A 107,966-nucleotide genomic window follows, 5' to 3' on the forward strand; every position below is an offset into this window, starting at 1 on the left:
GTGCCCTGAGCCATGCCTAACTCCCCTATAACTGGCCCTTGCACGGGACCGCACTTCGCGGCCCCGGGTCGGAACTCACCCTCCGACAGGAGAGGGTGCGCGGCGCCGCAGCGCGTCGACCGCGGCCGAATGTATCCGCCCAACTGCCCTCTGCAACAGGTCAATCGGACGAGAATTCTGGGCACAGGCGAACGCCCGAATATGCGGGATTGCTGAAATTTACGGGCAAGTCGGGCCAGGCAAAGGCCACTTATGCCTCAAGGGGTTCACGTACTTTGGCTGCTTCTTATCGGGGCCGGGCGCATTCTCATATGCGGGCGGCACACGCAGCGAAGGGGGCTTCCCCAACTCTACCGTGCTCAACCATGCAGAATTGCCCCCTCCGCTTTGTGTGGCGGAGGGGGCAACTGTTGTTCAGCCGAGGGCGGTCGGCGGTTCAGCCGGGGGTCGTCGGATCAGCCGGGGTCGTCGGATCAGCAGCCGCCGGCCACGGCCGGGATGATCGAGATGCCGGCGCCGTCGGGCGTGGCCGCGTCGAGCCCGCCCTCGAAGCGCACGTCGTCGTCGTTGACGTACACGTTGACGAAGCGGCGCAGCTTGCCCTGGTCGTCCAGGACGCGGGCGGCGATGCCCGGGTGGTCCTTCTCCAGGGAGTCGATGACCTCGGAGAGCTTCGCGCCCTCCGCCGTGACCTCGGCCTGGCCGCCCGTGTACGTACGGAGGATGGTGGGGATGCGGACCTTGACGCTCATGGTGGTGCCCTTCTTCCTTCGTTCTGGGGTCAGGCGGAGGCGAGGCCCGCGGCGCGGAACGCGTCCAGGCTCGGCTTGATGGTCGCCGTCGCCTGCGAGGTCGCGGAGACCGCGTCGAGCGTCTTGAGCCCGTCACCGGTGTTCAGGACGACGGTGGTGAGCGCCGGGTCGATGACGCCGGCCTCGATCAGCTTCCGCGTCACGCCGAGCGTCACGCCGCCCGCCGTCTCGCCGAAGATGCCCTCGGTGCGCGCCAGCAGCTTGATCGCGTCGACGACCTGCTCGTCGTTCACGTCCTCCACCGCGCCGCCCGTGCGGCGGGCGATGTCGAGGACGTACGGGCCGTCCGCCGGGTTGCCGATGGCCAGGGACTTGGCGATGGTGTTCGGCTTCTGGGGGCGGACCACGTCGTGACCGGCCTTGAAGGCGGCGGAGACCGGGGAGCAGCCCTCGGCCTGGGCGCCGAAGATCTTGTACGGCTTGTCCTCGACCAGGCCGAGCTTGATCAGCTCCTGGAACCCCTTGTCGATCTTCGTCAGCTGCGAGCCGGACGCGATCGGGATGACGATCTGGTCGGGCAGCCGCCAGCCGAGCTGCTCGCAGATCTCGTACGCCAGGGTCTTGGAGCCCTCGCCGTAGTACGGGCGCAGGTTGACGTTGACGAAGCCCCAGCCCTCGCCGAGCGGGTCGCCGATGAGCTCGGAGCAGAAGCGGTTGACGTCGTCGTAGTTGCCCTCGATGCCGACCAGCTCACCGCCGTACACCGCGGCCATGACGACCTTGCCCTGCTCCAGGTCGTGCGGGATGAACACGCACGAGCGCAGTCCGGCGCGGGCGGCGGCGGCCCCGACGGCACCGGCCAGGTTGCCCGTGGAGGAGCAGGAGAGGGTGGTGAAACCGAAGGCGCGGGCGGCCTCGACGGCGATCGCGACGACCCGGTCCTTGAAGGAGTGCGTCGGATTGCCGGAGTCGTCCTTGACGTACAGACCGCCGGTGACGCCCAGCTCACGGGCGAGATTGTCGGCCTTGACCAGCTTGGTGAAACCGGGGTTGATATTGGGCTTCTCGGCGACATCGGCCGGAACCGGCAGCAGCGGGGCGTAACGCCAGATGTTGTTCGGGCCGGCCTCGATGCGCCCCCGCAGTTCCTCGGGGGAGCCGGTGGGCAGGTCGTACGCGACTTCCAGGGGTCCGAAACAGGACGCACAGGCGAAAAGGGGGCCGAGCTCGAAACGCTCGCCGCACTCGCGGCAGGAAAGCGCCACGGCGGGACCGAGGTCCACGGAAGCGGTGGTGGCATTACCTGCGATGGTCTGAACAGCCATGATGGCGGAGGCCCTTTCTCCTCATCTTCCTTGCGGCGCATTTCGCCACAAGACGGAATTGGCACCTTCCCCACCGTGACCTCGCGGTCGGTAGGAGGGTTGCCGGGACTTCAACGGGCCGTTCCCTCAGTCCCTCTGGATGAGCTCTGTGGCACTGGATCTTCGATCCAGGCGTTTGTGTGACGACGGACCCCGACATGCGACGGTCATCCGCGTTGTTCAAGACTGTAACCGAAGGACCGGACTGTTGAGATAGTCGTCCGAACGGCGAGATGGATCACATACCGCCCCCACACGAGGAGTCCCGACCGTGCTCGAAGAGGTGGAACGCTGGCTGACCAGGCGTTCCTGGTCGTCCGCCGACCGCCCGCTGAACCGGCTCACCGACGCCCGGGCCGCCGACCCTCACCGTACGTCGGTGAGTGTGGTGCTGCCCGCGCTGAACGAGGAGGCCACGGTCGGCGCGATCGTGGCGACCATCCGGCGCGAGCTGATGGAGAAGGTCCGGCTGGTCGACGAGCTGGTGGTGATCGACTCCGGCTCCACCGACGCCACGGCCGCCGTCGCGCGGGCTGCGGGCGCCCGGGTGGTCCGCCGGGACGCGATCCTGCCCCGGATCCCGGCGCTGCCCGGCAAGGGCGAGGTGCTCTGGCGGTCGCTCCTGGTGACCAGCGGCGAGATCGTCTGCTTCGTCGACGCGGACCTGAGGGACTTCTCGGCGGACTTCGTCTCGGGAACGGTCGGCCCGCTGCTCACCGACCCGACCGTGCAGTTCGTCAAGGCGATGTACGACCGCCCGTTCGGCGACACCGCAGGTCAGGGCGGCCGCGTCACCGAGTTGGTGGCACGCCCCCTGCTCAATCTGCACTGGCCGCAGCTGGCCGGCTTCGTGCAGCCGCTGGGCGGCGAGTACGCGGTGCGGCGCTCGCTGCTGGAGCGGCTGCCGTTCCCGGTCGGTTACGGAGTGGAGCTGGGGCTGCTCGTCGACGCGCTGCACACCGTGGGTCTGGACGCGCTGGGACAGGTGGATGTGGGGGTGCGGCGCCACCGCCACCAGGACGGGCAGGCGCTGGGCCGGATGGCGGCCGCGATCTACCGCACGGCGCAGCTGCGGCTCTCCCGGGGGCATCTGGTGCGGCCGGCGCTGACGCAGTTCGAGCGGGGCGAGGAGGGGTTCGTGCCGCGCACCCATGCGGTGGACACCGAGGAGCGGCCGCCGATGCGGGAGATCGAGGAGTACGTGGAGCGGTGGGCGGCGTGAGGTCCGGGGGGCTCCGCGCCGTGGCGGGCGTGAGGTGCGGGGGCTCCGGCGCCGTGGCGGGCGTGAGGCTCTGAGGCGTTTGGCGGCTTCCCTTACGGGCTAGGTTCCGCTACATGGTCACCGAGCACGCACCTTCCTCCACTGCCCAGGTCCTCGTCGCGTCCAACCGCGGCCCGATCACGTACACGCTCGGCGAGGACGGGACGCTCGACGCCAAGCGCGGCGGAGGCGGGCTCGTCTCCGGGCTGAGCGCCGTCGACGACAAGCTCTGGGTCTGCGCGGCCCTCGGCGACGGCGACCGGGAGGCGGTGCGGCGCGGGGTCGGTGAGCCGGGCGTACGGATGCTGGACATCGACGCCGAGGTCCACGCCGACGCGTACAACGGCATCGCGAACTCGGTGCTGTGGTTCGTCCACCACCTGCTCTACCAGACGCCCGTGGAGCCGGTCTTCGACGCGGAGTTCCGGCGGCAGTGGGCGTCGTACGAGGCGTACAACCGGGCCTTCGCCCAGGCGCTCGCGGAGGAGGCGGGGGAAGGGGCGGCGGTCCTGGTCCAGGACTACCACCTGGCCCTGGTCCCCGGCATGCTCCGCGAGCGGCGCCCGGACCTGCGGATCGGCCACTTCTCGCACACCCCGTGGGCGCCGGTGGACTACTTCCGGCTGCTGCCCGACGACATCGGTGAGCAGCTGCTCCGCGGCATCCTGGGCGCGGACCGGGCCGCGTTCCTGACCCGGCGGTGGGCGGACGCGTTCATCGGCTGCTGTACGGAGATCCTCGGCGGGACGGGCCGGACCAGGATCGGGGTGCACGGGCTCGGGGCGGACGCGGACTTCCTGCGGCGGCGGTCGCAGGAGGCGGACGTCGACGAGCGCATGGAGGCGCTGCGGGAGCAGGTGGGCGAGGGCCGGAAGACGATCGTGCGGGTGGACCGCACCGAGCTGTCCAAGAACATCGTGCGCGGCCTGCACGCGTACCGGGCCCTGCTGGAGGCCCACCCGGAGTGGCGCGAGCGCGTGGTCCACGTCGCCTTCGCCTACCCCTCGCGCCAGGACCTCGCGGTCTACCGGGACTACACGGCGGCGGTGCAGACCCTCGCCACCGAGATCAACGGGGCGTACGGCACGGAGAGTTGGACGCCGGTCATCCTCCACGTGAACGACGACTTCGCCCGCTCGCTCGCCGCGTACCGGCTGGCGGACGTCGCGCTGGTCAACCCGATCCGCGACGGCATGAACCTGGTCGCCAAGGAGGTCCCCGTCGTCTCGGACCACGGCTGCGCGCTGGTGCTGTCGCGGGAGGCGGGGGCGTACGAGGAGCTGGGCGAGGACGCGATCGTGGTGAACCCGTACGACGTGGTGGGCACGGCCGAGGCGCTGCACGAGGCCCTGTCGATGGGCGGGGACGAGCGTTCCGGCCGTACGAAGCGGCTGGCGGAGGCGGCGACGGCGCTCCCGCCGCAGCAGTGGTTCCTGGACCAGTTGGAGGCGCTGCGGCAGGAGTGAGGGCGTCCTAGAGGCGGCCCGCCAGGGCCGCCAGGAAGTCCACGACGGCGGCCGGGCCCGGGACCAACAGGTCGGCACGCTCGGCCAGTTCGGGCACCTCGGCGCTGCCGCTGCACACCAGCAGCCCCGGGATGCCGTCCGGGCCGGCACCGCGCAGCTTCTCCACCGCGGCGAAGGCGGCGAGGTCCCCGAGGTCGTCGCCTGCGTACAGGACGGACTCCGCGTCGACCTCGGCGACGTACGTGGCGAGCGCGACGCCCTTGTCCATGCCCGGCGGACGCAACTCCAGGACCTGGCGGCCCGGTTCCAGGATCAGCCCGTGGCGGGCGGCCAGCTCGCCGAGGGGGCCGCGCAGGGTCTCGAAGGCCGCCTGCGGGTCGTCGGCGCGGCGGGTGTGGACGGCGACGGCCTGGCCCTTCTCCTCGGTCCAGGTGCCGTGCCAGGAGTCGAACTCGTGCAGTACGCCCGGGAGTTCGGCCCGCACGGCGGCGACTCCGGGGTGCGGGGCGGGGGCGTTCACCGTGCCGGTGGCGGCGTCCCAGCGCTCGGCGCCGTAGTGGCCGAGGACCACGAGGTGGTCGAGGCCGGGAACGCCCGCGAAGCCGCCGTAGCGCACGGCGACGCCTGCGGGGCGGCCGGTGATCACCGCGACGGAGGCCACTTTGGGCGCGAGTGCGGCGAGCGCCTCGACGGCGCCGGGGTGGGCGCGGGCGCGCTCGGGGTCCGGGACGATGTCGGCGAGCGTGCCGTCGAAGTCGAGGGCGATGACCGCGCGGTCGGGCCGAGCGAGGATGGCCTCCAGGCCCTCGCGGCCGGCCGGGGTGGTCGGGGTCGGGATCGGCGGCTGTACGGAGTGGCTGCCCATGGGGTGAGCCTAGCGGGGTACGGCCGAACACGGGGCCCGGGCCCACCCGGGGCTCCGCCCCGCACCCCGCTCCTCAATCGCCGGAGGGGCTCAAAAATGCTCCCCCCAGAGGACAGCCGGGGGCGGCCAAATCAAGCCCCTCCGGCGATTGAGGAGCGGGGGTTCGGGGGCAGCGCCGCCGGAAAGGCTCAGCGGCGCTCCCGCCGCGCCGCCTTCAGCCGGCGCAGCCGGTTCACCGTCACCGGATCCTCCCGCAGCGCCCGCTCATCCTCGATCAGCGCGTTGAGGAGCTGGAAGTAGCGGACCGGCGAGATGCCCAGCTCCTCCCGGATCGCCCGCTCCTTCGCCCCGGGCCCCGCCCAGGACCTCCGCTCCAGCGCGAGCAGCGCACGGTCACGGTCGGACAGCCCCGGGGCAGCAGGCTCGGGCTCGGCGTCAGGCGCGGTCATACAACCAACCTAACCGCGCCCACTCCCACTGCGCCCGCCGCCTACTCCGCGCTCTCCGCCTTCGCCGCCTCCGCCGCTATCGACCCGAGCACCCGCTCCGGGCTCCCGCCGGGAGCCACCGCCTCGCCGATGTTCGTCTTGATCGACTCGCTCACCGTCGCCCAGGACGTCTTGCCGAAGGGGGGCAGCTGGGAGTTGGGCAGCGCCGCCAGGAACTCGCGGAGCTTCGCGTGCTTGGAGTCGGTCTCCATCTCGGCGGACGCGCTGCCGGTCACCGGGAGCAGGTCGTACTCGTCGGCGAAGGCCAGCACGTTCTCGTCGGAGTAGGCGTAGTCGAAGAACTCGCCGATCGCCTTCCGGTTGCCGTTCTGCTTGAAGCCCATCATCCAGTCGGCGACGCCCATCGAGCCCTTGGTCGGCCCTTCGGCGCCGGGCAGCGGCACCATGCCGACCTTGACGCCCTTGGCCTCGGCCTCCTCCATCAGCGTGGGGTGGCCGTTGAGCATGCCGACCTCGCCCTTGGTGAACGCCTCGAAGGCCTTCGCCCGGTCCAGCTTGCCCGGCGCGACCGGGCCGGTGAGGCCCTTGCCGACGAGGTTGTCCCGCAGCCAGCTGAACGTGGCGATGTTCTGGGCCGAGTCGATGTCGTACAGGCCGACGTCGTCGACGTAACCGCCGCTGTTGCTGAGCAGCCACATCAGGGTCTCCGCCTGGGACTCCTCCTGGCCGAGCGGCAGGGCGAAGGGGTACTTGACGCCCTTCGCCTTGAGCGCGGTGGCGTCCTTCTGGATGTCGTCCCACGTCTCGGGGGCGTCCAGGCCCGCCTGGCCGAAGAGCTTCTCGTTGTAGAAGAGCAGCCGGGTGCTGGCGACGAACGGGAGCCCGTACAGCGTGCCGTCGACCTTGCCCGCGTCGGTGAGCGTGGGCAGGAAGTTCGCCTGGGTGCGGATGGAGAGCATCTGGTCGGCGCTGTAGAGCTTGCCGTCCTTGGCGTAGTCCGCGTAGGCGCCGATCTGGGCGATGTCGGGGGCCTTGCCCGCCTTCACCATCTCGGCGACCTTGCGGTCGACGTCCTTCCAGGAGTAGACGTTGACCTCGATCTTGATGCCGGGGTGCTTCTTCTCGAAGCCCGCCGCGACACCGCTCCAGTACTTCTCGGAGCTGTTGGCCGCACTGTTGCCGTAGTCGGCGGCGACCAGCGTGAGGGTGACGTCGCCCGTGCCGCTGTCACCCCCGCAGGCCGACAACGTTGCCGTCATACCCAGCGCGGCCACCACCGCGGTCAGAACCGTAAAGCGCCGCTGCACAGCCTCGCCCATCCTCGTTGATCCATCTGGTCACGGGCGGTGGCGCAACGTCACCGTACGGACCTCTGATCGGTCGGCCACGGCGCCGCCACCCGTCCTGCCACCGTCCGGATGAACTGCGATTTTCCCCCACGGCGGAGGGGAGGTCTACACCACCGGCGTATCGCTTCGGCAACGTATACGGGCCTCAGGGGCCACAACTGGCTTACGTGGTCTGGCAGTCGGAGCCCCGAACCCGTATCTTGGTCCAGACCATTGGCTCAGGCAGGCCTCTGTTGCTCATGCCCATTTCGTGGCATTCCAGCAGAAAGCGACCCCTCTTCACTCGTTCATCATTTTGTATGGGTGCGCAACAAACCGCGCTAGTGGACTAGACCTTTTAGGGGTCGGCGGGCGAAACTGTCTCTCGTGAGACATGTCATCGCCCTCGATGTGGGCGGCACCGGAATGAAGGCCGCGCTGGTCGGAACCGACGGCACGCTGCTCCACGAGGCGCGGCGGGCCACCGGCCGGAAGCGCGGGGCCGACGCGGTCGTCGAGACGATCCTCGCGTTCGCCGCGGATCTGCGCGCCCACGGCGAGGAGCACTTCGGCGAGAGCGCCGTCGCGGCGGGGGTCGCCGTGCCCGGCATCGTCGACGCCGAGAAGGGGATCGCGGTCTACGCCGCCAACCTGGGCTGGCGCGACGTACCGATGCGCGCCCTGCTCGGCCAGCGCCTCGGCGGGATCCCGGTCGCCCTCGGGCACGACGTCCGCACCGGAGGGCTCGCCGAGGGCCGCATCGGGGCGGGCCGGGGCGCGGACCGCTTCCTGTTCGTGCCGCTGGGCACCGGGATCGCCGGGGCCATCGGGATCGCGGGCCGGATCGAGGCGGGCGCCCACGGGTACGCGGGCGAGATCGGCCACATCGTGGTCCGCCCCGACGGGCCGGACTGCGGCTGCGGCCAGCGCGGCTGTCTGGAGACCCTGGCCTCCGCCTCCGCGGTGACCCGGGCCTGGGCCGCCGCCTCCGGCGACCCCGAGGCGGACGCCGCGGACTGCGCCAAGGCCGTCGAGTCGGGCGACCCGGCGGCGATCGCGGTCTGGCAGGACGCGGTCGACGCGCTCGCCGCCGGGCTCGTCACCGCGCTCACCCTGCTGGACCCCAGCACGCTCATCATCGGTGGCGGTCTCGCCGAGGCCGGGGAAACCTTGTTCACACCACTGCGTGCGGCCGTCGAGGAACGCGTCACGTTCCAGAAGCTGCCCCACATCGTCCCGGCGGCCCTCGGGGACACCGCCGGATGCCTGGGCGCGGGGCTGCTCGCCTGGGATCTACTCTCCACGGAGGTTTCCGCCTGATGGCCGGACGCGCAGCAGACAGCACGGTCCTCGCGGGCGCCCGGGTGGTCCTTCCCACCGGGACCGTGGAGGACGGCCGGGTGACCGTCGAGTCCACCCGGATCTCGGACTCCGCCCCCGAGGACGCCCGGGTCATCGACCTCACCGGCCACTGGGTGGTCCCCGGCTTCGTGGACATGCACAACCACGGCGGCGGCGGGGCCTCCTTCACCTCCGGCACCGTGGACGAGGTCCTCCACGGCATCCGTACGCACCGCGAGCACGGCACCACCACGCTGGTCGCCTCCACGGTCACCGGCGAGATGGACTTCCTGGCCCGGCGCGCCGGCATCCTCTCCGAGCTGGTGGAACAGGGCGACCTGGCCGGAATCCACTTCGAGGGCCCCTTCATCTCGCCCTGCCGCAAGGGCGCCCACAGCGAGCAGCTGCTGCGCTACCCGGACCCGGCCGAGGTCCGCAAGCTGGTCGACGCCGGGCGCGGTGCCGCCCGGATGGTGACCCTGGCCACCGAGCTGCCCGGCGGGCTCGACTCCGTACGGCTGCTCGCCGACCTCGGGGTGATCGCCGCGATCGGCCACACCGACGCCACGTACGCGCAGACCGTCGAGGCGATCGACGCGGGCGCCACCGTCGCGACGCACCTGTTCAACGCGATGCCGCCGATCGCCCACCGCGAGCCGGGCCCGATCACCGCGCTCCTGGAGGACGACCGGATCACCGTCGAGCTGATCAACGACGGTACGCATCTGCACCCGGCGGTCCTGGAGCTGGCCTACCGCCACAAGGGCGCCGGCCGGGTCGCGCTGATCACCGACGCGATGGACGCGGCCGGCTTCGGCGACGGGCTGTACGACCTGGGCCCGCTCGCCGTCGAGGTCCGCGACGGCGTGGCCCGGCTGGTGGAGGGCGGCTCCATCGCGGGCTCCACCCTCACCCTGGACACCGCGTTCCGCCGGGCGGTCACCATCGACCGGATTCCGGTGGAGGACGTCGTACGGTCCATCTCCGCCAACCCCGCCCGCCTGCTCGGCGTGGACGACCGGGTCGGCTCGCTGGAGCCGGGCAAGGACGCGGACCTGGTGGTGCTCGACGAGGAGTTCGTCCTGGCGGGCGTCATGCGCAAGGGCGAGTGGATCATCGAGCCCAAGACGGCCTGAGGCCCTCACCCGGTGAGCGCGGGGTGAGCACGTAACGAAGAGATGGCGGTCGGGCCCCGGGACTGGGCCCGGCCGCCCTCCTTTTGACATGATCACCAGGCCCGCAAGCACCAGCACGGGCGGACGGACCGACGGATCGAGGGAGGTGCCGGACCAGGTGATCCTGACCGTCACTCTGAACACCGCGCTCGACGTGACGTACGCCGTCGACGCGCTCGTCCCGCACACCAGCCACCGCGTCTGCGATGTCACCGAACGCCCCGGCGGCAAGGGGCTGAACGTCGCCCGGGTGCTGGGCGCGCTGGGCCACGACACCGTGGTCACCGGCTTCGTCGGCGGCGCGACCGGAGACGTCCTGCGCGGCCTGCTCGCCCCGCTCCCGCCCCGCGACGCCCTGGTCCCCGTCGCCGGGAACACCCGCCGCACCCTCGCGATCACCGACCGCTCCACCGGCGACACCACCCAGCTCAACGAGCCGGGACCGCAGGTGAGCGCCGTCGAATGGGCCGCCTTCCTGCGGACGTACGAGGAGCTCATCGGCGCCGCCGACGCGGTCGCGCTCTGCGGCTCGCTGCCGCCGGGCGTCCACGTCGGCGCCTACGCGGAGCTGGTCCGGATCGCCCGCGCCGCCTCCGTACCCGTGCTCCTGGACACCAGCGGCGAACCCCTGCGCCGGGGCATCGCCGCCCGCCCCGACCTGGTCAAGCCGAACGCGGACGAGCTGGCCCAGCTCACCGGCTTCCGCGAACCGCTCCGCGCCGCCCGCGATGCCCGCCGCCGCGGCGCCCACGCGGTGATCGCCTCCCTGGGCCCCGAGGGCATCCTCGCCGACACCCCGGAGGGCACCTGGCGCGCCGCCCCGCCCGCCCCCGTCCGCGGCAACCCGACCGGAGCGGGCGACTCCGCGGTGGCCGGCCTGCTCTCCGCCCTGGCCGAGGGCCTCGACTGGCCCGCTCGGCTGGCCCGGGCGGTGGCCCTGTCGACGGCGACGGTCCTGGCCCCGGCGGCGGGCGAGTTCGACGCGGCGGCCTACGCGGAGCTGCTGCCGCGGGTGGGCGTGGAGCGCGTGGGCGCGACCGCCTGACCGGAATCCGGGACAACGGGAACGGCCCGCCGAAGGATCCGGCGGGCCGTCATGAACTATCGGGGCGGAAGGCCTTACTTCTTGTAGATGGCAATCCCCGTGACAGTGCCGGGGTTGTCCGAGTAGGTGCCCGGCTGCAGAGTGACCAGCTTCTTGCCTTCACCGCAGCCGGTGGTGATGTTCCAGAACTCTATTTTGTAAGACGTCTGGTTGGAGACGGACTTGGCGGTCTTGAAAGGAAGGCAGCCAGGCGTCACGGACAGGACGGTCCTGGTTCCCGTCCTGTCCTTCCCCGACCATCCGCAGACCTTGCCCTTCGGACAGGTGTTGGGGTCAGCCGCCGCGGCCGGCGTGACAAAGGCGCTCCCCAGAAGGGCACTGGCCAAGGCCACCGTCGTCAGACTCTTCCTGAACATGCTCATACGAGGTTCCTCCACCATGATCAACTAAACACGGGGAGGCTAGTTCAGGGGGATGACCGGACTCAAATTCGACTCGGCGTCATCTACCTCAAAAGGGCAGGTCAGCCCTCATTCGACCGCACACGGTCCACTGCGAACGCGCGGCCGAATGAGGTGGGCGTTCAGCTCTGGGTGACTTCCAGCCAGTCGAGCAGCACGTCGCACTGGTTGCCGTCCTCGCACGAGATCTTGATCTCGTTCTCGCCCTTCTTGAGGTCGACCGGCGCCCAGGTGGTCTGCCAGTTCTTCTCCAGGGCCGTGTCGGAAGAGTTGATGAAGTTCTTCAGACCGATCGGCTGGGTGTTCTTCTTCCCGTTGACCGTCAGCGTGGCGTTGGCGTCCTTGGCCGGGACCGCGTAGCGCACGGAGAGGCGGTACGAACCCTCGCTCTTCATGTCCGCCCGCCAGGTCACGGAGGAGCCGACCTGGTTGAAGCCGGTCACGTACGTGCCGTTGACCCCCTGGGCCCCTTCGACCGAGCTGTCCACCGTGGCGGGTCCGCCCAGCGTCAGCGTCGCCGCGTCCTGCTTCGGGAGCTCGACCGGCTTCGGGGTGTCCTCGGGCTTCTTCTCCGGCTTGCCGGACTCCTCCACCTTGTCGGCGGGGCCCTCCGAGGACACGGCCTCGTTCTTCTTGTCCTTGTCGCCGTCGCTGCCCGAGAGCAGCGCGGCGCCGATGCCGATGAGGACCACCGCGACCACGGCGACCGCCGCGATCAGCAGCGCCTTGGTGTTCGGGCCGCCCCGGCCGCCGGAACCGCCGCCAGGACCGCCGCCGGGCACCGAGCCGTGCTGCGCGGTGGTCGCGCCGCCCGGGTAGGTCTCGGGGGCCGCGTACTGCGGGTTCGGCGCGTTGTACTGCTGCGCGGGCTGGCCGTAGGCCTGCTGGGGCGGGTAGCCGTACCCCTGCTGCGGCGGCACCTGGTGCTGCCCGTACTGGCGCTCACCGACCGTCCGCACCTGGTTGTACGACGTCCTGGGCACGCCCGGCTGCGCGGCCGGACCCGGGTAGCCGTAGCCGCCCTGACCGGGCGGCTGGGCGCCTGCGGCTTGTCCGTCCGCGTACAGGTAGCCGAACGGATCGTCGTCCTCGGGCTTGCTCGCGCCGTTGTTTCCGGCCGTCATCCCTGGGTCACTCCTCACCATCTCGCCAGCCGTCGCCGACCGGCCGAGCCTACCTCGAACGGAGCACAGCCCGAATTGCGATCATCCGGCGGGCGGGCTCGCGGGAACGGGTACGGGGTAGGGGGGACACGCGCCCGTGAACGTCAGCCGGCCCGGCGGTGAACCTTCGACCGCGACCGCTTCTCCACGTACATCCGCTGGTCGGCGGAGCGCAGGACCTCTTCCACGCTCATCCCGCACTCGGCCCAGCCGATGCCGAAGCTCGCCCCGACCCGGACGGCGCGCCCGTCGACCCTTATGGGCGGAATGATGGCATTTCTCAGACGTACGGCCAGGTCAGCGGCGTCCGCCGCCCCGAGGCCGTCCGCGAGAACGACGAATTCGTCACCTCCGAGCCGTGCGACCGTGTCGCCGTCCCGGACGCAGGTCGACAGCCGCCGCGCGACCTCTATGAGCACCGCGTCACCTGTGTGGTGGCCGAAGCGGTCGTTGATGGACTTGAAGCCGTCGAGGTCGCAGAAGAGGACCGCGAGCCCCTTCGTGCCGTCGTCGTGCTCCGCGTCGGGGGCGAGCGTGTGCACATGGTGGTCCCAGGGCCCGCCGCCGGGCACGGCCTCCCCCTCGTACCCGTCGGCCTGATAGCCGTGGGTGAGGGACGACTCGACGTCCCCGTACGCCGCGTCCAGCGCCTCGATCGCCGTCGCGGCCGGGGAGTTCGGCCGCTCGCAGATCCGGGCGCTGAGGCGGGACTTCAGCTCGGCGCTGTTGGGCAGTCCGGTCAGGGCGTCGTGCGAGGCGCGGTGGGCGAGGTTCAGCTCGTGGCGCTTGCGTTCCTCTATGTCCTCGACGTGGGTGAGGAGGAAGCGCGGCCCGTCGGCGGTGTCGGCGACCACCGAGTTGCGCAGGGAGACCCAGAGGTACGTCCCGTCCCGCCGCGCGAGCCGCAGCTCGGCCCGGCCGCCCTCGGCCGAGGTCCGCAGCAGGGTGCCGATGTCCTCGGGGTGGACCAGGTCGGCGAAGGAGTACCGGCGCAGGACGGAGGCGGGGCGGCCGAGCAGCCGGCACAGGGCGTCGTTGGTGCGGAGCAGCCGGCCGTGCTGGTCGCCGCCCATCTCGGCGATGGCCATCCCGCTGGGCGCGTACTCGAAGGCCTGGCGGAAGGACTCCTCACTGGCCCGCAGCGCCTGCTGTTCCCGCTCCAGCCGGACCAGCGCGCGCTGCATGTTGGCCCGCAGGCGGGCGTTGCTGATCGCGATGGCGGCCTGGGAGGCGTACATCTGGAGCGCCTCACGCCCCCACGCGCCGGGGCGGCGCCCGTTGCGCGGCCGGTCGACGGATATGACCCCGAGGAGGTCCCGCCCGCCCCCGGAGGCGTACATCGGGGCGTAGAGCCGGTCCAGCGGGTGCCACTCGTCCTCGAACCGCGGCTCGGGGCCCTCGGTGTGCCACTGCGGTACGTCGTCGTCGAGCAGGACCCAGCCCTCGGTGTGCGGGATGAACCGCAGCTGGTCCCAGGCCTCGCCCATGGTCAGCCGGCGGTCCCAGGAGGCGCGGGAGCCGACGCGGCCGGTGATCAGGGCCTCGGCGGCGGCGTTGCCCGCGAAGGCGGCGATGACGAGGTCACCGTCGGGCCGCACCAGATTGACGCAGCCCAGCTCGTATCCGAGACCGGTGACGATGCCGTCCGCCACGGTCTGCAGCGTGTCCGCCAGACTCCGCGCCGTGTTGAGATCAGCGACGGCCTGGTGCAGCTGCCGCATGGTCGCAAGGCGGACGTAGGGTTCCGACTCGGCCTCCATCGCTCGCACTCCCCGAGACCTCGACAGCAACTCCAGGTTTCATATCGACGTACTTGTTGCAGTGTCACGGCCACTGAATCACAGTGAGCTGTGCACCCGGTACACAGGGTCAGCAGAAAATGGACTCTGTGACTCAAGTCACAACAGATGGTGCCGTGGTTGAGGGTGACTCTTCGGGCGTTCCGTCGTTTTCCTGGCGCACATTCGGCCGTGAGCCACCATGGGTATTCGGCCAGGCTTCGGTGTCCGGACACCTCCTGCCCCCTGCGCCTCCTCCGGGAGCACCATCGGGCCCAAGTCCTAGGACCCGGCTGGTCCCCTGGCCCGATGCCGCGGCCCGTCGCGCGCGGTTAGCGTTCCCGTGTGCTGCAGACGACTCCCGCCACCCCGCGCCCCGAGCCCATCCCCCATGCTGAGGGGGTGAGCAACGACGAGTTCCGCGCAGCACTCGCGCGGCTGGCCGCCGGAGTGGTGCTGGTCACCGCCCAGGAGCCGCCGCTCGACGAGGAGGGCCGCGGCGAGGACGTCGGGATGACGGCCACCGCCTTCATGTCCGTCTCCCTGGACCCGCCCCTGGTGATGGTGAGCCTGCGCAACGGCTCACGGATGGACGACCTGCTCGACGAGCAGCCCCTGTGGGCCGTCTCCGTCCTGGCGGCGGGCCAGCGGCAGATCGCGGGGCGGTTCGCCATGAAGGGGCGGATCAGCGACCGGCTGCTCTTCCAGGACCTGCCGTACGTACGGGGTGAGGTGACGCACGCGCCGCTGATCGGCGGGGCGCTGGCGACGCTGGAGTGCCGTACGGAACAGCGCGTGGTGGCCGGTGACCACACCCTGGTGATCGGGCGCGTGCTGACGGCGGAACTGCCGAGCCCGGACGGGGACCCGCTGACGTACTTCAAGGGGCGCTACCGGCAGCTGGGGTGACGGGGTGCGGGGCGTGAGCCCTGGGATCACCAGTCCCGGCCCGAGCGGCCGCGCTTGGTGTCGCCGCGCTGCTTCTTCTCGCGCAGCCTGCGCTCGTTGATCCCGCGCGGGATCTTCCGCTTGATCCGCGGCTTGGGCGGCGGCGCCGTGGCCTCGGCCAGGAGCGCGGCGAGCCGGACGGCGGCCGTCTCGCGGTTGCGCCACTGGGAGCGGTGCTCGGAGGCCCGTACGGAGATCACCCCGCCGACCAGCCTGCCCGCCAGCCGCTCCAGCGCCCGCGCCTTCCACACCTCGGGGAGCGCGCCGGTCGCCGCGAGGTCGAAGCGCAGCTCCACCTGGGAGTCGCTGGTGTTGACGTGCTGGCCGCCGGGCCCGGAGGAACGCGAGAAACGCCACATGAGCTCGGCCTCCGGGAGGGAGACCGAGCCGCGGATGACATAGGGCCCGGACATGACACCCATGTTCCCCGCCCCGCACCGGGTTCGTCACCTTCTTTTGCGCCGGGATCCGCGCTTGGGATCCGTGGGTGGGGATCCGCGCCCAGGACCTCTTCAGGAGGAAGTTCGGCAAAGAAAGTAAAGAGAACAGGAACCTCGTGGTCTGCTGACTGCGTTAGGACGGGTGACGGTAGCTTTCGTGATGGCATGAAGGCCCGCACACGACGAGGAAAGGGACTTCCCATGGCTGTAAGCCTGTCCAAGGGCGGCAACGTCTCGCTCACCAAGGAGGCCCCGGGCCTGACCGCCGTCACGGTCGGCCTCGGCTGGGACGTCCGCACCACCACCGGCACCGACTTCGACCTCGACGCCTCGGCGATCGCGGTCAACGCGGCCGGCAAGGTCGTCTCCGACGGCCACTTCGTCTTCTTCAACAACAAGTCGACGCCGGACCAGACCATCGTGCACACCGGTGACAACGTCACGGGTGAGGGCGAGGGCGACGACGAGCAGATCAACGTCAACCTGGCAGGCCTCCCGGCCGACGTGGACAAGATCGTCTTCCCGGTCTCCATCTACGACGCCGAGACCCGCAGCCAGAACTTCGGCCAGGTCCGCAACGCGTTCATCCGCATCCTCAACCAGGCGGGCGGCGCCGAGATCGCCCGCTACGACCTGAGCGAGGACGCCGCCACCGAGACCGCCATGGTCTTCGGCGAGCTCTACCGCAACGGTGCCGAGTGGAAGTTCCGCGCGGTCGGCCAGGGTTACGCCTCCGGCCTCAGCGGCATCGCCCGCGACTTCGGCGTCAACCTCTGACCCGAACGCACAGCACCGCACCTCCACGGGAGCCCCCGGCCGCCACGCGCGGCCGGGGGCTCCCGTGCGCGTCCGCCCGACGTGTCGTCAATTCACCTGTACCGCACCGTGTAGGGCACAGCGAAATCACATCACTCCACCGAATACCGGACACCCGTGGACCCCAGTCGGACAAGGACTGGTCAAAAACTTGTGAGGCAATTGTCGGCGCACCGTCAATTTCGCTCATTCGGTGGCACGCTCTCCGCTCGTAGTCCCCCCACAGGACGACCGACGGAGAACACACATGAACCTCCACACCACCCCCCACAACTCCCGCACCACCCACACCACCCGGCGTCTCGCAGCACTCGCGGCCGTCGCCGCGATGGTGGTCGCCGGAGTCCAGACCGGATCGGCGATCGCCACCCCCGGGGAGAGCGACACGCCCTCCGCAGCGCCCTCCACGGCCGCCGCACTCGGCGTGAACCCCTCCGCCCAGCGCGCCACGGCCATCAAGTCGGCTCAGGCCGAGACCGCTTCGGCGGCGAAGGCCCTCAAGCTCGGCTCCAGCGAGAAGCTGATCGTCCGCGACGTCATCACCGACGCCCACGGCACCGTCCACACCCGCTACGAGCGCACCTACGACGGCCTGCCCGTCCTCGGAGGCGACCTCGTCACCCACACCGCCGCCAGCGGCACGCTCAAGGGCGTCGACAAGGCGACGGACGCGAAGATAGCCGTCGCGTCGACCACGCCGAAGCTGAAGGCCGCCGCGAGCGCCCGCAAGGTGATCTACGCGGGCCACGGCGGCACACCCGTCCTCGCCTGGGAGACCGTCAAGAAGGGCGTCCAGAAGGACGGCACGCCGAGCCGCGTCCACACCATCACCGACGCCACCACCGGCAAGAAGCTGCACAGCTACGAGGCGATCGAGACCGGCACCGGCCACAGCCAGTACAGCGGCGACGTCGAGATCACCACCACCAAGACCGACGCCGGCTTCGAGCTCACGGACGGCGACCGCGGCGGCCACAAGACGTACGACCTGAACCAGGGCTCCTCCGGCACCGGCACCCTCGTCACGGACGACGACGACACCTGGGGCGACGGCACGGGCGACGACCGGCAGACCGCCGCCGTCGACGCCCATTACGGCGCCGCGAAGACCTGGGACTTCTACAAGAGCGCGCTCGGCCGGGACGGCATCGCGGGCGACGGCAAGGCCGCGTACTCCCGCGTCCACTACGGCAACGCGTACGTCAACGCCTTCTGGGACGACAGCTGCTTCTGCATGACGTACGGCGACGGCGAGGGCAACACGAACGCGCTCACCGCCATCGACGTCGCGGGCCACGAGATGACCCACGGCCTCACCTCCGCCACCGCGAACCTGGACTACGCGGGCGAGTCCGGCGGCCTCAACGAGGCGACCAGCGACATCCTCGGCACCTCGGTGGAGTTCTTCGCCGACAACGCCTCGGACGCCGGGGACTACCTCATCGGCGAGAAGATCGACATCAACGGCGACGGCACCCCGCTGCGCTACATGGACAAGCCGTCCAAGGACGGCAGCTCGGCCGACTTCTGGGACGAGAACCTCGGCAACCTGGACGTCCACCACTCCTCCGGCGTCGCCAACCACTTCTTCTACCTGCTGGCCGAGGGCAGCGGGAAGAAGACGGTCAACGGCGTCGAGTACGACTCCCCCACCTCCGACGGCTCCACGCTGACGGGCATCGGCCGGGAGAAGGCGTACCAGATCTGGTACAAGGCGCTCTCCGTCTACATGACCTCCACCACCGACTACGCGGGCGCGCGCGTCGCGACCGAGAAGGCGGCGACCGACCTGTTCGGCGCGGACAGCGAGGAGCTGAAGGCGGTCTCGGCGACCTGGACCGGGGTCAACGTCAAGTAACCCTCACCGACGGGACGTACGGAAGCCGGTCAGTCCTCCACGGGCGGCCGGCTTTCCCCGTACAGCCAGGCGTCCCACAGCTCGGTGAGGTCCTGGCCCGTCTCCTCCTCCACGTACGCGGTGAAGTCCTCGGTCGAGGCGTTGCCGTGCCGGTGCGCCTTCGTCCACCCCTTGACCAGGGCGAAGAACGCCGCGTCGTCGTCCATCGCGAGCCGGATCCGGTGGACGACCATGGCGCTCCGCCCGTACACCGGCGGTTCGAACAGGTCGGCGGGGCCCGGCGGATCGGCGGGCGGGAACGCCCAGTTGGCATCGTCCTCGTACGCCGCCTCGAAGCTCTCCTGGACCGGTACGTCGTCGTGGTCGGCGGCCCAGAGCCACTCCGCGTACGTGGCGAACCCCTCGTTGAGCCACAGGTCCCGCCAGGTCGCGGGGGTGACGGAGTTCCCGAACCACTGGTGGGCCAGCTCATGGACGACGAGCCCGGTGTCGGGCGGGCCGGGGAAGACGGGCCGGTTCTGGGTCTCCAGCGCGTACCCGGAGTCGCCCTTCCGCTCCACGATCGCCCCGGCGGAGGTGAACGGGTAGGGGCCGAACTTCTGCGCCGACCACTTCAGTACGGCCGGGATCCCGGCCAGCACGTCCTTGCTCGCGGCCGCCGACTCCGGGTCCACGGCGGTGAACAGCCGGATGCCGTCGGGCGTGACCGACTCCTGCGTGGCGAACCGGCCGACGGCGACGGTCGCCAGATAGCTCGCCATCGGCTCGCTGGTGCGCCAGCGGTAGGCGGTACGGCCGCCCGTCGTACGCCGGGACACCAGCTCCCCGTTGGAGACGGCCGTGAGCTTCTCCGGGACGGTGACCTCGATGTCGTACGCGGCCTTGTCGCTCGGGTGGTGGTTGCCGGGGAACCAGGCCATCGAACCGGACGGCTCACCGAGGGCGACCGCGCCGTCCGCCGTCCGCAGCCAGCCCTCCTTCCCGCCGTCCGCGTCGGTGAGGGCCTGCGGGGAGCCGGAGTAGCGCACGACGGTGGTGAACGTGCGCCCCTTGCGCAGCCGCTCCTCCACCGCGGCGCCCGGACGGATCGTCAGCTCCTTGCCCGCCCGGTTGACGGACGCCCGGCGCCCCTCCACGGTGGCGCTCTCGACGTCGAGCCCGGCCAGGTCGAGGTGGAAGGCGCTCAGGTCCTGGGTGGCGCGGGCGGTGATCGTGGCCGTGCCGCGCAGCCGGTTCGCGGCCGGGTCGACGTCGAGCTCCAGGCCGTAGTGGGTGACGTCGTAGCCGCCGTTGACGAGCCCCGGGAAGTACGGGTCGCGCAGCCCGGCCGCGCCCGGGGTGCCCTCGACCCCGCCGGTGCAGCCCGCGCCGAGGAGGGCGAGGGCGAGGAGGAGGACGGAGGTGGCGGCGGGGGCCGGGCGGCGGTGGTTCACCGGTCGATCCTAGGCGTCGGATGCGGTGCCTCGGTGGGCAGGAAGGAGGACGGGAAGGAGCCGCCCGCCCCGGGGGACGGGCGGACGGCTCTGCCTCAGAGGATGGCGATACCGAGGGGTCGGTTGCCTGCTTCCAGCCGGACTGGCTCGTCTTTCTCGTCGTCTTCCTCGTCGTCGAGGTCGACGACGGTGATCCCGTTCCAGTACCCGTCACGCGTGAACCCGCCGGTGACGTAGGCGATTCGGCCGTCCGCCGACACCGCCACGTCCTCGTGCGGGCCGTCCAGCGGCACGATCCGCTCCTTGCCGTCGGGGGTGCGGACGGTGAGCGAGGGGTCCTCGTCGTCCGCGCCGATCGGGCCGGTGCCGACGACGAGGACGGTGCCGTCGGGGGCGAGGGCCACACCGTGCTGATGGGTGTTGGCGGTCATGCGCTCGACGGTCACCTCGCCGGTACGCGGGTCGAGGACCGCGAGCCGCTCCCCCTCGAACGGCAGCAGCAGCCTGCCGTCCTCAGGTCGTACGACGGCGTAGTGCGGCTTCAGCCAGGAGCCGAGCCCGCCCTCGGTGCCGTACGGGGCGACCTCCATGCGCCGGGTCCGCAGGGTGTCCGCGTCGACCGCCGTCACGTCGAAGGAGTCGTGGCCGGTGGCGTACACCTCGCGGCCGTCCGGGGAGACGTCCACGTCGAAGGGGCGGCGGCCGACGTCGGCGACGCCGGTCACCTCGCGGGTCGCGGTGTCGATGACCTCCACCGTGCCGTTGCCGCCGGGCACGTTGACCCCGACGTAGACGTGCCGGCCGTCGGGGGCCAGGGCGATGCCCATGCCGCCGCCCCGGTACTCGCCGGTGGTGACGGGCCCGGTCTCCGTCTCGTACGGGACGGTCCCGAGCCGGGCCCGCCGCTGCGTGTCCACGACGGCGACGCCTTCGGCGGTGGCGACCCAGGCGCGCCCGTCCTCGCCGACGACGAGGCCGTAGGGGGCGGTGCCGACCTCGACGGAGGCGATCGGGGCGCCGCCCTCACCGGACCCGTCCCGGCCGGGGTCGACGAAGGTCACGGTGTCGCCGCCGAAGTCGGCCATGAGGAGGGTGCCTTCAGGAGTGCGGCCGGTGGGGGCGCGGGAGGGGGCCGGGGTGGCGGTCGCGGTGGTGCCGGGTGCGGTGGAGCCGGGTGCGGTGGTGCCCGTCGGATCCGGGGTGGCCTCCGTCGTGCCGGACGTGCACCCGGCGAGCGCGGCGGCGGCGATGAGCGCCAGCGTGAACCGGCGCGCGCGGGAGCCGCGAGGTGTACGGGGCGTACTCGGCGTACGGGAGGGAGCCGTGGCGGAGACGCCCCGCGCCCCGCGCACGCCGGTCACGGGGCCGGTCACGGGGCCGGTCACGGGGCCGGTCACGCGGCGGCCCGCAGCAGCGCGGCGATCTCCGCGAACCCGCGCCGCTCGGCGTGGGCCAGGGCCGTGACGCCGTCCCCGTCCGGCAGCCCGGGAGACGCCCCGGCCGCGAGCAGCAGCTCCACGACCTCCTGGTGCGCCCGCCCGCCGTCGCCGAGGATCACCGCCTCCAGCAGGGCGGTCCAGCCGAGCCGGTTGACGTGGTCGACGTCGATGTCGGTGACGCGCAGCACCTCCCGTACGTACGCGACATGGCCGCGCTCGCTCGCCGGAATCAGCGAAACACCGCCGAACCGGTTGCGCAGGGTCAGGTCCGGACCGGCCGGCAGCAGCACGTGCAGCATCGCGACGCTGCCGGTGACCCCGGTGACCAGCCACGGGCTGTCCTCACGCCGGTCCTGCGCGTCCGGATCGGCCCCGGCGGCCACGAGGAGCCGGGCCGCCTCCACATGGTCGCCGAGGGCGGCGAGGAGCAGCGGCGTACGCAGCTCCTCGTCGCGGACGTCGACCCGGGCGCCGCCCTCGATCGCGGTGCGCACGCCGTCGGTGTCGCCGGTGCGTGCAGCGGTGAGCAGGGTGTGATCGAGGGCGTTCATGGGCCTCTCCGTTCCGTGCGTGGTGCTGAGGTGACTACCGGGCGAGGGCGGCGACGCCCGCCTTGGCGAACTTCTCGTCCAGGTCGCCGCTCGGCGCGCCCGCCACGCCGATGCCCGCCACCGGCGCGCCCTTGACCTGGACGGGGGCGCCGCCGCCGAGGAACAGGGTGCCCGGGATGTCCTTCAGGTTGGGAGCCTGCTCCAGGCGCTTGACCAGCTCGGAGGTGGGCGCGTTCCAGGAGACGGCGGTGAACGCCTTCTTGACCGCCGACTCCGGCGACTGCGGGCCGGCGCCGTCGCCGCGCAGCGTCACGATGGTGTTGCCGTTGCGGTCGACGACGGCGACCGAGACGCGCTGGTTCTCCTTCTTCGCCGCGTCCAGCGTGGCCTGCGCGGCCTTGGCGGCGGCGGCCACGGTGAGGTGGGTGCTCTGCTGGAGGTTGCGGTTGTTCGTGTCGGCCTTGACCGCGGCGGCGGGGGCGGCGGCCGGGGCGGAGGCGCTCGCGGAGACGGCGCCGAAGGTCCCGGCTCCGAGGGCGGCGACGGCGACGGTACCGGTGAGGACGCGGGCACGCAGCGACAGCTTCTTCATGGTGGCTCCTTGGGGTGGTGTCCGGGGCGGCCCGATGGCTTCCCGGGCGTTTCGCTCTCTGCCATCGATCCTCCCGGCGGACCCGGCCCCGTACGGTCGACGTACCGGCTGCACCGGGCGCGCGGGACGGCTGACGCCCCTGTCGGCCGATCGGTTGATGCGGGGGTGGCCGGACCGGGCCACCATGGAGGGATCTGCGCAGGTCAGCGAGGGAACGTGAGGTACAGGGTGGAGCACCGGAACGGTGCACGGCACGCAGGAGGAGACGGGCCCGCGGGCCCCGACCCCGACGCGCGCTGGCTCGCGCTCCTCATGCACGCCGCGTTCTTCCTGCTGCTGGGCGCCTCGCTGACCCGGTTCCTGATGCGGCACCCCGGTGAGGCCCGTACGCCGTGGATCATCGCGTTGTCGGTCACGCTGGCGGTGCTGTATCTGCTCGGGCCCGTCCTCGGCTCGCGCCCCACCCCGCGCCGGGTGGCCTGGCTCGGGGTGCTCGTCGCCGTCTGGATGGTGCTGGTCGTGCTCGCGCCGAGCTTCGCGTGGTGTGCGGTGCCGCTGTTCTACACCGGGCTGCGCATCCTGCCGCCGCGCGCCGCGCTCGCGCTGGTGGCCCTGCTGACCGCCTTCGTGGTGGCCGCGCAACTGCGCCTGGCCACCGGGTTCGACCCGAACCTGGTGCTCGCCCCGCCCGCCGTGGCGGCCGTCGCCACCGCCGTATTCGTCCATATGCAGCGGCAGGCCGTACGCCAACGGGAACTGGCGGTCCGCCAGCGCGAGCTGATCGACGACCTGCTGCGCACCCGGCGCGAACTGGCCGCCACCGAGCGGCGCGAGGGGACTCTCGCCGAGCGCCAGCGGCTCTCCATGGAGATCCACGACACCTTGGCCCAGGGCCTGTCCAGCCAGCAGATGCTGCTCCAGGCCGCCGACCGCACCTGGACCGCCGACCCGGACGCCGCCCGCCGCCACGTCCGTACGGCCACCGGCATCGCGGAACGCAACCTCGCCGAGGCCCGCCGCTTCGTCCACGACCTGGCCCCGGCCGACCTGGCGGAGGGCGGCGGCCTGGAGGCGGCGCTGCACGCGCTGGCGGCCCGCGAAACGGCCCAGGCGCAGGGGGCGCTCACCGTCCGCTGCCATGTGGAGGGCACCCCGCACGCCCCGCTGCCGGACCGGGTGCAGTCCGCCCTCCTGCGCATCGCCCAGGGGGCCCTCGCCAACGTACGGGAGCACGCGGACGCCACCGCCGCCGGGCTGACCCTGACCCACCTGGACGACCGGGTGGTCCTGGACATCGGCGACAACGGCCGCGGCTTCACGCCGGAGCCCGGCGCCCCGCGCGCGACGGACGCCGTCCGCGGCCACGGGCTCCCCGCGATCCGGGCCCGCGTGCACCAGCTCGGCGGCACGCTGACGATCGAGTCGGCGCCGGGCGAGGGCACGGTGCTCTCGGCCGAGATCCCGCTGACCACCATGGAGAACCCCACGGAGGCCCCCGCATGACCGACGAGGCACCCCCGCCCGCCCCCTCCCCCGCGCCCGCCCCCGTACGCATCCTGCTCTGCGACGACCACGTGGTGGTCCGCGCCGGCCTGCTCGCCCTCCTCGGCAGCGAACCGGATATCGAGGTCGTCGGCGAGGCGGGCAGCGGCGAGGAGGCCGTGGCGCTCGCCGCCCGCCTCACCCCGGACGTCGTCCTCATGGACCTCCAGCTCGGCGAGGGCATCGACGGCGTGGAGGCCACCCGCCGCATCGCCTCCGGCGGCACGGTCCACGTCCTGGTGCTGACCACGTACGACACCGACGCCGACATCACCCGCGCCATCGAGGCCGGCGCCACCGGCTACCTGCTGAAGGCGGAACGCCCCGAGGAGCTCTTCGCCGCCATCCGCTCCGCCGCCCAGGGCCGCACCACCCTCTCGGCCCCCGTCGCCACCCGGGTCATGGCCCGCATGCGCAGCCCCCGCCCCACCCTCACCGACCGCGAACGCGACATCCTGGCCCAGCTCTCCCAGGGCCTCGGCAACCGCGACATCGCCCGCGCCCTGTTCATCAGCGAGGCCACGGTCAAGACCCACCTGGGCCGCATCTACGACAAGCTCGGCGTCGACACCCGCGCGGGCGCGGTCTCGGTCGCGAAGGAGCAGCGGCTGCTGCCGTAGGGGCGGGGGCCTAGGCGCGTCCGGCGGGGGCCTGTCCGACTCCATGGCCGGAAACGGTCCTACGGAACTTTCGTCCAAGACACGCGCGACGAAGTCGGCAACGGTGGAGCCATGCGCGGACACCAGGACACTGAGAACGGCTGGGAGGTGGCCCACCTCCTCGACGGCCCATCGCTCGACGGCGTCCGCATGGCGGGCTTCCGGGACCGCGCCGCCGTGGGGCTGGACATGCAGGTGCTGCCTCAGCCCGCCGTGATCGTCGTCATCGGCCTCGGGGACGCCCTCCTCACCGTCGAGGACACCGCCGGCCAACGGCCCATGAGGAGCTTCATCGCCTCTCAGTCGCCCGGCCCGGCCCGGATCCGGGGCGAGGGCGTCGCCTGTGTCGAGGTGTCCTTGGCGCCCCGGGCCGTCCATGCGCTGCTGGGTGTCTCTCCGCGCGAACTGGACGGCTCGGTCACCGCACTCGACGACCTCTGGGGCCGGCCGGCGCGGCGCCTCCACGAGCGGCTGTCCGACGCCACGACGTGGCAGGAACGCCTCGCGCTGACGGACGCGTTCCTTACGAAGCGGGCTGCGGGAACACCGCCGATGTCGCCGGAGGTCGCCGCCGCCTGGGACACCATCGTGGCCCGGCGGGGCCGGATCCGGGTCGCCGACCTCGCCGCGTCCTTCGGCTGGAGCCGCAAGCGGCTGTGGTCCCGGTTCACCGACCAGATCGGTCTCACACCCAAGCGAGCGGCCATGCTCGTCCGCTTCGACCATGCGGCGCGGGCGCTCTGCGCGGGCGAGAGCGCCGGGGACGTGGCTCTGGCCTGCGGCTACGCCGACCAGCCACACCTCCATCGCGACGTACTGGCCCTGGCCGGATGCACACCGGGCGCGCTGGCGAGCAGGACGACGTCCGCCACGTGAAACCACCGCACGAGAAACCACCCCACAGGGAGAGGAAGACACCAGTGACGAACACCGATGTGTCAGGAGCGGCGGAGGCGGCAGGCGCGGCGGACGCGGCAGGCCGGGACCTGATCGGCCGGCTCGCGTACGGAAGCCTGGCGGCGCAGACCCTGCGCGCGGCGGTGCGGCTGGGGGTGATGGAGCTGGTGGAGGACGCGCCCCGCACGGCCGCCGATGTGGCCGCCGAGGCCGGGGCCGAGCCCCAGCCCATGACCCGGCTGCTCCGCGCCCTGGCCGGGCTGGGCCTGCTGTCGGAACAGCCCCCCGGCTCCTTCTCGGTGACTCCGGCGGGGGCGCTCCTGCGCACCGGCCGCCCCGAATCGCTCGCCTCCTTCGTCCGGATGTTCACCGAGCCCATGATGCTGCGTGCCTGGGAGCATCTGGACGACAGCGTCCGCACCGGCGAGATCGCCTTCGACACCGTCTTCGGCACCGACTTCTTCAGCCATCTCGCGCAGCACCCCGAGCTGTCCGCCGAGTTCAACGCGGCGATGAGCCAGGCCACTGCGGAGACCGCGGCCGCGCTCCCGTACGCCTTCGACTTCGGCCGGTACACGTCGGTCACGGACGTGGGCGGCGGTGACGGAACCCTTCTGGCCGCCGTACTCGCCGCTCACCCGGGCCTCACCGGGGTGCTGCTCGACACGTCGGAGGGGCTGGCGGGCGCGCCGGACACGCTGGCGGGCCGAGGGCTGGCGGAGCGGTGCTCCCTGACCCCCGGAGACTTCTTCCATACGGTCCCCGCGGGCTCGGATCTGTACCTCGTGAAGAGCGTCCTGCACGACTGGACGGACGATCAGGCGGTCACGATCCTGAGCAACTGCCGCAAGGTGCTGCCACCCGGCGGGCTCGTCTTGATCGTGGAGCCCGTGCTGCCCGACGTCGTCGACGGCACCGACGCCGGGGCCACCTACCTGACCGACCTCAACATGCTGGTGAACGTGGGCGGCCGGGAGCGCACCCGCCAGGACTTCGAGGAGGTGTGCCACCGCGCGGGCCTGACCCTCACGACGGTCACCCCGCTCGCGGAGGCCGCACCGTTCACCCTCATCGAAGCCACGGCCGCGGCCACGGGCGACTGAGCGGCACCGAGCAGCCCTGGGGATCTCCGTTCACCCGATCGTGGCGGCCCGGCCCGGCCCGGCATGACACCATCGATCCGTGCTCGACATCGGCTACTCCCTCTCCCGCCGCTTCCCCGACCCCCCGCAGACCGACTACCGCCGCGCGGACGTCCGCGCGCTGCGGCACGATCTGTTCTCCGGGGACGTCTACCTCGCGGACACCAAGGCGGACCGCGAGGTGTCCACAGCCTGGGGATGGGTTCCGGTGCTCGACTTCGCGTGGGCGCTGTGCGACATCGTCGAGCAGATCGACCAGGACCCCCGCGGCAACCGCTCGCACCGGCGGCAGTACGCGGAGCTGGACTTCACCGAGTCCTCGGACGTCATGATCTTCGAGCGGCGCTTCGGCTGGGTCGACGTCGAGGCGGACTGGATGCCCGGCGACGAGCCCCCGCTCACCTTCGGCCACTCCCTGCTGCGCCGCGAGGCCCGGGACTTCCTGCACGACCTGATCGCCGACCTGTCGGACCTGCACGACGGACTCGCCGACAACCCGGTGATCTGGGACCTCCAGGCCCGCTTCCCCCGTATCTGATCACGTCTGACCGCGCCCCGCGGACGCGTCACCCCTCCACCCGCACCCCGATCTGCGCCGCGAACGCCGGGGCCAGCTCCATCAGCTGTGCCGGGCTGATCACCGCACCCGCCAGCCGCTCCACACCCCGGGCGATGTCCAGCTCGGCCACCGTCCGCAGGTCCACGGACTCCATCCGCACCGCGCTGAAGTCGGCCCGCTTCAGCAGACAGTCCCGGAACTCCACCCGCACCAGGTGCGCGTCGCCGAAGTCGGGCTCGGAGAGCACGCAGCCCTCGAAGACCACGTCCTTCAGCCGGGCCCTGCGCAGATTCAGGTAGTCGATCTTCCCGCCGCGCACCACCACCCGCTCCAGCACCGCCCCGTGCAGCTGCACCCCGCCCAGCCGCGCGTCCACCACCTCCACGTCCCGCAGCGACGCCTCCGCGAGGTCGGTGCCCACGCCCCGTACACCTGTCAGCACCGAGTCCATGAAGCGGGCCCGCGTCAGCTCCGTACGGTCCAGGGCGCAGCCGTCCAGCGCGCAGTCCATGAACCGCGCGCCCGGCCCCGACGCGTCCGCCAGGTCCGTACCGTCGAACCGCACCCCGTCGTAGTCGCCGTCCGGCTCCAGGCCCTCGCCGTCGTACGGAACGAGCGGCGGGAGCCGCACGTCCGGGCGGCGCGCCTCCGCGATGGTGTCCTTCTTGCTCCTGGTCGGCCTGGTCGCCCTGGTCGAACTGGTCGAACTGGTTGACCGGGGCGTCCTGCTCGCGCTCGATGCCATGCCCCCATCGTGACGCACCCCACTGACAACGCCCCGGGTCCCCTGTCGGGCCACCCCATGTCACGCGCCACCGCCCCCGATCCGTCGCATCATCAAAGAGGCGAGAGAGGCGAAGGAGTTCCAGCCATGGAGCGCGTCCAGAGCACCACCCCCACCCACGTCCACGTCCCGACCCACGTCCACGTCGTAGGCGGTGGCCTCGCCGGGCTCACCGCCGCCATCACCGCGGCCGAATCCGGCGCCCGGGTCACCCTGTACGAGGGCCACCGCGCGCTCGGCGGCCGGGCCAGGACCGCCGACGGGCCGTACCGCACCAACGAGGGGCCGCACGCCCTCTACCGGGGCGGGCCCCACTGGGCCTGGCTGGCCCGGCGCGATCTCCTCGGCCCCGTCGTCTCCGTACCGCCCCGCGAAGGCCTCCGCTTCCGCTTCCGGCGCGCGGGGGAGCTGCGCCGCGTCCCGCCCGTCGCCCTCCTGCGGCTCGCCCGGCGCGCCGCCCGTACGGCACCCGTGGACGCCGACTTCCGGAGCTGGGCCGCCGGCCAGGTCGGGGACGAGGGCGCCCGGGCCGCCGCGCACTTCGCCGCCACCGCGCTCTTCCACCACGACCCCGGCGCGCTCTCCGCCCGGTTCGTCCAGGAGCGCCTGCGCCGCCTCGCCTCCTTTCCGCCCGAGGCCCACTACCCGGCCGGCGGCTGGGCGCGGCTCGTCGACCGGATGGCCGGGCACGCCCGCGGCCTCGGGGTCGCCGTCGAGACGGGCGCCCGCGTCGACACCCGTACGCTCGGCGAGCTGGCCCGTACGGGACCGGTCGTCGTCGCCACCTCCCTCGACGCCGCCCGCGTCCTGCTCGACGACCCGTCCCTGACCTGGGAGAGCGGCCGCACCGTCCTCGTGGACCTGGCCCTGCGCACGCGGCGCGGCGACGCGTTCGTCGTGTCGGACCTGGACGCGCCCGGCTGGGTCGAACGGTTCACCGCCCAGGACCCCGGCCTCGCCCCGGCCGGGGAACAGCTGCTCCAGGGCCAGTTCCCGATCGGGCCCGACGCCCGCCGGGCCGAGGGGACCGCCCGCGCCGAGGAGCTCCTCGACCTCGGCTTCCCCGGCTGGCGGGAGCGCACCACCTGGCGCACCGAGGCCCTCGCCGACGGCCGCACCGGGGCCGTCGACCGCCCCGGCACCACCTGGCGGGACCGGCCCTCCGTCATCCGCGGCGACGGCGTCTTCCTGGCGGGCGACCAGGTCGCCGCCCCCGGACTCCTCAGCGAGACCTCCTTCACCAGCGGAATCGAGGCCGCGCTGCTCGCCGTGAAGGCCGCCGGCCGACGCTCCGGACCCGGCGCCGCACAGCCCTCCCGGTCCAGGGGTTGACCTCAACCGAACCTGAGGTACGAGGCTGAGGGCACAGCCCGCCCCGCCCGACCGCCCCGAGGGAGCCCTCCGTGCACGCCGTCCGCCTCCACACCTTCGGCCCCGCCGAGAACCTCACCTACGAGAAGACCGAGGACCCCGTACCCGGCCCCGGCCAGGTCCGCATCGCCGTCGAGGCGGCCGGCGTACACCTCCTGGACACCGCCCTGCGCGAGGGGCTCACCGGGCCCTACCCCGCCCCCGCCGAGCTCCCCACCATCCCCGGCCGCGAGGTCGCCGGAACCGTCGAGTCCGTGGGGGAGGGCACCGCCCCCGGCTGGCTCGGCAAGCGCGTCGTCGCCCACATCGGCATGGCGCCGGGCGGGTACGCCGAACTCACCGTCACCGAGGCCGACAAGCTCCACGAGATCCCCGGGGAGCTGGGCGCGGCCGAAGCCGTCGCCATGATCGGCACCGGCCGCACCACCCTCGGCATCCTCGGCTTCACCGACCTCGGGCCTGACTCCGTGGCCGTCGTCACCGCGGCGGCGGGCGGGATCGGGACCCTTCTCGTCCAGTACGCCAAGAACGCCGGGGCCACCGTGATCGCCCTGGCCGGAGGCCCCGCCAAAGTCGCCCGGGCCGAGGCGAACGGCGCCGACCTCGCCCTCGACTACACCCTCCCCGACTGGACCGACCGCGCCCGCGCCTTCCTCGACACGACCGGCCGGTGGGCCACCGTCGTCTACGACTCCGTCGGCGGGACCACCGCCCGCAGCGCGGTCAACCTGCTCGGCAAGGACGGGCAGCACATCGTCTACGGCTGGTCCGGCGAGGGCCTCCACGACGGGAAGCCCCTCACCTTCACCCCGGAGGAGCTGGCCGAACGCGCCATCACGTCCACCTCCGTCCTCGGGCCCCGGATGGTCGAGCGGGGCGGCGGCCTGCGCGCCCTGGAGACCCGCGCCCTCACCGAGGCGGCCACCGGGCGGCTGCGCCCCGCCGTCCAGCGCTACCCGCTCGCCGAAGCGGCCGCCGCCCACCGCGCCCTGGAGACGCGCGGCACGACCGGCAAGGTGGTGCTGGAGCCGTAACGCCGTACGCCGCCGGGCCTCAGACACCCAGCCGCTCGCCCGCCGCCCCCAGCCTCGCCAGCGCCCCGTCCGTCAGCCGGTACACCGTCCACTCGTCCTGCGGCCGCGCGCCCAGGGACTCGTAGAACGCGATGGACGGGGCGTTCCAGTTCAGCACCGACCACTCCAGCCGCTCGTACCCGCGCTCCACACAGATCCGCGCCAGCTCCGCAAGCAGCGCCTTGCCGTGCCCGCCGCCGCGCCGGTCCGGGCGGACGTACAGGTCCTCCAGGTAGATGCCGTGCACCCCGCGCCAGGTGGAGAAGTTCAGGAACCACAGGGCGAAGCCGACCACCTCGCCGCCGCCCTCCTCGGCCGTCGCCACATGCGCGTATGCGGCGGGCCGCTCACCGAACAGCGCCTCCCTCAGCTGCTCCTCGGAGGCGACCACCTCGTCGAGGACCTTCTCGTACGCGGCGAGTTCACGCACCAGCACATGCAGGACGGGGACGTCATCAGGGACAGCGGTACGAATCATGGGGGCAGCCTAGACAGCCCCCTCGGCTCGGACGGCGCGTGGCCGAAGCGCCCGGAGACAGCACCCCCGCACCCGCCCCGCGGTCACCCCACCGCCAGCAGCCGCCGCGCGATCTCCGCATGGTCCGGGGCCAGTTCACGCTCCCCGTCCCCGACCGCCCACACCGCGTTCTGGAGCACCCGCCCCAGCGTCCAGGCCCGTGCCCGTCCCCGGTCCCGCTCCATGCCCAGCGCCTCCGTCAACGCGTCGAACCGCCACACCACCTCCCCGGCGTCGAACAGGTTGTCCAGCGCCGGGAACAGCTCGAACCCCGGGTCCCCCGCCAGCGGCTTCGGGTCGAGCGCCACCCACTCCCCCGCACGCCCGGCGTCCGCCCGCCCCGCCAGGATGTTGTCGTAGTGCAGGTCCCAGTGGAGCAACCGGTCCCCCGGCTCACCCGCCACCTCCCGCACCGCCGCCACGCAGTCCGCGAGCAGCCGCCGCTCCCCCTCGTCGGCCAGCCGCTCCACCACCCCCGGAGCCGCCGCCAGCATCCGCTCCACCGCATCGCCCAGCGTGCGCAGCCCCTCCGGCGCGGGCACCGCCGCCAGCCGTGCCAGCACCTCACCGAGCACCGTCACCGCGCGCCGGGCGTCGGCCACCTCCCCCACGAGCCGGCTCCCCCCAGGAACACCCTCCCCCACCAGGCGGCTCCCCCCAGGAACACCCCCACCCCCCGCCATCCCCGACAACGGCCGCCCCTCGTCCAGCCGTTCCAGCAGCAGCGCCCCGGTCCCCGAGTCATGGCCGAGCACCCCCACCGCCCCGGCCCCTGCCGCACCCCACGCCCGCAGCGCGACCGGCTCACCCACCGTCTCCTCGTCCACCAACTGGAGCTTCAGCGCGGCCGGCACCCCGTCCGCCTCCCGCACCACCGGCAGGACCAGCGCGCACATGCCGTACATCACGGCCCCGTCCCGCCGCAGCCCCCACTCCTCCAGGAACCGGCCGGCGAGGCCGGGCAGCGCGGCGACGAAGGCCCGCCCGGCCGCCCCGTTGTATGCGTACTGAGTGGCGATCAGCTCGTCCGGGATGTCAATCACGCCCTGGATCCTAGGGGCGTGCGTCAATCGGACCATGCCCCGAAAACGGCCGGGCCCCACCACCGACGGCAACGGCAGCACCCGCACCGGAGGCCACCACCGCGACCGCACACGCCCCCGGCTCACCGCCGTACGCCACTGGATCGCCACCGCCCCCGGCACGTACATCTGGCTGACGGTCCTCTTCGTCACCACCGTCGTCCTGCACCGGATGTCCCCCGCCTTCGAGGACGCGTTCCTGCGGGACCGCTCCACCAACCTCCACGAGCTCTCGCAGAACCCCGTCCGCGTCCTGATCTCCAGCGCCTTCTGGATCGACGGCGGCCGCTGGCTCCCGTACGCCGTCCTGTTCACCGTCTTCCACGCCACCGCCGAACACTGGCTCGGCACCCTGCGCTGGCTCGCCGTCGCCGTCATCGCGCACGTCGTGGCCACGCTGGTCAGCGAAGGGGTCCTCGCCTGGGCCATCCGGCAGGACCACGCCCCGCAGTCCGCCGCCGACGCCCGGGACATCGGCGTCAGTTACGCCCTCGCCGGGGTGATCGCCGTCCTCACCTACCGCGTCCCGCGCCCCTGGCCGTACGTCTACGCCTTCGCCGTCCTCGTCTTCTACGGCATCCCGCTGCTCGCCGACGGCCGCACCTTCACCGACGTGGGCCACTTCACCGCCGTCCTGACCGGCCTGGCCTGCTACCCCCTCACCCGCACCCGCAGCCGCAGCCGCCGGAAGACACAGAAGACGAAACACCCCACCGCGCAGTAACGTCCCGCCACACATACGCTCGGCGTCAACGGAGAACCGGCGCAGCGGCACACCGAGCACCACCGTCACACCGGACAGGGACCCCAGGGGCATCATGAGCACCGTCAGCAACGCCAGTACCGTCAACGGCGGCATATCGTTCTGGTACGCGCAGGAGGGCACACCGGCCCCCCGTGAACCCCTCCCCGGCGACGCGAGCGCCGACGTCTGCATCGTCGGCGGCGGCTACACCGGGCTCTGGACGGCGTACTACCTGAAGAAGGCCGTCCCCTTCCTCAACATCACCGTGCTGGAGGCCAAGTTCTGCGGTTACGGGGCCTCCGGCCGTAACGGCGGGTGGCTGTACAACGGCATCGCGGGCCGCGAACGGTACGCCAAGCTGCACGGCCACGACGCCGCCGTACGGCTCCAGAAGGCCATGAACGAGACCGTCGGCGAGGTCGTCCGGATCGCCGCCGAGGAGAAGATCGAGGCCGACATCCACCAGGGCGGCGTCCTGGAGGTCGCCCACACCCCGGCGCAGCTCGCCCGCCTCAAGGACTTCCACAGCGTCGAGATCGCCTTCGGGGAGACCGACCGGGTCCTGCGCGGCGCCCGCGAGACCGCCGAGCGCGTCCACATCACCGGAGCCGTCGGCTCCACCTGGACCCCGCACGGCGCCCGCCTCCACCCCGCCAAGCTGGTCAAGGGGCTCGCGGACACCGTCGAGGCGCTCGGCGTGACCATCCACGAGTCGACCCCGGTCACCGAGATCAAGCCCAAGCACGCCGTCACCCCGTACGGCACGGTCCGCGCCCCCTACATCCTGCGCTGCACCGAGGGCTTCACGGCGGGCCTCAAGGGGCACAAGCGGACCTGGCTCCCGATGAACTCCTCCATGATCGCCACCGAGCCCCTCCCCGCCCGCATCTGGGACACCATCGGCTGGGAGGGCCGCGAGACCCTCGGCGACATGGCCCACGCCTACCTCTACGCCCAGCGCACCGCCGACGACCGGATCGCCATCGGCGGCCGCGGCTACCCCTACCGCTACGGCTCCGCCACCGACAACGACGGCCGCACCCAGCCCGCCACCATCGCCGCCCTGCGCGACCTGCTGGTCCGCCTCTTCCCGACCACGGCGGGCGTCCGCATCGACCACGCCTGGTCCGGCGTCCTCGGCGTCCCCCGCGACTGGTGCGCCACCGTCACCCTGGACCGCTCCACCGGGCTCGGCTGGGCGGGCGGGTACGTCGGCTCCGGCGTCGCCACCGCCAACCTCGCCGCCCGCACCCTGCGCGACCTCATCCAGCAGGACTCCGGCCAGGCGGGCCCCACCGACCTGACGACGCTCCCCTGGGTCAACCACAAGGTCCGCCGCTGGGAGCCCGAACCCTTCCGCTGGCTCGGCGTCCACGGCCTGTACGCGGCCTACCGCGGCGCCGACCGCCGCGAGACGACCTCACCGCGCCCAGGCACCGACCCGATCGCGAAGGCGGCGGACCGCATCTCGGGCCGCCACTGACCGGTGGCTCAGGCCGCCACCGAAGGCAGGGCTAGGGCGCGGGGCTCTCGGCCACCAGCACCCCCACCTTGTCGATCCGGTGCTCGGGATTGCCGAGACCGTCCCGCCAGAAGTTCCCGGCCGCGTCGTCCTCGGGCGTCGCACAGGTGGAGATCGTGATCATCGCCCGGGTCGGCTCGGCACCGGGCCGCCCCGGCACCTCGGCCCGCTGCTCGGCGAGCGACCGCTCACTGCGGAAGGAGGTCTGCCGGGTCGCGGTGATCTCGTACGTGTACCGGGTGCCGTCCTCCACCACGTACACCGGATCGCCCTTGCCGAGATCCGGCAGATCCCGCAGCACCCCTCCGGCGCTCAGCCGGTGCGCGGTGACGAGGTAGTTGCCGACATCTCCCGGCCCCACCCCGCCCTCCTCGCCGTACGGGCTGGAGGCCACGCCCCGGTCCTGGATCCGGCTGCCGGGGACGTCGTCGGTGGTCCCCTCGTACGGCACGACGTCCAGGTCCTCGACACCGACGGCGGGGATCGCGAGGACGGCGGTCTCGGTACGGGGTTCGGTGCGGTCGGCGGGAGCGGCGGAGGCGGCGGAGACGAAGCCGGTCGTCAGCAGAACGGCGGCACCGGCACAGGCCAACACCCTGGGCAGCGTACGGCGCGTACGAAGACGACGGTGGCGGCAGCGGCGGCTCATGGGCATCCATCCCCATCCCTGTCCGGGTCCGGTACCTCCAGTACACCAGGGCAGGCTCAGTCGCGCGGCCAGGGCCGCCCGTCGAGACGCTCGATGGAGAGGTTCAGGCGGCTGAGCGAGGCGGCGAGCTGCTCGGCCTCCTCGGGCGTCCAGTCGCCCATGACCTTCGCCAGGCCCGCCACGTTCCGCTCGCGGTCGCTGTCGAGCCGGCGCGCGCCCTCGTCGGTGATGGCGAACTTACGGGCGATGCCCCCGTCGGGGTCCGGGATGCGCTCGACGACCCCGGCGCGGAGCATCGCGGCGGTCTGCCGGTTGAGGGTGGAGGCGTCCAGGCCGAAGGCCTCGCTGAGCTGGCTGATGGACATGGGGCCTTCCACCTCGATCCGGCTGAGCAGGATGTAGGCGCTGCGGTCGAGCCGCCACTCCACACGCGGGGTGAGCAGGTGCATGTACCGGCCGAGCAGCATGGTCTCGCGTTCGATCCGGTCGAGGGGCATGTCCACGCGTACAGGTATATCACGACGAATATGCATGCTACACAAGCTGTGCACGATGCACATTCAATGTATCTTGCATAACCGAACAGCCCGACCGAAAGGCGCGAGGGCTGAGAACGGAGACACCCCGTGGAGAGTCCACCACCCGCAACAGCCTCCCCCGGGGCACCCACCGCCCACCCCGGCTCCATCGTCGGCATCCTGGCCTTCGCCGGGATCGTGGCGGCGCTCACGCAGACCCTGGTGGTGCCGCTGATCGCGCAGCTGCCGACGCTGTTCGACACCTCCGCGTCCAACGCCTCCTGGGTCATCACCGCCACCCTGCTGGCCGCCGCGGTCTCCACGCCCGTAGCCGGACGGCTCGGCGACATGTACGGCAAGCGGCGGATGCTGCTCGTCTCGCTCGTACCGCTCATCCTCGGTTCGGTGGTCTGCGCCCTCTCCTCCTCCGTGATCCCGATGATCGCCGGACGCGGTCTCCAGGGCCTCGGCATGGGCGTGGTGCCGCTCGGCATCAGCCTGCTGCGGGACGTCGCCCCGGCGGAGAAGCTCGGCCCGTCCATCGCGATCATGAGTGCGTCGATGGGCGTGGGCGGCGCACTCGGCCTGCCCTTCGCCGCCGCCATCGCGGAGAACACCAGCTGGCGGGTGCTGTTCTGGGTCGTCGCCGTACTCGCCCTCGCGGTCGGCGCACTGATCCTGACACTGGTCCCGGCCGACCGCCCGGCCACCACCGTGGCGGGCCACTTCGACCTGCCCGGCGCCATCGGCCTCGGCGCCGCCCTGATCGCCCTCCTGCTCGCCGTCTCCAAGGGCGCCGACTGGGGCTGGGGCAGCGCCACCACACTCACCCTCTTCGCCGCCGCGCTCATACTCCTGCCCGCCTGGGGCTGGTGGGAGCTGCGCCTGCGCGACCCGCTCGTCGACCTCCGCGTGACCGCCCGCCCCCAGGTCCTGATGACGAACACCGCCTCGGTCCTGGTCGGCTTCGCGATGTACGCCCAGTCCCTCGTCGTCCCCCAGCTGCTCCAGCTCCCCGAGGCGACGGGCTACGGCCTCGGCCGGTCGATGCTCGCGATGGGCCTGTGGATGGCCCCGGCCGGGCTGATGATGATGGCGATGTCCCCGGTCGGCGCCAAGCTCTCCGCCGCCAAGGGCCCCAAGGTCACCCTGGCCGTCGGCAGCCTCCTCATCGCCGCCGGCTACGGCCTCTCCGTCCCCCTGATCGGCTCCGGCTCCCCGTGGAGCCTGCTGATCGTCACCCTCGTCTGCAACTCCGGCGTCGGCTTCGCCTACGGCGCCATGCCGGCCCTCATCATGAGCGCGGTCCCCCAGTCCGAGACCGCCTCCGCCAACAGCTTCAACGCCCTGATGCGCTCCATCGGCACATCGTTCGCCGCAGCCGTCATCGGCGTGGTCCTGGCGCGCATGACGACCGACTTCGGCGGCTTCCCGCTCCCCTCCGAGAACGGCTTCCGCGTCGCGATGCTGATCGGCTGCGGGGTTGGCCTGGCGGCGGCGGTGGTCGCTGCGCTCATCCCCGTACGGACGACGAAGGCCCCGCTCGATCCGCCCGCGCCCACCACCGCACCGACACGGACCCATCAGGAGGCCTGAGCAAAAGAGTTCGCAAACGGGAACCGCCTCCTCCCGAAGAACGTGTTCGCTCCTGCAGATGGCCGGGGCCCCCGACCGGGGCCCCGGACGCGAAATGGGGGGAACATGTCGCGTTGGAGAGAACTGCCCGCCGAACTGGATCCGGCGGCCTACCGGTTAGTCGTACGCCTGCGCGTACTGAAGGACCATTCCGGCCTCAGCACACGGCAGTTGGCCGTGAAAACGGGGTACAGCACGAAGTCGTGGGAGCGGTATCTCGGAGGCAGGACCCTGCCTCCGCACGACGCCGCGGACGCCATGGCCCGGATCGCCGGAGAGGATCCGGCGCGGCTGCTCGCACTACGCGAGATCGCCGCCGCGGTCCGGCAACGGCGTCGCACGTTCACACCCGCACCGGAAGCAACCACACCCGGAACACCGTCCCCGGAACGCACCTGCCTCGCCGCGGCCCTGCGCGAACTGAAGGACCGCACCGGCCTGAGCCTGGCCGGCCTGGCGGAGCGGACCGCGTACAGCAAGTCCTCCTGGCACCGCTGCCTCACCGGCACCACCCTGCCCCCGCGCCGGGCGGTCCAGGACCTCTGCCGCCTGGCCGACGAACCGCCGGGCCGCTGCCTGGCCCTGTGGGAGATCGCGGAATCCACGGAGAGCGGCCGCACGACACGGGCGAAAACCGGCCCCAGCTGACCCGCGCCCTGTAAGAGCAGACAGAACCAGCTACGGCCACCCCACACACTCCCGGAGCCCCGCATGGACCCGAACGACGAAACCACCACGATCCTGGCGACCTGCAGCCACACCCACCTCTTCCCAGGCGCCCGCTGCCACCTCCAGGGCCTCCCCGACCCCACCGCCTTCGCCACGTCCCCACACCCGCTCGACCTCTACCTCCGCTTCCCCGACGGAGCGGCCACGGACGCGGAACTCCTCACGGAGACCCCGGCAGGCCCGGCCCTCAAGGTCCCGGCGTACACGACAGGCGCGGGCACAGCCATCGCAGCCCACACCTGGACTGTCCGCGAATTCACCGGAACGGGTGATGAAGTCGAGCTGGCGATCGGCGCCAAGAGCTCGACCTAGACCATCGAGCACTGCGGGGAAACAACAAGAAAGCCCAGGTCAGAACGAGTCTGACCTGGGCTTCGCGCTGGGCCCCCTGTCGGATTCGAACCGACGACCTGTTGTTTACAAGACAACCGCTCTGGGCCGGACTGAGCTAAGGGGGCAACGACGCACGCTAAAGGCGCGCATCGAGACGCCACAACTCTACACAGCGCCACTCCCCCACGGACAGGCATATCCGGGCAGCCGTAACCACTCACTCACCTGTTCGTTGAACGCACTGGAGTGCCATCCGAATATCGGACAGGGGAGGGGCCGTGGTCGAGGTCGCAGAGAAGGACAAGCTGATCCGCGTCACCGGCGCGGAGGCCAAGCGCGTCAAGCGCGAGGCCTTGGGCATTCCCGACCGGGCCGAAAACCGGCAGCGGGTGACCGTGCCGATGCAGCGGCGGACACCGGAAGCCGACACCCGCCAGCGTGTCTACCGGTACCGCTGCTACCCCACCCCCACCCAGGCCGAGCAGCTGATCAAGACCTTCGGCGCCTGCCGCTGGACCTACAACGAGGGCCTCGCCCTGCGGGACAAGGCTTGGCGCGAGCACCGGGTATCGCTGGGGTTCGCGGAGTCCTGCCGGGCCCTCACAGGCTGGCGGAACGCCGAGGGGACACGGTGGCTACAGGATGTGTCCTCGACCGTTCTCCAGCAAGCACTCCGCCATCTCGACGCCGCGTTCGGGCGGTTCTTCAAAGGGACGGCCAAACACCCGAGGCGTAAGAAGAAGAGCCGCTCCCGAGACTCCGCGACCTACGTCCGTACGGGCTTCCGCTGGCTGGAGGATCCGGAACGGCCGGGGACAGGGCTGATCGCGCTGGCCAAACAGCCGGGGCCGCTGCGCATCCGGTGGTCCCGGCCGCTCCCCGCAGGTGTGCGACCGGTGAAGCTGACCGTGAGCCGTGACCGGGCAGGGCGCTTCTTCGTCTCCGTGCTGGTGGAGGAGCGGATCGCGCCGCTGCCGCCCGTGTTTCTACGGGACGGGGGTGCGCCGAAGACGGTCGGTCTGGATCTCGGGCTGACGGCCCTGGTCACACTGGACGACGGGGAGAAGGTCGACCACCCCCGACTTCTGAAGAAGTACGGGGCGAAGCTCGCGCAACTTCAGCGAAGCCTGCACCGCAAGAAGAGGGGATCAAGCAACAGGGAGAAGGCGCGGCAGGAGATCGCCCGGCTGTACGCCCTGATCGGTGATGTCCGCAGGGACGCGTTGGACCAGCTCACCACCCGCCTCGTGCGCGAGAACCAAGTGCTCGTGGTGGAGGACCTGTCCATCGCCTCTCTCGTACGGTCGCCGAGAGGGAAGGGCCGTCGGCGAAAGGCCGGGCTGAACCGGGCGATCCTGGACGCCGCGTGGGGCGAGTTGCTCAAGCAGTTGCTGTACAAGTGCGCGTGGTACGGCCGGACGCTGGTCATCGTGGACCGGTTCTTTCCCTCGACCCGGCGGTGCTCGGCGTGCGGGGTGACGGGCCCGAAGCTGGATCTGGCCGTCCGCGGCTGGTCGTGCGGCGGGTGTGGTGCGGTGCACGACCGGGACGTGAACGCGGCGCGGAATCTGCGGGAGGAGGGGATGAGGCTGTACGCGCTGGTGGCGTCGGCGCTGCCTCCGGGGCGGGCCATGCCCTCGATGATCAGGGCGTCCGAGATGCCGGACGTGGTGCTGACGGCGTAGTCGGCTCGGGGAGTCGTAGGGAAGTGCGTGCCGGACCGACGGGCCGTCGGCCGTGATGCCTGTGGAGTCCGCGTGAGACCGGCAGGGTGTCACCTTCAGGGTGGCGTCCGCGCGGCGGTGGACGCCGAAGCAGGAAGCTCCCGCCAACAGCGGGGGCAGGTCAAAAGGGTGGTGCTCTGGCGTCCCGCCCGCCCCCGGGCGAGCTTTTCGTGACCCAAGAGGTACTGACAGGACACATGAACGCCAGGTAACGTCACCGCAGGTTCACTCAAGTGGACCAGACCACTCCCTACTCGGATCGTCCGGCACGTTCCTGCCGGTGGAGGAGAAGATTCAGCATGGCCAGTGTCACGTTCGACAAGGCGTCCCGCGTCTACCCCGGCTCCACGAAGCCGGCTGTGGACCAGCTCGAGATCGACATCGCGGACGGTGAGTTCCTCGTCCTCGTCGGTCCTTCCGGTTGTGGCAAGTCGACCTCCCTGCGCATGCTCGCGGGTCTTGAGGACGTCAACGGCGGTGCCATCCGCATCGGTGACCGCGATGTCACGCACCTGCCGCCGAAGGACCGGGACATCGCCATGGTGTTCCAGAACTACGCGCTCTACCCGCACATGTCCGTCGCGGACAACATGGGCTTCGCGCTGAAGATCGCCGGGGTCAACAAGACCGACATCCGGGCGAAGGTCGAAGAGGCCGCCAAGATGCTGGACCTCACCGACTACCTGGACCGCAAGCCGAAGGCGCTCTCCGGTGGTCAGCGTCAGCGTGTGGCGATGGGCCGGGCCATCGTGCGGGAGCCGCAGGTCTTCCTCATGGACGAGCCGCTGTCGAACCTCGACGCCAAGCTCCGTGTCTCCACGCGTACGCAGATCGCCTCGCTGCAGCGCCGCCTCGGCATCACCACCGTGTACGTCACCCACGACCAGGTCGAGGCCCTCACCATGGGCGACCGGGTCGCGGTGCTGAAGGACGGGCTGCTCCAGCAGGTCGACTCGCCGCGCAACATGTACGACCGCCCGGCCAACCTCTTCGTCGCCGGCTTCATCGGCTCCCCCGCGATGAACCTCGTCGAGGTCCCGATCACCGACGGTGGCGTGAAGTTCGGCAACAGCGTCGTCCCGGTCTCGCGTGAGGCGCTGTCCGCCGCCGCGGACCGCGGCGACACGACCGTCACGGTCGGCATCCGCCCCGAGCACTTCGACATCGTCGAGCACGGTGGCGCCGCCACGAAGGCCCTGACCAAGGACTCCTCGGACGAGCCGGCCGGTCTCGCCGTCTCCGTGAACGTCGTTGAGGAGCTCGGCGCCGACGGGTTCGTCTACGGTGCCGCGCAGGTCGCCGGTGAGCACAAGGACCTGGTCGTCCGCGTCGGCGGCCGTGCCGTGCCGGAGAAGGGCACCGAGCTGCACGTCGTCCCGCGCCCGGACGAGCTGCACGTCTTCGCGACCTCGACCGGTGAGCGTCTCACCAACTGACGCCGTCACATCGTCCGCGCTCGGCCCCGTGCCCCCTTCGAGGGGGGCGCGGGGCCGTTTGCGTGGTCCGGGATGGGTTTGGGTTTCGGTGCCGGGCCGCGTCAAATACCCCGGCACACAGGGCATTTCCCCCCGCCTTGTCAACCTGGCATTCGAAAGGACGCGTCGAACCATCCCCCGGAGGGGTGACGAAATGTCATCGCGTCACCACCGACCGCTACGCTCGCTGCGTGACCCACACCGCTCGGCGCATCGGCCGATCCTTCGCCCTCGTCCTGCCCGTCGTCATGGTGCTCTCCGGGACCCTCGCGGTCACCAGCGTTCCGTGGGCGGCAACGGACAAAGACTCCACGCTGCTGGCCGCCTCCTCGGAGACCGTGTCCAAGCCCGCGAAGCCGCGCGCCGCCCAGGACATCCTGCGCGACAAGCTCCTCGTCGAGCTCCAGGAGAAGGACCCGGGCACCGCGCTCACGGGCCTCCAGCGCGCCGTCGAGCAGCGCCCCTCCCTGGCGCGGCACTGCATGTCGATCGCGCGGGCCCTCGGCAAGGCCGCGGTCGAGCAGTACGGCCCGACGCGCGCGCAGCGCTTCTCCCGTCCCGTCTGCGACACCTCGTTCGCCTCGGGGGTCGCTCAGTTCAGCTGAGCCCGGACGAAGTGAGCCGAGCGACTCCCGAGGCGCTCGGAGCCGTACAGGAGCTGCCGTCGCCCGGCCGTCGTCGGGCAACGGCGGCTTTCCCGTGCCCGCACCGCATATCGTGCGTGCCATGCATACGTATCCGACGCAGGCCGTGATCCTCGCCGGCGGCCAGGGGTCGCGGCTGCGCCCGTACACCGATGACCGTCCGAAGCCGATGGTCGAGATCCCGGGTACCGGGACCCCGATCATCGGCCATCAGCTGTCCTGGCTGGCCGCCGAGGGCGTGACCGATGCCGTGGTCTCCTGCGGGCATCTCGCCGAGGTGCTCCAGGAGTGGCTGGAGTCCGCCGTGCTGCCGCTGCGGGTCACGACCGTGGTGGAGAAGGAGCCGTTGGGCCGTGGCGGCGGGCTGAAGTACGCGGCGCAGCGGCTGCCCGATCCGGAGCAGCCCTGGTATGCCACCAACGGGGACATCTGGACGCGGTTCTCGTTGCGCGAGATGGCCGCCTTCCACGGCGAGCGCGACGCGACCGCCACGCTGGCCCTCGCGCGGCCCCGGATTCCGTGGGGGGCGGTGGAGACGGACGCGTTCGGGCACATCACGGACTTCATCGAGTCGCCGCCCTCGCCGTATCTGATCAACGCGGGGGTGTACGTGTTCTCCCCGGCCTTCACGGGGATGCTGCCGGACCAGGGCGACCATGAGCGGACGACGTTCCCGCGGCTGGCCCGGGAGCGGCGGCTGGCCGGGTATCCGCTGCCCCATGGGGCGTACTGGCGGGCGATCGACACGGCGAAGGACCTGACCGAGGCGGCGCGTGAGCTGGGCGCCCAGGGCGGCGGCTGACCCGCACGACAAGGGGGACCCGCACGACAAGAGGGGCGGCCTCCACCTGAAGTTGGGTGGAGGCCGCCCCTCTTTGCTGTGCGTCGCTCCGGTCAGCCGAGGAGGCCGCCGATGGGGTTGCGGCCGCCGCCGGAGGAGCCGCCGCTCGATGCGGGAGCTTCGCCGCCGCCGCTGGTGGCGGGCGGGGCCTCGGGTTGGGGGGCGCCGCCGCCGGAGGAGCCGTCGCCGCCGGTGGAGCCGGAGGAGGTGGGGCCGGCGCTGGTGGCGGCGGGGGGCTGCTGGGGGGTGGTCTGCTGCGGGGGTTCCTGGCCGGTGCCCTGGGTCTGGCTGGGCTGGGTGCCGGTTCCGGTGCCGGCGGTCTCGCCGCCGCCGGAGTCGCGGGTCGCGCCGGGGGTGGTGGCCTGGCCGCCGGTGGCGGGGGTGGTGGGGGCGCCGGAGCTGGTGGGCTCGGGGCTGCGCTCCTGCTCCTGGGGTGTACGGGAGGCCTGGCGTTCGCCGGTGGACTCCTGGGGGAGCGGCTGGCCGGGGAGCCGGTTGGTCGGGTAGTCGTTGCGGCCGGGGACGGTGACGACCTCGGCCGAGCGGACGGCGCCGCCGAGGATGGAGCCGATGAGGAGGGTGAGGCCGATGACGACGGAGGCGACGACGCCTCCGCGGCGCAGGACGCGGCGGCGCAGGTCCCAGATCTCGGAGCGGGGGCCGAGCGTGCGCCAGGCCTCTCCGGCGAGGCGTCCGTCGACGGAGTAGACGGGGGCGCCCGCGATGATCAGGGGGCTCCAGGCGGCCAGCAGGATGATGTCGGGGGCGTCGTACACGGCGACGGTGCGCCAGCTGACGGTCACCAGGAGGGCGGCGGAGAGCAGGGCGCCGATGGAGGCGGCGACGCGCTGCCAGAGGCCGAGGACGGTGAGGACGCCGACGACGACCTGGAGGAAGGCGACGGTGAGTCCGGCGCCGACCGGGTGGGAGAGGGCGAAGTCGCGCAGGGGTTCGGCGAGCGCCCAGGGGTGCAGCGAGGTCAGCCACTTGACCATGGAGCCGCGTTCGCCGCCGTCGAAGTAGACGGGGTCGCAGAGCTTGCCCATGCCGGCGTAGATGGAGATGAAGCCGAGGAGGACCCGCATGGGGAGCAGGACGACCCCGAGGTTCATCCGGTGGCCGGGGTAGTAGGCGTGCCGGACGGGGTCGTTGCCGTGGCGTCGGGCGCGGGCCTCGGAGGTTTCCTCGTCGTCGCGGTCGTCGCCGGTGGCGGGGGGGTCCTGGTCGAGGTCGACGGAGTCGTACGCGCCGACGGCCTGGCGCATGGGCGGCAGGAGGGGGCCGGTGCGGCCGGGCTGGTGCGGGGCGGTCAGTACGGGGTTGGGCTGGGTCTCCTCCAGGAGCGGGATGACCTGGGTCGCGCCCGCCGCGTGGCTGTCCGCGGCCCCGGCGGTGAGCGCGGTGTCGAGGAGGCCGGCGGTGGAGTTGCGTACGGCCTGGAGGAGGCCGGTGGCGCCGGGGTCGCCCGGGGCCGATCTGCCGCTCCAGACGACCGGTGCCCGCCTGCGGCCGCCGCCGGCACCGCTCATGGCGGGGATGCGGGCCGTGTCCGCGAGACCGCGCAGCCGTGCGCGCTGACCCGGGGCGAGCTGCACCCGGAAGCTGGCGTGGTTGACGATGACCTGCGCGGGGTCGCTGTCCACCTTGGTCATGCTCAGGGCGGGTTGCTCGTCGAACCGAGGCGTTCTGGTGTCCACACTCATCTAACCGAGTGATGGGTGGTTAGGACACTGCCTTGACGGGCCCGATGTGTCCGAGACCCGTCAAGATCCGGCCAAACTCGGGCATCCTGGAACCCTGTTCGGCGTTCGCGCGTCAACTCGGTGAGCGGGCGAGCCCGTTGCCGAGGTGGTCATCGCGCGAACGCCGTACGGGAGGCCGGTGCGCGGCTAGGGCGTGTCCGGCGGATCAGCGCCGTGGACCCGGCGCGGATCAGCGCCGTGGGCCCGGCCAAGATCCGCCGGACACGCCCTACGCGCGGCGGCGCGCCACCTCGTAGAGCACGATGCCGGCCGCGACGCCTGCGTTGAGGGATTCGGCGCCGCCCGGCATGGAGATCCGGACGCGGTAGTCGCAGGTCTCGCCGACGAGGCGGCCCAGGCCCTTGCCCTCGCTGCCGATGACGATGACGACCGGACCGGCCAGCTGCTCCAGGTCCTCGACCGTGTGCTCGCCGTCGGCGGCGAGGCCGACGACCGTGAGGCCCGCCTTCTGGTAGCCCTCCAGGGCGCGGGTCAGGTTGGTGACCCGGGAGACCGGGGTGCGGGCCGCCGTACCGGCCGAGGACTTCCACGCTCCGGCGGTCATGCCGGCCGCGCGGCGCTCGGGGACGACCACGCCGTGGCCGCCGAACGCGGAGACCGAGCGGACGATCGCGCCGAGGTTCCGGGGGTCGGTGACGCCGTCGAGGGCGACGATCAGCGGGTCCTCGTTGTTGTCGTGCGCGGCGGCGGTGAGGTCCTCCGGGTGCGCGTACTCGTACGGCGGGACCTGGAGGACGAGGCCCTGGTGGTTCAGGCCGTTCGTCATCCGGTCCAGCTCGGGGCGCGGGGCCTCCATCAGGTTGATGTTGCCGCGCTCGCCCGCGAGCTTGAGGGCGTCGCGGACGCGCTCGTCGTTGTCGATGTACTGCTGGACGTAGAGGGTGGTGGCGGGGACGCCGTCGCGCAGGGCCTCGTAGACGGGGTTGCGGCCGACGACCATCTCGGAGGTGCCCTTCACGCCGCCGCGCCGGGGCGCGGGGCGGCGGGCGGCGGCCTGCTTGGCCTGGGCGTTGGCGACCCGGTTCTTCTTGTGTCCCTTGCGGGCGGAGGCGGGCGGCGTGGGGCCCTTGCCCTCCAGGCCACGGCGTCGCTGGCCACCGCTGCCGACCTGCGCGCCCTTCTTGTTGGACGTGCGGCGGTTCCTGCGCTGGCTGTTCCCGGCCATGACCTACCTGTTCCTGTAAATCTGCGATCTGCATGGAGATGCGGATCGTGTACGTCTCAGTGTGCCGCCCGGATCGCCGGGCGGCACCATTGCCCTGTTCAGAGGGTGCGCTCAGCGCGGTCCGAGTGTCCACCGGGGACCGTTGGCGCTGTCCTCGATGACGAGTCCGGACTGGTTGAGCTGGTCGCGGATGGCGTCGGCGGCGGCCCAGTCCTTGCGGGCCCGGGCCGACTGCCGCTGGTCGAGGACCAGGCGTACGAGGGTGTCGACGACGCCGTGGAGATCCTCGCCCCGGTCGCCCTCGCCCGCCCAGTGCTCGTCGAGGGGGTCGAGTCCGAGGACGCCGAGCATGGCCCGGACCTCGGCGAGGCGGGCGACGGCGGCTTCCTTGTCGTCGGCGGCGAGCGCGCTGTTGCCCTGGCGGACCGTGGTGTGGACGATCGCGAGGGCCTGCGGCACGCCCAGGTCCTCGTCCATCGCCTCGGCGAAGGCGGGCGGCACCTCGGCGGCGGGGGCGACGACCTCCCCCGCCTTCTCGGTGACGCGCTGGACGAAGCCCTCGATCCGCGCGAAGGCGGACTCGGCCTCGCGCAGGGATTCCTCGCTGTACTCGATCATGGACCGGTAGTGCGGGGTGCCCAGGTAGTAGCGCAGGACGATCGGGCGCCAGTGCTTGACCATCTCGCTGACGAGGACGGAGTTGCCGAGGGATTTCGACATCTTCTCGCCGGCCATGGTGACCCAGGCGTTGTGCACCCAGTAGTTGGCGAACGCGTCGCCGTACGCCTTGGCCTGGGCGATCTCGTTCTCGTGGTGCGGGAAGATCAGGTCGAGCCCGCCGCCGTGGATGTCGAACGCGGAGCCCAGGTACTTGTGGGCCATCGCCGAGCACTCCAGGTGCCAGCCGGGCCGGCCGCGGCCCCAGGGGGTCTCCCAGCTGGGCTCGCCCGGCTTGGCCGCCTTCCACATGGCGAAGTCCCGCTGGTCGCGCTTGCCGGTCTCGCCCTCGCCGGAGGGCTGGCGCAGGTCGTCCAGCTCCTGGTTGGAGAGCTCCAGGTAGCTGGGGAGGGACCGGACGTCGAAGTAGACGTTGCCGTCCGCCTCGTAGGCGTGGCCGCGCTCGATGAGGCCGCGCATCATCTCGATCATCTCGGTGATGTGGCCGGTGGCACGGGGCTCGTAGGTGGGCGGCAGGCAGCCCAGCGCGTCGTAGCCGTCGTTGAACGCGCGCTCGTTCTCGTAACCGATCGACCACCAGGGGCGGCCCTGTTCGGCGGACTTCTTGATGATCTTGTCGTCGATGTCGGTGACGTTCCGGATGAACGTCACGTCGTAGCCGCGGTAGGTGAACCAGCGGCGCATGATGTCGAAGTTCAGCCCGGAACGGATGTGCCCGATGTGCGGTGCGGCCTGGACGGTAGCGCCACAGAGGTAGATCGAGACACAGCCCGCTGTGAGCGGGACGAAGTCACGGATCTGCCGGGCGCTGGTGTCGTGCAGGCGAATAGTCACGCCTCAAGGGTAGTAGGCCGACACCAGTGCCCCGCGACCCTTGGGCGATCGCGGGGGCAACTTTCTGATACCGGCCTGGTCGGGGAGGGTCGGGGAGGCCCCGCCGAGGGCTCTCGGGGGCTCTGCGGGGCCCTCGGGAGGGCTCGGCGGGGCTTTCGTGGGCTCTCCGGGGCTTCTTCGGTGGGCTCTCCGGAGGCTTTGGTGGGCTCCTCAGATGCGGCCGACGACCTTGCGCGGGGTGATCCGGACCACGACCCGGGGGTCGTCCTGGGCGGAGTTCGGGTTGAACTCCGCGTACGGCTTGCCGGTGTACTTCACCGACAGCTCGTCGATCAGCTCCTGGCCGCCCTCCGTGGTCAGCTCCGCCCGGCCGCGGATCTCCGCGTAGGTGTACGGGTTGTCGGCCGGCTGGACGACGACGGTGACGCGCGGGTCGCGGCGGAGGTTCGTCTCCTTGCGGCGGCCGACCGTGGTGGAGATCAGGACGTCGTCGCCGTCGCGCTTCACCCACACCGGGGAGACCTGCGGGCTGCCGTCCGGCTGGATGGTGGCGATGTTGACGAAGACCGGGGTGTCGAGAAGGTTCTTGAGCTCGGTGGAGAGTGCGGCGGTCATGACGTACGTCCTCCTGAGTGGCCGGGTGGTGCGGTGTCGGTTGCCTGTGGTCCGGTGTCGGTTGCCCTGCGGTCCTACCCACCAACCTCGCGCGCCCTCTGTTACTTCCCGCGTCGCCCTTACTTCTTGCCGTGTCCCGCCGGAAGGGTGAACGCGAGTACCGCGGATCACTCCTGCCTCCTGGTGGACCGGGTCAGCCCGCCCGGTAGACCAGCGCCGTCGCGATCCCCGCGAGGCCCTCGCCGCGGCCGGTGAAGCCGAGGCCGTCCGAGGTCGCGGCGGAGAGCGAGACCGGGGCGCCCACGGCGGCGGACAGCACCTTCTGCGCCTCGTCGCGCCGCTTGCCGATCTTCGGGCGTACGCCGACGACCTGGACGGCGACGTTCCCGATCTCGTACCCCTCGGCGCGGACGATCCGGGCGGCCTCGGTGAGCAGGGTCACGCCCGCGGCGCCGGACCACTCGGGGCGGCCGGTGCCGAAGTGCTGCCCGAGGTCGCCGAGGCCGGCGGCGGAGAAGAGGGCGTTGCAGGCGGCGTGGGCGACGACGTCGGCGTCCGAGTGGCCGGCCAGGCCGGGGCCCTCGCCCTCCCACTTCAGGCCCGCGCACCACAGCTCGCGGCCCTCCTCGAAGGCGTGGATGTCGGTGCCGATACCGACGAGCGGGATGACGGGGGCGCCGGGGACTGCGCCGGGGGTCTCAGAAGCCATCGTGGGCCCTCCTGCGGGCGAGTACCGCTTCGGCCAGCACCAGGTCGAGCGGCCGGGTCACCTTGAACGCCTCTTCGTGGCCGGGGACGACGACGACCGGCGTGCCGAGGCGTTCGACCATGCCCGCGTCGTCCGTGGCGCCCTCGCCGTCGAGGGCGACCTCGGCGTGGGCCCGTACGAGGGTGTCGCGGTCGAAGCCCTGCGGGGTCTGCACCGCGCGCAGCCTGGCCCGTACGGGGGTGGAGAGCACCGGCTCCGGCTCCCCGGCCACCTCGGCGGGCTCGACCTCCTTGACGGTGTCGGTGAGCGGCAGGGCGGGAACGACGGCGGCCGCCCCGTTCCGTACGGCTTCGACGACCGCGTCCACCGTGTCGACCGGCACCAGCGGGCGGGCGGCGTCGTGGACCAGGACGACGGCGATGTCCTCGGGCAGTGCGTCGAGGCCGAGGCCCACCGACTCCTGCCGGGTGTCGCCGCCAGGCACGACCAGGTAGTCGGTGCGCTCGGGCAGGGCGTGCTCGTCGAGGAGGTGCTTCACCTCGGGCGCGCCGTCCGGCGGGGCGACGACCACGACGAGGGAGACGGCCCGGGAGGCCGCCATGGCGCGTACGGCGTGGATGAGCATGGGCGTGCCGCCGAGCGCCCGGAGGGCCTTGGGCGCGCCCGGTCCGAGCCGTATGCCGCGTCCGGCCGCGGGGATCACCGCTGCGGTACGTGGGGGGCGCGGCCGGTCGGGCGGGGGTGACGTCGAGGCCATCGATTGCACTCCGAAGGTCCGGGGGTTCGGCAGGTTTGTTTCCACGGGCGACGTGGGTAGGGGCCCAGCAAGCCGGGCGTGACGCCCTGACTTGAACCGGGCCCCTTCCGTGACCCCCGGTCGAGCAGAGTCGCAGCGGCGATCAACGGTACGGCGGATGACGATACGGCCGGTGGCGGTGCGTGCGGCGCATCGTCGTCGCCGGGTACGGGAATCGGCCGGGTACCGGTGGTACCGGGTAGGGGAATTGCCGGGAGTCGGGCTCGCGATCCGGATCCGGACATGCCGCAGCGCCCGACGACACACCGTACAAACGGCTGGTCAGCGGGCACCGCGGCACATTCTTACGACCGGTGCGATCCGGTTCAGGACGCTAGGACCTCGTCGAGAAGGGCCTCGGCCTTGTCCTCGTTCGTGTTCTCCGCGAGAGCGAGCTCGCTCACCAGGATCTGGCGGGCCTTGGCGAGCATGCGCTTCTCTCCGGCGGAGAGACCGCGCTCGCGCTCACGACGCCACAGGTCACGCACGACTTCAGCGACCTTGATGACATCACCCGAGGCGAGCTTTTCCAGATTTGCCTTGTAACGCCGGGACCAGTTGGTCGGCTCTTCGGCATACGGTGCGCGAAGCACCTCGAAGACCCGGTCCAGCCCCTCCTGCCCGACCACGTCGCGCACGCCCACGAACTCCGCATTGTCCGCCGGCACACGAACCGTCAAGTCGCCCTGGGCGACCTTGAGCACCAAGTAGGTCTTGTCCACGCCTTTGATCTGGCGAGTTTCGATAGCCTCGATCAGCGCGGCCCCGTGATGGGGATAGACCACGGTGTCGCCAACCTTGAACGTCATGTGACAGGTACCCCTTCCGTGGCTATCCAGAGTAACACGAGAATCGCCTCTCCTGAATGGCGTTTTCGCAGGTCAGGGCATATCTCAGGGCTTGACAACAGCAACATGGACGTGCTGCGGAAGGCTTCCGGAAGACGGTATTCGCAGGTCGGAGCGGCTGTGCGACCAAGGGGAAACACTCGCGTCACACGGTCCGGAAGCCCCACAGAAGAGGGCGAAAGTCCCGTTTTGTCGGGTTCCAGATAGTGAACTTTACCTACTCCGTTCGGTCATCGATCACCCGTACGGATGTAAGTGCACGTGCCCAATGAAATTGATCAAGCCCCCCACCTCGCGACGCCTTTCGCGGGGAATGCGCCGCGGCCGGAGGAATTGATCACCGCGATTATGTGAACGGCACGTGACACATCGGTCCCTGGGTGCGGCCGTCCCGCGCCGCTCCACCGCGCGCCGGGCCGCCGGGCCGTCGGGGAAGCGCTCCCCCGGAAGAGCCACGCCCCCTAGAGGCGGGTCGGGTGCGGGGCGGGAGTGGTGGCTCGGTAGCCTAAGGCCGCTGACACACCCTTAGGGCGGCTTTACGTCACCCCTTCCCGTCCGTCCGCGGGGCGCTCAGCACCCGTACAACGCCCGACGTCCGAAGTCCGCAGTCCGATCGTTCAAGGAGTTGCCGCCGCCGTGAGCCGCAGCCTTCGACACGGCGCCCTCGCCGCCACTGCCATCGCGTTCTCGATCGTCTCCCTGTCCGCCTGCGCGGCGGGCAACAACGCCGAGACGCTCAAGGTCAGGCCGGACAACGCGGCCACCTCGGTGGGCACCATCAAGGTCCAGAACGCGAACGTGATCACGCAGGCCGAGCCCGAGGCCGAGGGGCCGGCCGTCGTGGTCGCGACGCTGTTCAACGACGGCACCGAGGACGAGGTCCTGGAGAGCGTCACGCTGCCCGGCACCGACGTGCAGGTGAAGCTCCAGCCCGCGAAGGGCACCGGCCCCGTCGAGATCCCGGCCGGCGGCCGCGTCGTCCTCGGCGGCAAGGGCAACGCCTCCGCCGTGATCGAGGGAGGCCGCGAGGCCACCCAGGACGGCAACGTCCAGCAGGTCGTCTTCAAGCTGAGCCGCACCGGCGACGTCGGCCTCGGCGCCAACGTCGTCCCGGCGACCGGCTACTACAAGGACTTCGGCCCCAGCGCGCTGCCCGAGGCCCCGGCGGCCACGCCGAGCGGGACCCCGGAGGCCGGCGGCTCCGAGACGCCGGAGGCCCCGGCCGGCGAGACCCCCGAGTCCCCCGCCGCCGGCACCCCCGAGTCCCCGGCGGCCGGTACGGAGCAGCAGGGCACCCCGGAGACCGCGACGGCCGGGACGACCGGCTGACGCCACCCGCGTACGTACGAAAAACGCGCAGGCATACGAGAGGGGCGCTTCCCGGCCGGGAAGCGCCCCTTTCGCGCGGTCGCCGCCGTCCTGCCTGCGGTTTACGGCTCGAACTTGTACCCGAGGCCCCGCACCGTGACGAGGTAGCGCGGCGCGCCGGGGTCGGGCTCGATCTTGGCGCGCAGGCGCTTGACGTGGACGTCGAGGGTCTTGGTGTCGCCGACGTAGTCCGCGCCCCAGACCCGGTCGATGAGCTGCATACGGGTCAGCACGCGGCCCGCGTTGCGCAGGAGCATCTCCAGGAGGTCGAACTCCTTGAGCGGGAGGTCGACCTTGCCGCCGGAGACCGTCACCACGTGCCGGTCGACGTCCATCCGGACCGGGCCCGCCTCCAGGGCGGCCGGGGTGACCTCCTCCGGCTCCCCGCGGCGGCGCAGGACGGCGCGGATGCGGGCGACGAGCTCGCGCGAGGAGAACGGCTTGGTGACGTAGTCGTCGGCTCCTATTTCGAGACCGACGACCTTGTCGATCTCGCTGTCCTTGGCGGTGACCATGATCACCGGAACGTTGGAGCGGCTGCGGAGCTGGCGGCACACCTCGGTGCCGGGCAGGCCGGGCAGCATCAGGTCGAGCAGGACCAGGTCGGCGCCGTTGCGCTCGAACTCGTCCAGGCCGTCGGGGCCGGTCGCGGCGATCGCGACCTCGAAACCTTCCTTGCGCAGCATGTAGGACAGGGCGTCGCTGAAGGATTCCTCATCCTCGACGACAAGCACTCGGGTCACGGAAGAGCCTCCGGGGCGGGGAAGGGGTCATAGGAGTCGGTCTCGAACGGGGGCTGGTCCTTGTCACCGACGCCGTTGACGCCGTTGACGATAAGGGGTCCGCCGGTGGTGCGCTCCCTCACGGCGCCCGATTCGGGCAGCCGGAGGGTGAAGGTGGAGCCCTGTCCCTCGGAGCTCCAGACGGTGACCTCCCCGCCGTGCGAGGCGGCCACGTGTTTGACGATGGCGAGGCCGAGACCGGTGCCACCGGTGGCCCGTGAGCGGGCCGGGTCGACGCGGTAGAACCGCTCGAAGACCCGCTCGCGGTCCTTCTCCGAGATGCCGATGCCCTGGTCGGTCACGGCGATCTCGATCAGGTCCCCGCCCGGTCCGGTGGTGCGGCGGGCCGCGATACCGACCCGGGTGCGGGCGGGACTGTAGTTGACGGCGTTCTCGACCAGGTTGCCGAGCGCTCCGACGAGCTGGCCCCGGTTGCCCCAGACGGTGAGGCTCTCGGTGCCGCCGGAGGCCATGGTGATCTGCTTGGAGCCGGCCTGCTGGCGGCAGCGGTCGATCGCCTCGGCGACGAGCACCTCCACCTTGACCGGCTCGGCGTCCTCCAGCGGGTCGTCGTTCTGCACCCGGGAGAGGTCGATGAGCTCCTGGACCAGGTTGGTGAGCCGGGTCGCCTCGATCTGCATGCGTCCGGCGAACCGCTCCACCGCCTCCGGGTCGTCGGAGGCGTCCATGACCGCTTCGGAGAGCAGGGAGAGCGCTCCCGTGGGGGTCTTGAGCTCATGGCTGACGTTGGCGACGAAGTCGCGCCGTACCGCTTCTATCCGGCGGGCCTCGGTGAGGTCCTCGACGAGCAGCAGCACCAGCCGCGAGCCCAGCGGGGCGACCCGGGCGGAGACCGCGAGGGTGTCCCCCCGGCCCGTACCGCGCCGGGGCAGATCCAGCTCGCCCTGGCGTATCTCCCCGTCCCGCCGGGTGTCCCTGGCCATGTTGAGCATGGGCTCGACGGCCAGCCGGCCGCCCCTGACCAGGCCCAGGGCGTACGCCGCGGAGCTGGCCTTCACCACGCTGTCGCTCTCGTCGAGGACGACGGCGGAGGAGCTGAGAACGGAGAGGACGGTGTCCACTCCGGGGGGCAGGGCGGCGTTGCTGTCCGGCCGCAGCGACGTACGCGTGGGCCGTTTCAGGTCGCGCTCGCTCCAGCGGAACGCCAGCATGGCGATCACACCGGTCAACAGCCCGGCGATCGCTGCAGCTGCGGCGACCGCCGCGTTCACGTCCATGCTTCAAGGTTATGCGGGTGCGCCGACACTCTCCCAGCCGTCCGAGTGCCATCTCGAACACTCGTCGCCCAGAGTTCACCGAGGGGTAGGAGCCGGTTCACTTAGGGGGCCGGATACGGACGCGTTGCGGCCGCACCGTGTAACCGTGGGGGTCGGTCCGAGACCCCGGCCTCAGTTGGAACTGGAGAGGGACTTCCATGCGCGACGCTTACCACGAGGAACTCGACTCGATCGGAGAAGGCCTGGTCGAGATGGCCCGGCTGGTCGGATCGGCGATCGGCCGGGCGACCACGTCCATGCTCGACGCCGACCTGAAGCTCGCGGAGAGCGTGATCGCCGGTGACCAGAAGGTCGACGACCTCCAGCACGACCTGGAGGCGCGCGCGATCGCCCTCCTCGCCCGTCAGCAGCCGGTCGCGACCGATCTGCGGATCGTGGTGACCTCCCTGCGGATGAGCGCCGACCTGGAGCGCTCCGGCGACCTCGCCCAGCACGTGGCGAAGCTGGCCCGGCTGCGCTTCCCGCAGTCGGCGGTCCCGCACGACCTGCACGCCACCATCCTGGAGATGGGCCAGCTCGCCCAGCGGCTGATGGCCAAGGCCGCCGAGGTCATCATCACCAAGGACGTCGATCTGGCGCTCCAGCTGGAGCAGGACGACGACGAGATGGACCTGCTGCACCGCACGCTCTTCCAGCACCTGATGGACGACCGCTGGAAGCACGGCATCGAGACGGCCGTCGACGTGACGCTGCTGGGCCGCTACTACGAGCGTTTCGCGGACCACGCGGTGTCGGTGGCCAAGCGCGTCGTCTACCTGGTGACGGGTGAGCACGCGGACGAGATCCAGGCGGCGACGACGCCGGCGGAGGGCTCGTAGCCGGTACGGGAAGGCGTGCGGGCCGTCCGTACGCTCCCGGCGCACGCGAGTCGCACATGTGTTCCCGCCCGTGTGCGCTGTTGATGCGCCGTGCGGGATGGGCATGCAATGGGGCGGGGACGGCGCCAGGGCCGTACGCGGTACGTACGGGCCCTGCCGTCACGTCCCCGGCGGCGGCGCAGCGGCGTCCGCCGCCCAGCCGTACGCCCTGAGGAGGGACCATGGCCGATTCCCCCACGACCGAACCCCCGCTGGAGACCCCGACCGAAGTGGTGCACCTGACCGTGCTCGGCGCCTGCGGCTGCGGCTCGGGCTGCGGGTGCGGCTGCCAGTCCGGTGCTCCGTGCCAGTGCGGCGGCTGCTCGGGCTGACGCGCGCCGCGCGTCCCGTACAGCGTTCGCACGTCCCGTACGGCGTTCACGGACGACGGCGCCCGCCCGGAGAGTGGTCCGGGCGGGCCCGTCGTCGTTCTCGATGTCGTTCTCGTCGTCGTCCTCACGGTCCAGGGCGGCTCAGCCCGCGCGCTCGATCGCCGGCGCCGGGTCGGGCTCGGCCTGGTCCGGCCGGGCCTGAGCGGGTACGGGGGCGGGCTCGGGGACGGCCTCGTCCGCGAGGATCTCCTCACGGGGCAGGTTGCGCATCAGCAGCCAGTAGCCGAGGCCGGCGACCGTACCGATCACCGCGCAGGCGCCCCAGAGCCAGGCGGCGCCGTAGTGGTCGATCACGAAACCGGACATCAGGGGTGCGACGAGGGCCGCCACCGACCAGGACATCGTGTACATGCCCTGGTAACGGCCCCGGCCCTGGGCCGGCGACAGCTGGACGACCAGACCCGTCTGGGTGGGCGCGTTGACGATCTCGGCGAGGGTCCAGACGCAGACCGTCAGGGCGTACACGGCGACGGACCCGGCGAAGGCGGTCAGCCCGAAGCCGTACCCGGCGAGCAGCGAGGAGATGATCAGCAGCCGGCGCGGGTCGCGGTGCTGGATGAAGCGGGTGACGGGGATCTGGAGGGCGACGATCAGGACGCCGTTGACGGCGATGGCGGTACCGAAGTCGGAGCTGGAGAGCCCGTCCGCCCCCATCGCCACCGGCAGCCCCACGTACCCCTGCTGGAAGATCAGGGACACCAGGAACGACAGCCCCACGACCCCCATGAAGCGCCCGTCACGCAGCACCGTGGTGATCCGGACCTCGTCCTTGGCCCGCTTGCCGCCGGCGGTCTTCACCGGGGCGGCCTGTGCGGGCCGCGACTCCGGCACCTTGAGGAAGACGACGACGGCGCACGCGAGCACCATCAGGGCCTCGCCGAGGAAGCCCGCGAGATAGCTGTACTCGGCGATGAACCCGGCCCCGGCGGAGGAGACGGCGAACCCGAGGTTGATGGCCCAGTAGTTCAAGGAGAAGGCCCGCACGCGGTCCTTGGGGGGCACGATGTCGGCCATCATCGCCTGGACGGCGGGGCGTGAGGCGTTGCTCGCCATGCCGACGAGGAACGCGACGGCGGCGATGGCGCCCGGGTGCTCCATGAACCCGAGCACCGCCACGGAGACGGCCATCGACAGCTGCGCGATCAGCATGGTGGGCCGCCGCCCGAGGCGGTCGGTCATCACCCCGGCGCCGAGCGAGGAGATGACCCCGCCGAGCCCGTGGAGGGCGGCGACGAGACCGGCGTACGAGGCCGAGTAGCCCCGGTCCAGGGTCAGATACAGCGCCATGAAGGTGGCGACGAAACCGCCGAGCCGGTTGACCAGCGTGCTGAGCCAGAGCCACCAGAACTCCCGGGGCAGCCCGGAGACGGTCTCACGTGCGGCGGTTCTGAGACCGGCGACGGACATGCGGTTCCCCCCACAGGACGTGCGAACGAGGCACACCGGGTAAGAGTCCCGATGGCAGTCCGAACATTACGAAGCGGGGCTTCCCGTCCGCCACCCGATTGACGCCGAACGTCAATCGTCCCCGCGCCGAGCGCTTCCGCAGGGCTCTGTCCGGGTGCCCCGTCCGGGTACCTTGTCCGCTACGCGGGCGGGCGCGCGGAGGGTGTGCGGGTTCGATTACGCTCGGACTCATGGCCGACGCACCGTACAAGCTGATCCTCCTCCGCCACGGCGAGAGCGAATGGAACGCGAAGAACCTGTTCACCGGTTGGGTGGACGTCAACCTCACCGAAAAGGGCGAGAAGGAAGCAGTCCGCGGCGGTGAGCTGCTCAAGGACGCCGGTCTGCTCCCCGACGTCCTGCACACCTCCCTCCAGCGCCGCGCGATCCGCACCGCGCAGCTGGCCCTGGAGTCCGCCGACCGCCTCTGGATCCCGGTCCGCCGCTCCTGGCGCCTGAACGAGCGCCACTACGGGGCCCTCCAGGGCAAGGACAAGGCGCAGACCCTGGCCGAGTTCGGCGAGGAGCAGTTCATGCTCTGGCGCCGCTCGTACGACACCCCGCCGCCGCCGCTGGCCCGCGACGACGAGTACAGCCAGTTCGACGACCCGCGCTACGCGGACCTCCCGCCGGAGCTGCGCCCGGACACGGAGTGCCTGAAGGACGTCGTGGTCCGGATGCTCCCGTACTGGTTCGACAGCATTGTCCCCGACCTCCTCACCGGCCGCACGGTCCTGGTCGCCGCCCACGGCAACAGCCTCCGCGGCCTGGTGAAGCACCTGGACGGCATCTCGGACGAGGACATCTCGGGCCTCAACATCCCGACGGGCATCCCGCTCTCCTACGAGCTGGACGCCGACTTCAAGCCGCTGAAGCCGGGCGGCACGTACCTCGATCCGGACGCGGCGAAGGCGGCCATCGAGGCCGTTAAGAACCAGGGCAAGAAGAAGTAGGTTCCCTGATCATGCCCCCGAACTGCGCCTACGGCGCGGGGCGGGGGCATTTTCACGTGCTGGGGGGCTGGGATGCCTGGGGCCAGCCTGGTGCGCGCTTGAGAGCCTAGAGGCAGGCACTGACAACGGAGCCGGTCCGTGGGCCAGGGCGATACCCGTGGGCGGGGATGCGGACGGGGCGCATAAAGTTCCGGCATGGTGATCGCGACGGTTCGTGAGTGGGACGACGAGGAGGGGTGGGGTGTGCTCGACTCCGCCGAGACTCCCGGCGGTTGCTTCGGGCACTACTCCGACATCCGGGCGACCGGCTTCCGTAGGCTGTCGGCCGGGCAGCGGGTCGACCTCACCTGGGAAGCCCCCGGGTTCCAGCAGGACGGGTACGACTACCGGGCCCTGAGCATCGTGCCCCGGGCCGCGTGACCTCCCTCGGTGTCCGGAGGGCGGGTGGGGCCCTCGGGCGGGCGGGCCGTGGTCAGTTCGGGATCCTTGCGGCTACGAATCCCTCGCCGTCCTGGAACTCGATCAGTACGTGGCCGTCGGTGAAGTAGAGCCAGCACTCGTAGCAGCTGCCCACCACCATCTCTGCGTGGGCCGCCACGGCTTCGGCCTCCAGCGCGACCGAGGGCACTGCGTGGTTGCCCCAGAAGATGACGACGAGCTCGCCCTCGGCCCCGTGACGACGCACCATCTCGCGCAGCCCGTCCCCGTCGAACTCCTCGGAGCGTTCAAGGACTTCGGCGCCCCGCCAGTCCAGGCGCGTCGAGTTCACCGAGGCGAAGCGGTTGAGGCTGACGCCGGCGAAGGTCCGGTCCTCCGCGTACGTCAGCGCGATGGCGGCCTCCCCCGCGGCGGCCAGCAACGCGGCGATGGGCTCGGGGTGCGCCCCGTAGCCGTCCGTCTTCACCGGGCGCCTTCCTCCGGGCGACCGGGGGTGGAGTTCGGGACGAAGAGGCTGAGGCGGTACGTCGTCGGCTGCTTCAGGCGGCCGCAGAGTGTGTCCATCCGCACGGCGGACCAGTCGATCCGGGAGCCTTCCGCCCGCAAGCGCCGGACGTAGGCGTGGCGTTCCGACGCGTCCTGTGTCTCGAAGAGCACGCTCCAACGGCCCGCCTCGGGGGCGAAGCGCTCGGCGGACGGCCGTGGTTCGCCCGGTGGCTGTCGTCTTCTCTTTCGCTGACCTGGCATCGGACCAGAATCGTCCCTTCGGGCCGGGGGGCCAAGCTCTGCCGGCACGACGGGACGGCCTACCGCGAGCCGGTGGTGCGCCCCTGGGCCGAACTCCGCGCCTCACGCACTACGGTGGCCCCAAGCGGCCCGGCAGCACCGGCACACCAAGGGCAAGGAGATCGGGGAGAGCGATCATGGGCGAGTCTCTGAAGACCTTCGTCGGCGGCACCGAGGTGGAGGTGCCCAACAGCATCCCGGACATCCGCGCCGCCCTGCCCGAGGAGAGACGCGAGGAGTTCGACCTCGCCATCAACGAGGCCGGGGTGCACGAGATCTCCGCCGTCATGCGGCACTGGATGCTGGAGGCCGTTCCCGATCCCGAGGCCGAACGGATCCTGGACCGGCTGGCGCAGGACGAGGCCGAGAGGCGGAGCGTCGCTTGAGCTTCCGCATCTCCTACGCGCCGCCCGCCGACGACACCCTGGCCAAGATGCGCGACGGGCAGTCCTTCCGGGACGAGATGGCCCGCACGCTGGGCCGGGAGCCGTACGGGCACGCCTCGTCCGCCGTCAAGAGTGAGCGGGACCGGCGGGAGGCCACCGTCTCCGGGGCCATCGTCCTCTACTACGTCTCCCGGTCCGTGCTGACCGTCACCGTCGTACGGCTCGTTCCCCTGCCCTGACGATGGGCCTGACGACGGCCCCGATGATGCCGGAGCCGCCGGGCAGGGGCACGTCCATCAGCCGAGCTTCTTCGCCTGCGCCGCCACGACCTCGGTCGGCACGGTGAACTTCGCGCCGCCGTCCTGGCCCGCCGCCAGGTTGAAGGACAGGAACGTCGCCACGGTGCCCTCCTTGCGGAGCGCCACCAGCTTGAACGGGGCCTTCGCGCCCTCGTCGTCCTGGATGAGCGTCCAGGCCGCGGCCTCGTCGCCGCCGGTGACCTTCTCCTCGGTGATCGAGACGATCTTCTGCTTCGTGCCCGCGACCGTGGCGGTGAAGCCGCCCGCGCAGTCCGCCGCGGCCTTCTTGAGCCCGGCGAACGCGTCCGGGCCCGCCGTCCCCTCGTACGCGTTCAGCGCGACGAGGGTGGACGTCAGGTCGAAGGCGGCCTTCAGGGCGCCCTCGGCCTCGCCGTCCGTCATGTCCTTGAGCGACTTCTTGGCGCCCGCCTTCGGGTCGGTGATGACCTTGCGCTTGGTGGTGGCCTTCGAACCGGCCTCCGCCGCGCCGTACATGGCGTGGACGACCGGCAGGCAGGTGGCCTTGTCGGCCTTCAGGCCGTCCGCCGGGACCTCGTCGTCCGGGCCCGCCTCGGCGACCTTGTGGCCCTCGACGTCACCCTGCTTCAGCGACGCGGTCTCCAGCTCGGCGGTGCTCAGCGCCTTGGCCGAGGTCTTCGGGGCCGAGCTGCTCCCGCTCGTGGCGGCGCCCTTGTCGTTCTTCCCGCCGCCCGCGTCGGTGTCGGCGTCGGACGAGCCGCCGCAGGCCGTGGCCAGCAGGGTCAGGGAGACCGCGCAGGCGGCGAGGGCGGTACGGCGTACGACAGTGGCGCGCATGGTTCTTCTCTCCGGTTCGGGGAGCAACCGCCCTTCCCCCGTGCGGCACTTCGCGGCCGTCTGGGACGGACCGTCGCAGTGACCCACACTTTACGATCGAACCTGTGAGCGATGATCGGTCCGGCGGCCCTCCGCCCAAGATCGTGATTCCGCTGTGATCATCCTGTGAACGCACGGTGCGGTGCCGACTGACCACCGCACCACCCGGCCCCCGCCGCAGCGAGAAAGGGCGTCACCCGCGTGTCCCAGCAGACCCCCGCCGCACCTCTCCCCCTCATCCTGCGCGCCCTCGGGGTCGCCGACCGTGACCTCACCTCCTGCACGCCCCTCACCGGCGGCACGTACAACACCGTCACCCGCGTCACGCTCACCGACGGCCGCGACTGGGTGGTGAAGACACCCCCGTCGCACTCCGCCGGCCTGCGGTACGAACGTGACCTCCTCGTCAACGAGGTCGCCTTCTACACCGCGGCCGCGCGAGCGGGCGGCCCCGCCGTCCCCCGCGTCGTCCACAGCGAGCCGGACCCCACGGCCCCGACCGGCACGTACCTCGTCATGACCGCCCGCCCCGGCCGCCCCTGGCACGAGGCGGACCGGGCGGAGGACCCGCACGCCGAGCCCCGGCTGCGTGCCGAACTCGGGCGCATCGTCGGCCGGTTGCACACCGTGACCGGGCCCGGCGGCTTCGGCTACCCCGCCGCGCCGTTCGGGCCGCCCGCCGCCACCTGGCGTACCGCGTTCACGACGATGACCGAGGCCGTGCTCGCCGACGCCGAGACGTACCGGGCGCCGCTTCCGTACCCCGTCGACCGCATCCGTACGGTGCTGGCGCGCGCCGCGCCCGTCCTGGACGATGTCACCCGGCCCGCGCTCGTCCACTTCGACCTGTGGCAGGGGAACCTGCTGGTGGCCGGGGAGCCCGGCGCCCGGTCCATCGGCGGGGTCATCGACGGGGAGCGGATGTTCTGGGGCGACCCGGTGGCCGACTTCGTCTCGCTCGCGCTCTTCGGGGAGCTGGAGGAGGACGGGGATTTTCTGGCCGGGTATGCCGAAGGGAGCGGCCAGGCGCTGGAGTTCAGCGATTCCGTGCGCCTTCGGCTTGCCCTGTACCGGAGTTACCTCTACCTCATCATGCTCGTCGAGACCGTGCCGCGCGGCCTCGGGCCCGAAGCGGCCGAGGAGACACGCCAGTTGGTGGCGCCCCACCTCGTCGCCGCGCTGGACGCCGTCAGTCGCCGGACGAGCGCTTGATCAGATGGCTGAACGCGTCGAGGTTGCGCGTGGACTCGCCGCGCGAGACCCGCCAGGCGTACTCCTTGCGGATCGAGCTCGCGAAGCCCAGTTCCAGGAGGGTGTTGAACGAGTCGTCGGCCGCCTCCAGGACCGTGCCGAGCAGCCGGTCCAGCTCCTCGGGGGTGACCACGGCGAGCGGCAGTTTGCCGGCCAGGTAGACGTCACCGAGGGAGTCGATCGCGTAACTCAGCCCGAAGAGGCGGAGGTTGCGCTCCAGGAGCCAGCGGTGGACCTCGGCCTCGTTCTCGTCCGGGTGGCGGACGACGAAGGCGTTGAGGGAGAGGGAGTGCTTGCCGACGATGAGCGAACACGTCGTCGACAGTTTGCGGGTGCCGGGCAGGGGCACCACGTAGTTGCCGGGGGCGGGGCTCTCCCATGCGAGCCCGGCCTCGTTCAGCGTCGCCTCGATGACCTGGGCCGCTGCTGTTTCATCGGGTACGTCAGCCATGCAGCGAGCGTACGACAGCCCCCTGCGCGGGGCAGGCGCGGGCAGCGTCTCAGCCGTGGTGGGTACGCGCCCGGCGGCGGTGGTCGGCCAGCGCCGCCGTGTAGACGTCGGCCGTGCCGGAGGCCGCCGTGTCCCAGCCGAAGGACTGCGCGTGCGCCGCGGCCGCCGTCCCCATCCGCTCGACCAGCTCCGGCGCCTGAGCGAACCGCTCCAGCGCGCGGGCGTACGCCTCCGGGTCGTGGCCGGGTATGAGGAAGCCGCTGACCCCGTCCCGTACCGCCACCGGCAGCCCGCCCACCGCGGCCGCGACCACCGGCGTACCGGCCGCCTGGGCCTCGATGGCGACCAGGCCGAAGGACTCGCTGTACGACGGCATGACCAGCACGGACGCGGCCCGGAACCAGTCCGCCAGCCGGTCCTGGCCCACCGGCGGGTGGAACCGTACGACGTCGGCGATGCCGAGGCGCGCGGCCAGCTTCTGGAGCCCCTCGGGCTTCGCGAGGCCGCTGCCGCTCGGGCCGCCGACGACGGGCACCACGATGCGGGAGCGCAGGGACGGGTCCCGGTCCAGGAGTACGGCGACCGCGCGCAGCAGCACGTCCGGGGCCTTCAGCGGCTGGATGCGGCCCGCGAAGAGCGGGATCAGGGCGTCCTGCGGCAGGCCGAGCCGGGCCCGGGCGGCGGCGCGGCCGTCGGCCGGGCGGAAGCGGTCCAGGTTGACGCCCGGGTGCACCACGGCGACGGAGGACGGGTCGGCGTCGTAGAAGCGGACCAGCTCGTCGGCCTCCTCGGCGGTGTTGGCGATCAGCCGGTCCGAGGCGTGGACGATCTGGGTCTCCCCGATGACGCGGGCCGCCGGCTCGGGGGTGTCGCCCTCGGCGAGCGCGGCGTTCTTGACCTTGGCCATGGTGTGCATGGCGTGCACGAGCGGGACGCCCCAGCGCTGGGCGGCGAGCCAGCCGACCTGGCCGGAGAGCCAGTAGTGGGAGTGGACCAGGTCGTAGTAGCCGGGGCGCTGGCCGGCCCAGGCCTGCATCACGCCGTGCGTGAAGGCGCAGAGCTGGGCGGGCAGGTCCTCCTTGGCGAGCCCCTCGTACGGCCCGGCGTCGACGTGCCGGACCAGGACGCCGGGGGCCAGCTCGACCTCGGGGGGCAGCGAGCCGGTGGTGGCCCGGGTGAAGATCTCGACCTCGATGCTGATCGCGGCGAGGCGCTTGGCCAGCTCGACGATGTAGACGTTCATCCCGCCCGCGTCGCCCGTGCCGGGCTGGTGCAGGGGCGAGGTGTGCACGGAGAGCATCGCGATGCGGCGCGGCTTGCGGGAGGAGCCGGGGAAGCTGCCGGGGAACCTGATGCGGGGGCCGGTCCGGGTGGAGCCGAGCCGGGAGACGTACTGGCTCACGTCGTCGGTCCTCCTCACTCAGGGCATGCCACGAAGGGGCACAGAGCCCTCTGAAGGGCGAGAACAGCGGAATCCCGCCTTTCATTTCCGCTTTGCCAAATCATTACGGAGGTGGGGGGAGGCGGCATCCCGGCCTGGGCCCCGCATGGGGATTCCCGCCCGGCCCCTCGTGGGGCATCCCCGCCCGGACCCGGACCCTCACGCCCGTGGGCACCCGGGTACCCGCCCCTCCCCGTCGCATACGCTCACCGCATGCGCCAGCGCCCCATCGGCACCGCCACCCGCGGGACCACCAACCCGAACCGGCTGCGCCGCATGGACCGCTGGATCGCCGCCGTGCACGGCCCTGCCCTGCGCCGCGCGGAGACCCCCGTGGCCGCCGATCTGGGGTACGGGGCGGCGCCCTGGACCGCCGTGGAGCTCCTGGCCCGGCTGCGTACCGCCGAGCCCCGCACCGCCGTCGCGGGCATCGAGATCGACCCGGAGCGGGTCGCCGCCGCGAAGCCGTACGAGCGCGAGGGGCTGACCTTCGTCCACGGCGGCTTCGAGATCCCGCTGGCGGAGCGGCCCGAGCTCATCCGGGCGGCGAACGTGCTGCGTCAATACGACGAGGACCAGGTCGCCGAGGTGTGGGCGCGGCTCCGCTCGCGGCTCGCCCCCGACGGGCTCCTGGTGGAGGGGACCTGCGACGAGATCGGGCGCCGGCATGTGTGGGTGGCGCTGGGGCCGGAGGGGCCGCGCACGGTCACCTTCGCGACCCGGCTCGGCTCGCTGGAGCGCCCCTCCGACCTCGCCGAGCGCCTGCCGAAGGCGCTGATCCACCGCAACGTTCCGGGTGAGCCGGTCCACGCGTTCCTGCGCGACTTCGACCGGGCGTGGGCTGCGGCCTCCCCGTACGCGTCGCTCGGCGCCCGGCAGCGCTGGATCGCGGCGGTGCGGGCGCTGTCGGCCCACTGGCCGGTGACGGACGGCGTACGGCGGTGGCGGCAGGGCGAGGTCACGGTGGCGTGGGACGCGCTGCGGCCCGACGACCGCTGAACGACGACTGGTGACCGGTGACCGAACCCGGTGGCCGGGGCCCGGTAAACGACGGCCGCTGAACGATCACCCGACCGGGCGAAAGTATGCTCTTCCGGGGAACGACGGGAACGCCGACCGCGTGTCGTTCGTCCTGGGGGTGGGGATCACGAGGCACCGGACACCGACTGCCTCTGTTGCTTTACGGGACGACATGGCACGATCGCGACGTCGCCTGAACGTTACTGATGGTAAGTCAGATGCACGCTATCCGGCTTCTGTTGCTTTTGTCTTGATTTCGTTCTTGCTGGGGGAGCTCGTGAACCGACGCCACTGCGCCGCCGCGGCCATCACGCTGGTCTGCGCGCTGGGCCTGCTGACCGTTCCGGTCCAGGCGATGGCCGCACCGACGCCGGACTCGTCGCCGTCCCCTTCCGCCTCCGTCTCCGCGCCCGCCGTGCCCTCGCCCGCCTCACCGTCGTCCGAGAAGGACCTCGAAAAGATCCGCGAGCAGATCGAGACGCTCTACCGGCAGGCCGGAGCGGCGACGGACGCGTACAACCTCGCCGAGGAACAGACCAAGAAGCAGTCCGGCGAGATCGTGAAGCTGGCCAAGGCGATCGTCGACGGCCAGGCCCGGATAGCCGAGCTGAAGGACCGCGCCGGCGCCCAGGCGCGCGAGCAGTACCGCAACGGCGGCCTGCCGCCCGGTGCCCAGCTGGTCCTCAGCGACGACCCGCAGCTCTTCCTGGACGGCGTCAACAAGGTCCGCACCAGCCAGCAGGCGAGCAAGACGGTCCTGGCCGAGCTGACCCGGACCCAGGAGGACCTGGAGACGTACACCCAGGACGCCAGCAGCAACTGGCACAAGCTGGAGACGAACCGGGTCAAGCAGGCCAAGGCCAAGAAGAAGATCAACGCACAGATAGCCGCGGCGGAGAAGCTCGAATCGCGGCTGGCGAAGGAGGAGCGGGCCCGGCTCCGCCAGCTGGAGCAGGACGCGGCGAACCGGGCGCAGTCCGCCTGGCTCGCCACCCGGCCCACGCCGAACATCGCCGTCAGCGGCGCGACGACAGCGGCCGGCAAGGCGGCGGTGGCCTTCGCGACCGCGCAGATCGGCAAGCCGTACGTCTGGGGGGCCACGGGCCCCGGCTCGTACGACTGCTCCGGGCTGACCTCGAAGGCCTGGGCCGCGGCGGGCCGGCCGATCCCGCGCACCTCGCAGGAGCAGTGGCGGCTGCTCCCGCGCATCGACATCCAGGACATGCGCCCCGGGGACCTGATCATCTACCACGCCGACGCCAGCCACGTCGGGATGTACGTCGGCGACGGCGCGATCGTCCACTCCCCGCGCCCCGGCCGCCACGTCACGCTGGCGGGCGCGGGCTCGATGAAGATCCTCGGCGTGGTCCGTCCGGACCGGTAGGACCGTCTCGCCGCTGTTTCCTCAGGCATACGTGAGCGGCGCCACGTCGCCGGTGCGGGCGCGGGCGTGCGCGGGTGATGTTTGTCATGGCCTCTCCGCCGCCCCCGCGCGCCCCATAGCGCCGGATCCGTGCCGGGAAGCGGCTTATGACGGCGCATATGACAGGGGCTGGTCCCCGCGCGCCATTCCGTTCCCCCGCCGGAGACCGCTATCGTCCCCGACTGGCGTTCGTCGATCGGCGTACCGCCGTGCCCTCGGGGGGAGGGGAGGACCCGAACCGATGCCCGTACCCGTACCGCAGCAACGTGGCGTTCCCGCTGCGGAGACCCCCCATGGCGCCGACCTCACCGTCCTGGTGATCGAGGACGACCCGGCGGGCAGCATCACGGGACCCGAGCTCTCGGCAGCGGCCGGCACCCGGGTCCGTATCCGTACCGCCCGCAACCTCACCGAGGCCGGGCGGCTGCTCACCGACGACGTCGACTGCATCCTGCTGGACCTCGCGCTGCCCGTACCGACCACCAACGCCACAGCGACCACGGCGACCACCACCGCCCCCGCAGCCCCCGACCACCGGCCCGAGCCCGCCCCCGCCCGCGCCGACGAGCTGGCGGTCCTCACCCACGTACTGCGGATCGCCCCGCTCCACGCGGTCCTCGTGCTCACCGCGCAGGACGACACGGAGCTGGCGGCCGAGGCGGTACGGGTCGGGGCGCAGGACTACCTCTTCCGCGGCGAGCTGGACGCGCGGGTGCTGAGCCGCGCGATCCGGTACGCCGTCGAGCGCAAGCGCGCCGACCTCGCCCAGCACCAGCTGACCGAGTCCGGGCTGCGCGCCCAGGAGAACGCCCGCCTGGAGCGCGGCCTGCTGCCCACCCCGCTCCTGGACGGCTCCGACCTGAGCTTCGCCGCCCGCTACCGGCCGGGCCGCAGCCGCGCCCTCCTCGGCGGCGACTTCTACGACACCGTGCGCACCCCGGACGGCACGGTCCACGCGATGATCGGCGATGTCTGCGGGCACGGCCCGGACGAGGCGGCGCTCGGCGTGGAGCTGCGGATCGCGTGGCGGGCGCTGACCCTGGCCGGGCTCTGCGGCGACCAGCTGCTCTCCACGCTCCAGCAGGTGCTGGAGCACGAGCGGCAGAGCGAGGAGATCTTCGCGACGCTCTGCACCGTCGACATCGCCCCGGACGGCCGCCGCGCCGGGCTCTGCCTGGCCGGCCACCCCGCACCGCTGCTGGCCCGCCACGGCCGGCCGGCGCGGCTGCTCCCGTACGAGGACGGCGGCCCGGCGCTCGGGCTGCTGCCGCGCGCCCGATGGCCGCGCCGCCAGGTGGAGCTGGGCGCGGAGTGGAGCCTGATGATGTACACGGACGGGCTGATCGAGGGCCGCGTCGGGGCGGGCAGCAGTCAGCGGCTCGGCCAGGACGGCATGGTCGCGATGGTCAACAGCCGGCTGGAGCAGGGGCTGGCGGGCGAGGAGCTGCTGGAGGCGGCAGTCGCCGAGGTGCGGGAGCGACACGGCGGCGAGCTGACGGACGACGTGGCGGTGCTGCTGCTGGGCCGCGATCCGGAGCGGATACGGCGACGGGGCCGGAGCGCCTCGCGCCCCGGCCCCGTATCGACCGCTTCTTCGACGGCTACCGCTCCCGCCGCGGCGAGCGCTCAGCGCCCGCCGTTGTACGGCCCGTAGGGCCCGTCACTGCTGGAGCCGCCCCGGCGGCCGCCGCTGCCACCCGAGACCTCCTTGAGCGCGGGCCGTACGTCGACCATGAACACGATCGACGCGACCACACCCGCGAGCTGGAGGAAGAGGAACGGGATGAGCAGGTTCACGGCGACGGCGACGCCGAGAATGATCAGCCAGAAGGACTTCTTCTTCTTGTCGGCGGCCCGGTAGGCGTCCTCCCGGGCGGTCGCCGCGAAGACGAAGGCGACCACGGCCAGCACCAGCATGCCCAGGTAGAGCAGCTGGAGGAGTGAGCCGAATGCGGAGAGCAACATGGTGTGAACCGCCTAGTGAGTCGATGAGCGCCCTGCGGCCGAGAAGGCCAAGGTACCGGGACAACGAACCGGCCACCGGTAAAGGTGCCCGCCCCGCGCCCCGGTCACGCTTCGTCGGTACGGAGGGGAGCCGTCGGGGTCACTTCCCGGCGGGCGGGGTGTTCTTCCGGGCCGCGGGCTTGCGCGGGGCGGGAGCCTTCTTGGCGGGCGCGGCCTTGGCCTCGGCCGGGGCGGCGCTCTTCGCGGCGGGGGCGGCGGGCTTCGCGGCCGGGGTGGCGGGCTTCGCGGCGGCCGCGGGCTTCACGGCATTCGGCTTGGGCGCGCTCTTGGTCGTCGCGGCGGCGGCCTTCGGCTCGCTCTTGGCAGCGGGCGCCGGAGCCGGAGCGGTCTTCGGGGCGGCCTCCACGACGGCGGCGATCTCGACGATCTCGTCGGCCGTCTCGCCGCGCCAGGTCCGCACGGCCTGCTCGCCGTGGACGGCGACCTTCTCGTACGTCTCCCGGGCGCGCATCGCGTACTCGGCGGCGATGCCCACGCCGCGCAGCGCCAGGTCCTGAGCGCTCTCGCCCAGCTTCTTCAGGTCGGCGGCGTCGAGCGCCCCGAACACCTCGGTGACCTTCGCCTGCACGGTGGCCTGGGCCTCCTTGGCCTGCGTGGTCACCTTCTCCTGCACGACCTTGGGGTCGGTGTTGCGTACGGCCTCGAACCGCTCGGGCGCCTCGGCCCGCAGCTGCTCGATCAGCGCCGGGACCTTGAGCGCCTGCTGCACGGCCAGGTCGGCCGTACCGGCGGCGAAGTAGAGGGGGGTGCGGTCGGTGAGGGTCTTGCGCAGGTCGTCGGTGATGGCCATGACTGTGGTCCTCCCGGATCATCAGAAGCAGCTGGTCGCTGTGGCTAGCTGTGAGGGTTGTCGTCTTTAGTGGCATCGGCCTTGAGCGCGTCGTCCGCCCCAGGCGTCTCGTCCGCCTCATCCGCCGTGTCCGTCTCGTCGGTCTCGTCGGTCTCCGGCACGAACCCGTTCTCGCGGCGGAAGGAGTCGTAGATCTGCAGCAGGACGTTCTTCTGCCGCTCGTTGATCGACGGATCGGCGAGAATCACCGCCCGCGTCTCCAGCTCCTCCCGCTCCCGCTCGTCGAGGATTCCCGCCCGTACGTAGAGGGTCTCGGCCGAGATCCGCAGCGCCTTGGCGACCTGCTGCAGCACTTCCGCACTGGGCTTGCGCAGGCCGCGCTCGATCTGGCTGAGATACGGGTTCGACACCCCGGCGGCATCGGCGAGCTGCCGCAACGAGAGCTGCGCGGCGTTGCGCTGCTCCCGGAGGTACTCACCTAGATTGCCGACGTTGAGTGATGCCATGACTCGATACTGCAACACCCATGCTAACTATTGCAAGCAGGCGCTTGCAAAAGTGTCGCGCGCCACGTGTGACTGAACACGACACACGACAGGTGGCTGCCCGTTCCCCGGGCTTGTGAGAGTTCCCGCTCGATCTGCTCGGCGAAGTGATCGATTCCCGATCGATCTGCGCGGCGAGGTCTCTCGTGGGCTGAGCTACGGACGTCGCGCGACGAAGACGAACTCCTTGCCCGGCCTGTCGGGCGCGTCGCGTACGTCCTCCACCACGTACCCCTGCGCGATCAGCTCCGTCTCGACCTCCTGCCGCTCGCGGAAGCGCAGGGTGGAGTCCGACGTCATTACCTTCCCATCGGCAGCGAACACATAGGTCCAGCGGAACGTCACCAGCGGCTCGCTCACCTCGATCACTTGGACCCAGCTTTCGACTGAGCCGACATCCGGGATCTCCGTCACGCGGTATGAGGCTTCGCGGTTCCACTCCTCCCAGGCGCGTCTGGCCGGGTCCCGGGTCTCGAACACCAGACGGCCGCCGGGTCGTAGTGCTTCGTGCGCGCCACGCAGGGTCTCGCGCCATGCCTGCGGATCGAGGATCTGCTGGGCGGCGTTCGCGGTCATGGTTGCCAGGTCGACCCGCATCGGCGGAAGTGTCGTGGCATCGCCACAGATCCAGCGCACTCGCTCGCCGCCCCGCTTGGCTCGGGCCACGTCGATGGACGCTTGAGCGGGATCGACACCCACGACTTCGATCTCGCGTTCAGCCAGCAGAAGCGCGAACACGCCTGTTCCACAGCCGATGTCCAGCACATGACGGGCACCGAACTCCTCCGTCATCTGGACGTACGCGTCGAGATCGCCGCGATCGGGGTCGAGTGGGTCGTAGATCGCGGCGAGCCGTGGATGTCCATAACATTCGTCTGCCATACGGCCGAACGTAGGGGCCGCTGAGGTCGGGCGCCTACTCAATTTGGCGGCGTGTCAGCGGTGTCGAGCACACCATCACGCCGAGTTCCGGCTCACCGTTCCGTCAGAGGCACCTCCTCGATCCAGCTCTCCGGGGAACGGACATGTCGGATTCTCTTTCGTCACGCTCTGAGCGACCGTCCGCTCTCGCTCCAGTGGCTGGTCAGAGCCTCCTGCAGACCGAAAACCAGGTGTGTATGGGCAGATTCGCACTCGTATACTCATGCGATCTCATGGAGGGGGAGGTGGAGACGGTGAAGCTTGCCGAGGCACTGGCGGAACGTGCGGAGGCGACGCGCCGCGTAGAACAGTTGCGAGCGCGCGTCGTCAGCAGTGCGCGGTACCAGGAGGGGGAGACACCCGCCGAGGATGCCGCCCAGTTGCTGGCTGAGGCCGGTGAGGTGCTGAGCGCTCTGGAAGGGTTGATCCGGCGAATCAACCGGACCAATGCCACCGTGGAGATGGGTCCCGACGGCACGCTCACCGATGCCCTTGCGCGCCGGGATGTCCTGCGGTTGCGTCACTCCGTGGTCACCGCAGCGGCGGACGCGGCAGCGGGTAGCGGCGAGCGGGGATACGGCCGGCAGCTCCGGTCCGAGCTGATGATGCTTTCCGCGCTTCCGGTCGCGGAACTACGCGGTCAGGCCGATGTGCTCGCGCGGGAGATCCGCGAGGTCGATGTGCGGATCCAGCGCACGAACTGGGAGGTGGATCTGCTGGACTGAGCAGTCCAGCAGGCGGAGACGATGTGGAGCAGGTAGCAGCTTCGGAGGCGTGCACGAACCGAGGGCCGGCGGTCTCCGGCCCACTCCTGGCGCGTGAAGAGCAACGCGGGGTTCGACTCCCCATCAACAGTGCAGCTCAGCACGGAGTACAGGTAAAGGTGCACTTCGCACAGCACATCACCACGTGCAGATCCGAAGCGGTGAGGGCGGGTTCGGGGCTTTCCACATCGCAGCACCATGGACAACGGCGATCCGCGGCCGAAACACACCCTGCCCGGCCTGCCCGCCTTCACGTACGGTGCGCAGGCACCGTCCGGAGGCACGTGCGTACACGGGGAAAACGAGGTCGGCATTCCGATGCGGAGAGCGATCGCGCAAGCCGATGGGCCGGACAGCGCCCGCTTGTCCGCCTACAGCGCCGTCTCCACCTCCCTCGCCCTGCACAGTGACCGCCGGCTGAGCGAACTCGTCGACGCCGCCCTGCCCCTGAGTTCCGGTATCGGCGGCACGTCCGCGCTGCTGAAGGTCGACGGGAAGCCGGTCTTCGTGAAGCGGGTGCCGCTGACCGAGAGGGAGCGGCTGCCGGAGCACGCGCGGTCCACGGCCAACCTGTTCGGGATTCCCACCTTCTGCCAGTACGGCGTCGGGGGCGGGCCCGGTTTCGGGGCGTGGCGGGAGCTTGCCGTGCACACCATGACGACGAACTGGGTGCTCGGAGGGGAGTACCAGGGGTTCCCGCTGATGTACCACTGGCGCGTGCTGCCGGACACGGCCGCGCTTCCCGAGGAACTCGCCGACGTGGAACGGGTCGTGGCCTATTGGGGAGGCAGCCCGGAGGTGCGCCGGCGGATCGAGGCCCTTCAGCGGTCCACTGCGAGCCTCGCGCTGTTCCTGGAGTACATCCCTCAGACGCTCGACGAGTGGCTCACCGAGCAGATGGAGGCCGGTGAAGAGGGAGCCGACCGGGCCTGTTCGCTGGTGGAACGGGAGTTGGAGGCCGGCACGTCCTTCATGAACGCTCGCGGGCTTCTGCACTTCGACGCCCATTTTCAGAACATCCTCGTCGACGGCCGACGCCTCTACTTCGCCGACTACGGCCTCGCCGTCTCGTCCCGGTTCGATCTGTCGCCGACCGAGGCCGGTTTCTTCGAGCTGCACCGGACCTACGACCGCTGCTACACCCGCAGTTGGCTGGTGAACAGGCTGATCACGAAGGTCTACGGATACGAGCGGGAAGAGCGCGAGGCACTCATCCGCGCCTGTGCGGAAGGGGAGGAGCCGCCGGACGGGCCACAGGAGGCCAGGGCGATCCTCTCCCGCCATGCGCCGCTCGCCGCGGTGATGACGGACTTCTACGTCAAGGTCCAGGACGAGGACAGGGAGACCCCTTACCCGGCGGAGGCGCTCCGCCGGGCCCTGCGCGCGGACAGCTCACGGCGCAGCTGAGCAGACACCTTGTTCTGAAGATCGTTCCTCGTCTCGCACAGCAGGGGCGGCGCCACGGCCACCGCTGTCGCCCATGCACGGCCCGAGCTGATCGACCGGATCGTCTACGTCTCCGCCTGGTGCCCCGTCGATCTGACCGTGGGCGACTACTACGCCGAGCCGGAGATGGCCGACGTCGACAGGGGGGCCCGTCGACGTCGAGAAAGAGCAGCGGACGCTGCCCGGTGCTGGTCACGGCCGCACGATAGCGGCCGAGGAGCGGGCAGCCCTTCCCGTAGCCACCTTTTTGTGGGTACTGGGCAACGGGCGGCGGCCGGACGATCCTGGTGGGGAGCGGTCGGAGAGGCGCCCGGCCCGAGGAGCGAAGGGCGGGGAGGGAAGGTGTGGTGCCTCAGGAGGCCGACTGGAGTTCGGTGAGTCTCGCCAGGCGGCGCCGGCCCCAGTCGGAGAGGGTGTCGAGGAGTTCGGCGAGTTCTCGGCCGTCCTCGGTCAGCGAGTACGTCGTCTTCAGCGGCCGGACGTCGTGCACCTCCCGGCGCACCAGCCCGTCGGCCTCCATCTCGCGCAGCGCCTGAGTCAGTACCTTCTCGCTGAGGCCGGGCAGTTCGCGGCGTAGCCCGCCCGGGCGTCGGGGGCCGGATTCCAGAAGCCAGATCAGGCCCGACTTCCACTTTCCGTCGACCACGGCGATCGCGGCGGTCACTCCGCACACGTTCGGGTCCTGGGCACGGCCGCGCGTCATCTTCGCTCCGTTCGTCAAGAGAACATCCATTATTTCAGGGAGTTGAGCCATGTCTCCGCAGAGTGAGCCACGTGAACAGTCCGCCGTCACCGTCACCGTCATCGGCCTGGGGCCGATGGGGCGGGCCCTCGCGGGTGCGTTCCTCGATGCCGGGCTGCGGACCACGGTCTGGAACCGGACTCCGGGGCGGGACCGGGAGCTGGTCGAGCGGGGTGCGGTCAGCGCCCCTTCGGCCGAGGAGGCCGTCGCCGCGAGCGCGTTGACCGTGGTCTGCGTCGTGAACTACGACGCGGTGGACGCGATCCTGCGGCGCGACGCGGTCGCCGGTGCGCTCAAGGGGCGCACCGTGGTCAACCTGACGGCCGACACCCCAGGCCGGGCCCGGTCCACGGCGGCGTGGGCAGCCGAGCACGGCGTCCGGTACCTGGACGGGGCGATCATGACGCCCACCGTGTCCATCGGGACCCCGGGCGCGGTCCTCATCTACAGCGGGCCCGAAGATCTCTACCGCGAACACCGTGCCGTCCTCGATGCGTTGGGCGGTACCCACACCCACCTCGGCGAGAAGATCTGCCGGGCGGCGGCCTACGACATCGCGCTGCTCGACATCTTCTGGACCGCGATGGCCGGGTTCAACCACGCCCTCGCCGTGGCGCGGGCGGAAGGCATCACCGCCCGGGAGCTGGCCCCCTTCGCCGCCGGGATCGGCGCCATCCTCCCGGCCATCTTCACGGAGGTCGCGGAGGAGGTCGACCAGGAGACGTTCTCCGCCGAGGGCACCCCGCTCACCTCGACGGCGTCGACCATGGCCCACGTCATCCACACCTCCGAGGCCCACGGCATCGACGCGGGTGTCATGCGCGCCGCCGAGGGCCTCGCCCGGCAGGCCATCGGGCTCGGGCACGGGGAGGAGGGCTTCCACCGGGTCGCCGAGCTGCTGGGGCGGCGGAGTTGAGTAAGCCCCTCCAGAGATAGATAAGTTGGTGCCGGGGTTTGGTGATGCGCTTGCGGTGTAGCCGGGTTGATGCCGGTGTGAGGCCGTGGATCCGTTCATACGAATGACAAGCAGTCTTCACACCCGTACGGAATGCCGGGCCCGCCGACGCCCGTTGGTATCCGTATGGCTATCGGAGTAGCACTCAACGCGCGCGACGCCGACAACGAGATCGACTCCACCGTGGAGCTGGCCCGCGAGGCGGCGGCCGCCGGGCTGCGGTCGGCGTGGTTCGGGCAGCGCTTCGGCGTGGACTCGCCCGCGCTCGCGGGGATCGTCGGGCGGGAGGTGCCCGGCCTCCAGGTAGGGACGTCCGCCATCCCCATCTTCGGCCGCCACCCCCTCCTCGTGTCCAGCCAGGCCCAGACCGCGCAGGCCGCCACCCACGGCCGCTACCACCTCGGGCTCGCCCTCGGCGCCCGGCACCTGGTCGAGGGCGGCTTCGGGATCCCCTTCGAGCGGCCCATCGCCCGGCTGCGTGAATTCCTCACCGCCCTCAGGCAGTTGACCGAGACCGGTGCCGCCGACTTCCACGGCGAGCTGCTCACCGCCACCACCCCGATCCCCGCGCGCGTCCCGGGCGCCGAGGCCGGGGTGCCGCTGCTCGTCGCCGCGATGGGGCCCCAGGCACTCCGCGTCAGCGGCGAGCTGGCCGACGGGATCCTGCCCTACCTGGCGGGGCCCCGCGCCCTGGCCGACCACATCGTCCCGGCCGTCAACGCGGCGGCCGAAGCGGCCGGGCGGCCCGCGCCCCGGATCGTCGCGCTGGTGAACGGCGTGGTGACCGACGACGTCGGCGCCGTACGGGACCGGGTCGCCGAGCAGCTCGCGTTCTACGAGAAGATCCCGTCCTACATCCGCGCCATCGAGCTCTCCGGCGGCAGGCAGGCCGTCGACGTGGCGGTGATCGGCGACGAGAAGGCGGTCGCCGCCGAGGTGCGGCGCTACCGGGACGCCGGGGCGACCGAGGTGGTCTTCGCGGGGACGGAGATCGCCGGGGACGCCGACCGGCGCCGCACCTGGGCGCTCCTCGGGGAGCTGGCCGGCTGACCCGTCACGGGTGACGGGGCGGCGCAGTCGCCGCCGCCGCGTACCGGGCCGCCAACTGCGCGAACGCAGAACGGAGTTCGGGCGGGCCGATCACCTCGATGTCGGCGTCGAACCTGCCGATCGCAGCGACCAGGCCGGGCCACGACCACGAACCCAGCACGAGACGGCAGCGGTCCGGGCCGAGCTCCTCGACGATCCCGTCGCGGGTGTGGCGCAGGACCTCGGCGGAGGGGAGGGAGAGGATCACCTCCCCTCGGCAGGGCCACCCGCCGACGCCGTCCCCGGTGGCGGTGGTGGTGCCCCGGAACCGGGCGGTGATGAAGTCCGCCACGCTCCCGCCGGGCAGCTCACGCGGGGTGAAGCGGGGGCCGGTCGGGGTGCGCGGGGCGATCCGGTCGGCGCGGAAGGTCCGCCAGTCACCGCGTTCGAGGTCCCAGGCGACGAGATACCAGCGCCGGCCCCAGGTGACGAGGTGATGCGGCTCCACCCGGCGGGGCGGGGGCGGCAGCGCACCACGGCCGCCCTCCCCCGCCGTCTCTGCCTCCACCTTCGCCTCCGGTCGTACCGGCCCGGGTGCGGACACCGGGCTGTAGTCGAAGCGCAGCACCTCGCGCGCGTGCACCGCGGCCCCGATCGTCATCAGCACCCCGCTGTCGACCTGAGGTCCCGGCCGGCTCTCCGGGCGGTCCACGGCGGTCACCCGGAGCGTGTCGACGCGGTGGCGCAGCCGGGCGGGCAGGACCTGGCGGACCGTGTTCAGCGCCCGGGCCGCCGCCTCCTCGATGCCCGCACCGGAGGCGGTCGCGATCTGCAGGGCGACCGCCAGGGCCACGGCCTGCTCGTCGTCGAAGAGGAGCGGCGGCAGCTCCGTACCCGCGTCGAGACGGTAGCCGCCGTCCGGGCCCTTCATCGCCGCGACCGGGTAGCCGAGCTCCCGCAGCCGGTCCACATCGCGGCGTACGGTACGCGGACTGACGTCCAGCCGTTCGGCCAGCAGCGCCCCGGGCCAGTCCCGGCGCGCCTGGAGCAGGGAGAGCAGCGACAGCAGCCGCGCTGAAGTTTTCGGCATGACATCCATGGTGCACGGAGTAGCGGACACAACCTGACCGCTTCTCTTGGGATGGTGGACCTGTTCCGGAAAACGCGACACCGCGAGAACGAAACGGAAGGCCCGATGACCATGACCTCCTCCCCGTCCCCCACCCCCTCCCCCTCCCTCGACGGCGAGCGCACCGACCTCCTCGCCGAGCTGGCCGAGGCCCGGTCCGCACTGATCCGTGCGGCGCAGGGGCTCAGCGACCAGCAGATCGCCGAGCGGCCGACCGTCAGCGCGCTCTGCCTGGGCGGGCTGATCAAGCACGTCGCCTCCACCGAGGAGGGCTGGCTGAACTTCGTGGTCGAGGGCCCCTCCGCGATGGCCTTCGACCTGCCCGAGGGCGTGACCTGGGAGGACTTCGCGGCCGGGACCGCCACCGCCTACCCGCAGTGGGCCATCGACCGCCAGAACGACTTCCAGGTGCTGCCCGGTGAGACCCTGGCCGGCATCCTCGCCCGGTACGAGGAGGTCGCCGCCCGCACCGAGAAGGTCGTCGCCGACCTCCCGGACCTGTCCGTCACGCACCCGCTGCCCGACGTGCCGTGGAACGAGCCCGGAGCCGTACGCAGCGCCCGCCGCGTGCTGATCCACGTCATCGCCGAGACCACCCAGCACGCCGGGCACGCGGACATCCTGCGCGAGGCGATCGACGGGCAGACCGCCACGTGACCCGCACGCCCAACACCCGTACGCCCAGCAGCCGTACGCCCGCCAGTCGTGGCGGCGCGAGCCGTGGGCCCGTTCTCGATGTCCGCGCGCTCAACCGGGCCACCCTGGCACGGCAGTTGCTGCTCGACCGGGCCGACCTACCGCCCCTCGACGCCGTCGCGCACCTCTGCGGGTTGCAGGCCCAGGAGCCGCAGGAGCCGTTCACCGGGCTCTGGTCGCGGCTGCGCGGGTTCCGGCCGGGGGCGCTGGACGACCTGTTGACCGGGCGGCACGTCGTACGCACCCACCTCATGCGCCGCACCGTGCACCTCGTCACCGCCGAGGACGTCCTCGCCTGGCGGGCCCGGCACAACGCCATGCTGCGGCAGCGCGTGCTCGGCGTCTACCGCCGCGAGCTCGCCGGGGTCGACCTCGACGAACTCGCCGCGGCGGGGCGGGCGGTGCTGGCCGACGGCGAGCCGCGCTCGATGGCCCAGCTCGCCCGCGCGGTCGCCGACCGCTGGCCGGAGCCGGGGACGCGGCCGCTCGGCGAGATGCTCGTCGCCGGTGTCCTGGCGATGGTGCAGCTGCCGCCGCGCGGGGTCTGGCGGACGAAGGCGGGGGTGCGCAACGCGCTGGTCTCGTCCTGGCTGGGGCGCGAGATCGACCCGCTGCCCACGGACGACGGCTCGGACCCGGTGGGGCAGGAGTTGGTACGCCGCTACCTCGCCGCGTACGGGCCCGCCGCCACCGCCGACGTACGCGCCTGGTCCGGCCTCGCCGGGCTGCCGGGGGCGGTCGCCGCCCTGCGCGGGGAGCTGGTCACCTTCCGCGACGAGCGCGGCCGGGAGCTGCTGGACCTGCCCGACGCGCCGCGCCCGGACCCCGAAACCCCGGCGCCCGTACGGTTCCTGCCGGCCTTCGACAACGCCATCCTCGGCTACGACGACCGCACCCGGATCATCGACGACGCCGACCGGGGCCTCTCGGTCGCCGGTGCCCGGGTCGTCCTGGTCGACGGCCGGGTCTCCGCGACCTGGGACGTGGAGGCGGACACGAGTGCCGTCGTGGTCGCACCGCTGCGGAGGCTCTCCCGCGCCGAGCGGGACGAAGTCGGTGAAGAGGGGCGGCAGTTGGCGGGCTTCCTCTCCGACGGGGAGAGCCGGCGGGTACGGATCGCCTCGTCGGCGTGAGGAGGCGCGAGTGAGGCCGTCCGGCCCTCAGTCCTCAGCCCTCACTCCTCAGTCGCGCCTCGCGCCTCGGGCGCAAGGTGAGCAGCCCGGTCCTCAGTCGCGCCTCGCGGTTGCGGTCGCGGTCGCCTCGGCGGCCCCCGGGTGCGCCGGTTCGAGGAGCCGGCCCAGCAGGGCGCGCAGTTCGTCCTCGCCGCCGGGACCGAGCAGCTCCGCTGTCTCCGCCGCCAGCAGGCCCACGGCCTCCGCGACCCTCCTCAGCTGGGTGTGCCCGAGCTCGGTGAGCTCCAGGGCGTGCCGGCGCCGGTCGTGCGGGTCGCGCCCCCGGTGGACCATCCCGCCCGCGACGAGCTCGTCCACCAGCTGGGAGGTCGCGGGTCCTGAGATGGCCAGCTCCTGGGCGAGGCGCTGCTGCGGGCAGGGGCCGGAGGTGGCGAGGAGGGAGAGCGGGCCGTAGTGGCGGACCCGCAGGCCGGTACCGGCCAGCTTCTCGTCGCCCAGCCTGCGCAGCCGGTGGTGGGCCTGCGCCACCAGGTGTCCGGTGCCCTGCACGAGATCCTGGGCGCCCGGGGGGAGCAGCCGCGCGAGCAGGGTGTTGAGGCGGGGTACCTGCTCGGGGGTGAGGGCGGCGGTGAGCCGCGCGTCCCGCTCGGCGACCGCGCGGCGGCCGGCCGCCACGGCGGAGCGGCCCTCGTCGGTCAGGGAGAGGATGTACTGGCGGCGGTTGTCCGGGTTACGGGTGCGGCGCACCTGGCCGCGCCCCTCCAGACGGTCGACGACACCGACCATGAGGGTCCGGTTGATACCGAGGCGTTCGGCCAGGTCCAGCTGGGAGGCCCAGTCGCCCCCCGTGAGGGCGTCGAGGACGAGGAACTCCCGGGAGCCGTCCTCCGGGCCGTCCGAGCAGGCGGCGAACTGGGCGAACACCCGGCGCAGGAGATAGCCGACGAAGCCGGTGAGCGCTTCCGGCAGCGCGCCGGGGACCTCGGCCGTCTCCTCAGCCTGGGTCTGGGTCTGGGGCTCGGTCTCCCCGTGGGGGCCCCGCGTCCCGCCGCCGGGTTCGACTCGCACGATCGTCATCTCCCCTTCGGAACCGGGAGGCCGATTCTACGGGGGGACAGGCCCGGTGGATCAGGCGGTCAGGGCCGCGAGCTCCGCGTCGGCACGCGCGGTGACCAGTGCGAGGACGCGGCCGGCGGCGGCCAGATCCTCCGCCGGAATCCCGCCCCAGACGCGGGCGGAGATGGGGGCGGTCTCGGCGGCGACGGCTGCGAAGAGCTCGCGCCCCGCCTCCGTGGGGCGAAGGTGCTCACCGTCGGCGACGAGCAGCTCCTTCGCCAGGAGCTCATCGAGTACGGCGCGGAGACCGGCCGGATCCGCCTTGAGGGACCCCTGGACCTGGGCGACGAGTTCGTCCGGCGTCTGCGGGGCGTCGGCGTTGATGGCGGCGCGCAGGGCGATCTGCTGCGCGAACGTGGCACCGTGCCGGGCCAGGACGTACTCCAGGACGCCACGGGCGGCGTAGTGGGCCAGGCCGAGTTCACGGGCGGTGGCCGCAGGTGCGGGTGCGGGCACAGGTGCGGGCGCGGCGGTTGATGCGGCGTTGGCGGATCCGGTGGTGGTCATGGTGGTCTCCCTCTCCCAGCACACGTCCGGACGGCAGCACGCGACCGGCTCAAGGGAAATCTATCGTCAACCTGCTTAACCATCAAGACAATAACCATCAACATGCCAAGCATAGTCATCCATTTGCGGATGATCCATCACGGATCGAACCGTTACGCTGGCTGCCATGACCGCCATGGCGACCGCCCGCACCGCACCCGACCTGTCCTTCCTCCTGGACCACACGAGCCACGTCCTGCGCACCCGGATGTCGGCCGCACTCGGCGAGATCGGGCTGACCGCCCGGATGCACTGCGTGCTGGTCCACGCCCTGGAGGAGGAGCGCACCCAGATTCAGCTCGCCGAGATCGGCGACATGGACAAGACCACGATGGTGGTGACGGTGGACGCCCTGGAGAGCGCCGGGCTCGCCGAGCGCCGCCCCTCCAGCCGGGACCGGCGGGCCCGGATCATCTCGGTCACCGAGAAGGGCGCGGCACTTGCCGGGCGGAGCCAGGAGATCGTCGACCGGGTCCACGAGGAGGCCCTGGCATCGCTGCCCGCGCGCGACCGCGAGGCGCTGCTCCGGGCGCTGACCTCCCTGGCCGGGGGGCATTTGGCCACGCCCGTGGAGAGCGCCGGGCCGGTCCGTCGGGCGCGCCAGTCCAAGAAGTAGCGGCGGGGAGAAGCCGGGACCACGGAAGAAGCAACCGCGGAAGAAGGCGACCGAAGAAAGAAGGACCGAAAGAAATAGTCCGCAACAAAACCATCTGCTACGGTCACTCCTGTCGCATCGACCGACAGGAGAAGGCCCATGCCCAGCACCGTGCCGCACACCCCCTCCAGCCCCGGAGCACTCAGCCCTCCGTCGCCTCAACTCACCTCCCGCGCAAGGCTGTCGGCCCTCGGAGTGATCGCCACGAGCATGCTGATGATCGTGCTCGACGGCTCGATCGTGACCGTCGCGATGCCGGCGATCCAGGACGACCTCGGCTTCACACCCGCCGGGCTCAGCTGGGTGGTCAACGCCTACCTGATCGCCTTCGGCAGCCTGCTCCTGCTCGCCGGGCGCCTCGGCGACCTGGTCGGCCGTAAGCCGGTGTTCCTGTCCGGGATCGGCCTCTTCACCGCGGCCTCACTGGTGGCCGGGGTGGCCGGTTCGCCCGCCGTGCTGATCGCCGCCCGGTTCGCGCAGGGCGTCGGCAGCGCGATGAGCGCCGCCGTGGCCCTCGGCATCCTGGTCACCCTGTTCACCGAGCCGGCCGAACGCGCCCGCGCCATCGCCGTGTTCTCCTTCACGGGCGCGGCCGGGGCCTCGATCGGCCAGGTCCTCGGCGGCGTCCTCACCGACGCCCTGAGCTGGCACTGGATCTTCTTCATCAACCTGCCGATCGGCCTCGCCGTCCTGCTGGTCGCCGTGCGTGTGCTGCCCGCCGACCGGGGCCAGGGGCTCGCCGCCGGAGCGGACGTGGCGGGCGCCCTGCTCGTCACCGCCGGTCTGATGCTCGGGATCTCCACCGTCGTCGGGGTGGAGACGTACGGGTGGACCTCGGCGCGCACGCTGGGCCTCGGCGCGCTCGCGCTCGCCCTGCTGGCCGGGTTCGTCCTGCGCCAGGCCACCGCCCGGACCCCGCTGATGCCGCTGCGCATCCTGCGCTCGCGCAACGTGTCCGGGGCCAACGTGGTCCAGATGCTGATGGTGGCCGCGCTGTTCTCGTTCCAGGTCATCGTCGCCCTGCACCTGCAGAAGGTCCTCGGTTACGGGGCCGCCGCGACCGGTCTCGCGATGCTTCCGGCCGCCGTCGTCATCGGAGCCGTATCGCTCGGCCTCTCGGCCCGGCTCGTCGCCCGCTTCGGTGAGCGGGTCGTCCTGCTGACCGGGATCGGGCTGCTGATCGCGGCCCTCGGCCTCCTCGCCCGGGTGCCGGTGCGGGCGGAGTACGTGACCGACCTGCTGCCGGTGATGCTGCTGGCCTCCGGGTTCGGGCTCGCGCTCCCGGCGCTGACCTCGCTCGGCATGTCGGGCGCGGGCGAGGACGATGCCGGACTTGCCTCAGGGCTCTTCAACACCACCCAGCAGATCGGCATGGCGCTCGGCGTCGCCGTCCTGACCACCCTCGCCGCCGGGCGGACCGAGGCGCTCACCGCCGCCGGCCACCCCTCCGCCGAGGCGCTGACGGGCGGCTACCGGCTGGCGTTCACCGTCGGCGCGGCGCTCCTCGTCGCGGCCTTCGCCGTCGCGTTCCTGGTGCTGCGCCGAAAGCCGGCCGACGCACAGGGCCCGACCGACGCACAGGGCCAGGGCGCCACGCAGGACCCGGCCGACGCGCAGGACCCGGCTGCCACGCAGGGCTCGGACGCCGCGCAGGGCCCGGACGCCACGCAGAACCCGGTCGACGCGGCAGCCACGTAACCCGGCCACCCCGCGACGCGACGGCTACGGGATGCCCCGCCCCTCCGCCTCCAGCCCCCTCCGCAGCTGGACGAACGCCTCCTCGGCCGCCTGCACCGCCCCCGCGTACACCGCGTCCGCGCTCTCCCCCGCGTCGATCCGGCGCCAGTTCTCCTCGGCCAGGATGCGCAGGACGGCGACCACCTGCCCGGCCGCGAGCCGCGCGGGCACCCCGTCGCCGAGGGCGCGGGCGAGGGCGGCCTCGGAGCGGCCCTGGTAGGCGTAGAGGCGGGCCACCAGCGACGGGGTCCCGTACAACAGCCGGTGGAACGCCAGCACTTGGGGCGCGTCGCAGAGGCCGGTCACCGGGTCGCGGCGGTCGAGTCCGGCCAGGAAGTGGCGGCGCAGCGCGTCCAGCGGGCTCTCGCCGGGTTCCCGGCCGCCGACCACCCGGGCCGCCTCGTCCTCGTGGTCGGCGAACCGGTGCAGCGCGAGGTCCTCCTTGGCGGGGAAGTACCGGAACAGCGTCGGCTTGGAGATGTCCGCCGCGGCCGCCACCTCCGCCACGGAGACCTTGTCGAAGCCGCGCTCCAGGAACATCGCGATCGCGGCGTCGGAGATCGCCCGGTACGTCAGCTGCTTCTTCCGCTCCCGCAGGCTGACCCGGGGCGGGGCCGCCGGTTCCCCCTGCCCCGACTCCTGCCCCCGCGCCCCTTCTCCCACCGCCCCGGCGACGCTTCCGCTTCCGTTCCCGCCGCCGGCCTTCTCTCCGCTCATGACCATGAAGCGTACGCCCTTGACCTCGGCCGGACTTGATGCCGTGAGCACGACAGCACGACCCCGTCAGCCCTCTGCGGCCGTGCTCCGGATCAGAGCCTCGACCCCGTCCAGCAGGGTCGCCAGACCGAAGGTGAACTCGTAGTCGGGGTCGTCCGGTTCACTCATCACGCCGGAGTCCAGCAGCCGGTGGATCGCGGGGTGGCGCGCCGGGTCGACCAGCCGCCGCAGGGTGCGCTCATGGCCCGCGACCACCTCCTCGGGGGAGACGCCGCGCGCGGTGACGGCGGCGGCGAGGTCGCTCATCAACAGCGCCTCGCTCCGTACGAAGTTGGAGATCAGCAGGATCACCGAGATCTTGTCGCCCTCACTCAGCCCGCTGCCCTCCAGCGCCTGGAGCCCCTGCTCCCACCAGGCGAGCGAGTTGGGGGTGGCGGGCGGGCCGCCGATCGGGATGCGGAGCACCCAGAGGTTGGCGAGGAACTGCGCGCGCTGCCCGGCCGCCCACTCGGTGAGCGCCTCGCGCCAGCCCGCCCCGGCCGCCAGGGCGGCGAGCGGGTCCGGCGGCCCGATGGCCGCCTCCTGCATCAGGACGTAGAGCTCGTCCTTGGCGGAGACGTACCGGTAGAGCGACATCGTGGAGGCGCCGACCTCCTTGGCGACCCGGCCCATCGACACGGCGGAGATCCCCTCGGACGCGGCCACGGCCACCGCCGCGGCGACGATGCGCTCCAGGCTCAGGCCGGGTTTCGGGCCCTTGACCGGGCGCTCCCGCAGCCCCCAGGCGGCCTCGATGGAGGGTGGGAGGTCGCCACCGCCCGCACTGCTCTTCTCCGCCATCGCATCCCCTTGCCCGCGTTCCGTGCCCCCGTGCGCCTTGACCCCATCCTAGAGATGCGTAATGCTTACGCAATAACGCGTATGCCATACGCAGAAGGGGGCCGCGCAGCCATGCCCAGTCCGAGCACGCAGGAGACACCGCCGTACGCCATCGAGGCGCACGGCCTCACCAAGTCCTACGGAAACCATGGAAGGCAGGGAAGGCAGGGAAAGCCGGGGAAGTCGGGAAAGCCGGGAAGTCAGGGACAACGCGGTAAGCCCGCCGTACGCGTTCTGGACCACCTCGACCTCCACGTCGCCCACGGCAGCGTCTTCGCCCTGCTCGGCCCCAACGGAGCGGGCAAGACCACCGCCGTCCGCATCCTCGCCACGCTCACCACCGCCGACTCGGGCACCGCCCGCGTCGCCGGGTACGACGTGGTCACCGACCGGAGCGCGGTGCGCCGGGCGATCAGCCTCACCGGCCAGTTCGCCGCCGTCGACGAGACCCAGACCGGCGAGGAGAACCTGCGGATGATGGCCCGGCTCACCGGGCTCTCCCGCCCCGCCGCCCGCCGCCGGGCCGAGGAGCTGCTGGAGCGCTTCCGCCTCACCGACGCCGCCCGGCGGCCCGCCCGTACGTACTCCGGGGGCATGCGCCGCCGCCTGGACCTGGCCGCCGGGCTCACCGGCTCACCGGAGCCCGGCGTCTTCTTCCTGGACGAGCCGACGACCGGCCTCGACCCGCGCAGCCGCCAGGAGCTGTGGGAGGTGGTCCGGGGGCTGGCCGAGCGCGGGGCGAGCGTCCTGCTCACCACGCAGTACCTGGAGGAGGCCGACCGCCTCGCCGACCGGATCGCCCTGCTGGACAAGGGGAGCATCGCCGCCGAGGGCAGCGCCGCCGACCTCAAGGGCCGGGTCGCCGGACACCGCCTCGACCTGGTCCTCACCAGCCGGGATGCCTACCTCCGGCTCACCGGGCGGGCCGTCCACCACTCCCCCGAGACGCTGACCGTCGGCCTGCCCACGGACGGCAGCGCCGCCCACGTCCGCGCCCTGCTCGACGAGATCGACCCGGCGGGCACCGAGATCGACCGCTTCACCCTGCACAGCGCGACCCTCGACGACGTCTTCCTGGCCCTCACCTCGGAGGTACCCGCCCATGCCTGAGACCGCCGTCCCCCTGACCCCCCTGACCCCCCGGTCCCCCCGGGCCCCCCTGGTCCCCCTGGGGAGAGCACCGGGGCCCCTCACCCACGCGACCGTCATGGCGGGCCGGAGTCTGCGCGTCAGCCTCCGCAACTCCGACGCCCTGATCATGTCGCTGGCCCTGCCGATCATGCTGATGCTGATCTTCGTCTACTTCTTCGGCGGCGCGATCGAGACCGGGGCGGGCTACGACTCGTACGTCATGTACGTCGTCCCGGGCGTCCTGCTCCTGTGCGCCGGGTTCGGCGCCGCGACCACCGCCACCGCCGTCAGCGAGGACATGAAGGGCGGCATCATCGACCGCTTCCGCTCTCTGGACGTGGGCGGTACGCCGGTCCTCGCCGGCCATGTGGCGGCGAGCACCGTCCGCAACCTCTTCGCCACCGTCCTGGTCTTCGGCGTCGCCCTGCTGATCGGCTTCCGCCCCGCGGCCTCCTGGAGCGGCTGGCTCCTGGTCGCCACCGTGCTGATCGCCTACATCGTGGCGCTGTCCTGGATCTCGGCGGCGATCGGGCTGCTGGCCCGCTCCCCGGAGGCGGCGAGCGGGTTCACCTTCTTCATGTCGTTCCTGCCCTACCCGAGCAGCGCGTTCGCCCCGATCGAGAAGATGCCCGACTGGCTGCACGGCTTCGCCGAGAACCAGCCGATCACCCCGGCCATCGAGTCCCTGCGCGGGCTCCTGCTCGGCCAGGAGGTCGGCAACGCGCCCTGGATCGCGCTCGCCTGGGCCGGGGGGATGCTGGCGGTGGCGATCGCCGCGTCAGGGGTGCTGTTCCGGATCAGAACACGCTGACCGGCGACACGAAGGGCTCAGAAGATGTCCGGGCACCAAGGGCGCCGCCCCGTACGGAAGACGGCGTCCGCCGTGCTCGCCGCCCCGGTCCGCAGCTCCTCGGCCCGCCCCAGGTCCACCAGCCGCCGCGCCGACTCGTCGCCCAGATACAGGGCCGCCAACTCCCCGGCGCCCAGCGCCAGATCGGCGCTCCGGGTGGTCGGGGTGCAGCGCGCCCCGTCGGGCGAGACATCGAGCAGGAAGCGCCCCTCGGCCACGCCCCCGCCGTCCCGGACGTCGAGCACGAGCGACGCCTCACGCTCGTAACCACGCGCCTCCAGCGCGCGCTCCACGTCCAGCAGCCGCAGCCAGAGCCAGTCCGCGTGCGAGACCGTCCTGGCGGCCCGGGGGTCAGGGAGCAGCAAGGGGAGCAGGTCGTCGGGGGCCCGGTAGCCGGAGCGGACGGTGGTGACCCAGTCGACCGAGCAGAGGAAGAGCCAGAGCGCCCGCTCGGCCGCCGGGTTCAGCGCGACCAGATCCCGTACGGTCGCGGTGTTAAGGGGCTGCTTGGCGTCGCCCCACTTGTCGTCGGTGCCGTAGACCATCAGGCCGTCGACCTCACCGTCCGCGTCGCGGTGGATGACGTAGAACGGTTCGGTCCACTTCTCGTGGGCCGGGAGGGTGACCGCGCCCGTGTGCCGCTTCCACCAGCGCTCGCTGCGGCTGACGACACCGGGCCGCAGCGCCGCGAGCCGGGTGTGCAGCTCGGGGCCGTACTTGCGGATGTCGGCGCCGTCCACCATCTCGATCCGGCCGCCGTCCGCCGGCTGCCCCGACCGGCGCGGGTCGAGTCCGGCGCGGTGGACGGAGACCTCCCACTCGGTGGTCCAGGTGGCGGGGCCGAAGCCGAACCGCCCGTAGATCGGATACTCGGCGGCGATCAGCGTGGCGACCACCTCGCCGCGCTCCCTGGCCGCCGCCAGGTCCGTGGCCATCATCCGGCTCAGCAGCCCGCGCCGGCGGTGCGTCGGCGCCACCGTCACCCCGCTGATCGCGTCGGCCGCAACGGTGGCGCCGCCCACCACGGTGAGCCGCTGGGCGAACGAGCGGAACGTCGCCACGCACCGCCCGGCCTCGAACGCGCCCTGGATGCGGGAGAGATCGGTGTCCGCCAGCCGCTCGGCGACGTCGTCCTCACTCGGTGAACCGGCCGTCAGGAAACCGTTCTGCACCGCCCGCAGCCAGTCGGGGTAGTCGGACGCGGTGACGGTACGGACATCGAGGCTCATCCCCCCACGCTAGGCAGGCGCGCCTCAGAATGTCGCGCGAATTTCCCCGACCTCCGCCGCCCCGCCGAGCAGCGGCGAACGCCCGATCCGGGCGACCACCGGGGCGTCCACGCCGAGCAGTTCCAGGGCGCGGGCCAGGACCGGGCCGAGTGCCCGGGTGGCCCCGTCGTCGATCTTGAAGGCGAGGGCCCGCCCGTCGGCGAGCGCGACCGCCTGCACGGCCTCGGCGCCCATCTTGGAGAGCGTCCCGGGGACCTCGCTCATCAGCCAGGTGTCGGGGCGCCGGGTGCCCGCGACGTACTCCGGGTGGGCGCGCATGGCGTCCGCGACCCGGCGCTCGGCGCTGCCCGGCTCCGCCAGCACGAAGGACCGGAAGGCGCGGGCCAGACCGGTCAGCCCGATCGCCATCAGCGGGGCCCCGCAGCCGTCGGTGCCGAGCGAGGCGACCGGCTCGCCCGCCGCCTCGGCCACGACCTGGCCGACGAGGAGCTGGAGCGGGTGGGCGGGGTCGAGGTAGCTCGCGGTGTCCCAGCCGTTGCGGACACAGACGGCGAGCATGGCGGCGTGCTTGCCGGAGCAGTTCATGGTGATCCGCTCGCGTACGTTCCCGGCGGCGAGGTAGGCCTCGGCGGCGACCGGGTCCAGCGGCAGGTCGGGCGGGGTCTGGAGGTCGTCGGTGCTCAGCCCGTGCTCGGCGAGCATCTTCCGTACGAGGTCGAGGTGGAACGGCTCCCCGGAGTGGCTCGCGGCGGCCAGTGCCAGCCGCTCCCCCGACAGCTCCAGGCCCGCCCGGAGGATCGCGGCGGCCTGCATCGGCTTGTTGGAGGACCGGGGGAAGACCGGGGCGGCCGGGTCGCCGAGCGCGTGACTCACGCTCCCGTCGGCGGCGAGCAGGACCAGCGAACCGCGGTGGTGGCCCTCGGTGAACCCGGACCGCACGACCTCGGCCAGCACGGGCGGGGCGGGGGCTATCGCGGCAGGGGCGTCGGTGGACGTCATGGTGGCCTTCCGGAGACGGTCGGTACGTTCCGTACGGACCGGAGACGGTCGGTACGGTCGGTACACACGGGTGTGCGGGGACCCGGCGCCCGGAAGGATCGGCCGGACGGGCGGGGTGCGGGACCCGCCGTCCGGAAGGGTCGCTTCAGGCGAGCAGGTCGTCCACTTGGGCTTCCCCGTCACGGTACCTGCGGGCGATCTCCGCGCTGCAATCGTCGGTCGTGCGCTGGAGCTCGTGCCGGCGCCGGGAGACCTGCTGCTCGTAGCGGACCAGGCGGCCCATCGCGTCGTGCAGCTCCTCGTCCGTCCGGGCGGCCAGGTCCGAGAGCTCGACCTCCGCCAGGTTCTCGGCGGCGAGCCGCCGGAACTCGTCCCCGCGCGGCGTCGTCAGCGTGACGTGCCGGGCGGAGGTGCGGTGCCGGGACGGGGCGTCGGTCAGGATCTCCGAGAGCCGGTCCACCACCGGGGCCTCCGGCACCGGCGCCTGCGGGTCCCGCCTGCGGGCGAGCTCGGCGCGGAGGATGTCGATCCGGCCTTGGACCAGCCGGCGTACGTAACTGAGATCGGCCTCGTCCCGCTGCGCGTCCCGGCGCAGCGTCCGCAGCTCCGGCAGCCGCAGCCCGCCGACCCCGGCCTCGCCGCCGCCCTGCTCCGGCACGGACGCGCGCCCGGGCAGCAAGGGCCGTACGGATGGGTGCAGGGTGCTGGTCCTCGTACGGGCGCCCGGTACGGGCCCGGGAGATTGTCCGGCTCCATAGGTACTCATGCTGTTCCGTCCCCTCGACCGGTGCGTCGGCACACCGACATCGTGCATCGTGCCACCCTGCGAGGTGCCCCCGCCCACACTCTGTACCCGTTCAGCCCAAGATAGGTTGGTCTGTATGCGTGCAGTGGTACAGCGAGTGGACGGCGCGAGCGTCTCGGTGGCCGGGACGGGCGACGACCCGTCCGCGACCGGGGTGGTCGGCGAGATCATCGGCGAAGGCCTGTGTGTACTGGTCGGAGTCACCCATGGGGACACCCCGGAGAAGGCGGCCCAGCTGGCCCGCAAGCTCTGGTCCGTCCGCATCCTGGAGGGCGAGAAGTCCTGTTCGGATGTGAATGCCCCCCTCCTGGTGATTTCGCAGTTCACTCTCTACGGGGACGCCCGCAAGGGCCGCCGCCCCACCTGGAACGCCGCGGCGCCCGGCGAGGTCGCCGAGCCGCTGGTTGACGAGGTGGTGGCGCAGCTGCGGGCGCTGGGCGCGGAGGTGGCGACGGGCCGGTTCGGAGCGGACATGCGGGTCTCGCTCACGAACCACGGCCCGTTCACGGTGATCATCGAGGTGTGAAACCTCAGGGCTCCACGACCGTCTCCTGGGCCGCCGCCGTGTCCCCGGCGATCAGCTCCGCGTCCACCGCCACGTTCCGCTTGACCAGCGCCAGGGCGATCGGGCCCAGCTCGTGGTGGCGGGCCGAGGTGGTGATGAAGCCGAGCTGCCGGCCCTCCTCGCCGTCGGCGGCCAGCCGTACGGGCGTGCCGTGGCCGGGCAGGTGCACCTCGCTGCCGTCCAGGTGCAGGAAGACCAGTCGGCGCGGCGGCTTCCCCAGGTTGTGGACGCGGGCGACGGTCTCCTGGCCCCGATAGCACCCCTTCTGGAGGTGGACGGCGGTGCCGATCCAGCCCAGCTCGTGCGGGATGGTGCGGTGGTCGGTCTCGAAGCCGACGCGCGGCCGGTGCGCCTCGATGCGCAGCGCCTCGTACGCCAGGATCCCGACGGCCGGGCCGTTGGCGGCCGCGTACGTCTCCAGGTCGGCGCGGGGCAGGAACAGGTCCCGGCCCTGCGCGGTCTCCCGTACGGCGACCCCGTCCGGGGCCTCCGCGATGGAACCGGCCGGGAGGTGGACGACGGCGGTGTCCTCGGTGCGGTCGGCGACCTCGACCCGGTAGAAGAACTTCATCGACTCCAGGTAGGCGATGAGATCGCCCTGGGTGCCGGGTTCGACGTGCATCCACACCGTCGTCCCGTCGTCGACGAGATACATGGCGTGCTCGATGTGCCCGTTGGCGGAGAGGATCAGGGCCTCGGTGGCCTGGTGCGGGGCGAGATCGCTGACGTGCTGGGTGAGCAGCAGGTGCAGCCAGCTCAGCCGGTCGTCACCGGTGACGGTGACGACACCGCGGTGGGAGAGGTCGACGAGGCCGTTGCCGTCGGCGAGGGCGCGTTGCTCGCGGAACAGGTCGCCGTAGTGTCCGGCGACTCCTTCGTCGCGGCCCTCGGCGGCGACGGCGCCGGGCAGGGACAGCAGGGGGCTCTTCATGAGCCCAGCCTACGACTTGGGCTCGCCGGTGCCCGCGCCGTCCCTCGCGGCCGTGCACGCCTCGCACCGGCCGAAGATCGCGAAGTGCTTCATATCGGTCGCGAAGCCGAAGTCGGCGCGGAGCTTCCCGGTGAACTCGGTGACGACGGAGACGTCCGCCTCGATGACGCCGTCGCAGTCCCGGCAGACCAGGTGGATGTGGTGGTGCCGGTCGGCGAGGTGATAGGTCGGAGCGCCGTGCCCCAGGTGCGCGTGGCTGACCAGCCCGAGCTCCTCCAGGAGCTCCAGGGTCCGGTAGACGGTGGAGATGTTCACCCCGGAGGCGGTCTTGCGCACCTCGCAGAGGATGGAGTCCGGGGTCGCGTGCTCCAGGGCGTCCACGGCCTCCAGCACAAGCTGGCGCTGGGGCGTCAGCCGGTAGCCGCGCTGCCGGAGATCGGTCTTCCAGTCGGTGCTCACCACAGGCCCAGTGTAGGCGGGGTGAGCACCGGCCAGCAGGGCTCGCTCCGTGCGGGCTTGCCTACTTGAAAAACGCGATGCCGTCGTCGGGCATGTCCTCGAGGTTCCGCGCCATCTCGGCGACCTCTTCCGGGGTGACGACCTTCTTCAGGTGCGCCGACATGTAGGGGCGCAGTTCGACCTCGGGGGTCGCCTTCTCGCCGACCCACATGAGGTCGCTCTTCACATACCCGTAGAGGCGCTTTCCGCCGGTGTACGGGCCGGAGGCCGCGGTGCGGGCCACGGCGTCGGTGACCAGGTCGATCTGCGGCTTCTGGTCGGCCAGCTCGCCGTACCAGATCTCGACGACGCCCTGGTCGCGGACCATGACGACCTCGACCTTGCGGTCCTTGTCGATGCGCCAGTAGCCGGACTCCGACTCCAGCGGGCGGACCTGGTTGCCGTCGGCGTCCAGGACCCAGGTGTGGGAGACGTACTCCAGGAAGTCACGGCCGTCGTGGCTGAACGTGACCTCCTGTCCGAAGTTGCACTTCTCGGCGCCGGGGAAGTCGGAAACGCCCGCGCCCGCCCACTTGCCGATGAGGAAGGCCAGCGGGACGAGGTCCGGGTGGAGGTCGGACGGAATCTCGATCATGAGCGCTCAAACGATCTGTGAGGGAGGGGCGGAACGATCGGGTGCGCCGAGGGTCAGCGCTGGCCCTGGTACAGCTTCTTCACGGCGACGACCGTGAAGGCGAGCACGCCGACGCAGACCAGGATGAGCAGGGCGGAGAAGAATGCCTCAAGCACGAAGGGCTCCTCGGAATGAGCGGTATGGCGGCAGTACAGGGCCGGGTCCCAGCCTAATGGGTGGGGGCCCGGCCTTCTCGTCCAGGTGGCGGCCACGGGGCCGGACGGGGGGCGGGCGGGGGGGGGCATCCACACCCAGCCCGTCCATCTGCGCGTCCATGACGCACCGAGCAGGGTCACCATCGATGTGACCGCCGTCGGCAAGGCTTCCGGGATGGCCGCCTACCGCATCGCCGAATTCACCTCCTGAGGGGGGCGATTACAGTTCGCGTATGCCGAAGAAGCTCGTGATCAAGGTGACCGCCGGGCCCGAAGCCGCCGAGCGGTGTTCGCAGGCCTTCACCGTGGCGGCGGTGGCCGTGGCCAGTGGCGTGGAGGTCTCGCTCTGGCTGACCGGGGAGTCGTCGTGGTTCGCGCTGCCGGGCCGGGCCGCCGAGTTCGAGCTGCCGCACGCCGCCCCGCTGCCCGATCTGCTCGACTCGATCCTGGCGGGCGGCCGGGTCACCCTCTGCACGCAGTGCGCGGCCCGGCGCGAGATCACGGAGAAGGACGTGCTGGAGGGCGTACGGATCGCGGGGGCGCAGGTCTTCGTGCAGGAGGCCATGGCGGACGGCGCACAGGCGCTCGTCTACTGACGGCTCGGCGGGGGCGGGCTCAGTACCGCTTCCTGCCGTCCAGCTCGTCCCACCACTCGTCGGACTTCGGGTCGCCGGAGGGATCGTCCCACCACCGGTCCTCCGGCCCCCGCCGGTTGGCGAGCACCGCGGCGACGGGCGGGATCACCATGGCGACCAGGCACATCGCGACGGCGGCCGGCATCGACCACAGGCGCACGACCGCCCAGGCGGAGACGAAGAGGGCGACGCATCCGCCCATCATCCAGAAGTAGCCGCGCCGGCGTCGGGCGTACATGTCTCCAGCGTAGAACCGCGGGACGGTTTCCGGAGGGCGCTTCCGGACGGCGCGAAGGGCCGCACCCCGCGTCAGGTGGCGTCCAACCCCCTGGGGTGCGGCCCTCCGGCCGTTCTGTGCCGTCGACCGGCCATGCCGTGGAATCAGACGGCGATCGCGACCTCGGAGAGTCCACCGGTCTGCGCGACGACCGTGCGGTCGGCGCTGCCGCCCGGGACCAGGGCGCGGAGCGTCCAGGTGCCCTCGGCCGCGTAGAAGCGGAACTGTCCGGTCGCCGAGGTCGGGACCTCGGCGGTGAACTCGCCGGTCGAGTCCAGCAGACGCACGTAACCGGTGACGGGCTCGCCGTCGCGGGTCACGCTGCCCTGGATGGTGGTCTCACCGGGCTTGATCGTCGAAGCGTCGGGGCCGCCGGCCTGTGCTCCACACATGGTTCTGTCCTTCTGGTCGGGTGGTGCGGGTCGGTCGGGTTACTTGGCGGGGCCGAGCTCGATCGGCACGCCGACGAGGGAGCCGTACTCGGTCCACGAACCGTCGTAGTTCTTGACGTTCTCCTGGCCGAGCAGCTCGTGCAGGACGAACCAGGTGAGCGCCGAGCGCTCACCGATGCGGCAGTAGGCGATGGTGTCCTTCGACAGGTCGACCTGCTCGTCCTCGTAGAGGGCCTTGAGCTCGTCGTCCGACTTGAAGGTGCCGTCGTCGTTGGCGTTCTTCGACCACGGGATGTTGCGGGCGCTCGGCACGTGGCCGGGGCGCTGCGACTGCTCCTGCGGGAGGTGCGCCGGGGCGAGCAGCTTGCCGCTGAACTCGTCGGGCGAGCGCACGTCGACCAGGTTCTGGCTGCCGATGGCCTTCACGACGTCGTCGCGGTAGGCGCGGATCGACTCGTCCTGCGGCTTGGCCTTGTACTCGGTGGCCGGGCGCGTGGGGACGGCGTCGGTCAGGTCGCGGGAGTCCAGCTCCCACTTCTTGCGGCCGCCGTCGAGGAGCTTGACGTTCTCGTGGCCGTACAGCTTGAAGTACCAGTAGGCGTAGGACGCGAACCAGTTGTTGTTGCCGCCGTAGAGGACGACCAGCGTGTCGTTGCCGATGCCCTTCTCGCTGAGCAGCTTCTCGAAGCCGGCCTGGTCCACGAAGTCACGGCGGACCGGGTCCTGGAGGTCCTTCGTCCAGTCGATCCGGATCGCGTTCTTGATGTGGTTCTTCTCGTACGCCGAGGTGTCCTCGTCGACCTCGACGATGGCGACCTGCGGGTCATCGATGTGGGCCTCGACCCAGTCGGCGTCTACCAGGACGTCGCTGCGGCTCATGTTGTTCTCCTCCGGGGCAGTCTGCGGCGGGTGGTGCGAGATGCGGAGTGATCGTGCGGGGGTGCGGGTATACACGCGGACGGACGGAGCGCGGCGCGTACGGGGCACGGGGCCGGCCCTGACAGAGGTCGAAGGGCCAAAGGGGTGGCGGGACGGACGAACGCCCCGCTCAGGAGGTGCGACAGAGCATGGCGGCGACGCGGCACAGGTCTACTGCCCGCCGCTTCGTGAGATCCGCCTGTCGCTTCATGGGTCCGATCGTAGGGAGGTACGGGCGGAGATGTCACCGTCGTGTCGCATGATGAGACGCGATCATCCATGATGCGAGACGAGAAGCGGGGAGGCGCGCCCCGGAGCCGGTTTCCCGCTGCCTCTCGTCCGCCGCGCATCTACGGACCGGACACCGGCGTCTCACTATCCGGATCGGGGCGGTGGGCGGGCTCCGGCCGGGGCGGTGGGCGGGAGCGCTCAAGGGCCGGCTCAGCCGGTGAGCGACACGTCCGAGCCGTTCAGCGCGATCTCCAGGCCGCTCTCCGTCACCTGGACCTTCTGGAGTTCGAGGCCCTTCGGCAGACCGTCGATGTCCCCTTCGAAGTCCGTCCTCGTCCGCACCAGCTGCTCCACGCCCGGGATGCCCTCGCCCGGCACCTCGTCCGCCCGCACCTTGATCGTGTGGCCGTCGACCCGGGTCACGGTGGAGACCACGCTGCGGGAGATCGGGCGGCCGAGGATCTCGACCGTGCCGGTGACCTTCACCTTGCCGTCGCCGCCGTACGCGACGGTGACACCGTCCTCCGCGGCCGCCGTCAGGTCCGCGTACGAGACGACGGCGGTGCCGGTGGCGCGGGCGGCCGTGGCGCTGGAGTAACCGGAGCCGAGCTTCACGTCGTGGAGCTGCGCCCGCACCTCGCCGACCCGTATCGCGCGGCCCGCGGCCTCGGTCTTCATGTCCTTCAGGGTCACGTCGACCCGGTCGAACTCCGAGGCGGCGAGCTGGGTCAGGAACGGGAAGCCCTTGATCGAGACCTCGGTCGTCCCGGCGCTGCCGCCGCTGATCCTGACCCGGTCCTCGGCCTCCGACTCGGCGAAGTGGAGCGCCAGCCGGTCGGCCGCGACGAAGAGGGCGCCGACCACCACCAGCAGGACCAGCAGTATTCGCAGTGCGCGCATGTGTGTGGTTCCCCCACCTCGGCCGTACGGTCAGTGCCCCCAGGTGATCGACGAGTGGCGCCACCCGATCGGTTCCCGTGGTTCCCGGTGCGCGTACCCCCGTTGAGGGCACGTCAGGCCCGTCAGGCCCATACGGCCCGTACGGCCCCGATGAGTACGCGTCAGGCCAGCGCGCGGCCGATCAGATAGACCGCCGGGGCCGCCGCGGTGAGCGGCAGCGCCACCCCCGCCGTCATGTGGACGAAGCGGGACGGATAGTCGTAGCTCGCCACCCGCAGCCCGATCAGGGCGCTGACGCCCGCCGCGAGGCCGAGGAGCGCCCCCTGTCCGCCGTACTCCGTGAAGCCGCCCACCGCGATGCCGGCGCCCGCGCCCGCGAGCAGCGCCACCACGACCGACGCGGCACCGGGCAGCGGCAGCGCCCGGGCGAGCACGGCGGCCGCGACCGCCACCCCGCCGACCGTCACCGCGTCCGGGATCGCCGCGAGGTGCCCGGCGGCGAGGACCGCGAGGGCCGCCGAGACGACCGTGGCCATCAGGCCGTACATCCGCTCCTCGCCGGTCGCGGGCGAGCGGAGCTGGAGGACGACGGCGAGCAGGACCCAGATCCCCAGGGTGCCCAGGAGTGCGGTGGGCCCGTGCTCCCGGCCCGCCGCGAGGAGCGCGGCATCGGCGACGAGGCCGCCGAGGAAGGCGAGCGCGATGCCCTGGCGGGCCGGCCACATGCCGTTGAGCCGGAACCAGCCGGCGGCGGTCACCGCCTGGAGGAGGACGAGCGGGACGAGCAGGGCGTACGAGCCGATGGCCGCGCCGCCCGCGAGGAGCAGGCCGAGCCCGGCGGTGATCGCGGCGGGCTGCATCCCGGGCGCGATGATCGGCGAGCGCCCCTCGGCCCGGGCGCGCTGGGCGTCGGTGATCCGGGCGTTGCCGAGGGTGGTGGGGGCGCTGTAGCCGGAGGCGTCGGGTGCCTGGGCCACTACCGGAGGTACGGGGGCGGGGGCATCCGGAGAGGCGGCCGGGACCTCGGGCGGGAGCGGGAGGGAGCCGGAGGCGCCCTGCGGGGGCAGGTAGGCGGTCTCTTCGGCGGCGGAGGGGCGGTAGGGCTGGGGCTCCTGGTACGGCTGGTGAGCCTGCTGGTGCAGAGGCTCCTGGTACGGCTGGTGGTGCTGGGGCTCCTGGTACTGCGGCTGCGGTGTCCCGTACGGGTGGGGCTGCCCGGTTCCGTACGCGTCCGGCTGGTGCTGTCCGTAGCCCTGAACCTGCCCCTGCCCCTGCCCCTGGTACGGCTGCGGGTCCCGCCGGATCGTCGGCTGGTACTGCGTGTCCCAGGTCGGCGCCTGCCACGTCTGCGTCCCGCCCTGGTCGTAGCCGCCCGGCTCCTGGGGCAGCGCGGACTGCCCGGCCGTCCCGTCGGGCCAGTCCTGCGGCGACGCAGGCTGCTGCTGGGGGTCGTACGGGTACGGGTACTGCTGATCGCTGCTGCTCATGGCCTGCGGTTCACCCTCCTGCGAACGGCGGGAGCACCTCGACCGTGCCGCCCTCGGCAAGGCGTACGGTCTCATGCCCACGGGTACCGACGGGGTTGCCGTCGATGAGGAACGAGCACCGCTGGAGCACCCGGCTCAGCTCGCCGGGGTGCCGTTCGCGTACGGCGTCGAGCGCCTCGGCGAGGGTCGCCGCCGCGTACGGCTCCTCCGCGGTGCCCGCGGCGGCCTTGGCCGCAGCCCAGTAGCGGATCGTCCCCGCTGCCATGGCGCCACTCCTTCGGTCGGTTCATCGGACGCGTGGTGCGTCAGCTCTCCATGATGGGTCACGCGGGCAGCGCGCCCGTCGCCCAGTCGGCGATCCGGCCGAGGAGGGCGTCGTCCGCCGCGTTCTCCGCGTGCCCCATCCCCCGCTCCAGCCACAGCTCCGCACCGCCCTCCCCCGCCGCGTCGGCCAGCATGCGCGGGTGGTCCAGCGGGAAATACGGGTCCCGGTCGCCGTGCACGAGCAGCAGCGGGGCCGGGGCGATGAGCGGGACCGCGGCGACCGGGGAGAGCGGGACGGGGTCCCAGTCGTCCGTGGCGATCCGGGTACGGAATCCGTACCGCCCGACGAGCCGCCCCGAGGGGCGGGTGACCACCCAGTGCAGGCGGCGCATCGGGGCCGTACCCCGGTAGTACCAGCGGGCGGGCGAGCTGACGGACACCACCGCGTCCGAGTGCGCCCCCAAGTGCTCCCCCGTGCGCCCATCGCGCACCGGTACACGAACGGCCGCATCGCGTGCATCGGATCCGTCCGTATACAGAGCGCCGTGCCGGAGCACCACCGAGCCGCCCATGGAGAACCCGACCGTAACCACCCGGCGGTGTCCCAGGGTCCGCGCCCACGCCACCGCGGCCGCCAGATCCAGCACCTCGCGATCGCCCACCGTGGAGCGCCCGCCGGACCGCCCGTGGCCCCGGAACGAGAACGTGATCACGGCCGCACGCTGGGAGAACACCCGCGCGGCCCGGCGTACGGCGGGGCGGTCGGCCGAGCCCGTGAACCCGTGCGCCACCACGATCACGGGGGTGTCGGCGGCCGGTTCCGCCCGCGCCCCCGCGGATGCGCCGAAACCCGCCGTACACGGCTCGTACACCGCCTCGACCGGGATCCCGTCATCGGTCAGCAATGTGGCGAATCGTGGGACCCGCGTGAGCAAGGGAACAGAAGAACTCAGGAATCGACCCTCGGACGCGGAACTCATGTGGGCTATTCTGCTGCGAAGAGGACCTGGGCAATGCAGCCCCCGGGTCCTTTTGTGCTTCCCGGACGTTGTTACGCAGACGTTTCGAGAAGCTCAGCGGTCCCAGGGCGCGGGACCGTGACGTAAAAACCGCATGACGCATGACGTACGAAGCAGTGCCGCATACTCCCCCGGGTCCGACCCGGGAGTGCCCCTCTCGCAGGGAACGAGGAGGACCGACGTAATGGGCGAGCGAACCGTGCAACACGATCGACCGAACCAGGCAGGTGGGCGGCGATGAGTTCACTGCTGCTGTTGACGAACGCACTCCAGCCCTCGACGGAGGTGCTCCCCGCCCTCGGCCTCCTGCTGCACAGCGTGCGGGTCGCCCCGGCCGAGGGACCGGCCCTGGTGGACACCCCGGGCGCCGATGTGATCCTCATCGACGGGCGCCGCGACCTCCCGCAGGTCCGCTCGCTCTGTCAGCTGCTGCGGTCCACCGGACCGGGCTGTCCGCTGATCCTCGTCGTCACCGAGGGCGGCCTCGCGGCCGTCACCGCCGACTGGGGCATCGACGACGTCCTGCTGGACACCGCGGGTCCTGCGGAGGTCGAGGCGCGGCTGCGGCTGGCCATGGGCCGGCAGCAGATCACCTCCGACGACTCCCCGATGGAGATCCGCAACGGTGATCTCTCCGTCGACGAGGCCACGTACAGCGCGAAACTCAAGGGCCGGGTCCTGGACCTGACCTTCAAGGAATTCGAACTGCTGAAATATCTGGCCCAGCACCCGGGCCGGGTGTTCACCCGCGCCCAGCTCCTCCAGGAGGTCTGGGGCTACGACTACTTCGGCGGTACACGGACCGTCGACGTCCACGTCCGGCGGCTGCGCGCCAAGCTCGGCCCCGAGCACGAGTCGCTGATCGGGACCGTCCGCAACGTCGGCTACCGCTTCGTCACCCCGGAGAAGGTCGAGCGCGCGGCCGAGGAGGCGAAGGAGCGGGCGGCCGCCCAGCAGAAGCAGCAGAAGGACGGCGAACCCGTCGCCCGATCGGAGCAGTCCTCTTCGGCCACCGCGACGGAAGAAGCCCCGGTAGAGGCTGCCAAGAGGTAGGTCCATCCGCGTAGACTGCCGCGCGTGGCCAAGGTGACGCGGGACGATGTGGCGAGACTGGCGGGGACGTCGACCGCGGTCGTCAGTTACGTCATCAACAACGGACCCCGGCCGGTCGCCCCGGCCACGCGCGAGCGGGTGCTCGCCGCGATCAAGCAGCTGGGCTACCGGCCCGACCGGGTCGCCCAGGCCATGGCCTCGCGGCGGACCGACCTCATAGGGATGATCGTCCCCGACGCCCGGCAGCCCTTCTTCGCGGAGATGGCGCACGCGGTCGAACAGGCCGCCGCCGAGCGCGGGAAAATGGTGCTCGTCGGCAACTCCGACTACCGCGACGAGCGCGAGGTCCACTATCTGCGGGCGTTCCTCGGCATGCGCGTCTCCGGCCTGATCCTGGTCAGCCAGGGCCCCAGCGAGCGCGCGGCGGCGGAGATAGAGGCATGGGACGCCCGGGTCGTGCTGCTGCACGAGCGCCCCGAGGCGATCGACGACGTCGCGGTCGTCACGGACGACGTCGGCGGCGCCCAGCTCGCCACCCGCCACCTCCTGGAGCACGGCCACCCGTACGTCGCCTGCCTCGGCGGTACGGAGGAGACCCCGGCCGTCGGTGACCCGGTCGCCGACCACGTCGAGGGGTGGCGCCGGGCGATGCACGAGTCCGGCCGCTCGACGGAGGGCCGGCTGTTCCAGGCCCCGTACAACCGGTACGACGCCTATCAGGTGGCCCTCGGGCTGCTCGCCGGCCCGGACCGGCCCCCGGCGATCTTCTGCGCCACGGACGACCAGGCCATCGGGGTGCTGCGGGCGGCTCGGGAGCTGCGCATCGACGTGCCGGGTGAGCTGGCCGTCGCGGGCTTCGACGACGTGAAGGAGGCCGGGCTCACCGATCCGCCGCTGACCACGGTGTTCTCCGACCGCCCGGCGATGGCGCGGGCGGCGGTGGACCTGGTGCTGGACGACTCGCTCCGGGTCGTCGGCTCGCGGCGGGAGCGGCTGAAGCAGTTCCCCTCGGCGCTGGTGATCCGGCGCTCGTGCGGCTGCGGCGAGCCGACGGCGTAGCACCGGGCCCGCTCAGTTCTTTACAGCGGGCATACGCGTCTTTACAGCGGGCATACGCGCTTCTTCCGGGCTTCTCAGGACGTACTCAGGCTGCTCTCATGTTCGCTGGCCAGCCTGATGGACATGACGGAGAACCTTCGCCCGAGCGGCGCGCACCCGACGGACCAGGACCCGACCTCGTACGCCTACGGCAACGCGGCGCACGGCGGCAGCACGGCGTACGACGGCAGCAGCACCGCGTACGACGGCGTGGCGGGCAGCTACCCGCCGCCGCCCCCGCCCCCGTACGCCCCCACCAACCACCACCGCCGGGCCAAGCGGCCGGTGGCGCTGCTGGCGGCGGTCGCGCTCGCGGCGGCGGTGGTCGGCGGCGGTACGGCGACCCTCGTCGGCCAGCTGAACAACGGCTCCGCCCAAGCGACCGGCTCCACCGGCACGGTCCAGGGCACCACCGTCTCGCAGAGCAGCAAGGGCACGGTCTCCGGCGTCGCGGAGGCGGTCTCCCCGGCCATCGTCGAGATCGGCGCGGCCTCCTCGGCGGGCAAGTCCACCGGCTCCGGGGTCGTGATCACCGAGGACGGCGAGATCGTCACCAACAACCACGTGATCTCCGGCGCCCAGCAGATCGAGGTCACGCTCTCCACCGGCAAGACCTACACCGCCGATGTCGTGGGCACCGACCCCGACAAGGACCTCGCGCTCATCAAGCTGCGCGGCGCGAGCGGGCTGAAGACGGCCGCGCTCGGCGACTCCTCGCAGGTCAAGGTGGGCGACCAGGTGGTGGCGATCGGTTCGCCGGAGGGCCTGACGGGCACGGTCACCAGCGGGATCATCTCCGCGCTGGACCGGGACGTGACGGTGGCGAAGGACGACTCGGGCGACTCGGGCCAGGGCCAGGGCGGCGGAAGCGAGCAGTGGCCGTTCGAGTTCGGCGGGCAGCAGTTCAACGGCGACACGGGCGAGAAGACGACCACGTACAAGGCGCTCCAGACCGACGCCTCGCTCAACCCCGGCAACTCCGGCGGCGCGCTGATCAACATGGACGGCGAGATCATCGGCATCAACTCCGCGATGTACGCGCCGAGTTCCTCGGCGGCGGGCAGCGGCTCGTCGGCGGGCAGCGTGGGCCTCGGCTTCGCGATCCCGGTGAACACGCTCAAGGCCGACCTGGACACCCTGCGCGCGGGGAACAACTCCTGACCGTGCGAGGCTGAGACACTCCCGCAGACCGCCCCCATCGGCCGGAACGAGAAGAGGACCACACAGCGATGAGCCCCGCCGAAGACGATCCCCAGCGCATCCTGATCGTCGACGACGAACCGGCCGTACGGGAGGCGCTCCAGCGCAGCCTCGCCTTCGAGGGGTACGGCACGCAGGTCGCGGTCGACGGGTACGACGCCCTGGCGATGGCCGAGGCGTACGCCCCCGACCTCATCGTCCTGGACATCCAGATGCCGCGCATGGACGGCCTCACCGCCGCCCGCCGCATCCGCGCCACCGGCTCCACCACGCCCATCCTCATGCTCACCGCCCGCGACACCGTCGGGGACCGGGTCACCGGCCTCGACGCGGGCGCGGACGACTACCTGGTGAAGCCATTCGAGCTGGACGAGCTGTTCGCCCGGATCCGGGCCCTGCTGCGCCGCAGCTCGTACGCGGCGTCGGCGGCGGGCGCGGAGGTGTCCGACGACGACGTGCTGTCCTTCGCCGACCTGCGGATGGACCTGGCGACCCGCGAGGTCACCCGGGGCGAGCGGCGCGTCGAGCTGACCCGTACGGAATTCACGCTGCTGGAGATGTTCCTGTCGCACCCGCGCCAGGTGCTGACCCGGGAGCAGATCCTCAAGGCGGTCTGGGGCTTCGACTTCGAGCCGAGCTCCAACTCCCTGGACGTGTACGTGATGTACCTGCGCCGCAAGACGGAGGCGGGCGGCGAGCCGCGCCTGGTCCACACCGTGCGCGGGGTCGGCTACGCGCTCCGTACGGGCGGGAGCGGCGAGGCGTGAGCGAGGCGGCACCGCCGAGGAGGGCTCTGGTACGGCGCTTCCGCGCGCTGCCGCTGCGCTCCCGGCTCGCGCTCCTGGTGGCGACGGCGGTCGCGGTGGCGGTCGCGGCGGTGGCGGTCGCGTGCTGGTTCGTGACCCGGATCCAGCTGGAGGACCAGCTCGACGACTCGCTGCGCAACGCGAAGATGGACAACGAGCCGATGCGCGACCTGCTGAGCTCGTGCCTGAGCGGCGGGCAGCTGCCGGCCCAGGAGTTCCCGGGCCAGTACACCGTGCAGATCGTCGCGGCGAACGGCAGCTACTGCACGGCCCCGAACACCACGCCCGTCCCCGCCCAGCCGAGTGACGTCGACGTGGCGGCGGGCCGGAAGACCGACGCCCTGCACACGACGGAGAACAACGACGGCAAGGACATGCGGGTCTACACCCGCAAGCTGCCGCCGGTCGTCAGCTCCGGCCAGGCCAACAACCAGCTGGCCGTCTCGGTGGCCCGCCCGCTCAGCGAGATCGACGCACCGCTCTCCACCCTCGCCTGGGTCCTCGCCCTGGTCGGCGGCATCGGTGTCGTGGGCGCGGGCGCGGCCGGGCTCTGGGTGGCGCGGGCGGGCCTGCGCCCGGTGGACGAGCTGACGGAGGCGGTCGAGCATGTGGCGCGCACGGAGGACCTGACGGTCCGCATCCCGGTGGACGGCGAGGACGAGATCGCCCGGCTGTCCCACTCCTTCAACTCCATGGCGGCCCAGCTCGCCTCCTCCCGCGACCGCCAGGCGCAGCTGATCGCGGACGCGGGCCATGAGCTGCGCACGCCGCTCACCTCGCTGCGGACCAACGTGGAGCTGCTGGCGCGCAGCGACGAGACGGGCCGGGTGATCCCGCCGGACGACCGGAAGGCGCTGATGGCCTCGGTGAAGGCCCAGATGACGGAGCTGGCGGCGCTGATCGGCGACCTCCAGGAACTGGCCCGCCCTGACGCCGCGGGACCCGGCCCGCTCCAGGTGGTGGGCCTGCACGACATCACCCGTACCGCCCTGCAACGCGCCCGCCTGCGCGGCCCCGAGCTGACCATCACCGCCGACCTGGCCCCCTGGTACGTACGGGCAGAACCGGCCGCCCTGGAGCGGGCCATCGTCAACGTCCTGGACAACGCGGTGAAGTTCAGCCCGCCCCGCGCCACGATCGACGTGCGCCTGCACCGGGGCGAGCTGACGGTACGGGACCGGGGCCCCGGCATCCCCGCCGAGGAGCTCCCGCACGTCTTCGAGCGCTTCTGGCGCTCCCCCTCCGCCCGCCAGCTCCCCGGCTCGGGCCTGGGCCTGTCCATCGTGGCCCGCACGGTCCAGCAGGCGGGCGGCGAGATCGCCTTGCGCCCGGCCCCGGAGGGCGACGGCCCCGGCACGGTCGCGACGATCAGGCTGCCGGGGGCGCCTACGCCGCCGCCGGGGATGTGAGGGGGGCGGGGGGGGTGTGAGCCTCCCGGGCGGCGCGGACGGACCTCTCAGAGACGGCGCCACCCCGGAAGCCCGCCCCCTCACCCCACCGGGTTGTGCCGGATCAGCGACTCCACCAGTCCGCCGCGCTGGTTCGGATAGTCCAGCGGGACGATGCCGAGCCCCGTCCATCCGGCGGTCTCGGACCGCTCCAGGAACGAGTGCACCTGCGGGTTGAGCCGGTCGGCGTTCCAGCGGGGCGGCATCAGGGCGGCGGTGGAGACGTAGTTCATGAAGAACTCGCCCGGCTGCTGGGCCGCCTTGCGGAACTGGGCCTCGATCTTCGGGTACTTGGCGAACGGCTCCGCCATGTAGTCGTCCTGGATGTCGAAGACGGCCGGATCGCCGTAACGCACCCCGGGCAGCCCGCCGTTGTCGGCCAGCAGCACTACCTTGCCGCGCGCCCCGCCCAGCGTCGGCAGCGTCGAGTCGAGCCGGAACAACGACCGCCACCCCCGCCCGTCGAGGTAGTCGTCGAAGATCGCCCGGAACGCCGCGTCGCTCTCGGAGGAGTACTCCTGCTTGACCCGCATCAGCACGGTCTCGGTCGGCCGCGCGGCGAGGAAGTCCCGGCAGGCGATGAGGACATCGCCGAACATCATGTTCTGGAACGCGGCCCCGTGATGGATCGCGAACGAGCCGGACGTGATCCGGCACCGTACGTCGAGAAAACGCACCCCGCTCTGCAACTGCTGCGCGATCGTGGTGTTCTGGCACTCCGCCCACGGCCCGCCGAACCGCGCGCCCGAGTCGTGCGTCCCCGGGATCGTCAGCCGCTGGAGCGCGGTGCCGTCCGGCAGCCCGCCCATCCAGTCCTGCGTCCCCCGCACCGCCTTCCGCGTGGCGGCGACGGCAGGCGCGGCCCCGATGACGGCAGTGGCGGAGACCGCGAGGGCGCCGGCCAGGAAGCCGCGGCGCGTGGTCAGGAGACCTGAGGGAGCAGGGTGGTTCGGGGGCGTGGACATGGAAGTGCCTCCAAGGGCCGTGGGGGGCAGAGCCTTTGGATTCTGACGCGCGCACGTCACGACGGGAAGGGGGCGGCGGCTCTCCGCGCCGCCCCTCGGGGTTTCCGGTGCGGGGGAGGAGGAAGACGAGTAGCGGACGGACGGACCGAGGCGCCGAGCGCCGGACGGGGAGAGAGCCATGGTGGCCGCCGACTGGGTGGGAGACCGCAAGCGCCTCGCGGAGTGGGTTCCGGAGGGTGAACGGATGACGGCCGGCTGCATGGTCGTCCACGACCGCCGCTGGGGAGGCCTGGTGGAACGGCACGCGTCCCTGCTGCTGACCGACCGCAGAGTGCGCCTGCTGCGCCACCGGGGCGGCGACCATCGGTACGGCATACGCGGGGTGCTGTTCGAAATGATGCGCGGCGAGGGCGAAGCGACCTGCGTCGATCCTCAGGTGCGCGTGCAGTTGGACCGCGGCCAGGAGATCGAACTGCGTCGGCATGACGGAGAGACGCAGCGGGTGCGCGTCAGCGAGTACGACGCGGTGCACGCCCGGGCGCTGTACGAGGCGTTCCCGCCCGCGACACGGGAGGAAGGGTTCCCGCCACCGGCGCGTGAGGAAGGGGAAGGCCCCGTGGCGGGGTGAGCCGGAGGGGCCCCGTGACGCGGTGAGCCGAGGGCCCCGTGACGCGGTGAGCCGGAGGGGCCCGCGCGGGGCCCTCCCGCCGACCCGGCGGACGCCTCAGCCCGCGTGCTGGTACGCCGGATACGTGACGTACCCCGCGTCACCCCCCTGGAAGTACGTCTCCGCGTCCTCCGCTGCGAGCGGCAGTCCGGCCCGCAGCCGCTCCACCAGGTCCGGATTGGCGATGAAGGCCCGGCCGAAGCTGATGAGGTCCGCCCCCAGGCCGAGCCAGCGGTCGGCGTCCGGGCGCTCGGCCCGCCGCGTCCCCATCGGCAGCACCGGGTTCATGATCAGGGAGCCGGTCCACGCGCGGCGCAGGGCCACCAGGATCTCGTCCTCGACCGTCGCCTCCAGGTGCACGTACGCCGGTTCCAGCCGCGCCAGCTCCCCCAGCAGTACGGCGTACAGCTCGGGTACGTCCTTCTCCTCGACGCCCCAGAACGTCCCGCCCGGCGACAGCCGGATGCCGGTCCGCGCCGCGCCCACGGCGTCGATGGTGGCCTCCACCGCCTCGACCGCGAACCGTACGCGGTTGGCGACCGACCCGCCGTAACGGTCGGTCCGCAGGTTGGCGTTGGAGGAGAGGAACTGGGAGATCAAGTAGCCGTTGGCGCCATGCAGTTCCACCCCGTCGAACCCGGCGTCGACGGCCCGGCGGGCGGCCGCCGCGTACGACCGGGCATGCTCGGGCACCTCGGCGGTCTCCAGGGCACGGGGCATCGGCGCCGGCTGGGGCCCGCTCGGCGTGAAGACCTCACCGACCGCAGGTACGGCCGATGGCCCGACCGGCACGAGACCGTTCGTGTCGGGATGTGAGACCCGCCCGCCGTGCATGATCTGCGCGAAGATCCGCCCCCCGTTCGCGTGGACGGCAGCGGTGACCGGCCGCCATGAGGCGACCTGCTCATCGGTGTGCAGCCCCGGCGTACCCGGGTTCGACTGCCCGATCAGACTCGGCTGCACGCCTTCGCTCACGATGAGCCCGGCGGTGGCCCGCTGGGCGTAGTACGTCGCCATCGAGGGGGTCGCGAGCCCGCCGGCGGCGGCCCGGACGCGGGTCATGGGGGCCATCACGACCCGGTTGGGGAGGGTGAGGTCACCGAGCCGGTAGCCGGTGAAAAGGGTGTCGGAGTGGGTCTCGGGGTGGGTGTCGGAGTGGGTGTCGATCAGGGTCATGCCGAACGTCCTCCTCGTTCTGTGGCGCCCGCGAACCGGACACTGCGGCTACGCTAAAACCTGACATCAATGTCAGAGGCAAGCCCGAAGAGGACCAGGACGAGGACCAGGACGAGAAGGACGGACAGCATGCGCATCGGGGAACTCGCGAAGGCGGCCGGCGTCAGCGTCCGGTCCCTGCGCTACTACGAGGAGCAGGGCCTGCTCACCAGTACGCGCAGCCCCAGCGGGCAGCGCCACTTCCGGGAAGCCGACATCGACCGGGTCGGCTTCGTCCAGCGGCTGTACGCGGCCGGCCTCTCCAGCCGCACCATCATGGAGCTGCTGCCCTGCGTGGACGCCCCGAGCGAGGCGACGTCCGACGCCGCCATGAAACGGATGGAGCAGGAGCGGGAACGGCTCTCGGCCCACATCGAGGAGCTGATCCGCACCCGGGACGCCCTGGACGTGCTGATGGCCACGAACCGGGCCCACCGCAAGACGCTGCGGCGGGCCACGGCGGCCTGACCGGCCCCCTTGCGGAGGTCAGCTCAGCCGGGCGGTGGCGTAGGCCTCGATGGCGTCCCGCTGATACGCGGCCAGGCCCGGCGCGATGGCCTCGTACGCACCGCGCCACTGCTCGTTGTCCACGCAGGAGCGCCCGATGGCCCGGAACTCGTCGGCGGAGACGGGGATCCGCCCGGTGAACGCCCGGTACTGCCCGTCGACCTCGGCGAGTACGACATCGGCGCCGGGCTCCGCCCCCGCGGTCGACCCGCTCGGCCAGGATGCGGCTGATCTCAGGAAGCCCGACGCCCAAATCCCGCAGGACCAAGATCTGTTGCAGCAACGGGAGCTGGCGCTCCTCGTAGCGGCGGTGACCGTTGGTCCCGATCCGGGCGGGCGGCAGCAGGCCGATCTCGTCGTAGTGCCGCAGGGTCCGGGCGGTGACGCCCGACATCCGGGCGACCTCCGCGATCGGCCAGTCCATGACCGCCCCCCTTCCTCTTCACGAACGCGTGTCCAGGACCGGTTTCCCCGGCCCTGGACACGACGCTAGGAGCTGCCGCAGCGGCAACCGCAAGCTCAGCCGCTTCGGACTCTCACACGCTTCGGACTCTCACACGCTTCGGACTCTCACACGCTTCAGGCGTTCATCATCGAGATGCCGAGCATCCGGGCCCCGGTCTCCGTACGCGGCCGGTGCTCACTCCCCGGCGCGAACACGACGTACGACCCCGGGCCGTGCCGCTCACCGCCGTCGATCACCTCACCGCTGATGACGAAATACCGCTCCTCGGTGGGGTGTTCATCGACCTCCGGCCACTCCGTACCGGCGGCGAAGTCGATCAGCCAGCCCCGGGCGTAGGCGGTGGCGGGCAGCTTGCGGCGCAGGATTCCGGGGGCCACCTCGTGCGGTTCCACGTCCTCGACCTGGATGACGGTCTTGAGGGTGTTCTTCGTGCTGATGCTGGAAGGGGTCTCGTCGCTCATGGCCCCCCCTGTCGCGGAAGGCGGTGCCCGGGCTAGCCACAGACGCGGCGTGCACGGATGCCTTCCGGCCAACCAGGCCGCTCAGCCGCAGCCGTACAGTGGCGCCACGGGATCAACAACCATCGGGATCCTGAGGGCGCTCGGCATCTTCGGCAGCGGGCTTGCCGGGCTCGCTCTCGCGATCGCGTACGTCACGACCTACCTCCGGGAGCGCTGAGGGCGAGGAGCCGGTCCGCCTCAACGGCCCTTCGTGCAGAGCGCGCACACACCGCACGGCACGGTTTCCGCGAATGACGCCGCCGTTGCCTCCGCCAGGTCACCGGAGTCCGTGAGGACGGGCCGCACGACCCACTCGCTCCACCCGTCCCCGTGCCGCAACGAGAACCCGCAGGTGCGCCCCTGGTGCAGGGCCCCGAGAGCCCGGACCCGGCCCGCGCCCTCGGCCCACCCCAGCATCGGGCGCTCCGCCTCCGGTAACACGGCGAGCAGGGCCCGCGCCTCGTCCCGGATCCGCT

The 107,966-nt window shown here is 71.9% G+C and carries 118 protein-coding genes, 1 tRNA gene, 2 pseudogenes and 1 riboswitch (2 of these 122 cut by a window edge); of the genes and pseudogenes, 57 read left to right on the top strand and 64 right to left on the bottom strand.

The window, feature by feature from the left end:
• The 3 genes from R2B67_RS15685 to thrC all read right to left on the bottom strand — a co-directional run.
• On the bottom strand, positions 1 to 14 hold the start of the coding sequence (locus R2B67_RS15685) for a cold-shock protein (protein ID WP_003967346.1). The gene continues 193 nt to the left of window position 1, outside the view; the window shows 14 of its 207 coding nt (coding positions 1-14); it begins with the start codon at positions 12 to 14; the stop codon falls past the left edge of the window.
• Positions 15 to 473: 459 nt separating this feature from the next.
• A complete protein-coding gene (locus R2B67_RS15690; protein ID WP_018511018.1) occupies positions 474 to 752 on the bottom strand; it encodes a MoaD/ThiS family protein in 279 nt (92 codons plus the stop codon).
• Positions 753 to 781: 29 nt separating this feature from the next.
• Positions 782 to 2,077, bottom strand: coding sequence for a threonine synthase (gene thrC / locus R2B67_RS15695; RefSeq protein ID WP_317818770.1), 1,296 nt, complete (start codon positions 2,075 to 2,077; stop codon positions 782 to 784).
• Between the two features lie 18 nt (positions 2,078 to 2,095).
• Positions 2,096 to 2,223: riboswitch (SAM riboswitch) on the bottom strand.
• Between the two features lie 164 nt (positions 2,224 to 2,387).
• Here thrC and R2B67_RS15700 point away from each other — a divergent pair.
• Positions 2,388 to 3,338: a glucosyl-3-phosphoglycerate synthase gene (locus R2B67_RS15700; RefSeq protein ID WP_317818778.1), complete on the top strand. Its 951-nt coding sequence runs from the start codon at positions 2,388 to 2,390 to the stop codon at positions 3,336 to 3,338.
• A 113-nt stretch (positions 3,339 to 3,451) separates the two neighbouring features.
• On the top strand, positions 3,452 to 4,843 hold the full coding sequence (locus R2B67_RS15705) for an alpha,alpha-trehalose-phosphate synthase (UDP-forming) (protein WP_317818784.1): 1,392 nt from the start codon (positions 3,452 to 3,454) through the stop codon (positions 4,841 to 4,843).
• A gap of 7 nt (positions 4,844 to 4,850) precedes the next feature.
• Here the strand turns inward: R2B67_RS15705 and otsB are convergent, their stop codons facing one another.
• From otsB to R2B67_RS15720, 3 genes are all read right to left on the bottom strand, one after another.
• Positions 4,851 to 5,708 carry a trehalose-phosphatase gene (otsB, locus tag R2B67_RS15710; RefSeq protein WP_317818785.1) on the bottom strand — a complete coding sequence of 286 codons (858 nt, stop codon included), beginning with the start codon at positions 5,706 to 5,708 and terminating at the stop codon, positions 4,851 to 4,853.
• Between the two features lie 188 nt (positions 5,709 to 5,896).
• On the bottom strand, positions 5,897 to 6,157 hold the full coding sequence (locus R2B67_RS15715; RefSeq protein WP_237327159.1) for a DUF3263 domain-containing protein: 261 nt from the start codon (positions 6,155 to 6,157) through the stop codon (positions 5,897 to 5,899).
• 41 nt (positions 6,158 to 6,198) lie between these two features.
• Positions 6,199 to 7,476 carry an ABC transporter substrate-binding protein gene (locus R2B67_RS15720; protein ID WP_109978869.1) on the bottom strand — a complete coding sequence of 426 codons (1,278 nt, stop codon included), beginning with the start codon at positions 7,474 to 7,476 and terminating at the stop codon, positions 6,199 to 6,201.
• Between the two features lie 435 nt (positions 7,477 to 7,911).
• Here R2B67_RS15720 and R2B67_RS15725 point away from each other — a divergent pair, with 435 nt between their 5' ends.
• The 3 genes from R2B67_RS15725 to R2B67_RS15735 all read left to right on the top strand — a co-directional run bounded on the left by R2B67_RS15725 (position 7,912) and on the right by R2B67_RS15735 (position 11,046).
• A complete protein-coding gene (locus tag R2B67_RS15725; RefSeq protein WP_381073539.1) occupies positions 7,912 to 8,805 on the top strand; it encodes an ROK family protein in 894 nt (297 codons plus the stop codon).
• Positions 8,805 to 9,962: an N-acetylglucosamine-6-phosphate deacetylase gene (nagA, locus tag R2B67_RS15730; RefSeq protein ID WP_018511026.1), complete on the top strand. Its 1,158-nt coding sequence runs from the start codon at positions 8,805 to 8,807 to the stop codon at positions 9,960 to 9,962. Before R2B67_RS15725 ends, nagA begins: the two co-directional genes overlap by 1 nt.
• Before the next feature lie 157 nt (positions 9,963 to 10,119).
• The gene (locus tag R2B67_RS15735; RefSeq protein ID WP_317824873.1) at positions 10,120 to 11,046 is read left to right on the top strand and encodes a 1-phosphofructokinase family hexose kinase; all 927 of its coding nucleotides are present in this window, start codon (positions 10,120 to 10,122) and stop codon (positions 11,044 to 11,046) included.
• Positions 11,047 to 11,120: 74 nt separating this feature from the next.
• Here the strand turns inward: R2B67_RS15735 and R2B67_RS15740 are convergent, their stop codons facing one another.
• The 3 genes from R2B67_RS15740 to cdgB all read right to left on the bottom strand — a co-directional run bounded on the left by R2B67_RS15740 (position 11,121) and on the right by cdgB (position 14,430).
• Positions 11,121 to 11,468, bottom strand: coding sequence for a peptidase inhibitor family I36 protein (locus R2B67_RS15740; RefSeq protein ID WP_317818788.1), 348 nt, complete (start codon positions 11,466 to 11,468; stop codon positions 11,121 to 11,123).
• A 161-nt stretch (positions 11,469 to 11,629) separates the two neighbouring features.
• Positions 11,630 to 12,631 carry a CBM35 domain-containing protein gene (locus R2B67_RS15745; RefSeq protein WP_317818789.1) on the bottom strand — a complete coding sequence of 334 codons (1,002 nt, stop codon included), beginning with the start codon at positions 12,629 to 12,631 and terminating at the stop codon, positions 11,630 to 11,632.
• Positions 12,632 to 12,774: 143 nt separating this feature from the next.
• Positions 12,775 to 14,430: a diguanylate cyclase CdgB gene (gene cdgB, locus R2B67_RS15750; protein WP_237327157.1), complete on the bottom strand. Its 1,656-nt coding sequence runs from the start codon at positions 14,428 to 14,430 to the stop codon at positions 12,775 to 12,777.
• A gap of 420 nt (positions 14,431 to 14,850) precedes the next feature.
• Here cdgB and R2B67_RS15755 point away from each other — a divergent pair, with 420 nt between their 5' ends.
• The gene (locus R2B67_RS15755) at positions 14,851 to 15,357 is read left to right on the top strand and encodes a flavin reductase family protein (RefSeq protein WP_161263700.1); all 507 of its coding nucleotides are present in this window, start codon (positions 14,851 to 14,853) and stop codon (positions 15,355 to 15,357) included.
• A gap of 26 nt (positions 15,358 to 15,383) precedes the next feature.
• Here R2B67_RS15755 and arfB read toward each other — a convergent pair whose 3' ends face one another.
• Positions 15,384 to 15,809 (bottom strand): alternative ribosome rescue aminoacyl-tRNA hydrolase ArfB, encoded by a 426-nt coding sequence (gene arfB, locus R2B67_RS15760; RefSeq protein WP_317818791.1) that lies wholly within the window; start codon positions 15,807 to 15,809, stop codon positions 15,384 to 15,386.
• A gap of 228 nt (positions 15,810 to 16,037) precedes the next feature.
• On the opposite strand from arfB, the gene R2B67_RS15765 reads away from it, so the two are divergent.
• Together R2B67_RS15765 and R2B67_RS15770 are read left to right on the top strand one after the other, a co-directional pair.
• A complete protein-coding gene (locus R2B67_RS15765; protein WP_018511031.1) occupies positions 16,038 to 16,613 on the top strand; it encodes a TerD family protein in 576 nt (191 codons plus the stop codon).
• A 286-nt stretch (positions 16,614 to 16,899) separates the two neighbouring features.
• Entirely contained in the window at positions 16,900 to 18,510 is a 1,611-nt protein-coding gene (locus tag R2B67_RS15770; RefSeq protein ID WP_317818794.1) for a M4 family metallopeptidase, read from the top strand.
• Between the two features lie 29 nt (positions 18,511 to 18,539).
• Here R2B67_RS15770 and R2B67_RS15775 read toward each other — a convergent pair whose 3' ends face one another.
• The 4 genes from R2B67_RS15775 to R2B67_RS15790 all read right to left on the bottom strand — a co-directional run bounded on the left by R2B67_RS15775 (position 18,540) and on the right by R2B67_RS15790 (position 22,525).
• On the bottom strand, positions 18,540 to 19,943 hold the full coding sequence (locus R2B67_RS15775; protein WP_317818795.1) for a M1 family metallopeptidase: 1,404 nt from the start codon (positions 19,941 to 19,943) through the stop codon (positions 18,540 to 18,542).
• 95 nt (positions 19,944 to 20,038) lie between these two features.
• On the bottom strand, positions 20,039 to 21,202 hold the full coding sequence (locus R2B67_RS15780; RefSeq protein ID WP_317824874.1) for a YncE family protein: 1,164 nt from the start codon (positions 21,200 to 21,202) through the stop codon (positions 20,039 to 20,041).
• A 134-nt stretch (positions 21,203 to 21,336) separates the two neighbouring features.
• Complete coding sequence (locus R2B67_RS15785; protein ID WP_317818798.1) at positions 21,337 to 21,933, bottom strand: ankyrin repeat domain-containing protein; 597 nt, start codon at positions 21,931 to 21,933, stop codon at positions 21,337 to 21,339.
• 34 nt (positions 21,934 to 21,967) lie between these two features.
• The gene (locus R2B67_RS15790) at positions 21,968 to 22,525 is read right to left on the bottom strand and encodes a GlcG/HbpS family heme-binding protein (RefSeq protein WP_317818799.1); all 558 of its coding nucleotides are present in this window, start codon (positions 22,523 to 22,525) and stop codon (positions 21,968 to 21,970) included.
• Between the two features lie 228 nt (positions 22,526 to 22,753).
• Between R2B67_RS15790 and R2B67_RS15795 the strand changes: the two genes are divergently transcribed.
• The 5 genes from R2B67_RS15795 (at position 22,754) to R2B67_RS15815 (ending at position 27,303) form a co-directional block, all read left to right on the top strand.
• Positions 22,754 to 24,028, top strand: a complete 1,275-nt coding sequence (locus R2B67_RS15795; protein WP_317818800.1) for a sensor histidine kinase — start codon at positions 22,754 to 22,756, stop codon at positions 24,026 to 24,028.
• Complete coding sequence (locus R2B67_RS15800; protein WP_317818801.1) at positions 24,025 to 24,687, top strand: response regulator; 663 nt, start codon at positions 24,025 to 24,027, stop codon at positions 24,685 to 24,687. The genes R2B67_RS15795 and R2B67_RS15800 overlap by 4 nt, the downstream gene beginning before the upstream one ends.
• A gap of 111 nt (positions 24,688 to 24,798) precedes the next feature.
• Positions 24,799 to 25,602 (top strand): helix-turn-helix transcriptional regulator, encoded by an 804-nt coding sequence (locus tag R2B67_RS15805; protein ID WP_317818803.1) that lies wholly within the window; start codon positions 24,799 to 24,801, stop codon positions 25,600 to 25,602.
• Between the two features lie 44 nt (positions 25,603 to 25,646).
• Complete coding sequence (locus R2B67_RS15810; protein ID WP_317818805.1) at positions 25,647 to 26,726, top strand: methyltransferase; 1,080 nt, start codon at positions 25,647 to 25,649, stop codon at positions 26,724 to 26,726.
• A 79-nt stretch (positions 26,727 to 26,805) separates the two neighbouring features.
• The gene (locus tag R2B67_RS15815; protein ID WP_018511041.1) at positions 26,806 to 27,303 is read left to right on the top strand and encodes a hypothetical protein; all 498 of its coding nucleotides are present in this window, start codon (positions 26,806 to 26,808) and stop codon (positions 27,301 to 27,303) included.
• 28 nt (positions 27,304 to 27,331) lie between these two features.
• Here R2B67_RS15815 and R2B67_RS15820 read toward each other — a convergent pair whose 3' ends face one another.
• A complete protein-coding gene (locus R2B67_RS15820) occupies positions 27,332 to 28,069 on the bottom strand; it encodes a pentapeptide repeat-containing protein (RefSeq protein WP_317818806.1) in 738 nt (245 codons plus the stop codon).
• Between the two features lie 126 nt (positions 28,070 to 28,195).
• Here R2B67_RS15820 and R2B67_RS15825 point away from each other — a divergent pair, with 126 nt between their 5' ends.
• Positions 28,196 to 29,440: an NAD(P)-binding protein gene (locus R2B67_RS15825; RefSeq protein ID WP_317818807.1), complete on the top strand. Its 1,245-nt coding sequence runs from the start codon at positions 28,196 to 28,198 to the stop codon at positions 29,438 to 29,440.
• Positions 29,441 to 29,511: 71 nt separating this feature from the next.
• The gene (locus R2B67_RS15830) at positions 29,512 to 30,513 is read left to right on the top strand and encodes a zinc-binding dehydrogenase (RefSeq protein WP_317818808.1); all 1,002 of its coding nucleotides are present in this window, start codon (positions 29,512 to 29,514) and stop codon (positions 30,511 to 30,513) included.
• 19 nt (positions 30,514 to 30,532) lie between these two features.
• On the opposite strand, the gene R2B67_RS15835 is transcribed toward R2B67_RS15830, so the two are convergent.
• A complete protein-coding gene (locus tag R2B67_RS15835; protein WP_317818809.1) occupies positions 30,533 to 31,030 on the bottom strand; it encodes a GNAT family N-acetyltransferase in 498 nt (165 codons plus the stop codon).
• Between the two features lie 83 nt (positions 31,031 to 31,113).
• Positions 31,114 to 32,112 (bottom strand): aminoglycoside phosphotransferase family protein, encoded by a 999-nt coding sequence (locus tag R2B67_RS15840; RefSeq protein ID WP_317818810.1) that lies wholly within the window; start codon positions 32,110 to 32,112, stop codon positions 31,114 to 31,116.
• A gap of 34 nt (positions 32,113 to 32,146) precedes the next feature.
• Between R2B67_RS15840 and R2B67_RS15845 the strand changes: the two genes are divergently transcribed.
• Together R2B67_RS15845 and R2B67_RS15850 are read left to right on the top strand one after the other, a co-directional pair.
• Positions 32,147 to 32,875, top strand: coding sequence for a rhomboid-like protein (locus R2B67_RS15845; protein WP_317818811.1), 729 nt, complete (start codon positions 32,147 to 32,149; stop codon positions 32,873 to 32,875).
• Positions 32,876 to 32,969: 94 nt separating this feature from the next.
• Positions 32,970 to 34,379 (top strand): NAD(P)/FAD-dependent oxidoreductase, encoded by a 1,410-nt coding sequence (locus R2B67_RS15850; protein WP_317818812.1) that lies wholly within the window; start codon positions 32,970 to 32,972, stop codon positions 34,377 to 34,379.
• 31 nt (positions 34,380 to 34,410) lie between these two features.
• Here the strand turns inward: R2B67_RS15850 and R2B67_RS15855 are convergent, their stop codons facing one another.
• Positions 34,411 to 35,067 (bottom strand): class E sortase, encoded by a 657-nt coding sequence (locus R2B67_RS15855; protein ID WP_317824875.1) that lies wholly within the window; start codon positions 35,065 to 35,067, stop codon positions 34,411 to 34,413.
• A gap of 56 nt (positions 35,068 to 35,123) precedes the next feature.
• Positions 35,124 to 35,570, bottom strand: coding sequence for a MarR family winged helix-turn-helix transcriptional regulator (locus tag R2B67_RS15860; RefSeq protein ID WP_317818813.1), 447 nt, complete (start codon positions 35,568 to 35,570; stop codon positions 35,124 to 35,126).
• A gap of 123 nt (positions 35,571 to 35,693) precedes the next feature.
• On the opposite strand from R2B67_RS15860, the gene R2B67_RS15865 reads away from it, so the two are divergent.
• From R2B67_RS15865 to R2B67_RS15875, 3 genes are all read left to right on the top strand, one after another.
• Positions 35,694 to 37,181: an MFS transporter gene (locus R2B67_RS15865; RefSeq protein ID WP_317818814.1), complete on the top strand. Its 1,488-nt coding sequence runs from the start codon at positions 35,694 to 35,696 to the stop codon at positions 37,179 to 37,181.
• 105 nt (positions 37,182 to 37,286) lie between these two features.
• The gene (locus R2B67_RS15870; RefSeq protein WP_317818815.1) at positions 37,287 to 37,868 is read left to right on the top strand and encodes a helix-turn-helix domain-containing protein; all 582 of its coding nucleotides are present in this window, start codon (positions 37,287 to 37,289) and stop codon (positions 37,866 to 37,868) included.
• A gap of 63 nt (positions 37,869 to 37,931) precedes the next feature.
• Positions 37,932 to 38,261, top strand: coding sequence for a hypothetical protein (locus R2B67_RS15875; RefSeq protein ID WP_317818816.1), 330 nt, complete (start codon positions 37,932 to 37,934; stop codon positions 38,259 to 38,261).
• 70 nt (positions 38,262 to 38,331) lie between these two features.
• Here R2B67_RS15875 and R2B67_RS15880 read toward each other — a convergent pair.
• Positions 38,332 to 38,407, bottom strand: a tRNA-Thr gene (locus R2B67_RS15880).
• A 153-nt stretch (positions 38,408 to 38,560) separates the two neighbouring features.
• Here R2B67_RS15880 and R2B67_RS15885 point away from each other — a divergent pair.
• The 4 genes from R2B67_RS15885 (at position 38,561) to R2B67_RS15900 (ending at position 42,927) form a co-directional block, all read left to right on the top strand.
• Positions 38,561 to 39,967, top strand: a complete 1,407-nt coding sequence (locus R2B67_RS15885; RefSeq protein WP_317818817.1) for an RNA-guided endonuclease InsQ/TnpB family protein — start codon at positions 38,561 to 38,563, stop codon at positions 39,965 to 39,967.
• Positions 39,968 to 40,305: 338 nt separating this feature from the next.
• On the top strand, positions 40,306 to 41,442 hold the full coding sequence (locus tag R2B67_RS15890) for an ABC transporter ATP-binding protein (protein WP_237327140.1): 1,137 nt from the start codon (positions 40,306 to 40,308) through the stop codon (positions 41,440 to 41,442).
• Positions 41,443 to 41,672: 230 nt separating this feature from the next.
• The gene (locus tag R2B67_RS15895; RefSeq protein ID WP_018511057.1) at positions 41,673 to 42,086 is read left to right on the top strand and encodes a hypothetical protein; all 414 of its coding nucleotides are present in this window, start codon (positions 41,673 to 41,675) and stop codon (positions 42,084 to 42,086) included.
• A gap of 121 nt (positions 42,087 to 42,207) precedes the next feature.
• Positions 42,208 to 42,927, top strand: coding sequence for a nucleotidyltransferase family protein (locus R2B67_RS15900; protein WP_018511058.1), 720 nt, complete (start codon positions 42,208 to 42,210; stop codon positions 42,925 to 42,927).
• A gap of 92 nt (positions 42,928 to 43,019) precedes the next feature.
• Here the strand turns inward: R2B67_RS15900 and R2B67_RS15905 are convergent, their stop codons facing one another.
• From R2B67_RS15905 to R2B67_RS15935, 7 genes are all read right to left on the bottom strand, one after another.
• Entirely contained in the window at positions 43,020 to 44,669 is a 1,650-nt protein-coding gene (locus R2B67_RS15905) for a DoxX family membrane protein (RefSeq protein ID WP_317818818.1), read from the bottom strand.
• A 268-nt stretch (positions 44,670 to 44,937) separates the two neighbouring features.
• A complete protein-coding gene (rlmB, locus tag R2B67_RS15910) occupies positions 44,938 to 45,894 on the bottom strand; it encodes a 23S rRNA (guanosine(2251)-2'-O)-methyltransferase RlmB (RefSeq protein WP_317818819.1) in 957 nt (318 codons plus the stop codon).
• 111 nt (positions 45,895 to 46,005) lie between these two features.
• Positions 46,006 to 47,406: a cysteine--tRNA ligase gene (gene cysS, locus R2B67_RS15915; protein ID WP_317818820.1), complete on the bottom strand. Its 1,401-nt coding sequence runs from the start codon at positions 47,404 to 47,406 to the stop codon at positions 46,006 to 46,008.
• A 210-nt stretch (positions 47,407 to 47,616) separates the two neighbouring features.
• Positions 47,617 to 48,021 carry a PPOX class F420-dependent oxidoreductase gene (locus R2B67_RS15920; protein WP_018511062.1) on the bottom strand — a complete coding sequence of 135 codons (405 nt, stop codon included), beginning with the start codon at positions 48,019 to 48,021 and terminating at the stop codon, positions 47,617 to 47,619.
• Between the two features lie 193 nt (positions 48,022 to 48,214).
• Positions 48,215 to 48,730: a 2-C-methyl-D-erythritol 2,4-cyclodiphosphate synthase gene (gene ispF / locus R2B67_RS15925; RefSeq protein WP_317818821.1), complete on the bottom strand. Its 516-nt coding sequence runs from the start codon at positions 48,728 to 48,730 to the stop codon at positions 48,215 to 48,217.
• Positions 48,720 to 49,487 carry a 2-C-methyl-D-erythritol 4-phosphate cytidylyltransferase gene (gene ispD, locus R2B67_RS15930; protein WP_317818822.1) on the bottom strand — a complete coding sequence of 256 codons (768 nt, stop codon included), beginning with the start codon at positions 49,485 to 49,487 and terminating at the stop codon, positions 48,720 to 48,722. Before ispD ends, ispF begins: the two co-directional genes overlap by 11 nt.
• Positions 49,488 to 49,852: 365 nt before the next feature.
• Positions 49,853 to 50,335 carry a CarD family transcriptional regulator gene (locus R2B67_RS15935; protein WP_006380568.1) on the bottom strand — a complete coding sequence of 161 codons (483 nt, stop codon included), beginning with the start codon at positions 50,333 to 50,335 and terminating at the stop codon, positions 49,853 to 49,855.
• Between the two features lie 675 nt (positions 50,336 to 51,010).
• On the opposite strand from R2B67_RS15935, the gene R2B67_RS15940 reads away from it, so the two are divergent.
• Entirely contained in the window at positions 51,011 to 51,703 is a 693-nt protein-coding gene (locus tag R2B67_RS15940) for a DUF461 domain-containing protein (protein ID WP_317818828.1), read from the top strand.
• Between the two features lie 101 nt (positions 51,704 to 51,804).
• Here R2B67_RS15940 and R2B67_RS15945 read toward each other — a convergent pair whose 3' ends face one another.
• Both R2B67_RS15945 and R2B67_RS15950 read right to left on the bottom strand, forming a co-directional pair.
• Entirely contained in the window at positions 51,805 to 52,485 is a 681-nt protein-coding gene (locus tag R2B67_RS15945; RefSeq protein ID WP_003968183.1) for a two-component system response regulator PhoP, read from the bottom strand.
• Positions 52,482 to 53,762: a two-component system sensor histidine kinase PhoR gene (locus R2B67_RS15950; RefSeq protein WP_317818835.1), complete on the bottom strand. Its 1,281-nt coding sequence runs from the start codon at positions 53,760 to 53,762 to the stop codon at positions 52,482 to 52,484. Before R2B67_RS15950 ends, R2B67_RS15945 begins: the two co-directional genes overlap by 4 nt.
• Before the next feature lie 197 nt (positions 53,763 to 53,959).
• Here R2B67_RS15950 and phoU point away from each other — a divergent pair, with 197 nt between their 5' ends.
• Both phoU and R2B67_RS15960 read left to right on the top strand, forming a co-directional pair.
• Entirely contained in the window at positions 53,960 to 54,640 is a 681-nt protein-coding gene (phoU, locus tag R2B67_RS15955) for a phosphate signaling complex protein PhoU (RefSeq protein WP_018511067.1), read from the top strand.
• Positions 54,641 to 54,861: 221 nt separating this feature from the next.
• Positions 54,862 to 55,011, top strand: a complete 150-nt coding sequence (locus tag R2B67_RS15960) for a hypothetical protein (protein WP_199784458.1) — start codon at positions 54,862 to 54,864, stop codon at positions 55,009 to 55,011.
• A 141-nt stretch (positions 55,012 to 55,152) separates the two neighbouring features.
• Here the strand turns inward: R2B67_RS15960 and R2B67_RS15965 are convergent, their stop codons facing one another.
• Positions 55,153 to 56,478 (bottom strand): MDR family MFS transporter, encoded by a 1,326-nt coding sequence (locus R2B67_RS15965; RefSeq protein WP_018511068.1) that lies wholly within the window; start codon positions 56,476 to 56,478, stop codon positions 55,153 to 55,155.
• A gap of 230 nt (positions 56,479 to 56,708) precedes the next feature.
• On the opposite strand from R2B67_RS15965, the gene R2B67_RS15970 reads away from it, so the two are divergent.
• Together R2B67_RS15970 and R2B67_RS15975 are read left to right on the top strand one after the other, a co-directional pair.
• On the top strand, positions 56,709 to 57,470 hold the full coding sequence (locus tag R2B67_RS15970) for a phosphoglyceromutase (RefSeq protein ID WP_018511069.1): 762 nt from the start codon (positions 56,709 to 56,711) through the stop codon (positions 57,468 to 57,470).
• A 195-nt stretch (positions 57,471 to 57,665) separates the two neighbouring features.
• On the top strand, positions 57,666 to 57,890 hold the full coding sequence (locus R2B67_RS15975) for a cold-shock protein (RefSeq protein ID WP_317818839.1): 225 nt from the start codon (positions 57,666 to 57,668) through the stop codon (positions 57,888 to 57,890).
• Positions 57,891 to 57,942: 52 nt separating this feature from the next.
• Here the strand turns inward: R2B67_RS15975 and R2B67_RS15980 are convergent, their stop codons facing one another.
• A complete protein-coding gene (locus R2B67_RS15980; protein WP_317818842.1) occupies positions 57,943 to 58,374 on the bottom strand; it encodes a hypothetical protein in 432 nt (143 codons plus the stop codon).
• Positions 58,371 to 58,655: a hypothetical protein gene (locus tag R2B67_RS15985; RefSeq protein ID WP_317818846.1), complete on the bottom strand. Its 285-nt coding sequence runs from the start codon at positions 58,653 to 58,655 to the stop codon at positions 58,371 to 58,373. The genes R2B67_RS15980 and R2B67_RS15985 overlap by 4 nt, the downstream gene beginning before the upstream one ends.
• A 176-nt stretch (positions 58,656 to 58,831) precedes the next feature.
• On the opposite strand from R2B67_RS15985, the gene R2B67_RS15990 reads away from it, so the two are divergent.
• A complete protein-coding gene (locus tag R2B67_RS15990) occupies positions 58,832 to 59,080 on the top strand; it encodes a hypothetical protein (RefSeq protein WP_018511076.1) in 249 nt (82 codons plus the stop codon).
• A complete protein-coding gene (locus R2B67_RS15995; RefSeq protein WP_018511077.1) occupies positions 59,077 to 59,319 on the top strand; it encodes a hypothetical protein in 243 nt (80 codons plus the stop codon). Before R2B67_RS15990 ends, R2B67_RS15995 begins: the two co-directional genes overlap by 4 nt.
• Positions 59,320 to 59,376: 57 nt before the next feature.
• Here the strand turns inward: R2B67_RS15995 and R2B67_RS16000 are convergent, their stop codons facing one another.
• Positions 59,377 to 60,195, bottom strand: a complete 819-nt coding sequence (locus tag R2B67_RS16000; protein ID WP_317818859.1) for a hypothetical protein — start codon at positions 60,193 to 60,195, stop codon at positions 59,377 to 59,379.
• A gap of 240 nt (positions 60,196 to 60,435) precedes the next feature.
• Here R2B67_RS16000 and R2B67_RS16005 point away from each other — a divergent pair, with 240 nt between their 5' ends.
• The gene (locus R2B67_RS16005) at positions 60,436 to 61,446 is read left to right on the top strand and encodes a phosphotransferase family protein (RefSeq protein WP_317818862.1); all 1,011 of its coding nucleotides are present in this window, start codon (positions 60,436 to 60,438) and stop codon (positions 61,444 to 61,446) included.
• Here the strand turns inward: R2B67_RS16005 and R2B67_RS16010 are convergent.
• Together R2B67_RS16010 and mshA are read right to left on the bottom strand one after the other, a co-directional pair.
• Entirely contained in the window at positions 61,424 to 61,936 is a 513-nt protein-coding gene (locus tag R2B67_RS16010; RefSeq protein ID WP_317818869.1) for a type III secretion system chaperone family protein, read from the bottom strand. The two genes, R2B67_RS16005 and R2B67_RS16010, sit on opposite strands and share 23 nt — an antisense overlap.
• A gap of 49 nt (positions 61,937 to 61,985) precedes the next feature.
• Positions 61,986 to 63,338, bottom strand: a complete 1,353-nt coding sequence (gene mshA / locus R2B67_RS16015; RefSeq protein ID WP_317818873.1) for a D-inositol-3-phosphate glycosyltransferase — start codon at positions 63,336 to 63,338, stop codon at positions 61,986 to 61,988.
• A gap of 252 nt (positions 63,339 to 63,590) precedes the next feature.
• Between mshA and R2B67_RS16020 the strand changes: the two genes are divergently transcribed.
• From R2B67_RS16020 to R2B67_RS16030, 3 genes are all read left to right on the top strand, one after another.
• Positions 63,591 to 64,376 (top strand): class I SAM-dependent methyltransferase, encoded by a 786-nt coding sequence (locus tag R2B67_RS16020; protein WP_317818876.1) that lies wholly within the window; start codon positions 63,591 to 63,593, stop codon positions 64,374 to 64,376.
• A gap of 298 nt (positions 64,377 to 64,674) precedes the next feature.
• Entirely contained in the window at positions 64,675 to 65,781 is a 1,107-nt protein-coding gene (locus R2B67_RS16025) for a C40 family peptidase (RefSeq protein WP_317818881.1), read from the top strand.
• 280 nt (positions 65,782 to 66,061) lie between these two features.
• On the top strand, positions 66,062 to 67,474 hold the full coding sequence (locus tag R2B67_RS16030; protein WP_317818885.1) for a PP2C family protein-serine/threonine phosphatase: 1,413 nt from the start codon (positions 66,062 to 66,064) through the stop codon (positions 67,472 to 67,474).
• On the opposite strand, the gene R2B67_RS16035 is transcribed toward R2B67_RS16030, so the two are convergent.
• From R2B67_RS16035 to R2B67_RS16050, 4 genes are all read right to left on the bottom strand, one after another.
• The gene (locus R2B67_RS16035; protein WP_018511085.1) at positions 67,447 to 67,785 is read right to left on the bottom strand and encodes a DUF2516 family protein; all 339 of its coding nucleotides are present in this window, start codon (positions 67,783 to 67,785) and stop codon (positions 67,447 to 67,449) included. The genes R2B67_RS16030 and R2B67_RS16035 overlap by 28 nt on opposite strands.
• A 139-nt stretch (positions 67,786 to 67,924) precedes the next feature.
• The gene (locus R2B67_RS16040; protein ID WP_317818889.1) at positions 67,925 to 68,635 is read right to left on the bottom strand and encodes a hypothetical protein; all 711 of its coding nucleotides are present in this window, start codon (positions 68,633 to 68,635) and stop codon (positions 67,925 to 67,927) included.
• A 44-nt stretch (positions 68,636 to 68,679) separates the two neighbouring features.
• Complete coding sequence (locus R2B67_RS16045; protein WP_317818890.1) at positions 68,680 to 69,141, bottom strand: helix-turn-helix domain-containing protein; 462 nt, start codon at positions 69,139 to 69,141, stop codon at positions 68,680 to 68,682.
• A 195-nt stretch (positions 69,142 to 69,336) separates the two neighbouring features.
• Complete coding sequence (locus tag R2B67_RS16050) at positions 69,337 to 70,062, bottom strand: class I SAM-dependent methyltransferase (protein ID WP_317818896.1); 726 nt, start codon at positions 70,060 to 70,062, stop codon at positions 69,337 to 69,339.
• A gap of 293 nt (positions 70,063 to 70,355) precedes the next feature.
• Here R2B67_RS16050 and R2B67_RS16055 point away from each other — a divergent pair, with 293 nt between their 5' ends.
• The 3 genes and pseudogenes from R2B67_RS16055 to R2B67_RS16065 form a co-directional block, all read left to right on the top strand.
• On the top strand, positions 70,356 to 70,826 hold the full coding sequence (locus R2B67_RS16055) for a DIP1984 family protein (protein ID WP_317824876.1): 471 nt from the start codon (positions 70,356 to 70,358) through the stop codon (positions 70,824 to 70,826).
• 357 nt (positions 70,827 to 71,183) lie between these two features.
• Complete coding sequence (locus R2B67_RS16060; RefSeq protein ID WP_317818901.1) at positions 71,184 to 72,272, top strand: BUD32 family EKC/KEOPS complex subunit; 1,089 nt, start codon at positions 71,184 to 71,186, stop codon at positions 72,270 to 72,272.
• Positions 72,273 to 72,299: 27 nt separating this feature from the next.
• Positions 72,300 to 72,461, top strand: a pseudogene (locus R2B67_RS16065) (alpha/beta hydrolase); the annotation flags it as partial.
• A 202-nt stretch (positions 72,462 to 72,663) separates the two neighbouring features.
• Here R2B67_RS16065 and R2B67_RS16070 read toward each other — a convergent pair.
• The gene (locus R2B67_RS16070) at positions 72,664 to 73,014 is read right to left on the bottom strand and encodes a winged helix-turn-helix transcriptional regulator (RefSeq protein ID WP_317818904.1); all 351 of its coding nucleotides are present in this window, start codon (positions 73,012 to 73,014) and stop codon (positions 72,664 to 72,666) included.
• Between the two features lie 49 nt (positions 73,015 to 73,063).
• Here R2B67_RS16070 and R2B67_RS16075 point away from each other — a divergent pair, with 49 nt between their 5' ends.
• Positions 73,064 to 73,969: an NAD(P)-dependent oxidoreductase gene (locus tag R2B67_RS16075; protein ID WP_317818908.1), complete on the top strand. Its 906-nt coding sequence runs from the start codon at positions 73,064 to 73,066 to the stop codon at positions 73,967 to 73,969.
• A 165-nt stretch (positions 73,970 to 74,134) separates the two neighbouring features.
• The gene (locus R2B67_RS16080; protein WP_317818914.1) at positions 74,135 to 75,058 is read left to right on the top strand and encodes an LLM class F420-dependent oxidoreductase; all 924 of its coding nucleotides are present in this window, start codon (positions 74,135 to 74,137) and stop codon (positions 75,056 to 75,058) included.
• A 4-nt stretch (positions 75,059 to 75,062) separates the two neighbouring features.
• On the opposite strand, the gene R2B67_RS16085 is transcribed toward R2B67_RS16080, so the two are convergent.
• On the bottom strand, positions 75,063 to 76,127 hold the full coding sequence (locus tag R2B67_RS16085) for a helix-turn-helix transcriptional regulator (RefSeq protein WP_317818925.1): 1,065 nt from the start codon (positions 76,125 to 76,127) through the stop codon (positions 75,063 to 75,065).
• Positions 76,128 to 76,232: 105 nt separating this feature from the next.
• Here R2B67_RS16085 and R2B67_RS16090 point away from each other — a divergent pair, with 105 nt between their 5' ends.
• On the top strand, positions 76,233 to 76,823 hold the full coding sequence (locus R2B67_RS16090; protein WP_317818929.1) for a DinB family protein: 591 nt from the start codon (positions 76,233 to 76,235) through the stop codon (positions 76,821 to 76,823).
• A gap of 116 nt (positions 76,824 to 76,939) precedes the next feature.
• Positions 76,940 to 77,995, top strand: a complete 1,056-nt coding sequence (locus R2B67_RS16095) for a winged helix DNA-binding domain-containing protein (protein ID WP_317824877.1) — start codon at positions 76,940 to 76,942, stop codon at positions 77,993 to 77,995.
• A 93-nt stretch (positions 77,996 to 78,088) separates the two neighbouring features.
• Here R2B67_RS16095 and R2B67_RS16100 read toward each other — a convergent pair whose 3' ends face one another.
• Both R2B67_RS16100 and R2B67_RS16105 read right to left on the bottom strand, forming a co-directional pair.
• Positions 78,089 to 79,072: a MarR family winged helix-turn-helix transcriptional regulator gene (locus R2B67_RS16100; protein WP_317818935.1), complete on the bottom strand. Its 984-nt coding sequence runs from the start codon at positions 79,070 to 79,072 to the stop codon at positions 78,089 to 78,091.
• Between the two features lie 51 nt (positions 79,073 to 79,123).
• Positions 79,124 to 79,618 carry a winged helix DNA-binding protein gene (locus R2B67_RS16105; protein WP_317818941.1) on the bottom strand — a complete coding sequence of 165 codons (495 nt, stop codon included), beginning with the start codon at positions 79,616 to 79,618 and terminating at the stop codon, positions 79,124 to 79,126.
• Positions 79,619 to 79,784: 166 nt separating this feature from the next.
• Between R2B67_RS16105 and R2B67_RS16110 the strand changes: the two genes are divergently transcribed.
• On the top strand, positions 79,785 to 80,273 hold the full coding sequence (locus tag R2B67_RS16110) for a MarR family winged helix-turn-helix transcriptional regulator (RefSeq protein WP_317818948.1): 489 nt from the start codon (positions 79,785 to 79,787) through the stop codon (positions 80,271 to 80,273).
• A gap of 138 nt (positions 80,274 to 80,411) precedes the next feature.
• A complete protein-coding gene (locus tag R2B67_RS16115; protein ID WP_317818950.1) occupies positions 80,412 to 82,010 on the top strand; it encodes an MFS transporter in 1,599 nt (532 codons plus the stop codon).
• Positions 82,011 to 82,034: 24 nt separating this feature from the next.
• Here the strand turns inward: R2B67_RS16115 and R2B67_RS16120 are convergent, their stop codons facing one another.
• Together R2B67_RS16120 and R2B67_RS16125 are read right to left on the bottom strand one after the other, a co-directional pair.
• Positions 82,035 to 82,772 (bottom strand): TetR/AcrR family transcriptional regulator, encoded by a 738-nt coding sequence (locus tag R2B67_RS16120; protein WP_317824878.1) that lies wholly within the window; start codon positions 82,770 to 82,772, stop codon positions 82,035 to 82,037.
• 60 nt (positions 82,773 to 82,832) lie between these two features.
• On the bottom strand, positions 82,833 to 83,606 hold the full coding sequence (locus tag R2B67_RS16125) for a TetR/AcrR family transcriptional regulator (RefSeq protein WP_317818952.1): 774 nt from the start codon (positions 83,604 to 83,606) through the stop codon (positions 82,833 to 82,835).
• A gap of 111 nt (positions 83,607 to 83,717) precedes the next feature.
• On the opposite strand from R2B67_RS16125, the gene R2B67_RS16130 reads away from it, so the two are divergent.
• Together R2B67_RS16130 and R2B67_RS16135 are read left to right on the top strand one after the other, a co-directional pair.
• On the top strand, positions 83,718 to 84,755 hold the full coding sequence (locus R2B67_RS16130) for an ATP-binding cassette domain-containing protein (protein WP_317818954.1): 1,038 nt from the start codon (positions 83,718 to 83,720) through the stop codon (positions 84,753 to 84,755).
• Positions 84,748 to 85,587 (top strand): ABC transporter permease, encoded by an 840-nt coding sequence (locus R2B67_RS16135; protein ID WP_317818956.1) that lies wholly within the window; start codon positions 84,748 to 84,750, stop codon positions 85,585 to 85,587. The genes R2B67_RS16130 and R2B67_RS16135 overlap by 8 nt, the downstream gene beginning before the upstream one ends.
• Positions 85,588 to 85,604: 17 nt before the next feature.
• Here R2B67_RS16135 and R2B67_RS16140 read toward each other — a convergent pair whose 3' ends face one another.
• From R2B67_RS16140 to R2B67_RS16150, 3 genes are all read right to left on the bottom strand, one after another.
• Entirely contained in the window at positions 85,605 to 86,855 is a 1,251-nt protein-coding gene (locus R2B67_RS16140) for a GNAT family N-acetyltransferase (protein ID WP_317818957.1), read from the bottom strand.
• 24 nt (positions 86,856 to 86,879) lie between these two features.
• Positions 86,880 to 87,854, bottom strand: coding sequence for an asparaginase (locus tag R2B67_RS16145; protein ID WP_018511108.1), 975 nt, complete (start codon positions 87,852 to 87,854; stop codon positions 86,880 to 86,882).
• A 145-nt stretch (positions 87,855 to 87,999) separates the two neighbouring features.
• The gene (locus R2B67_RS16150) at positions 88,000 to 88,512 is read right to left on the bottom strand and encodes an RsiG family protein (protein WP_317824879.1); all 513 of its coding nucleotides are present in this window, start codon (positions 88,510 to 88,512) and stop codon (positions 88,000 to 88,002) included.
• Positions 88,513 to 88,735: 223 nt separating this feature from the next.
• On the opposite strand from R2B67_RS16150, the gene dtd reads away from it, so the two are divergent.
• Entirely contained in the window at positions 88,736 to 89,185 is a 450-nt protein-coding gene (gene dtd, locus R2B67_RS16155; RefSeq protein WP_093691064.1) for a D-aminoacyl-tRNA deacylase, read from the top strand.
• Between the two features lie 4 nt (positions 89,186 to 89,189).
• Here the strand turns inward: dtd and ygfZ are convergent, their stop codons facing one another.
• From ygfZ to R2B67_RS16170, 3 genes are read right to left on the bottom strand one after another with little or no spacing between them, the layout of a single operon-like run.
• Positions 89,190 to 90,155 carry a CAF17-like 4Fe-4S cluster assembly/insertion protein YgfZ gene (gene ygfZ / locus R2B67_RS16160; RefSeq protein ID WP_018511111.1) on the bottom strand — a complete coding sequence of 322 codons (966 nt, stop codon included), beginning with the start codon at positions 90,153 to 90,155 and terminating at the stop codon, positions 89,190 to 89,192.
• 9 nt (positions 90,156 to 90,164) lie between these two features.
• On the bottom strand, positions 90,165 to 90,617 hold the full coding sequence (locus tag R2B67_RS16165) for a Fur family transcriptional regulator (RefSeq protein WP_317818960.1): 453 nt from the start codon (positions 90,615 to 90,617) through the stop codon (positions 90,165 to 90,167).
• A 58-nt stretch (positions 90,618 to 90,675) separates the two neighbouring features.
• Positions 90,676 to 91,248 carry a heme-binding beta-barrel domain-containing protein gene (locus R2B67_RS16170; protein ID WP_018511113.1) on the bottom strand — a complete coding sequence of 191 codons (573 nt, stop codon included), beginning with the start codon at positions 91,246 to 91,248 and terminating at the stop codon, positions 90,676 to 90,678.
• A 240-nt stretch (positions 91,249 to 91,488) separates the two neighbouring features.
• Between R2B67_RS16170 and R2B67_RS16175 the strand changes: the two genes are divergently transcribed.
• Positions 91,489 to 91,653, top strand: a complete 165-nt coding sequence (locus R2B67_RS16175; protein WP_317818961.1) for a hypothetical protein — start codon at positions 91,489 to 91,491, stop codon at positions 91,651 to 91,653.
• 22 nt (positions 91,654 to 91,675) lie between these two features.
• Positions 91,676 to 92,038, top strand: a complete 363-nt coding sequence (locus tag R2B67_RS16180; RefSeq protein ID WP_018511115.1) for a DsrE family protein — start codon at positions 91,676 to 91,678, stop codon at positions 92,036 to 92,038.
• Positions 92,039 to 92,057: 19 nt separating this feature from the next.
• Here the strand turns inward: R2B67_RS16180 and R2B67_RS16185 are convergent, their stop codons facing one another.
• From R2B67_RS16185 to R2B67_RS16215, 8 genes are all read right to left on the bottom strand, one after another.
• Positions 92,058 to 92,315: a DUF3099 domain-containing protein gene (locus R2B67_RS16185; RefSeq protein WP_030566678.1), complete on the bottom strand. Its 258-nt coding sequence runs from the start codon at positions 92,313 to 92,315 to the stop codon at positions 92,058 to 92,060.
• Between the two features lie 143 nt (positions 92,316 to 92,458).
• Positions 92,459 to 92,746 (bottom strand): DUF1416 domain-containing protein, encoded by a 288-nt coding sequence (locus tag R2B67_RS16190; protein WP_003968135.1) that lies wholly within the window; start codon positions 92,744 to 92,746, stop codon positions 92,459 to 92,461.
• Positions 92,747 to 92,785: 39 nt separating this feature from the next.
• Positions 92,786 to 93,625: a sulfurtransferase gene (locus R2B67_RS16195; protein ID WP_018511117.1), complete on the bottom strand. Its 840-nt coding sequence runs from the start codon at positions 93,623 to 93,625 to the stop codon at positions 92,786 to 92,788.
• Between the two features lie 169 nt (positions 93,626 to 93,794).
• The gene (locus tag R2B67_RS36030) at positions 93,795 to 93,875 is read right to left on the bottom strand and encodes a putative leader peptide (protein ID WP_350240574.1); all 81 of its coding nucleotides are present in this window, start codon (positions 93,873 to 93,875) and stop codon (positions 93,795 to 93,797) included.
• A 230-nt stretch (positions 93,876 to 94,105) separates the two neighbouring features.
• On the bottom strand, positions 94,106 to 94,795 hold the full coding sequence (locus tag R2B67_RS16200) for an LmeA family phospholipid-binding protein (RefSeq protein ID WP_317818967.1): 690 nt from the start codon (positions 94,793 to 94,795) through the stop codon (positions 94,106 to 94,108).
• Positions 94,796 to 94,956: 161 nt separating this feature from the next.
• Positions 94,957 to 96,282: a hypothetical protein gene (locus R2B67_RS16205; protein WP_317818969.1), complete on the bottom strand. Its 1,326-nt coding sequence runs from the start codon at positions 96,280 to 96,282 to the stop codon at positions 94,957 to 94,959.
• A 10-nt stretch (positions 96,283 to 96,292) separates the two neighbouring features.
• Positions 96,293 to 96,547: a MoaD/ThiS family protein gene (locus R2B67_RS16210; RefSeq protein ID WP_018490344.1), complete on the bottom strand. Its 255-nt coding sequence runs from the start codon at positions 96,545 to 96,547 to the stop codon at positions 96,293 to 96,295.
• A 58-nt stretch (positions 96,548 to 96,605) separates the two neighbouring features.
• A complete protein-coding gene (locus R2B67_RS16215; protein ID WP_317818971.1) occupies positions 96,606 to 97,451 on the bottom strand; it encodes an alpha/beta hydrolase in 846 nt (281 codons plus the stop codon).
• Positions 97,452 to 97,802: 351 nt separating this feature from the next.
• Between R2B67_RS16215 and R2B67_RS16220 the strand changes: the two genes are divergently transcribed.
• The 5 genes from R2B67_RS16220 (at position 97,803) to R2B67_RS16240 (ending at position 103,131) form a co-directional block, all read left to right on the top strand.
• Positions 97,803 to 98,618, top strand: a complete 816-nt coding sequence (locus R2B67_RS16220) for a response regulator transcription factor (RefSeq protein WP_317818973.1) — start codon at positions 97,803 to 97,805, stop codon at positions 98,616 to 98,618.
• 24 nt (positions 98,619 to 98,642) lie between these two features.
• On the top strand, positions 98,643 to 99,677 hold the full coding sequence (locus tag R2B67_RS16225; protein ID WP_018511122.1) for a LacI family DNA-binding transcriptional regulator: 1,035 nt from the start codon (positions 98,643 to 98,645) through the stop codon (positions 99,675 to 99,677).
• A 117-nt stretch (positions 99,678 to 99,794) separates the two neighbouring features.
• Positions 99,795 to 100,877 carry a S1C family serine protease gene (locus tag R2B67_RS16230; RefSeq protein ID WP_317818975.1) on the top strand — a complete coding sequence of 361 codons (1,083 nt, stop codon included), beginning with the start codon at positions 99,795 to 99,797 and terminating at the stop codon, positions 100,875 to 100,877.
• A 68-nt stretch (positions 100,878 to 100,945) separates the two neighbouring features.
• Positions 100,946 to 101,683: a response regulator transcription factor gene (locus R2B67_RS16235; protein WP_317818977.1), complete on the top strand. Its 738-nt coding sequence runs from the start codon at positions 100,946 to 100,948 to the stop codon at positions 101,681 to 101,683.
• On the top strand, positions 101,680 to 103,131 hold the full coding sequence (locus R2B67_RS16240; protein ID WP_317818979.1) for a HAMP domain-containing sensor histidine kinase: 1,452 nt from the start codon (positions 101,680 to 101,682) through the stop codon (positions 103,129 to 103,131). Before R2B67_RS16235 ends, R2B67_RS16240 begins: the two co-directional genes overlap by 4 nt.
• Before the next feature lie 80 nt (positions 103,132 to 103,211).
• Here the strand turns inward: R2B67_RS16240 and R2B67_RS16245 are convergent, their stop codons facing one another.
• Positions 103,212 to 104,135 carry a phosphatidylinositol-specific phospholipase C gene (locus tag R2B67_RS16245; protein WP_317818985.1) on the bottom strand — a complete coding sequence of 308 codons (924 nt, stop codon included), beginning with the start codon at positions 104,133 to 104,135 and terminating at the stop codon, positions 103,212 to 103,214.
• 178 nt (positions 104,136 to 104,313) lie between these two features.
• Here R2B67_RS16245 and R2B67_RS16250 point away from each other — a divergent pair, with 178 nt between their 5' ends.
• A complete protein-coding gene (locus tag R2B67_RS16250) occupies positions 104,314 to 104,763 on the top strand; it encodes a hypothetical protein (protein WP_317818989.1) in 450 nt (149 codons plus the stop codon).
• Between the two features lie 96 nt (positions 104,764 to 104,859).
• On the opposite strand, the gene R2B67_RS16255 is transcribed toward R2B67_RS16250, so the two are convergent.
• On the bottom strand, positions 104,860 to 105,978 hold the full coding sequence (locus R2B67_RS16255; protein WP_317818994.1) for an alkene reductase: 1,119 nt from the start codon (positions 105,976 to 105,978) through the stop codon (positions 104,860 to 104,862).
• A 129-nt stretch (positions 105,979 to 106,107) separates the two neighbouring features.
• On the opposite strand from R2B67_RS16255, the gene R2B67_RS16260 reads away from it, so the two are divergent.
• Positions 106,108 to 106,485: a MerR family transcriptional regulator gene (locus R2B67_RS16260; protein ID WP_317818997.1), complete on the top strand. Its 378-nt coding sequence runs from the start codon at positions 106,108 to 106,110 to the stop codon at positions 106,483 to 106,485.
• 18 nt (positions 106,486 to 106,503) lie between these two features.
• On the opposite strand, the pseudogene R2B67_RS16265 reads toward R2B67_RS16260, so the two are convergent.
• Together R2B67_RS16265 and R2B67_RS16270 are read right to left on the bottom strand one after the other, a co-directional pair.
• A pseudogene (locus R2B67_RS16265) lies at positions 106,504 to 106,948 on the bottom strand (MerR family transcriptional regulator).
• Between the two features lie 155 nt (positions 106,949 to 107,103).
• A complete protein-coding gene (locus R2B67_RS16270; protein ID WP_317818999.1) occupies positions 107,104 to 107,451 on the bottom strand; it encodes a cupin domain-containing protein in 348 nt (115 codons plus the stop codon).
• A 49-nt stretch (positions 107,452 to 107,500) separates the two neighbouring features.
• Between R2B67_RS16270 and R2B67_RS16275 the strand changes: the two genes are divergently transcribed.
• Complete coding sequence (locus R2B67_RS16275) at positions 107,501 to 107,668, top strand: hypothetical protein (protein WP_317819000.1); 168 nt, start codon at positions 107,501 to 107,503, stop codon at positions 107,666 to 107,668.
• A 20-nt stretch (positions 107,669 to 107,688) separates the two neighbouring features.
• Here the strand turns inward: R2B67_RS16275 and R2B67_RS16280 are convergent, their stop codons facing one another.
• Positions 107,689 to 107,966, bottom strand: partial view of a hypothetical protein gene (locus R2B67_RS16280; protein WP_317819001.1) — the 3' portion only. Its footprint extends 139 nt past the window's final position; only the last 278 of its 417 coding nucleotides appear in the window; its start codon lies off the right edge, out of view; it ends in the stop codon at positions 107,689 to 107,691.

Source organism: Streptomyces cyaneofuscatus, assembly GCF_033109485.1.
Lineage (GTDB): Bacteria > Actinomycetota > Actinomycetes > Streptomycetales > Streptomycetaceae > Streptomyces > Streptomyces cyaneofuscatus.

Coding starts and splice junctions, on each gene's coding strand:
- R2B67_RS16140 (WP_317818957.1), bottom strand. CDS start 86,855: ATGAGCCTCGATGTCCGTACCGTCACCGCGTCCGACTACCCCGACTGG.
- phoU (WP_018511067.1), top strand. CDS start 53,960: ATGCGCGACGCTTACCACGAGGAACTCGACTCGATCGGAGAAGGCCTG.
- ispD (WP_317818822.1), bottom strand. CDS start 49,487: ATGGCCTCGACGTCACCCCCGCCCGACCGGCCGCGCCCCCCACGTACC.
- R2B67_RS16010 (WP_317818869.1), bottom strand. CDS start 61,936: ATGGCTGACGTACCCGATGAAACAGCAGCGGCCCAGGTCATCGAGGCG.
- R2B67_RS15890 (WP_237327140.1), top strand. CDS start 40,306: ATGGCCAGTGTCACGTTCGACAAGGCGTCCCGCGTCTACCCCGGCTCC.
- R2B67_RS16180 (WP_018511115.1), top strand. CDS start 91,676: ATGCCGAAGAAGCTCGTGATCAAGGTGACCGCCGGGCCCGAAGCCGCC.
- R2B67_RS15825 (WP_317818807.1), top strand. CDS start 28,196: ATGGAGCGCGTCCAGAGCACCACCCCCACCCACGTCCACGTCCCGACC.
- R2B67_RS15975 (WP_317818839.1), top strand. CDS start 57,666: ATGGTGATCGCGACGGTTCGTGAGTGGGACGACGAGGAGGGGTGGGGT.
- R2B67_RS16135 (WP_317818956.1), top strand. CDS start 84,748: ATGCCTGAGACCGCCGTCCCCCTGACCCCCCTGACCCCCCGGTCCCCC.
- R2B67_RS15855 (WP_317824875.1), bottom strand. CDS start 35,067: ATGAGCCGCCGCTGCCGCCACCGTCGTCTTCGTACGCGCCGTACGCTG.
- R2B67_RS16070 (WP_317818904.1), bottom strand. CDS start 73,014: ATGACGCGCGGCCGTGCCCAGGACCCGAACGTGTGCGGAGTGACCGCC.
- R2B67_RS36030 (WP_350240574.1), bottom strand. CDS start 93,875: ATGAAGCGACAGGCGGATCTCACGAAGCGGCGGGCAGTAGACCTGTGC.
- R2B67_RS16100 (WP_317818935.1), bottom strand. CDS start 79,072: ATGACGATCGTGCGAGTCGAACCCGGCGGCGGGACGCGGGGCCCCCAC.
- R2B67_RS16270 (WP_317818999.1), bottom strand. CDS start 107,451: ATGAGCGACGAGACCCCTTCCAGCATCAGCACGAAGAACACCCTCAAG.
- rlmB (WP_317818819.1), bottom strand. CDS start 45,894: ATGGCCGGGAACAGCCAGCGCAGGAACCGCCGCACGTCCAACAAGAAG.
- R2B67_RS15715 (WP_237327159.1), bottom strand. CDS start 6,157: ATGACCGCGCCTGACGCCGAGCCCGAGCCTGCTGCCCCGGGGCTGTCC.
- R2B67_RS15875 (WP_317818816.1), top strand. CDS start 37,932: ATGGACCCGAACGACGAAACCACCACGATCCTGGCGACCTGCAGCCAC.
- R2B67_RS15960 (WP_199784458.1), top strand. CDS start 54,862: ATGGCCGATTCCCCCACGACCGAACCCCCGCTGGAGACCCCGACCGAA.
- R2B67_RS16110 (WP_317818948.1), top strand. CDS start 79,785: ATGACCGCCATGGCGACCGCCCGCACCGCACCCGACCTGTCCTTCCTC.
- R2B67_RS15705 (WP_317818784.1), top strand. CDS start 3,452: ATGGTCACCGAGCACGCACCTTCCTCCACTGCCCAGGTCCTCGTCGCG.
- ygfZ (WP_018511111.1), bottom strand. CDS start 90,155: ATGAAGAGCCCCCTGCTGTCCCTGCCCGGCGCCGTCGCCGCCGAGGGC.
- R2B67_RS15850 (WP_317818812.1), top strand. CDS start 32,970: ATGAGCACCGTCAGCAACGCCAGTACCGTCAACGGCGGCATATCGTTC.
- R2B67_RS15690 (WP_018511018.1), bottom strand. CDS start 752: ATGAGCGTCAAGGTCCGCATCCCCACCATCCTCCGTACGTACACGGGC.
- R2B67_RS16230 (WP_317818975.1), top strand. CDS start 99,795: ATGGACATGACGGAGAACCTTCGCCCGAGCGGCGCGCACCCGACGGAC.
- thrC (WP_317818770.1), bottom strand. CDS start 2,077: ATGGCTGTTCAGACCATCGCAGGTAATGCCACCACCGCTTCCGTGGAC.
- R2B67_RS16080 (WP_317818914.1), top strand. CDS start 74,135: ATGGCTATCGGAGTAGCACTCAACGCGCGCGACGCCGACAACGAGATC.
- R2B67_RS16000 (WP_317818859.1), bottom strand. CDS start 60,195: ATGCGCGCCACTGTCGTACGCCGTACCGCCCTCGCCGCCTGCGCGGTC.
- R2B67_RS16060 (WP_317818901.1), top strand. CDS start 71,184: ATGCGGAGAGCGATCGCGCAAGCCGATGGGCCGGACAGCGCCCGCTTG.
- R2B67_RS16220 (WP_317818973.1), top strand. CDS start 97,803: ATGAGTTCACTGCTGCTGTTGACGAACGCACTCCAGCCCTCGACGGAG.
- R2B67_RS15740 (WP_317818788.1), bottom strand. CDS start 11,468: ATGAGCATGTTCAGGAAGAGTCTGACGACGGTGGCCTTGGCCAGTGCC.
- R2B67_RS15805 (WP_317818803.1), top strand. CDS start 24,799: ATGCGCGGACACCAGGACACTGAGAACGGCTGGGAGGTGGCCCACCTC.
- R2B67_RS15935 (WP_006380568.1), bottom strand. CDS start 50,335: ATGACGTTCAAGGTTGGCGACACCGTGGTCTATCCCCATCACGGGGCC.
- R2B67_RS16090 (WP_317818929.1), top strand. CDS start 76,233: ATGACCATGACCTCCTCCCCGTCCCCCACCCCCTCCCCCTCCCTCGAC.
- R2B67_RS15820 (WP_317818806.1), bottom strand. CDS start 28,069: ATGGCATCGAGCGCGAGCAGGACGCCCCGGTCAACCAGTTCGACCAGT.
- R2B67_RS15985 (WP_317818846.1), bottom strand. CDS start 58,655: ATGCCAGGTCAGCGAAAGAGAAGACGACAGCCACCGGGCGAACCACGG.
- R2B67_RS16145 (WP_018511108.1), bottom strand. CDS start 87,854: ATGACGTCCACCGACGCCCCTGCCGCGATAGCCCCCGCCCCGCCCGTG.
- otsB (WP_317818785.1), bottom strand. CDS start 5,708: ATGGGCAGCCACTCCGTACAGCCGCCGATCCCGACCCCGACCACCCCG.
- R2B67_RS16195 (WP_018511117.1), bottom strand. CDS start 93,625: ATGAGCCGCAGCGACGTCCTGGTAGACGCCGACTGGGTCGAGGCCCAC.
- R2B67_RS16075 (WP_317818908.1), top strand. CDS start 73,064: ATGTCTCCGCAGAGTGAGCCACGTGAACAGTCCGCCGTCACCGTCACC.
- R2B67_RS16170 (WP_018511113.1), bottom strand. CDS start 91,248: ATGATCGAGATTCCGTCCGACCTCCACCCGGACCTCGTCCCGCTGGCC.
- arfB (WP_317818791.1), bottom strand. CDS start 15,809: ATGTCCGGGCCCTATGTCATCCGCGGCTCGGTCTCCCTCCCGGAGGCC.
- R2B67_RS15870 (WP_317818815.1), top strand. CDS start 37,287: ATGTCGCGTTGGAGAGAACTGCCCGCCGAACTGGATCCGGCGGCCTAC.
- R2B67_RS15800 (WP_317818801.1), top strand. CDS start 24,025: ATGACCGACGAGGCACCCCCGCCCGCCCCCTCCCCCGCGCCCGCCCCC.
- ispF (WP_317818821.1), bottom strand. CDS start 48,730: ATGGCTTCTGAGACCCCCGGCGCAGTCCCCGGCGCCCCCGTCATCCCG.
- R2B67_RS16130 (WP_317818954.1), top strand. CDS start 83,718: ATGCCCAGTCCGAGCACGCAGGAGACACCGCCGTACGCCATCGAGGCG.
- R2B67_RS16250 (WP_317818989.1), top strand. CDS start 104,314: ATGGTGGCCGCCGACTGGGTGGGAGACCGCAAGCGCCTCGCGGAGTGG.
- R2B67_RS16050 (WP_317818896.1), bottom strand. CDS start 70,062: ATGGCAGACGAATGTTATGGACATCCACGGCTCGCCGCGATCTACGAC.
- R2B67_RS16245 (WP_317818985.1), bottom strand. CDS start 104,135: ATGTCCACGCCCCCGAACCACCCTGCTCCCTCAGGTCTCCTGACCACG.
- R2B67_RS15790 (WP_317818799.1), bottom strand. CDS start 22,525: ATGAAGAAGCTGTCGCTGCGTGCCCGCGTCCTCACCGGTACCGTCGCC.
- R2B67_RS15745 (WP_317818789.1), bottom strand. CDS start 12,631: ATGACGGCCGGAAACAACGGCGCGAGCAAGCCCGAGGACGACGATCCG.
- R2B67_RS16205 (WP_317818969.1), bottom strand. CDS start 96,282: ATGAGCAGCAGCGATCAGCAGTACCCGTACCCGTACGACCCCCAGCAG.
- R2B67_RS15900 (WP_018511058.1), top strand. CDS start 42,208: ATGCATACGTATCCGACGCAGGCCGTGATCCTCGCCGGCGGCCAGGGG.
- R2B67_RS16045 (WP_317818890.1), bottom strand. CDS start 69,141: ATGGCATCACTCAACGTCGGCAATCTAGGTGAGTACCTCCGGGAGCAG.
- R2B67_RS15770 (WP_317818794.1), top strand. CDS start 16,900: ATGAACCTCCACACCACCCCCCACAACTCCCGCACCACCCACACCACC.
- R2B67_RS16040 (WP_317818889.1), bottom strand. CDS start 68,635: ATGGCCATCACCGACGACCTGCGCAAGACCCTCACCGACCGCACCCCC.
- R2B67_RS15970 (WP_018511069.1), top strand. CDS start 56,709: ATGGCCGACGCACCGTACAAGCTGATCCTCCTCCGCCACGGCGAGAGC.
- R2B67_RS15845 (WP_317818811.1), top strand. CDS start 32,147: ATGCCCCGAAAACGGCCGGGCCCCACCACCGACGGCAACGGCAGCACC.
- R2B67_RS15905 (WP_317818818.1), bottom strand. CDS start 44,669: ATGAGTGTGGACACCAGAACGCCTCGGTTCGACGAGCAACCCGCCCTG.
- R2B67_RS15950 (WP_317818835.1), bottom strand. CDS start 53,762: ATGGACGTGAACGCGGCGGTCGCCGCAGCTGCAGCGATCGCCGGGCTG.
- R2B67_RS16125 (WP_317818952.1), bottom strand. CDS start 83,606: ATGGCGGAGAAGAGCAGTGCGGGCGGTGGCGACCTCCCACCCTCCATC.
- R2B67_RS16120 (WP_317824878.1), bottom strand. CDS start 82,772: ATGGTCATGAGCGGAGAGAAGGCCGGCGGCGGGAACGGAAGCGGAAGC.
- R2B67_RS16020 (WP_317818876.1), top strand. CDS start 63,591: ATGCGCCAGCGCCCCATCGGCACCGCCACCCGCGGGACCACCAACCCG.
- R2B67_RS16085 (WP_317818925.1), bottom strand. CDS start 76,127: ATGCCGAAAACTTCAGCGCGGCTGCTGTCGCTGCTCTCCCTGCTCCAG.
- R2B67_RS15765 (WP_018511031.1), top strand. CDS start 16,038: ATGGCTGTAAGCCTGTCCAAGGGCGGCAACGTCTCGCTCACCAAGGAG.
- R2B67_RS16115 (WP_317818950.1), top strand. CDS start 80,412: ATGCCCAGCACCGTGCCGCACACCCCCTCCAGCCCCGGAGCACTCAGC.
- R2B67_RS16210 (WP_018490344.1), bottom strand. CDS start 96,547: ATGGCAGCGGGGACGATCCGCTACTGGGCTGCGGCCAAGGCCGCCGCG.
- R2B67_RS16190 (WP_003968135.1), bottom strand. CDS start 92,746: ATGTGTGGAGCACAGGCCGGCGGCCCCGACGCTTCGACGATCAAGCCC.
- dtd (WP_093691064.1), top strand. CDS start 88,736: ATGCGTGCAGTGGTACAGCGAGTGGACGGCGCGAGCGTCTCGGTGGCC.
- R2B67_RS16035 (WP_018511085.1), bottom strand. CDS start 67,785: ATGTTGCTCTCCGCATTCGGCTCACTCCTCCAGCTGCTCTACCTGGGC.
- R2B67_RS16030 (WP_317818885.1), top strand. CDS start 66,062: ATGCCCGTACCCGTACCGCAGCAACGTGGCGTTCCCGCTGCGGAGACC.
- R2B67_RS15990 (WP_018511076.1), top strand. CDS start 58,832: ATGGGCGAGTCTCTGAAGACCTTCGTCGGCGGCACCGAGGTGGAGGTG.
- R2B67_RS16260 (WP_317818997.1), top strand. CDS start 106,108: ATGCGCATCGGGGAACTCGCGAAGGCGGCCGGCGTCAGCGTCCGGTCC.
- R2B67_RS15835 (WP_317818809.1), bottom strand. CDS start 31,030: ATGATTCGTACCGCTGTCCCTGATGACGTCCCCGTCCTGCATGTGCTG.
- R2B67_RS16185 (WP_030566678.1), bottom strand. CDS start 92,315: ATGTACGCCCGACGCCGGCGCGGCTACTTCTGGATGATGGGCGGATGC.
- R2B67_RS16235 (WP_317818977.1), top strand. CDS start 100,946: ATGAGCCCCGCCGAAGACGATCCCCAGCGCATCCTGATCGTCGACGAC.
- R2B67_RS15785 (WP_317818798.1), bottom strand. CDS start 21,933: ATGAACGCCCTCGATCACACCCTGCTCACCGCTGCACGCACCGGCGAC.
- R2B67_RS15965 (WP_018511068.1), bottom strand. CDS start 56,478: ATGTCCGTCGCCGGTCTCAGAACCGCCGCACGTGAGACCGTCTCCGGG.
- R2B67_RS16105 (WP_317818941.1), bottom strand. CDS start 79,618: ATGACCACCACCGGATCCGCCAACGCCGCATCAACCGCCGCGCCCGCA.
- R2B67_RS16200 (WP_317818967.1), bottom strand. CDS start 94,795: ATGCGCGCACTGCGAATACTGCTGGTCCTGCTGGTGGTGGTCGGCGCC.
- R2B67_RS15725 (WP_381073539.1), top strand. CDS start 7,912: ATGAAGGCCGCGCTGGTCGGAACCGACGGCACGCTGCTCCACGAGGCG.
- cdgB (WP_237327157.1), bottom strand. CDS start 14,430: ATGGAGGCCGAGTCGGAACCCTACGTCCGCCTTGCGACCATGCGGCAG.
- nagA (WP_018511026.1), top strand. CDS start 8,805: ATGGCCGGACGCGCAGCAGACAGCACGGTCCTCGCGGGCGCCCGGGTG.
- R2B67_RS16255 (WP_317818994.1), bottom strand. CDS start 105,978: ATGACCCTGATCGACACCCACTCCGACACCCACCCCGAGACCCACTCC.
- R2B67_RS15920 (WP_018511062.1), bottom strand. CDS start 48,021: ATGACCGCCGCACTCTCCACCGAGCTCAAGAACCTTCTCGACACCCCG.
- R2B67_RS15720 (WP_109978869.1), bottom strand. CDS start 7,476: ATGGGCGAGGCTGTGCAGCGGCGCTTTACGGTTCTGACCGCGGTGGTG.